General features: G+C 41.7%; 99 protein-coding genes and 2 pseudogenes (1 of these 101 running past the window's edge). 61 read left to right on the top strand and 40 right to left on the bottom strand.

The features are described from left to right. Together RM049_RS17360 and tatA are read left to right on the top strand one after the other, a co-directional pair. A protein-coding gene (locus RM049_RS17360; protein WP_322669799.1) for a serine/threonine-protein kinase crosses the window boundary here: on the top strand, nt 1-668 show its 3' end. 736 nt of this gene lie to the left of the window's left edge; only the last 668 of its 1404 coding nucleotides appear in the window; its start codon lies beyond the left edge, outside the window; it ends in the stop codon at nt 666-668. A gap of 81 nt (nt 669-749) precedes the next feature. Continuing rightward, nucleotides 750-923, top strand: a complete 174-nt coding sequence (gene tatA, locus RM049_RS17355; protein ID WP_322669863.1) for a twin-arginine translocase TatA/TatE family subunit — start codon at nt 750-752, stop codon at nt 921-923. A gap of 48 nt (nt 924-971) precedes the next feature. Here the strand turns inward: tatA and cphA are convergent, their stop codons facing one another. Both cphA and RM049_RS17345 read right to left on the bottom strand, forming a co-directional pair. Further along, on the bottom strand, nt 972-3677 hold the full coding sequence (gene cphA, locus RM049_RS17350) for a cyanophycin synthetase (protein ID WP_322669864.1): 2706 nt from the start codon (nt 3675-3677) through the stop codon (nt 972-974). Between the two features lie 178 nt (nt 3678-3855). Then, nucleotides 3856-4719 (bottom strand): cyanophycinase, encoded by an 864-nt coding sequence (locus RM049_RS17345; protein WP_322669800.1) that lies wholly within the window; start codon nt 4717-4719, stop codon nt 3856-3858. A gap of 630 nt (nt 4720-5349) precedes the next feature. On the opposite strand from RM049_RS17345, the gene trmD reads away from it, so the two are divergent. From trmD to argH, 6 genes are all read left to right on the top strand, one after another. Continuing rightward, on the top strand, nt 5350-6093 hold the full coding sequence (gene trmD, locus RM049_RS17340; protein ID WP_322705053.1) for a tRNA (guanosine(37)-N1)-methyltransferase TrmD: 744 nt from the start codon (nt 5350-5352) through the stop codon (nt 6091-6093). 38 nt (nt 6094-6131) lie between these two features. Next, nucleotides 6132-6617: a 2-C-methyl-D-erythritol 2,4-cyclodiphosphate synthase gene (gene ispF, locus RM049_RS17335; protein ID WP_322705052.1), complete on the top strand. Its 486-nt coding sequence runs from the start codon at nt 6132-6134 to the stop codon at nt 6615-6617. A gap of 62 nt (nt 6618-6679) precedes the next feature. Then, entirely contained in the window at nt 6680-8464 is a 1785-nt protein-coding gene (locus RM049_RS17330; RefSeq protein WP_322705051.1) for an ABC transporter substrate-binding protein, read from the top strand. A gap of 66 nt (nt 8465-8530) precedes the next feature. Beyond that, on the top strand, nt 8531-9319 hold the full coding sequence (gene larB / locus RM049_RS17325) for a nickel pincer cofactor biosynthesis protein LarB (protein WP_322686642.1): 789 nt from the start codon (nt 8531-8533) through the stop codon (nt 9317-9319). A gap of 106 nt (nt 9320-9425) precedes the next feature. After that, nucleotides 9426-9632 (top strand): hypothetical protein, encoded by a 207-nt coding sequence (locus RM049_RS17320; protein WP_094348493.1) that lies wholly within the window; start codon nt 9426-9428, stop codon nt 9630-9632. Between the two features lie 103 nt (nt 9633-9735). Beyond that, nucleotides 9736-11121: an argininosuccinate lyase gene (gene argH, locus RM049_RS17315; protein WP_322705050.1), complete on the top strand. Its 1386-nt coding sequence runs from the start codon at nt 9736-9738 to the stop codon at nt 11119-11121. A 169-nt stretch (nt 11122-11290) separates the two neighbouring features. Here argH and RM049_RS17310 read toward each other — a convergent pair whose 3' ends face one another. After that, on the bottom strand, nt 11291-11455 hold the full coding sequence (locus RM049_RS17310) for a hypothetical protein (protein ID WP_167407613.1): 165 nt from the start codon (nt 11453-11455) through the stop codon (nt 11291-11293). A 744-nt stretch (nt 11456-12199) separates the two neighbouring features. Between RM049_RS17310 and RM049_RS17305 the strand changes: the two genes are divergently transcribed. Together RM049_RS17305 and RM049_RS17300 are read left to right on the top strand one after the other, a co-directional pair. After that, on the top strand, nt 12200-12694 hold the full coding sequence (locus tag RM049_RS17305; protein WP_322669806.1) for an NUDIX hydrolase: 495 nt from the start codon (nt 12200-12202) through the stop codon (nt 12692-12694). A 210-nt stretch (nt 12695-12904) separates the two neighbouring features. Beyond that, the gene (locus RM049_RS17300) at nt 12905-13747 is read left to right on the top strand and encodes an alpha/beta hydrolase (RefSeq protein ID WP_322700907.1); all 843 of its coding nucleotides are present in this window, start codon (nt 12905-12907) and stop codon (nt 13745-13747) included. On the opposite strand, the gene RM049_RS17295 is transcribed toward RM049_RS17300, so the two are convergent. Genes RM049_RS17295 through RM049_RS17285 form a run of 3 tightly spaced genes read right to left on the bottom strand, consistent with a single transcriptional unit; the run spans nt 13739 to nt 15552 of the window. Further along, complete coding sequence (locus RM049_RS17295; protein WP_322705049.1) at nt 13739-14203, bottom strand: type II toxin-antitoxin system VapC family toxin; 465 nt, start codon at nt 14201-14203, stop codon at nt 13739-13741. The genes RM049_RS17300 and RM049_RS17295 overlap by 9 nt on opposite strands. An 8-nt stretch (nt 14204-14211) precedes the next feature. Beyond that, nucleotides 14212-14664 (bottom strand): hypothetical protein, encoded by a 453-nt coding sequence (locus RM049_RS17290; RefSeq protein ID WP_322700905.1) that lies wholly within the window; start codon nt 14662-14664, stop codon nt 14212-14214. Nucleotides 14665-14691: 27 nt separating this feature from the next. Then, nucleotides 14692-15552, bottom strand: coding sequence for a pantothenate kinase (locus RM049_RS17285; RefSeq protein WP_322705048.1), 861 nt, complete (start codon nt 15550-15552; stop codon nt 14692-14694). Between the two features lie 109 nt (nt 15553-15661). On the opposite strand from RM049_RS17285, the gene RM049_RS17280 reads away from it, so the two are divergent. After that, nucleotides 15662-17386: a diflavin flavoprotein gene (locus RM049_RS17280; protein WP_322705047.1), complete on the top strand. Its 1725-nt coding sequence runs from the start codon at nt 15662-15664 to the stop codon at nt 17384-17386. A gap of 98 nt (nt 17387-17484) precedes the next feature. Then, nucleotides 17485-19197 carry a diflavin flavoprotein gene (locus RM049_RS17275; RefSeq protein ID WP_322705055.1) on the top strand — a complete coding sequence of 571 codons (1713 nt, stop codon included), beginning with the start codon at nt 17485-17487 and terminating at the stop codon, nt 19195-19197. A gap of 329 nt (nt 19198-19526) precedes the next feature. On the opposite strand, the gene RM049_RS17270 is transcribed toward RM049_RS17275, so the two are convergent. From RM049_RS17270 to ribBA, 3 genes are all read right to left on the bottom strand, one after another. Next, nucleotides 19527-19649: a hypothetical protein gene (locus RM049_RS17270; protein WP_322682224.1), complete on the bottom strand. Its 123-nt coding sequence runs from the start codon at nt 19647-19649 to the stop codon at nt 19527-19529. 273 nt (nt 19650-19922) lie between these two features. Beyond that, nucleotides 19923-20147 carry a hypothetical protein gene (locus RM049_RS17265; RefSeq protein ID WP_322705046.1) on the bottom strand — a complete coding sequence of 75 codons (225 nt, stop codon included), beginning with the start codon at nt 20145-20147 and terminating at the stop codon, nt 19923-19925. A gap of 100 nt (nt 20148-20247) precedes the next feature. Then, nucleotides 20248-21921 (bottom strand): bifunctional 3,4-dihydroxy-2-butanone-4-phosphate synthase/GTP cyclohydrolase II, encoded by a 1674-nt coding sequence (gene ribBA, locus RM049_RS17260; RefSeq protein WP_322669815.1) that lies wholly within the window; start codon nt 21919-21921, stop codon nt 20248-20250. A gap of 316 nt (nt 21922-22237) precedes the next feature. Between ribBA and argC the strand changes: the two genes are divergently transcribed. Further along, nucleotides 22238-23296, top strand: coding sequence for an N-acetyl-gamma-glutamyl-phosphate reductase (gene argC, locus RM049_RS17255; protein ID WP_322700899.1), 1059 nt, complete (start codon nt 22238-22240; stop codon nt 23294-23296). A gap of 81 nt (nt 23297-23377) precedes the next feature. On the opposite strand, the gene eno is transcribed toward argC, so the two are convergent. Then, nucleotides 23378-24667, bottom strand: coding sequence for a phosphopyruvate hydratase (gene eno, locus RM049_RS17250; RefSeq protein ID WP_322705045.1), 1290 nt, complete (start codon nt 24665-24667; stop codon nt 23378-23380). 270 nt (nt 24668-24937) lie between these two features. Here eno and gloA point away from each other — a divergent pair, with 270 nt between their 5' ends. The 11 genes from gloA to RM049_RS17195 all read left to right on the top strand — a co-directional run bounded on the left by gloA (nt 24938) and on the right by RM049_RS17195 (nt 41640). Then, nucleotides 24938-25372 carry a lactoylglutathione lyase gene (gene gloA, locus RM049_RS17245; protein WP_322687748.1) on the top strand — a complete coding sequence of 145 codons (435 nt, stop codon included), beginning with the start codon at nt 24938-24940 and terminating at the stop codon, nt 25370-25372. A 601-nt stretch (nt 25373-25973) separates the two neighbouring features. Continuing rightward, entirely contained in the window at nt 25974-28616 is a 2643-nt protein-coding gene (gene clpB / locus RM049_RS17240; protein WP_322705044.1) for an ATP-dependent chaperone ClpB, read from the top strand. An 855-nt stretch (nt 28617-29471) separates the two neighbouring features. Continuing rightward, on the top strand, nt 29472-34493 hold the full coding sequence (gene hpsA / locus RM049_RS17235; protein ID WP_322705043.1) for a hormogonium polysaccharide biosynthesis protein HpsA: 5022 nt from the start codon (nt 29472-29474) through the stop codon (nt 34491-34493). A 26-nt stretch (nt 34494-34519) separates the two neighbouring features. Beyond that, the gene (gene hpsB, locus RM049_RS17230; protein WP_322705042.1) at nt 34520-35221 is read left to right on the top strand and encodes a hormogonium polysaccharide secretion pseudopilin HpsB; all 702 of its coding nucleotides are present in this window, start codon (nt 34520-34522) and stop codon (nt 35219-35221) included. 128 nt (nt 35222-35349) lie between these two features. Next, on the top strand, nt 35350-36348 hold the full coding sequence (gene hpsC / locus RM049_RS17225; protein ID WP_322705041.1) for a hormogonium polysaccharide secretion pseudopilin HpsC: 999 nt from the start codon (nt 35350-35352) through the stop codon (nt 36346-36348). A gap of 29 nt (nt 36349-36377) precedes the next feature. Then, the gene (locus RM049_RS17220) at nt 36378-37097 is read left to right on the top strand and encodes a type II secretion system protein (RefSeq protein ID WP_322669823.1); all 720 of its coding nucleotides are present in this window, start codon (nt 36378-36380) and stop codon (nt 37095-37097) included. Between the two features lie 189 nt (nt 37098-37286). After that, nucleotides 37287-38249 carry a hormogonium polysaccharide biosynthesis glycosyltransferase HpsE gene (gene hpsE, locus RM049_RS17215; RefSeq protein ID WP_322700892.1) on the top strand — a complete coding sequence of 321 codons (963 nt, stop codon included), beginning with the start codon at nt 37287-37289 and terminating at the stop codon, nt 38247-38249. A gap of 25 nt (nt 38250-38274) precedes the next feature. After that, the gene (hpsE, locus tag RM049_RS17210; protein ID WP_322669825.1) at nt 38275-39276 is read left to right on the top strand and encodes a hormogonium polysaccharide biosynthesis glycosyltransferase HpsE; all 1002 of its coding nucleotides are present in this window, start codon (nt 38275-38277) and stop codon (nt 39274-39276) included. Continuing rightward, a complete protein-coding gene (locus tag RM049_RS17205; protein WP_322669826.1) occupies nt 39252-40244 on the top strand; it encodes a glycosyltransferase in 993 nt (330 codons plus the stop codon). Before hpsE (RM049_RS17210) ends, RM049_RS17205 begins: the two co-directional genes overlap by 25 nt. A gap of 27 nt (nt 40245-40271) precedes the next feature. Then, on the top strand, nt 40272-40838 hold the full coding sequence (locus RM049_RS17200; protein ID WP_322669827.1) for a type II secretion system protein: 567 nt from the start codon (nt 40272-40274) through the stop codon (nt 40836-40838). A 148-nt stretch (nt 40839-40986) separates the two neighbouring features. Then, the gene (locus tag RM049_RS17195) at nt 40987-41640 is read left to right on the top strand and encodes a TIGR04282 family arsenosugar biosynthesis glycosyltransferase (protein ID WP_322705040.1); all 654 of its coding nucleotides are present in this window, start codon (nt 40987-40989) and stop codon (nt 41638-41640) included. A gap of 131 nt (nt 41641-41771) precedes the next feature. Here RM049_RS17195 and RM049_RS17190 read toward each other — a convergent pair whose 3' ends face one another. Continuing rightward, on the bottom strand, nt 41772-42428 hold the full coding sequence (locus tag RM049_RS17190) for an NAD(P)H-binding protein (RefSeq protein WP_322669829.1): 657 nt from the start codon (nt 42426-42428) through the stop codon (nt 41772-41774). A 178-nt stretch (nt 42429-42606) separates the two neighbouring features. Between RM049_RS17190 and RM049_RS17185 the strand changes: the two genes are divergently transcribed. Continuing rightward, complete coding sequence (locus RM049_RS17185; RefSeq protein WP_322705039.1) at nt 42607-43278, top strand: DUF1997 domain-containing protein; 672 nt, start codon at nt 42607-42609, stop codon at nt 43276-43278. Between the two features lie 64 nt (nt 43279-43342). On the opposite strand, the gene RM049_RS17180 is transcribed toward RM049_RS17185, so the two are convergent. Next, a complete protein-coding gene (locus tag RM049_RS17180; RefSeq protein WP_322705038.1) occupies nt 43343-43813 on the bottom strand; it encodes a DUF4079 domain-containing protein in 471 nt (156 codons plus the stop codon). Between the two features lie 197 nt (nt 43814-44010). Between RM049_RS17180 and RM049_RS17175 the strand changes: the two genes are divergently transcribed. Beyond that, nucleotides 44011-45294: an ankyrin repeat domain-containing protein gene (locus RM049_RS17175; RefSeq protein WP_322705037.1), complete on the top strand. Its 1284-nt coding sequence runs from the start codon at nt 44011-44013 to the stop codon at nt 45292-45294. 573 nt (nt 45295-45867) lie between these two features. Here RM049_RS17175 and RM049_RS17170 read toward each other — a convergent pair. The 6 genes from RM049_RS17170 to RM049_RS17145 all read right to left on the bottom strand — a co-directional run bounded on the left by RM049_RS17170 (nt 45868) and on the right by RM049_RS17145 (nt 54317). Then, entirely contained in the window at nt 45868-47259 is a 1392-nt protein-coding gene (locus tag RM049_RS17170) for a PP2C family protein-serine/threonine phosphatase (protein WP_322705036.1), read from the bottom strand. 1025 nt (nt 47260-48284) lie between these two features. Then, the gene (gene ftsY / locus RM049_RS17165) at nt 48285-49946 is read right to left on the bottom strand and encodes a signal recognition particle-docking protein FtsY (protein WP_322705035.1); all 1662 of its coding nucleotides are present in this window, start codon (nt 49944-49946) and stop codon (nt 48285-48287) included. A gap of 254 nt (nt 49947-50200) precedes the next feature. Continuing rightward, nucleotides 50201-50842, bottom strand: coding sequence for a transcription antitermination factor NusB (nusB, locus tag RM049_RS17160; RefSeq protein WP_292787087.1), 642 nt, complete (start codon nt 50840-50842; stop codon nt 50201-50203). 147 nt (nt 50843-50989) lie between these two features. Beyond that, nucleotides 50990-51730, bottom strand: a complete 741-nt coding sequence (locus RM049_RS17155; protein ID WP_322669835.1) for a DUF502 domain-containing protein — start codon at nt 51728-51730, stop codon at nt 50990-50992. A gap of 709 nt (nt 51731-52439) precedes the next feature. Continuing rightward, nucleotides 52440-53348, bottom strand: coding sequence for a glycosyltransferase family 2 protein (locus tag RM049_RS17150; protein WP_322682244.1), 909 nt, complete (start codon nt 53346-53348; stop codon nt 52440-52442). 126 nt (nt 53349-53474) lie between these two features. Beyond that, entirely contained in the window at nt 53475-54317 is an 843-nt protein-coding gene (locus RM049_RS17145; RefSeq protein ID WP_322705034.1) for an HpsJ family protein, read from the bottom strand. 1013 nt (nt 54318-55330) lie between these two features. Here RM049_RS17145 and RM049_RS17140 point away from each other — a divergent pair. Beyond that, the gene (locus tag RM049_RS17140; protein WP_322705033.1) at nt 55331-55978 is read left to right on the top strand and encodes a glycoside hydrolase family protein; all 648 of its coding nucleotides are present in this window, start codon (nt 55331-55333) and stop codon (nt 55976-55978) included. Nucleotides 55979-55995: 17 nt separating this feature from the next. Here the strand turns inward: RM049_RS17140 and menH are convergent, their stop codons facing one another. The 5 genes from menH to metG all read right to left on the bottom strand — a co-directional run bounded on the left by menH (nt 55996) and on the right by metG (nt 61278). After that, a complete protein-coding gene (menH, locus tag RM049_RS17135) occupies nt 55996-56814 on the bottom strand; it encodes a 2-succinyl-6-hydroxy-2,4-cyclohexadiene-1-carboxylate synthase (protein ID WP_322705032.1) in 819 nt (272 codons plus the stop codon). A gap of 356 nt (nt 56815-57170) precedes the next feature. Continuing rightward, complete coding sequence (locus RM049_RS17130; RefSeq protein WP_322705031.1) at nt 57171-57572, bottom strand: metal-sensitive transcriptional regulator; 402 nt, start codon at nt 57570-57572, stop codon at nt 57171-57173. Nucleotides 57573-57665: 93 nt separating this feature from the next. Next, nucleotides 57666-58832 carry an LPS export ABC transporter periplasmic protein LptC gene (lptC, locus tag RM049_RS17125; protein WP_322669841.1) on the bottom strand — a complete coding sequence of 389 codons (1167 nt, stop codon included), beginning with the start codon at nt 58830-58832 and terminating at the stop codon, nt 57666-57668. 44 nt (nt 58833-58876) lie between these two features. Further along, nucleotides 58877-59506 carry an NYN domain-containing protein gene (locus RM049_RS17120; RefSeq protein ID WP_069072029.1) on the bottom strand — a complete coding sequence of 210 codons (630 nt, stop codon included), beginning with the start codon at nt 59504-59506 and terminating at the stop codon, nt 58877-58879. A gap of 167 nt (nt 59507-59673) precedes the next feature. Then, entirely contained in the window at nt 59674-61278 is a 1605-nt protein-coding gene (gene metG / locus RM049_RS17115; protein WP_322669842.1) for a methionine--tRNA ligase, read from the bottom strand. Between the two features lie 379 nt (nt 61279-61657). Here metG and RM049_RS17110 point away from each other — a divergent pair, with 379 nt between their 5' ends. The 5 genes from RM049_RS17110 (at nt 61658) to RM049_RS17090 (ending at nt 65414) form a co-directional block, all read left to right on the top strand. Then, nucleotides 61658-62383, top strand: a complete 726-nt coding sequence (locus RM049_RS17110; RefSeq protein ID WP_322690272.1) for a 1-acyl-sn-glycerol-3-phosphate acyltransferase — start codon at nt 61658-61660, stop codon at nt 62381-62383. Between the two features lie 160 nt (nt 62384-62543). Further along, a complete protein-coding gene (locus RM049_RS17105; RefSeq protein ID WP_322705030.1) occupies nt 62544-63362 on the top strand; it encodes an alpha/beta hydrolase in 819 nt (272 codons plus the stop codon). A 152-nt stretch (nt 63363-63514) separates the two neighbouring features. Beyond that, nucleotides 63515-63751: a hypothetical protein gene (locus tag RM049_RS17100; protein WP_322669845.1), complete on the top strand. Its 237-nt coding sequence runs from the start codon at nt 63515-63517 to the stop codon at nt 63749-63751. Beyond that, a complete protein-coding gene (locus tag RM049_RS17095; RefSeq protein ID WP_322705029.1) occupies nt 63748-64095 on the top strand; it encodes a type II toxin-antitoxin system PemK/MazF family toxin in 348 nt (115 codons plus the stop codon). The genes RM049_RS17100 and RM049_RS17095 overlap by 4 nt, the downstream gene beginning before the upstream one ends. 152 nt (nt 64096-64247) lie before the next feature. Beyond that, nucleotides 64248-65414, top strand: coding sequence for an EcsC family protein (locus tag RM049_RS17090; protein ID WP_322669847.1), 1167 nt, complete (start codon nt 64248-64250; stop codon nt 65412-65414). Nucleotides 65415-65973: 559 nt separating this feature from the next. Here the strand turns inward: RM049_RS17090 and RM049_RS17085 are convergent. Further along, on the bottom strand, nt 65974-66123 hold the full coding sequence (locus RM049_RS17085; protein WP_322705028.1) for a hypothetical protein: 150 nt from the start codon (nt 66121-66123) through the stop codon (nt 65974-65976). A 1-nt stretch (nt 66124) separates the two neighbouring features. Between RM049_RS17085 and RM049_RS17080 the strand changes: the two genes are divergently transcribed. The 4 genes from RM049_RS17080 (at nt 66125) to fabD (ending at nt 71052) form a co-directional block, all read left to right on the top strand. Beyond that, entirely contained in the window at nt 66125-67606 is a 1482-nt protein-coding gene (locus tag RM049_RS17080) for a leucyl aminopeptidase (protein WP_322682256.1), read from the top strand. A gap of 319 nt (nt 67607-67925) precedes the next feature. Further along, the gene (gene plsX, locus RM049_RS17075) at nt 67926-68948 is read left to right on the top strand and encodes a phosphate acyltransferase PlsX (RefSeq protein WP_322673323.1); all 1023 of its coding nucleotides are present in this window, start codon (nt 67926-67928) and stop codon (nt 68946-68948) included. A gap of 141 nt (nt 68949-69089) precedes the next feature. Continuing rightward, on the top strand, nt 69090-70082 hold the full coding sequence (locus RM049_RS17070; RefSeq protein WP_322705027.1) for a beta-ketoacyl-ACP synthase 3: 993 nt from the start codon (nt 69090-69092) through the stop codon (nt 70080-70082). 88 nt (nt 70083-70170) lie between these two features. Further along, entirely contained in the window at nt 70171-71052 is an 882-nt protein-coding gene (gene fabD, locus RM049_RS17065; protein WP_322682258.1) for an ACP S-malonyltransferase, read from the top strand. A 5-nt stretch (nt 71053-71057) separates the two neighbouring features. On the opposite strand, the gene RM049_RS17060 is transcribed toward fabD, so the two are convergent. Next, a complete protein-coding gene (locus tag RM049_RS17060) occupies nt 71058-71333 on the bottom strand; it encodes a hypothetical protein (protein WP_322673326.1) in 276 nt (91 codons plus the stop codon). Between RM049_RS17060 and RM049_RS17055 the strand changes: the two genes are divergently transcribed. The 4 genes from RM049_RS17055 (at nt 71326) to RM049_RS17040 (ending at nt 76264) form a co-directional block, all read left to right on the top strand. Then, nucleotides 71326-71964 (top strand): lysophospholipid acyltransferase family protein, encoded by a 639-nt coding sequence (locus RM049_RS17055; protein ID WP_322705026.1) that lies wholly within the window; start codon nt 71326-71328, stop codon nt 71962-71964. The two genes, RM049_RS17060 and RM049_RS17055, sit on opposite strands and share 8 nt — an antisense overlap. A gap of 216 nt (nt 71965-72180) precedes the next feature. Further along, complete coding sequence (locus RM049_RS17050) at nt 72181-73218, top strand: AI-2E family transporter (RefSeq protein ID WP_322705025.1); 1038 nt, start codon at nt 72181-72183, stop codon at nt 73216-73218. Between the two features lie 84 nt (nt 73219-73302). Next, complete coding sequence (locus tag RM049_RS17045) at nt 73303-73599, top strand: DUF2288 domain-containing protein (RefSeq protein ID WP_322705024.1); 297 nt, start codon at nt 73303-73305, stop codon at nt 73597-73599. Nucleotides 73600-73795: 196 nt separating this feature from the next. After that, nucleotides 73796-76264 carry an endonuclease MutS2 gene (locus RM049_RS17040; protein WP_322705023.1) on the top strand — a complete coding sequence of 823 codons (2469 nt, stop codon included), beginning with the start codon at nt 73796-73798 and terminating at the stop codon, nt 76262-76264. A gap of 276 nt (nt 76265-76540) precedes the next feature. Here RM049_RS17040 and RM049_RS17035 read toward each other — a convergent pair whose 3' ends face one another. After that, nucleotides 76541-77359, bottom strand: coding sequence for a PEP-CTERM sorting domain-containing protein (locus RM049_RS17035; protein WP_322705022.1), 819 nt, complete (start codon nt 77357-77359; stop codon nt 76541-76543). 220 nt (nt 77360-77579) lie between these two features. Next, nucleotides 77580-78371 (bottom strand): molybdate ABC transporter substrate-binding protein, encoded by a 792-nt coding sequence (locus RM049_RS17030; RefSeq protein WP_322705021.1) that lies wholly within the window; start codon nt 78369-78371, stop codon nt 77580-77582. Nucleotides 78372-79110: 739 nt separating this feature from the next. Between RM049_RS17030 and RM049_RS17025 the strand changes: the two genes are divergently transcribed. The 3 genes and pseudogenes from RM049_RS17025 (at nt 79111) to RM049_RS17015 (ending at nt 82128) form a co-directional block, all read left to right on the top strand. Then, nucleotides 79111-79716 carry a DUF3038 domain-containing protein gene (locus RM049_RS17025; RefSeq protein WP_322660741.1) on the top strand — a complete coding sequence of 202 codons (606 nt, stop codon included), beginning with the start codon at nt 79111-79113 and terminating at the stop codon, nt 79714-79716. 249 nt (nt 79717-79965) lie between these two features. Beyond that, nucleotides 79966-81567 (top strand): DUF4335 domain-containing protein, encoded by a 1602-nt coding sequence (locus tag RM049_RS17020; RefSeq protein WP_322705020.1) that lies wholly within the window; start codon nt 79966-79968, stop codon nt 81565-81567. A gap of 315 nt (nt 81568-81882) precedes the next feature. Continuing rightward, nucleotides 81883-82128: pseudogene (locus RM049_RS17015) on the top strand (YiaA/YiaB family inner membrane protein). Nucleotides 82129-82247: 119 nt separating this feature from the next. On the opposite strand, the gene RM049_RS17010 reads toward RM049_RS17015, so the two are convergent. Genes RM049_RS17010 through RM049_RS17000 form a run of 3 tightly spaced genes read right to left on the bottom strand, consistent with a single transcriptional unit; the run spans nt 82248 to nt 83344 of the window. After that, nucleotides 82248-82709 carry a ferredoxin gene (locus RM049_RS17010; RefSeq protein WP_322705019.1) on the bottom strand — a complete coding sequence of 154 codons (462 nt, stop codon included), beginning with the start codon at nt 82707-82709 and terminating at the stop codon, nt 82248-82250. Further along, complete coding sequence (locus RM049_RS17005) at nt 82709-83095, bottom strand: DUF1257 domain-containing protein (protein WP_322660747.1); 387 nt, start codon at nt 83093-83095, stop codon at nt 82709-82711. The genes RM049_RS17010 and RM049_RS17005 overlap by 1 nt, the downstream gene beginning before the upstream one ends. A 39-nt stretch (nt 83096-83134) precedes the next feature. Beyond that, nucleotides 83135-83344: a DUF2997 domain-containing protein gene (locus tag RM049_RS17000; RefSeq protein ID WP_322673334.1), complete on the bottom strand. Its 210-nt coding sequence runs from the start codon at nt 83342-83344 to the stop codon at nt 83135-83137. 570 nt (nt 83345-83914) lie between these two features. On the opposite strand from RM049_RS17000, the gene RM049_RS16995 reads away from it, so the two are divergent. Together RM049_RS16995 and RM049_RS16990 are read left to right on the top strand one after the other, a co-directional pair. Next, entirely contained in the window at nt 83915-84460 is a 546-nt protein-coding gene (locus RM049_RS16995; RefSeq protein ID WP_322705018.1) for a protein-tyrosine phosphatase family protein, read from the top strand. A 43-nt stretch (nt 84461-84503) separates the two neighbouring features. Next, on the top strand, nt 84504-85193 hold the full coding sequence (locus RM049_RS16990) for an SAM-dependent methyltransferase (RefSeq protein ID WP_322705017.1): 690 nt from the start codon (nt 84504-84506) through the stop codon (nt 85191-85193). A 128-nt stretch (nt 85194-85321) separates the two neighbouring features. Here RM049_RS16990 and RM049_RS16985 read toward each other — a convergent pair whose 3' ends face one another. From RM049_RS16985 to RM049_RS39300, 4 genes are all read right to left on the bottom strand, one after another. Next, nucleotides 85322-85669 carry a type II toxin-antitoxin system RelE/ParE family toxin gene (locus RM049_RS16985; RefSeq protein WP_322705016.1) on the bottom strand — a complete coding sequence of 116 codons (348 nt, stop codon included), beginning with the start codon at nt 85667-85669 and terminating at the stop codon, nt 85322-85324. Beyond that, nucleotides 85666-85920, bottom strand: coding sequence for a hypothetical protein (locus RM049_RS16980; protein WP_322679269.1), 255 nt, complete (start codon nt 85918-85920; stop codon nt 85666-85668). The genes RM049_RS16985 and RM049_RS16980 overlap by 4 nt, the downstream gene beginning before the upstream one ends. Before the next feature lie 95 nt (nt 85921-86015). Next, entirely contained in the window at nt 86016-86213 is a 198-nt protein-coding gene (locus RM049_RS16975) for a DUF4926 domain-containing protein (protein ID WP_416212645.1), read from the bottom strand. Then, nucleotides 86171-86617, bottom strand: a complete 447-nt coding sequence (locus RM049_RS39300) for a viroplasmin family protein (RefSeq protein ID WP_416212644.1) — start codon at nt 86615-86617, stop codon at nt 86171-86173. The genes RM049_RS16975 and RM049_RS39300 overlap by 43 nt, the downstream gene beginning before the upstream one ends. Nucleotides 86618-86803: 186 nt before the next feature. Between RM049_RS39300 and RM049_RS16965 the strand changes: the two genes are divergently transcribed. The 6 genes from RM049_RS16965 to RM049_RS16940 all read left to right on the top strand — a co-directional run bounded on the left by RM049_RS16965 (nt 86804) and on the right by RM049_RS16940 (nt 91167). After that, complete coding sequence (locus RM049_RS16965; protein ID WP_322705015.1) at nt 86804-87049, top strand: UPF0175 family protein; 246 nt, start codon at nt 86804-86806, stop codon at nt 87047-87049. Continuing rightward, nucleotides 87046-87534 carry a DUF3368 domain-containing protein gene (locus RM049_RS16960; protein WP_322705014.1) on the top strand — a complete coding sequence of 163 codons (489 nt, stop codon included), beginning with the start codon at nt 87046-87048 and terminating at the stop codon, nt 87532-87534. The genes RM049_RS16965 and RM049_RS16960 overlap by 4 nt, the downstream gene beginning before the upstream one ends. A 243-nt stretch (nt 87535-87777) precedes the next feature. After that, the gene (locus RM049_RS16955) at nt 87778-88629 is read left to right on the top strand and encodes an ABC transporter ATP-binding protein (RefSeq protein WP_322705013.1); all 852 of its coding nucleotides are present in this window, start codon (nt 87778-87780) and stop codon (nt 88627-88629) included. Next, entirely contained in the window at nt 88586-89440 is an 855-nt protein-coding gene (locus RM049_RS16950) for an ABC transporter permease (protein ID WP_322705012.1), read from the top strand. The genes RM049_RS16955 and RM049_RS16950 overlap by 44 nt, the downstream gene beginning before the upstream one ends. 19 nt (nt 89441-89459) lie before the next feature. Next, complete coding sequence (locus RM049_RS16945; RefSeq protein WP_100902601.1) at nt 89460-89933, top strand: MarR family winged helix-turn-helix transcriptional regulator; 474 nt, start codon at nt 89460-89462, stop codon at nt 89931-89933. Then, the gene (locus RM049_RS16940; protein WP_322705011.1) at nt 89899-91167 is read left to right on the top strand and encodes an MFS transporter; all 1269 of its coding nucleotides are present in this window, start codon (nt 89899-89901) and stop codon (nt 91165-91167) included. Before RM049_RS16945 ends, RM049_RS16940 begins: the two co-directional genes overlap by 35 nt. 228 nt (nt 91168-91395) lie before the next feature. Here the strand turns inward: RM049_RS16940 and RM049_RS16935 are convergent, their stop codons facing one another. Then, nucleotides 91396-91860 (bottom strand): hypothetical protein, encoded by a 465-nt coding sequence (locus RM049_RS16935; RefSeq protein WP_322705010.1) that lies wholly within the window; start codon nt 91858-91860, stop codon nt 91396-91398. 693 nt (nt 91861-92553) lie between these two features. On the opposite strand from RM049_RS16935, the gene RM049_RS16930 reads away from it, so the two are divergent. Beyond that, nucleotides 92554-93228 carry a VOC family protein gene (locus RM049_RS16930; RefSeq protein ID WP_322705009.1) on the top strand — a complete coding sequence of 225 codons (675 nt, stop codon included), beginning with the start codon at nt 92554-92556 and terminating at the stop codon, nt 93226-93228. A gap of 87 nt (nt 93229-93315) precedes the next feature. On the opposite strand, the gene recN is transcribed toward RM049_RS16930, so the two are convergent. Beyond that, the gene (gene recN / locus RM049_RS16925) at nt 93316-95064 is read right to left on the bottom strand and encodes a DNA repair protein RecN (RefSeq protein ID WP_322705008.1); all 1749 of its coding nucleotides are present in this window, start codon (nt 95062-95064) and stop codon (nt 93316-93318) included. 347 nt (nt 95065-95411) lie between these two features. Here recN and RM049_RS16920 point away from each other — a divergent pair, with 347 nt between their 5' ends. Beyond that, entirely contained in the window at nt 95412-97403 is a 1992-nt protein-coding gene (locus tag RM049_RS16920; RefSeq protein WP_322705007.1) for an AarF/ABC1/UbiB kinase family protein, read from the top strand. A gap of 31 nt (nt 97404-97434) precedes the next feature. Here the strand turns inward: RM049_RS16920 and cysC are convergent, their stop codons facing one another. Then, entirely contained in the window at nt 97435-98007 is a 573-nt protein-coding gene (gene cysC / locus RM049_RS16915; RefSeq protein ID WP_322673408.1) for an adenylyl-sulfate kinase, read from the bottom strand. 736 nt (nt 98008-98743) lie between these two features. Here cysC and RM049_RS16910 point away from each other — a divergent pair. Beyond that, nucleotides 98744-98983, top strand: a complete 240-nt coding sequence (locus RM049_RS16910) for a DUF4915 domain-containing protein (protein WP_322673409.1) — start codon at nt 98744-98746, stop codon at nt 98981-98983. Between the two features lie 97 nt (nt 98984-99080). After that, the gene (locus RM049_RS16905; RefSeq protein ID WP_322705006.1) at nt 99081-103838 is read left to right on the top strand and encodes a beta strand repeat-containing protein; all 4758 of its coding nucleotides are present in this window, start codon (nt 99081-99083) and stop codon (nt 103836-103838) included. Between the two features lie 108 nt (nt 103839-103946). Here the strand turns inward: RM049_RS16905 and RM049_RS16900 are convergent, their stop codons facing one another. Both RM049_RS16900 and RM049_RS16895 read right to left on the bottom strand, forming a co-directional pair. Beyond that, nucleotides 103947-104381: a hypothetical protein gene (locus RM049_RS16900; RefSeq protein ID WP_322673352.1), complete on the bottom strand. Its 435-nt coding sequence runs from the start codon at nt 104379-104381 to the stop codon at nt 103947-103949. A gap of 159 nt (nt 104382-104540) precedes the next feature. Next, nucleotides 104541-107525: a valine--tRNA ligase gene (locus tag RM049_RS16895; protein ID WP_322705005.1), complete on the bottom strand. Its 2985-nt coding sequence runs from the start codon at nt 107523-107525 to the stop codon at nt 104541-104543. A gap of 193 nt (nt 107526-107718) precedes the next feature. Between RM049_RS16895 and RM049_RS16890 the strand changes: the two genes are divergently transcribed. The 4 genes and pseudogenes from RM049_RS16890 (at nt 107719) to RM049_RS16875 (ending at nt 111574) form a co-directional block, all read left to right on the top strand. Continuing rightward, nucleotides 107719-108030, top strand: a complete 312-nt coding sequence (locus RM049_RS16890) for a hypothetical protein (RefSeq protein WP_322705004.1) — start codon at nt 107719-107721, stop codon at nt 108028-108030. A gap of 7 nt (nt 108031-108037) precedes the next feature. After that, nucleotides 108038-109300 (top strand): glutathionylspermidine synthase family protein, encoded by a 1263-nt coding sequence (locus RM049_RS16885; protein ID WP_322705003.1) that lies wholly within the window; start codon nt 108038-108040, stop codon nt 109298-109300. 30 nt (nt 109301-109330) lie between these two features. Beyond that, nucleotides 109331-110603 (top strand): annotated as a pseudogene (locus tag RM049_RS16880) (MFS transporter). A gap of 14 nt (nt 110604-110617) precedes the next feature. Beyond that, on the top strand, nt 110618-111574 hold the full coding sequence (locus tag RM049_RS16875) for an N-acetylglucosamine kinase (RefSeq protein WP_322705002.1): 957 nt from the start codon (nt 110618-110620) through the stop codon (nt 111572-111574). 26 nt (nt 111575-111600) lie between these two features. Here RM049_RS16875 and RM049_RS16870 read toward each other — a convergent pair whose 3' ends face one another. Then, nucleotides 111601-112341, bottom strand: coding sequence for a dienelactone hydrolase family protein (locus RM049_RS16870; protein ID WP_322705001.1), 741 nt, complete (start codon nt 112339-112341; stop codon nt 111601-111603). Between the two features lie 525 nt (nt 112342-112866). On the opposite strand from RM049_RS16870, the gene RM049_RS16865 reads away from it, so the two are divergent. After that, nucleotides 112867-114012 (top strand): McrB family protein, encoded by a 1146-nt coding sequence (locus RM049_RS16865; protein ID WP_322705000.1) that lies wholly within the window; start codon nt 112867-112869, stop codon nt 114010-114012. Beyond that, nucleotides 114009-115226 (top strand): McrC family protein, encoded by a 1218-nt coding sequence (locus RM049_RS16860; protein ID WP_322704999.1) that lies wholly within the window; start codon nt 114009-114011, stop codon nt 115224-115226. Before RM049_RS16865 ends, RM049_RS16860 begins: the two co-directional genes overlap by 4 nt. Nucleotides 115227-115343 lie beyond the last annotated feature (117 nt).

Here is a 115343-nt window from a genome sequence, read left to right as displayed (position 1 = left end):
TGATTGAACCTAATTTAGAACGGCGTTTGAGTTCAGCTAACCAAGCACTCGCAGCTTTAGAGAAACCACTACCAACAAACTTGCCTACTTTAGTTGTTGGCAAACCAGATGGCAGTAAGATTCAACTAACCAAAAATTGGGATTTTCTAGAAATTATCGTTCCACCATCTGGTTTTGATCCATCAATAATATTTACAGGTTTATTTGCGATCGTCTGGAATTCATTTATTCTCTTTTGGACAATTGGTGCACTTTCAGCACCTTTTCCTGTCAACATCCCCTTTGCGTTGTTTTCACTTCCATTTTGGGGTGCTGGCTTGATGATGGTGTATAAATTTTTCTTTCATTTTTTTGGACGCATTTGCTTACGCCTGAATCCAGAACAAATTTCCCTAACTTGGGAATTGTTTGCTTGGAAATTTTATCGTCCCCGTGCATCGCCAAGACAAAGTATTAATAAATTAGTTTACATTCCCAAACATTTTACGAAAGATTCTGAAGGTACGAGAATTGCCGTTCCCGCACAATTGGATATTTGGGTAGGAGTAAAAAAATATCAACTTGGTGGTAGTGATGGTGCAATTAAATCGGAAGCGGAACTGGAATGGCTAGCTCAGGAATTAAGCGATTGGTTAGGTTTGCCAATTACCAATCCAATTAGAAGTTAGTTGCGTTGATCGGTGGCAAACTTATGGGATGTGAGCCATCAATGTCTATATTTAATTACAGATGCCTTAGAGGAAATTTATATGTTTGGACTGGGATGGCCAGAAATAGCTGTAATTAGCATAGTCGCTATTCTAATTTTCGGCCCAAAAAAAATTCCTGAACTGGGAACTGCACTGGGTAAAACCCTAAGAGGTTTTAAGGAGGAGATGAAAACTCCCAGCGAGGAAACCAATCAGGGAGAAGAAAAACAGTAATTAAAAGAGTCAGGAGGAGCCAGTATACTGCTTTCTCCTGATTCCTGGCTACAGTAAGGTATTCACCACAGAAGAAGGCGCGATCCCATTTTGGGAATCGATTATAGTTGTGCCGGAATTTGGTTGGTGTATCTCTTCCTTGGCTAAACCACGCAGCTTAATTAACTTAATGGCGCGAGTAACGCTTTCTGGCAAAATCACCACCAGGCTGTTATCAGGAGCCATATCTAAGCCTTTATTGATTGCTTGGGTTTCATCCAGAATTGATTCATAGCGGCTATCAGGCTTAACTTCTGTAATGCCTTGAATAATCAACTGGGCGGCTGAACCCCGTAAGCGTCCGCGTGTATCATCGTCTTCTTTGATGATGATGTAATCAAAAATTTGCGCTGCTAATTTACCCAAAGTAACAAAATCTTCGTCGCGGCGATCGCCAGGGCCCCCAATTACGCCAATCCGTTGTCCTGTAGTCCAGTTCCGCACAAAGGAACCTACAGCTTCGTAACTGGCTGCATTGTGAGCATAATCCACTAAAGCGTGGTAGTTGCCCAAATTAAATAGATTCATTCGTCCCGGTGTTTGACTAACTGAAGCTCGGAAGGTTTTCAAACCAGCACGAATCTGCTCAATTGTGACGTTTTGCACAAACGCTGCCAAACTTGCTGCTAAAGCGTTGGCAATCATAAACGGCGCACGTCCGCCCATTGTTAAAGGTATATTTTCTGCTCTTTCTATGCGATGTGTCCAGTCACCTTTAACAATTGACAAATAGCCATTCTCATATACTGCCGCAACTCCACCCTTTTGGATGTGCTTCCGCACTAATTCCGAATCGGGGTTCATAGTGAAGTAAGCAATATTAGCTTTAGTTTTTTCTGACATCGCAGCGACGCGGCGATCGTCGGCATTGAGTACCGCATAGCCATCAGGGAATACAGCTTCTGCCACTACACTTTTGAGGTTAGCTAACTGCTCAATGGTATCTATATCGCCTATTCCTAAGTGGTCGGCGGCTACATTCAATACTACTCCTACATTTGCGGCTTCAAAGCCCAATCCAGAGCGGAGAATGCCACCGCGAGCCGTTTCTAGTACTGCTACTTCTACCGTAGGATCTTGGAGGATGAGATAGGCACTTTGAGGGCCTGTATTATCGCCAGCTTCTACTAAGTAATCACCGATGTATGTTCCATCGGTAGTAGTATAACCTACTACTTTTCCCGTTTGTTTATAAATATGTGCTAGTAGTCGAGTCGTGGTGGTTTTGCCATTAGTACCCGTGATGCTGAGAATGGGAATTTGGCTAGATTGCTCGTTAGGAAACAGCATATCCATCACTGCACCAGCGACATTGCGGGGAATACCTACGCTTGGGGCAACGTGCATCCGAAAACCGGGAGCAGCGTTAACTTCGACAATCACGCCATCCACTTCCCGCAGAGGACGGCTAATATCTGTGGTGACGATATCGAGTCCGGCGATATCCAAACCGATAATCTTGACTACTCGTTGTGCTAACCACAGATTTTCTGGGTGAATTTCATCGGTGCGATCGACGGCACTACCACCTGTACTCAAGTTGGCTGTTGCCCTGAGATAACAAATAGTGCCCTTGGGTGGCACGCTATTTAGGGTGTAACCTTGCCTTTCTAGCAGCTGGTAGCTGGTGCGGTCTAGTTCAATCTTGGTCAGGACGTTATCATGTCCTTCACCGCGATTTGGATCGAGGTTTGTTTCTTCAATCAGTTCGGCAATGGTGGATCTGCCGTTGCCAATGACATGAGCTGGGACACGTTCGGCTACTGCTACTACTTTGCCATTTACCACCAGTACCCTGTGGTCGCGCCCAACGTAATATCTTTCGACAATAATTGACCGAGAAACCTGTCTAGCAGCTTCATAAGCAGCCTCAGCCTCTTCCCAACTTCTGATATCAATGGTGATCCCACGCCCGTGATTGCCATCTAAGGGCTTGATGACGATGGGATAGCCGCCAACGAATTCAATGGCTTGTTCCAAATCGTCTAAGAAGTTGATTACTGTACCTCTGGGTACTGGCGCACCAGCAGCAGCAAGGATACGTTTAGTGGCTTCTTTATCGCAAGCTAGTTCTACGCCCAGAATGCTGGTGTTGTCCGTCATTGTTGCCTGCATCCGCTTCTGGTTCACGCCATAGCCTAGCTGAATCAAAAAGCGGGCTTCCAGCGCCATCCAGGGAATACCTCTTTTTTCTGCTTCTTTGACGATCGCTTCCGTAGAAGGGCCTAAGGAAGCATCACGAGAAAAGTCTTTCAGGTCTTGGATATCTTGCTCTAGTTCTGCCTTGGGATAACGGCCTCGATCGACAATACTCTGGCATAGCCGTACTGCGGCTCGTCCAGCGTAGCGTCCCGCTTCCTCATTCAGGTACTCGATTACTACTTGGTAAATTCCGGGTGTGGCAGTTTCGCGGGTGCGACCAAAGCCGACATGCATCCCAGCTAATTCTTGGAGTTCTAAGGCTACGTGTTCTACTATGTGGCCGATCATAGTGCCTTCTTTGACTCGCATCAGAAAACCACCGCGACAGCCAGGCGAACAATAGTGACCCTCCAGACTTGGCAGCGCCTCAACTAATCCTTCATAAAAGCCAGGGATTTCATTCGAGGGCGTCTCGCCAAGGTTTTCTAAATCGAGGCGCATGACGATCAGTTTGTGGCGTCGAATGCTCCAATAGTTTGGGCCGCGTAATGTCTGGATCTTGAGAATTCTCATGGGAATAGGTAGATGGAGATTCGGAACCAAAATTCTAGTTTCTTACTGGAATTGACCGCTAAACTGTTCGTTAAAAACAGTTTTTTCTTTTTACATGGTATTCTTATCATTTTTCTTTCTACGGTAAGAAATAATAAATGTGCGGTCAACTCAGTGTAACCTCAGATACTCTATCCCGTCAGCTGGAGATTCGGTGTACAGCAGGCAATACAGTCCGCTGGTACAAGTGGAAGCGATCGCCTAAGCTGAGGATATGGAGACGTAAATTATGTACGGTTAAAGGTTCATTAGCACCGACATGGGGTTCGTTAGTATGGGTCAGTTCGGTGGGATCGACAATGGTGACACTGCCTTTACCCATAACTTGTAGCCAACCATCACGTTCAAACACAGCACAAGTATCTTCGTCAATGCCAATACCTAAGCGATCAGGATGAGCTGCGATCGCACTAATCAGTCGCCCCATCCGATTACGGTTGTGAAAGTGTTGGTCAACGATTACTTCAGGAATAAATCCCAAACCCGTTGCCATATCCACTAGGGAACGATTGGGCGTCTCTCCACTCCCGCCGCCAGCAATCATGTGATGCCCCATCACCGCCGCTCCTGCACTGGTGCCTGCTAACGTAAGTTGCCCCGCCCTCACCCGCTGACGAATAATTTCCATTGCTGGCGTATCTGCCAAGACGCCACAAAGACGCAGCTGGTCTCCTCCTGTCAAAAATACTCCACTACAGGCTTCTAAGGATGCTTTGATCTGAGAGGCTTCACACTGTTCTCGTTCGCGGATGTCTAAAATTTCTACCTTCTGGGCACCCATTTCTTCAAAAATGCGAATATACCGACCACCGATAATGGCAGGTTCGCGAGAGGCAGATGGAATAATTGTAATATAAGCCTTACTAGCACCGGCGCGTCCAAAAAAAGTTCGTAGGATTTCGCGCCCATGAACTTTATCTTCTGCACCTCCGATAACCAGAACGGCGGTTTTAGTTGCTTGGGGTGTCCTCATTTCTAGCGATTTAGCTTGTAATTGCGGCATTTTGGTTCTCCTGTCAACAACTTCAGGAGCCATCGCCTTGGTGAGGCAGCACGGTCTTGAGGGTTTCCCCCATGAGCGACTGCCGTGCATGGTTCCCCGGCTTGTGGCGAATGGCGTGTGAATTCAACAAGGTTCAGTTGCTGATAATTTTTGCGCTTTGCAACTTTTGAGAGGACACTTTTTGGAAGTTTGGAACTGGGGAAAGCCACTCTCCAAATTCTCGCTTCACGCTCGCATTGCCTCAGTCTAAACGTGTTTGTTCCCATTCCTCTCTGGCCAGCGCCTTGTTTTTCATCTGTCCACTTGCAGCAGGGCAAAATAGTCTTTGAGTAGCTAGATTCCCCCTTTAGAGTTGGGGAAAAGCAGTTAAGACTACGCTTTTTTCTGAGGCTGGCTCGATGCATCCTGGAAGTTGTTAACTTGATATGATTATTAATTTAAATGTACTTGTGACAACATTTAAACATAAATTAAGTAATTAGAAAAACTTTTGATCCCATCTAAAATCCAGGAGGTCTGGTAGTTTTAGATACTATTGATAAAGTTTAACTGGAGTTTAACCCGACCTTGGCTTGCTGGTGTTTGCTAGACATTCAAATTTAAGATTAGTGTCCTCGAATACGAATAACTGTGCGCTTTGATATAGTTACGCTTTTTCCTGACTGTTTTAACTCTGTTCTCAATTCTGGGCTGCTAGGTAAAGCCTTAGCCAAACAGATTGCCGAAGTGCATCTGATTAATCCACGGGACTTTACCACTGATAAACACCGAAAGGTAGACGATGAACCCTACGGCGGCGGCGTTGGGATGCTAATGAAGCCAGAACCTATTTTTACCGCTGTAGAGTCGCTGCCGATTCTACCCCGAAGAGAAGTAATTTTGATGAGTCCACAGGGTCAAACAATTAATCAAGCTCTTTTGAAAGAATTGGCGACAAATTATGACCAGTTAGTAGTTATTTGCGGGCATTACGAAGGAGTGGATGAGAGAGTGCTGCATTTGGTAACTCGTGAAGTATCTTTAGGCGATTTTATTCTGACCGGTGGAGAAATTCCAGCAATGGCCTTAATTAATGGTGTAGTGCGGCTAATACCAGGGACTGTGGCTAAAACGGAGTCCCTGACAGCAGAAAGTTTTGAGGAGGGGTTATTGGATTATCCCCAATATACTCGTCCGGCGAATTTTCGCGGTTTGAAAGTGCCTGATGTCTTGCTCAGTGGAAATCACGCCGCGATCGCTCGATGGCGTTACGAACAACAAATTCAAAGAACCCGCGATCGCCGCCCCGATCTCCTGGAGAAATTGATGCAGGGGGAGCAGGGGGAGCAGGGAAGCAGGAAAGCAGGGGAGTATGGAGAGAAGAATAATTTCTAACTCCTGACAAATGACAAACGACAAATGACAAACGACAAATGACTAAAATTCGTATTGGTAATGGCTACGATATTCACCAACTAGTGAGCGATCGCGCTTTGATTTTAGGTGGAATTCAAATTCCCCATGAACTGGGTTTATTAGGGCACAGTGACGCTGATGTGTTAACACACGCAATTATGGATGCCATGCTTGGGGCATTATCCTTGGGCGATATTGGTCATTATTTTCCACCTAGCGATCCCCAATGGGCGGGAGCAGATAGTTTAGTACTATTAACTCAAGTACATCAATTGATTCGCGCTCAAGGCTGGCAGATCGAAAATATTGACTCGGTAGTAGTAGCAGAACGTCCAAAATTAAAACCGCATATTCACAACATGCGCGACAAACTAGCGACAGTTTTAGAATTACAACCAAATCAAATTGGCATTAAAGCTACTACTAACGAAAAATTAGGCCCTGTTGGCCGTGAAGAAGGTATATGTGCTTATGCTGTCGTCTTGCTAGGTGCTTCAGAATAACTTTCTTTTAGTCTCTAATAAAGATATTCAATACTGATTAGAATGTAAATAGATTAGTAATTATGAACTTTTTTAGACAAATATTTTTGGCAATTAAACGCTTTTGGCTGCCAATAATTTTTACTTCAGCAATAGCATTTACAGTTACCGCCTGCAACCCAGCTAACTTTAAAAGTCCCGCGGCTCAAGTACCGCAATTAGTAAGTAGCATTCTCAGCGATCCTAAAACTTTTAACTACCCTCTGAGTCAAGAGTTTCCTAATGTTTTTCCTTTAATTTACGAGGGGTTAATTACCCAAAATCCAATCACTGCAAAAATTGAGCCAGCATTAGCTGAATCCTGGCAAATTTCTGATGATAAATTAAAGATTGTTTTTACCCTACGCGAAGGGTTGAAATGGTCTGATGGTCAGCCACTAACAGTAGATGATGTGGTGTTTACCTACAACGATATTTACCTTAACGAAGCAATTCCTACAGATGTGAGAGACGGTTTGAGAATTGGTGAGAGTCGGAAGCTACCCACTGTGCAAAAAGTGGATGAGCGCCGGGTTGAGTTTATCGTACCAGAACCCTTTAGACCGTTCTTACTAAATACAGGTTCGCCAATTTTGCCTGCCCACATATTGCAACAATCAGTAAAAACCAAAGACCAAAATGGGAGTCCGATTTTTCTGACAAAATGGGGTGTTGATACTCCTCCCGACCAAATTATTGTCAACGGCCCTTACAAAATAGAGCGCTACGACACAAGTCAGCGTGTGGTCTTCCGGCGCAATCCCTACTACTGGCGCAAGGACGCTCAAGGTAATTCCCAACCTTATATTGAACGGGTAATTTGGCAAATTGTGGAATCAACAGATACCTCCTTGCTGCAATTTCGTTCTGGCGGGTTAGATACTGTAGGAGTGTCACCAGATTACTTTTCTTTGCTAAAGGTGCAAGAAAAACAGAGTAATTTCACAATTTATAATGGGGGGCCAACATCCGCTACATCGTTTGTTTGGTTCAATCTCAACAAAGGTAAAAGGGACGGAAAACCACTGGTAGATCCAGTTAAATCTCGGTGGTTCAATAATGTGCAATTTCGGCAAGCTATAGCTTATGCAATTGACCGCCAAACGATGATTAATAATACTTTTCGCGGCTTGGGTGTAGCACAAAATTCACCGATTTCTGTGCAAAGCCCCTATTACCTTTCCCCTAAAGAGGGGTTAAAAGTTTACGATTACAATCAGCAAAAAGCGAAGGAATTACTGCTAAAAGCAGGATTTAAGTACAACAACAATCAGTTAGTAGATTCTCAGGGAAATCGCGTTCGTTTCTCTTTGCTTACTAATGCTGGAAATAAAATCCGTGAGGCAATGGGATCGCAGATTAAACAAGACTTGAGCAAAATCGGCATTCAAGTTGATTTCACGCCGTTGGCATGGAATACTTTTACTGATAAAACTTCTAACTCCTTGGATTGGGAAGCTTCTTTGATGGGTTTGACTGGCGGATTAGAACCGAATGACGGAGCTAATGTCTGGGCACCTGAAGGCGGATTGCACATGTTTAATCAGAAACCCCAAGCAGGACAAAAGCCGATTCAGGGTTGGGAGGTTGCTCCTTGGGAAGCGGAAATAGGGAATCTTTACATTCAAGCTGCACAGGAATTAGACGAAACTAAAGTTAAAGCGATTTATGCCGAAACACAGCGGATTACTCAGGAAAATTTACCTTTTATTTACTTGGTTAATCCTTATTCATTATCAGCGGTGCGTAATCGTTTTGAAGGCATTAAATTCTCTGCTCTTGGCGGCGCATTCTGGAATATTGAACAAATTAAAGTAACAGAAGATTAGGCATGGGGCATTGTTTATTCACAAAAAATAAATGACAAATGACAAATGACAAAGGAAAAATGACCCATGACTAATGAAAAAACTTTGCGATCGCTCTTAGAAGCGGTTGCTAATGGTAAAGTTACGCCAGATACGGCATTAGACTCACTCAAAGATTTAACTTATGAATCTGTAGGTGAATTTGCCAAAATTGACCATCATCGCCAGCTAAGAACTGGTTTTCCAGAGGTGATTTGGGGCCCTGGTAAGACTCCCGACCAAATTGCTCAAATTATCGAGGTGATGCGCCTCCGCAATCCGGTCGTGATGGCAACTCGTATCGAACCAGCAGTTTATACCGTACTGCAATCAAAAGTTAGCGGTTTGCGATATTACGAATCGGCACGAATTTGTGCGATCGCTCCCCCTACCATCGAACCACAATTTGCGGGTGAAATTGGCATTCTTTCTGCTGGTACTGCCGATTTAGCCGTTGCTGAAGAAGCGGCTGTCACTGCTGAACTTTCTGGTTTTCGGGTACAGCGTCTCTGGGATGTTGGTGTTGCTGGAATTCACCGTTTGCTGAGTAACCGCCACCTGATTGAATCAGCATCGGTGTTGATTGTCGTGGCGGGGATGGAAGGCGCTTTACCCAGCGTTGTCGCTGGTTTAGCGAGTTGTCCTGTGATTGCCGTACCCACCAGCATCGGTTATGGCGCAAGTTTTGGTGGTTTAGCACCTTTATTGACAATGCTTAACTCTTGTGCTGCGGGAGTAGGCGTAGTCAATATCGATAATGGTTTTGGTGCAGCAGTTTTGGCGGGGCAAATTTTGCGGACTGCCGAGAAATTGCGGTTGGCATCGGCTGCATCTTGAGTTAAGACATTGAAGTTATATCTAATATTTCAGTAAATATCAGTACTTAATGTAAAAAATGAACTGATACTGGAATTTTTCAGTCCTAACTTCTTAATTACCAAATATGAGCAATTACAGCGATTTGACATCTCAGTTACTTTGGCATTTGCCTGTAAATTTGACGGCACTAGCACAAACAATCACCGATCCAAACGTTATGGGTCAGATGCAAAAAGCTTGGAGCCACTTTATACAAACAGGTCAAGTGTGGGCATTGTTGATTGGTTTAGTCATTGGCTATATGATTCGGAATCTAACTAGCTACGGTTAAATTTAAAAGTTAGGAGTTGAAAGTGAGGAGTGAGAAGTTAGGAGTCAAAAACTCATAACTCCTCACTCTTAACTCTTAACTATCGCCCACCTTTTGATAATTTATGACCAAAAAAGAAACTTGGAGCCAGCGGTTTGAATCAGCGTTGCATCCAGCGATCGCTCGTTTTAATGCCAGTATAAGTTTTGATATTGAATTAATTGAATATGACCTCACTGGTTCTCAAGCTCATGCCAAAATGCTTGCTCACACGGGCATTATCTCCCCAGAAGAAGGAGAGCAACTGGTTGCCGGTTTAGAACAAATTCGCCAAGAGTACCGCCAGGGGAAATTTCAGCCTGGTGTCGATGCTGAAGATGTACATTTTGCAGTTGAACGCCGACTGACAGAAATTGTTGGTGATGTAGGTAAAAAGGTGCATACAGCGCGATCGCGTAATGACCAAGTTGGAACCGATACCAGACTCTATCTCCGCGACCAAATCCAACAAATCAAAAGCAAATTGCGAGAATTTCAAGTTGTTTTGCTGGATATAGCCGAAAAGCACGTTGAAACTTTGATTCCTGGCTATACCCACCTCCAACGCGCCCAACCCCTGAGTTTAGCTCACCACCTCTTGGCATACTTTCAAATGGCGCAACGCGACTGGGAACGCTTAGGAGACGTTTCTCGCCGCGTAAATATTTCACCTTTAGGATGCGGTGCTTTAGCGGGAACTACTTTCCCCATTGATCGCCACTACACAGCCAAACTATTGAATTTTGACGATATTTATGCTAATAGCCTCGATGGAGTGAGCGATCGCGATTTTGCGATCGAATTTTTGTGTGCTGCTAGCTTGATTATGGTTCACCTCAGCCGCCTTGCAGAAGAAGTCATTCTTTGGTCATCTGAAGAATTTCGCTTCGTCACCCTCAAAGATAGCTGTGCTACAGGTTCCAGTATCATGCCTCAAAAGAAAAACCCTGATGTTCCAGAATTGGTGCGGGGAAAAACAGGACGTGTATTCGGTCATCTCCAGGCGATGTTAGTCATCATGAAAGGGCTACCCCTGGCATATAACAAAGATTTACAAGAAGATAAAGAAGGTCTATTTGATAGCGTTAACACAGTCAAAGCTTCTCTAGAAGCGATGACGATTTTGCTCAGGGAAGGGTTAGAATTTCGTACTCAGCGGTTAGCATCAGCTGTAGCGGAGGATTTTTCTAATGCTACCGATGTAGCAGATTATTTGGCAGCACGGGGCGTTCCTTTTCGGGAAGCTTACAACCTTGTGGGTAAGGTAGTAAAAACTAGTATTGCCGCAGGTAAACTCCTAAAAGATTTAAAATTGGAAGAGTGGCAACAAATACATCCGGCATTTGCAGCAGATATTTATGAGGCGATATCCCCCCGTCAAGTTGTTGCTGCCCGCAACAGTTACGGAGGTACTGGCTTTGTTCAGGTAAACAAAGCACTCATAGCCGCCCGTGCTCAAATTGCTCAATAGAGGGATTGGGAAACTGGGGAGTAGGGACAAGGGGGACAAAAAAGATAAGGGAGACAAGGGGAATAACTAATGCCCAATGCCCCAATCCCCAAAAATAAATAAGGGCGTACAAATAAATGTGCGCCCTAAAAGGTAAATAACCCAAACAATAAGGATTTAGGCAGACAACTTATTCAGTGTCAGCTGCTGCTGCGCCTTCTTCTTCCTCACTCTTTGGTGGTCTTTGTTGGAACCTTCTCTGCATTCTTCCTGTCGTAGTCCGTTTACGAAACTTTCTGGCATACGCCTGGTTACGTAGCGCCTTTTCTTTTTTCGGGTTACGGCGCTTGGCCATGTTCACCTCTATTAATAAACAACAAAAAAGTAGCAACTAGGCATCACGTAGGCAATATTAGTTACCAATGTTATTGATATACTTTTAACCTAGTGCAGCAATAAATACGCTTTAAACAGTGTACTAGTCTATCGCATTATACCTAACTTTGTCAATAAAAATTCTGAATTATCTCCACTAGCAAGACGAAAAATATCTTTTATTAGATTCCAATGTGTCAAATAAATTGTAAAATAAATTGTAAAATAGCTCACTAGTTGTTGTTATAGAAACAAACCAATTTTATTAATGAATAATTCAGTAATTAGTCATCAAAACTTAGCAGGCATAGGTGAATTTAAGCATGAAGTCTAATATTTGATTGAGCGATATTTAAATTAAGAGGAGGTCTTAAACTCTAGTTAATTGCCTCTTATAAATTCAGATATTCAGAATTTTGGATTTTGACTTATTATTCATATTTTTTTATATTTACTGAAAAACTATAAGTGATAGCTAGTTTCAATACCACTAATGCTTGCCATAAACTAAAAATATACCTGATTCAATAAATAGTATGTATATATAAATACAGTGCTTCTATTGAAACTTGATGTTAGAATCGATAGTATTCTACGTAAATCGTAAGAATAAAATCTCAACCCACAAACATTTTTGTATAAAATAAAACTCAACCAAAATTTTATTAGTTGAGCTTATGTAAGTGGTAGGGAAATATAGAATACAACACATAAATTTTGAAGATTGAACGTTATTGCTTTTTTTCCGGCAGCTGTCGAGTCCACACGTAGCTTATGGCGTATTGGACAAACAGTATTGGGTATAATATTTCGTCATCCCATTACTGGCACTAGTATCATCCCAATTTTACCCGATGGTCGGATTGTACTGATCCGACGGCGCGACAATGGTCTTTGGTCATTGCCTGGAGGGATTGTAGATTGGGGAGAAGATATTCCCAATACAGTTCGCCGGGAATTGATGGAGGAAACCGGGTTAGAATTGGTGAAAATTAACCGTTTAGTAGGAGTTTACTCTGCACCAGACCGCGATCCCAGAATCCATTCAATTTGTATTGTGGTTGAAGCCGAGGTGCATGGGACAATGGAGATTCAAGACACCTTAGAAGTCATGGAAATCCAAGCTTTCTCTCCCAGTTTACTACCTTCAGGAAAGATGTCTCACGACCATACTCGGCAGTTGCAAGACTACTTGAATGGTTTGACAACATTGGCATAATAATATTTTGTCATTTGTCATTTGTCATTTGTCATTGGTTATTTCCACCAAGGTTATGATTTAAGGAATCCTCTCTCCTCTACGATAGGCTTCCCCAAGGAGACGCTAAACGAATTGCACCACACCTTTGTGTTTGTAATTTGACTAATGACTAATGACTAATGACTAATGACTATTTATTATGATGCTAAAAGTTAACTACTAAATAAAATGGATACACTATTGCGTAACTCCCGGAGAAAGCTCTCTCAAGGGCTATTATTCTGGCGTGAAGTCGGTGAAAAAACTCCTATAATTTTTTTACATGGTGCTTGGAATGAGAGCAGTCAATGGTTATCTGTGATGGAATCCCTTGCACAAGATTTTCATTGTTTTGCACCTGATTTGTTAGGGTTTGGTGAATCAGAAAATCCTAATATCTATCATTCGATAGATTTACAAGTTGAGTGTTTAGCTGAATTTTTGCAAGCTGTGAAGCTAGAAAAAGTATATTTAGTGGGGCATTCTCTTGGGGGTTGGATTGCTGCTAGCTATGCTTTAAAGTATCCAGAGAAAGTTGATGGTGTGGTACTGCTAGCACCAGAGGGCGTAGAGATAGCAGGACAAGAAGAGTATTGTCAGAAAATGCGGCGATTATTGAATTATCCACCACTAGTAGTTAAATTGTTGCGATCGCTCAGTCCTTTGACTAAAATCCTGGGTTGGCATGAAAAAATTGCCCAAGACTTGCAGTTGCGTCAATCGCTATTGCCGTATCCCATAGGTTGCCAGTTACTTTTCAAACGGCGACAAGTAGAAATTGAGGCGGAATTACTGCAAAAGCAGCTTTACATGATAGATGTCCCAGTTTTTATTTTACAAGGTGGCCAAGATACTCCAGATGCTTTAGCCAGAAGCCGTGTTTATGCTCAACTGATACCGAAAGTCGAGTTGAAAATGATTGCCCATGCCGGAAATGACTTGCCAGAATCTTGTGCTGAGGTTGTGGCGAGCGAAATTCGGGAGTTTATTCAAGGTATTTTAAAAAGTCATAATTTCAACGAATTAAACTAGCTCATTCAAGGTTTGTTGCCAATCCACTACACATATTCCTTCGCTCTCAAACCGTGATATGTGTTTCAAGTTTGTTGTCACAACTATGACCTGATTAAAACTCCTTAATTGAAGAATTGCTTGAGTAGCAAGAATTACATCACCATCCAAACTTTCATTGCTTGCTGTAGGCTTCCCCTGGTTTCGTACCCATGCCCATAATTCGGCTGCTTTTCGCATCGTTTCGGGAGTCAGTGGGATGAGACAATCTTGGCTAAGTTTGTTGAGGCGATCTATACTCTTTTGTTTTCCTTGTCTCAATAGTTCACGCCGAAGTTCATAATCAGCTATTTCTGGCACACGTATAACAGTTTCGGTTTTCTGTAAAGATTTCAACCACTGTTGGACTTTTTGGTTTACTTTTGGATGTGTTACTTGACTCAAAGGATGAGTGTCTAGCAATATGGCTCTACCCATCTAAGTTTTTATAGTGATAACTGATTTTGGTTCAAAGCTGTCTCAATCTGTGGGTATGTTTGCTCATCGTATCCAGATTCATCAGCCATCCATTCGTCAACCAGTTTTATTACCTTTTCTAAGGAATCATCCCCTTTTGCTTCCGATTTAGAAAATTGGACAACTTGATATTCATCTAAATTAATGTGTTCTAAGTTTCCTGAGATAATAGCGGATCTGATCTGACCTCTTATACTCGACCCCGGAATCATAGGGGGGAATACAGCTGCGATATCAATGTCTCTCGTTTCACTAGAAACAGACATTGCTCTTTGATAGCTTCCAACACTCAAAATATTGGACGGTGGAGAAGATTTTTCCTCAATCAACGCATCGATTATTGCCCTAAGTTTGAAAAGATCCACTAAAGAAAGGGCAGCAAGTTGTTGCATAATTACATAAAGCGATGATGCTTTGGGCATAACTTCACTATGGATAAACTTCTCTCTTCATTTTATTCCATCTGTTCTATCACCCATTACTATTTCGCGCATTCCCCAAAAAATCAAATTTGTTTCCACAATTAAAGTATCTGCAATTTCAGGATATAAAGCTTGCAAGTAGTTAATCAATAAAGTGCGATCGCCCCCTTTAATTGCAATCTTACCATTAGGAAATAATTGCAACCAGGCTTCAATAAAATCTTTGATTCCAGCTAATACTGTGTAAATTATCCCGCTTTGAATTGCTTCTTTAGTATTGAGAGCAAAACGTGCTGGTAGAGACGGAAAATTTTGCATTTCTACTAATGGTAATTGTCCTGTTTTTTGACCGAGAGTTGCAAATTGCAAGCCTAATCCCGGCAAAATTGCACCTCCAACTAGACACTCATTAGCATCCGCAGCCGTGAAAGTTAGCGCTGTTCCAGCATCAATTACCAACATCGGAAAACCCCAAGTTTTCGCTGCACCCCACAAAGCTAAAGCGCGGTCAATTCCTAGTGTGGTATACACGCCTTTTAGTGGTATTTGGTCTAAGGTAATAACGCGAACATTTGGGTAAGTTTGCCAAATAGCAGTTTGACTGGGAACTACTGAGGCAAGGACAAGAGGGCACGGGGGCAGAGAGACAAAAGCGCAAAGGGGTGGAGTATTTGTGAGAAAATTACTTTGTTGATGGCTTGGAGAAATTGCCAGCAATAAATCATCTAGGGTTTGAAATTCAGTTAGATGTTGTATGACAGACTCAGCAAGATAGTTGGTATCCCAAGCTGAGTAAAGTGTCTCGCCAATAAACAATGCCCAATGCAGCCGCGAATTACCAATTTCCAAGGCTAGCCAAATTTCCTCTCTGTGGCTCTGTGGTTTCACACTTTTAACTTTTTTAAGTCAACTATAGGTTTTTTAATAAAAATTAACATTAAAGCCGTGTAACAATAAAAGAAGAGGAAGAAATACTCATTGTGTCAAGGAGGGAGTTATGGTAGCACTCACAGAAAAAACTGAAAAACGGCTCACCATACAGACTGTAGAGATTGCTCAAGAGACAACGGCTATTCGCTCTTTGGATTGGGATCGCGATCGCTTCGATATTGAGTTTGGTCTGCAAAACGGCACCACTTATAACTCGTTTCTCATTCGCGGGGAGCAGACTGCCTTAGTTGACACCTCCCACGAAAAATTTCGCCAACTATACTTTGATACGCTCACCGGATTAATCAACCCAACAGAAATTGATTATTTAATTATCAGCCACACGGAGCCAGACCATAGCGGTTTAGTTAAAGATTTGCTGCTTATGGCTCCAGAAATAACCGTTGTCGGTTCTAAAGTGGCGATTCAGTTTCTGGAGAATTTGGTACATCAGCCATTTAAACGGCGGATTGTGAAAAATGGCGATCGCTTAGATTTGGGCAATGGGCATGAATTTGAATTCGTGATTGCTCCAAATTTACATTGGCCGGATACCATTTTCAGCTTTGACCACAAAACCAAAATTCTCTACACCTGCGACGCTTTTGGGTTGCACTATTGCTCAGATAGCACCTTTGATGAAAACCTGGCAGCGATCGAAGAAGACTTTCATTACTACTACGATTGCTTGATGGGGCCCAATGCCCGATCGGTTCTATCTGCGCTGAAGCGGATGGCGGAACTGAAAACGATCGACATGATTGCCACAGGGCACGGCCCATTATTATCTCACAATGTAGAAGAACTAGTTGGACGTTACCGCACTTGGAGCCAAAGCCAAACCAAGGCAGAAACAATAATTGGGATATTTTACGTTTCTGAATACGGATATAGCGATCGCCTAGCGCAAGCAATTGCCAACGGTATCGGTAAAACCGGTGTCGCAGTGGAAATTGTCGATTTGGGATCTGAAGTCGATTTACAAGAACTGCGGGAAGTAGTTAGCCGTTGTGCTGGACTAGTTGTTGGATTACCTCCGGCTTCTGGCGCTGCGAATATCCAAGCTGCACTCAGCACAGTTTTAGGATCGACCAAAGAAAAGCAAGCTATCGGCGTATTTGAAACCGGTGGTGGCGATGATGAGCCAATAGATCCTTTGGTGAGTAAATTCCGCAATTTAGGTTTGACAACAGTTTTTCCACCAATTCGGATTAAACAAACGCCTACGGAAAATACCTACAAGTTGTGTGAAGAAGCGGGTACAGACTTAGCTCAATGGGTAACACGCGATCGCAACATCAAAGCGATGAAATCCCTTGGTGCTGACTTAGATAAAGCACTAGGTAGAATCAGCGGTGGGTTATATATTATTACTGCTAAAAAAGGCGATGTATCCAGTGCGATGCTAGCCTCCTGGGTTGCTCAAGCTAGCTTCAAACCGTTGGGATTCTCGATTGCAGTCGCCAAAGATCGGGCAATTGAATCACTCATGCAAGTAGGCGATCGCTTTGTTCTCAACGTTTTAGAAGAAGGCAATTTCCAACCATTAATGAAACACTTTTTGAAACGGTTCGCCCCTGGCGCAGATCGTTTTCAAGGTGTGAGAACTCAGCCAGCCGAAAATGGTGCGCCCATCCTCAACGATGCCCTCGCCTACATGGAGTGTGAAGTCATCAGCAGAATGGATTGCGGCGACCATTGGGGAGTATACAGCACAGTCTACGCCGGAGCAGTTTCTAAACCAGAAAGTTTGACTGCTGTGCATCACCGTAAAGTCGGCAACCATTATTAACAAGGGGAGCAGGGGAGCAGAGGGGCAGGGAGAATAATTAATAAGCAATGCCCAATGCCCCATGCCCCATGCCCCATGCCCCATTCCCCAATAAAGCTATGTCAAAAAACAAACCCCGTGACGTTCAAGTTTTCCCGATTGCGACAGATACGAGAATACTGCGATCGCGCAGTTGGTCAAGGCTGAGATTTGAAATTGAATATGCTCTTGCTAAGGGTACAACTGCTAATTCTTATTTAATTGAAAGTGATAAAACCGCCATTATCGATCCTCCAGGGGAAACCTTTACGCAAATTTATTTAGAAGCTTTGCAACAACGTTTCCATCTTGAAGATTTAGATTATGTAATTTTGGGACACGTAAATCCTAACCGTGCTGCAACTTTAAAAGCTTTATTAAAAATTGCCCCGCAAATCACCTTTGTGTGTTCTAATCCAGGGGCGAGAAATTTACGTGCGGCGTTGGAAAATCAAGATTTGCAAATTCTTGTGATGCGGGGCGAGGAAACTCTAGATTTGGGTAATGGGCATAATTTAGAATTTATTCCCACTCCCAATCCCCGCTATGCCGATCAACTTTGCACCTACGATCCACAAACAGAAATTCTCTACACAGATAAGTTATTTGGGGCGCACGTTTGTGGAGATCAGGTATTTGATGAAGGCTGGGAAGTATATAACGAGGATCGGCGCTATTATTTTGATTGCCTGATGGCTCCCCACGCTCGTCAAGTTGAAACCGCGCTGGATAAACTGGTCGATTTTCCTGTGAGAATGTATGCCACTGGACACGGGCCTTTGGTGCGCTATGGCTTAATCGACCTAACCAAAGCTTATCGGGAATGGAGTCAACAGCAAACATCTGCTGACTTGACAGTAGCGTTAATTTATGCATCAGCTTATGGAAATACAGCCACATTAGCCCAAGCGATCGCTCGTGGGATCACAAAAGCTGGTGTTGCCGTAGAATCGATTAACTGCGAATTTACCGAACCAGAAGAAATCCGAGCGGCTGTCGAAAAAGCGGGTGGTTTCATCATCGGTTCTCCCACTCTCGGCGGTCATGCACCGACACCCGTGCAGACCGCATTAGGGATTGTGCTATCTACCGCTACTAACAATAAACTCGCTGGTGCTTTTGGTTCCTTTGGCTGGAGTGGGGAAGCGATTGATTTAATCGAGAGTAAATTAAAAGATGCTGGCTATCGGTTTGGTTTTGATACCATCCGCGTCAAATTCAAACCCGACGATGCCACCTTACAATTATGCGAAGAAGCTGGAACCGACTTTGCCCAAGCACTGAAGAAAGCGAGAAAAGTGCGATCGCCAAGTCAACCTGCAACAAATGTAGAACAAGCAGTTGGTCGGATTGTCGGTTCTCTTTGCGTTCTCACAGCCAAAGAAGGCGATCGCTCCAGTGCCATGTTAGCTTCTTGGGTATCTCAAGCCAGTTTTAGTCCACCTGGTTTAACCATCGCCGTTGCCAAAGATCGGGCAGTAGAAACACTGACGCATACAGGAAACAAATTTGTCCTCAATATCCTCAAGGAAGGGAATCACCTGGGATTGATGAAGCACTTCCTCAAACCTTTTGGGCCAGGACAAGACCGATTTGCTGATGTCGCCGCCGAAGAAGCTGAAAGCGGTTCTCCTATACTTACGGATGCTCTAGCATATCTCGAATGTTCCGTACAAAACCGGATGGAATCTGGCGACCACTGGCTGGTTTATGCGACTGTCGAGAGTGGCAAATTGTTAGATACTGATGGCGTTACTGCTGTGCATCATCGCAAGTCGGCAACTCATTATTAATTGGGCATGGGGCATGGGGCATGGGGCATGGGGCATTGGTTATTAATTCTTCTCCCTCACTCCCCACTCTTTCACTTCCTCACTCTCTAATCCCCACTCTTCTTTAAAGAACTCAACTCTGGCGTTTTTATCTCGACACTTCGAGTTCCGAACTCGGTGTTTCGTGTTCTGAGGCTCAAGTGTCGAGTTCCGAACTCGGTGTTTCGTGTTCTGAGGTAAACAGTAGAAGTTTGGAGAGCGATCGCTCCAACCAAAACTTCAGCCAACGTCAAAGCCAAAGGGTTTAGCTGCAAGTTTAATCGGTATTGCGAAGACTGACACCCTACCACCTACAGATGAAGAAGTAAAAGCCATGCTAGATGAGTAGTTGGTGCAAAAGTATCTGTAATGCCTGTAATGCGAGTTTTATAATTGAACTTCAGTTCCAAAGCTTCGCCTAATTCGCTACACATTTCTATTTTTTAGTTTTAACCGAGCAGTATTGCTTTCAGATTTGCTCATAAGCAGATAAAAAATCCTCTCTTGAAATACCCGCTTGAGTACAAATGGATCTCAACGTTGAACCTTTAATTTGAGAGTGGTTAGGCATAGTTAGTGGAGTTTTTGTTTCATCTTAGTTTTCTCGCTCCATAACAATATGCTCTCGCTCCTAATAACAGTGAATCCCAGAAATTCCAATGTCTTAATAACTTTAGCTTGAAGTACGTCTACTGGGAATTTAACCATTAAATAGGAACCTCAGCTTCCGCCACAAAAGCTTCTAGGACTGGTGATTCCTCTTCTAAAACCTCTTGACCAAATATCTCTATATGGCAGTGGATAGCAGATTTAACATCAGCTAGTGCTTCTTCATAGCTGTCACCTTCACTAACTACAACCCCCTTGATACCCAAAGGATATGCTACGTAACCGTCATTATGTTTTTCAACAATAATTTTGATTGCTCTCATTGTCTATATAAAAGAACGGCTGAAAAGTTTGGGGGCAATGTAGGACTTACACACATATAAATCCTCTAACTCCTTAAAAAGTTGGCTTTTAGGGTTGTGGCTATTTGCTAAAGCTGTAAATTTGTTGCGTCTCCAAGCGATCGCTAATCGATGAAGGCAGTGTACCATCCGCGAATGTCTGCCGATCTAGTTGGACTTGTAAATTACTCAAAGGATCGCAACCAGAAGAAATCAGAAATTCTAGTTTCTGGATGTAAGGCACTGTTGCTAGGTTATCCAGAATTTGGAAGATTGCCTGTATGTAAGGATGACCACTCTGCTGATACCAATCACAGCTAGCAACTTTTGCCTGATCGAAACCCAAGTGTACAGTTAAAGATGGCTCGTCAAATAAAGCGATCGCTAAGGGGCGCGCTTCTTCCTGCAACAATAGATCGTTACTTCTGGCTAAGTGTCGCAGTTTCTCTAAGCGTTCATAACGTTCGGTTACAGCTTCCGGGTCATCTTGCCAATGGATTGCTACTGTTACTAGATAAGTTTGTAACAGCATGTGACCCAGCTTTTTCGCCTTTGTCGCCAGATAATAGGAATTGTAGTCGTTTGCCTCAATTAACAATGGCACGCGATCGACTACTTCCAGCCCATAACCCTTGACACCTGCAATTTTGCGGGGATTATTGGTGATCAGACGAATCTTTTTGATGCCCAAATCCATGAGCATTTGTGCCCCCATACCGTAGTCTCGCAAGTCAGCAGGAAATCCCAAACGCTCATTTGCTTCTACTGTATCTAGTCCCATATCCTGCAACGAGTAGGCTTTGAGTTTGTTAATCAAGCCAATTCCCCGCCCTTCTTGACGCAGGTATACAACTACACCTTGACCAGCAGACTCAATCATTTTCAGTGCAGCTACAAGCTGCATCCGACAGTCGCAGCGTAAAGAACCCAAAGCGTCACCAGTTAAGCATTCTGAGTGCATCCGTACCATCACTGGCTCATCTTTGAAATTAGCTGGATCGCCCTTGACAATTGCAACGTGTTCTGTATTATCCAGAGTATGGCGATAGGCGTAAATTTCAAACTGACCGAATTGACTAGGCAGCTTGGTAATAACCTCACGATACACTAAGCGATCGTGCTGTAGGCGATAACTGATTAAATCCGCAATGCTAATAATTTTTAAATTGTGACGTTTAGCGTATTCAACTAACTGCTGCAACCGCGCCATTGAACCATCGGAGTTTTGAATTTCACAAATTACCCCCGCCGGGTATAGCCCTGCTAATCTCGCTAAGTCCACAGCCGCTTCCGTATGTCCTGCGCGTTTGAGTACGCCTCCAACCTTAGCTCGAATCGGAAAAATATGACCAGGACGACGCAAATCGGTAGGTTTTGTGGCTGGGTTGAGAGTAACCTGGATAGTTCGGGCGCGGTCTTCTGCTGAAATGCCTGTAGTGACACCTAATTCTGGCCCGGCATCAATACTGACAGTGAAAGCAGTTTGGTTAGTATCTGTAATGTTGCTTACCATCAAGGGTAAGTCTAGCTCGTCTAGGCGATCGCCTGTCATTGCCAAACAAATTAGTCCTCTTGCTTCCACCGCCATAAAATTAATCATGTCGGGTGTGGCAAATTGGGCAGCACAAATTAAGTCGCCTTCATTTTCTCTATTTTCATCATCTACCACTACAATGACGCGACCAGCTTTTAGGTCTGCTAAAGCGGCATCAATCGAATCAAATTTAAAAGCTTGGGTAGGATTAGGCTGTGACACAGAAGATTTCCAGCTATAAACGTAAATTTTTTTAACAATTTCTTCTTTTAGATTGTAGCTCCTTTATAAGGCAGAGAAGTAGACTAGCAATGATTTGATAACGGGGCAAAAATTTTTGCCATTAAATATGGGGATAAAGTGCAGCGATCGCAAAGGATGAAGGGGATGAGGAAGCATAATAATCATTTGTTTGCTCCCCCATCTTCTCAGAACAAAGTAGAGGGGTTTAAGACCTTTTGTGCGCTGCGCCTCTGGTCGCTGATATTGTTGATAGCTGAGAACGAATTAACCATTCATGGGATAAGGATTTCAGATCATGGGCAAATTTAGACGCGTACCCGTTGGGATTGTTGGCGCGTCGGGCTATGGTGGAGTGCAGTTAGTACGACTACTGATGGATCACCCAGAAGTTGAAATGGTTTATTTAGGAGGTGAGACTAGTATCGGGAAATCCTTTGGGGATCTTTACCCGCATCTGGCTCATGCAACTAACCTGCTAATAGAGGCGGTAGAACCAGAAATAATTGCTCACCGCTGTGAAGTAGTTTTCCTGTCTTTACCAAATGGTCTGGCTTGCCAAATCGCACCCAAACTTTTGGAAAAAGGATGTAAAGTACTAGATTTGAGTGCAGACTATCGGTTTAGTAATTTGACAACTTATACCAATTGGTATGGTACGGAGAGAAGCGATCGCACAATTGCAGCGACAGCAGTTTATGGATTACCAGAACTTTATCGCGATCGCATTGCCGAAGCTCAACTTATTGGCTGTCCCGGTTCCTATGCCACTGCTAGTCTTCTTGCACTTTCGCCACTTTTAAAGCAAGGCTTAATCAGACCGGAAACAGCTATTATCGATGCCAAGTCTGGCACATCTAGCAGCGGACGGCAGGCTCAAACCAACTTATTACTAGCTGAAGCCGACAACTCCATAACAGCTTTTAATGTTGGTCGTCACCGTCATACCCCAGAAATTGAGCAAATTTGCAGTGACTTAGCTGGTCACGAACTCATGATTCAATTTACACCGCACCTGATCCCAATGGTACGCGGTATTTTGGCAACGGTATATGCCACAATGAGCGATCCAGGTCTAGTGCGAGATGACTTAATCACAATTTTCTCAGCCTTCTACCGCAACTCTCCTTGGGTAAGAGTCTGCGGTAGCGGCGTTTACCCCCAAACCAAGTGGGCTAACGGCAGCAATCTTTGTTACATCGGTGTAGAAGTTGACCCACGCACGGGTCGCGTAATTGTCATGTCAGCAATTGACAATCTAATTAAAGGACAGGCGGGCCAAGCTATTCAGTGTCTAAACCTGATGATGGGTTGGGATGAAACCTTGGGGTTGCCCAAGTTGGGGTTTTATCCTTGATTGGGGATTGGGTACTGGGGATTGGGTATTGGGAAGAATTCTTGCCCCAGTCCCTAGTCCCCAGTCCCCAGTCCCTAGTCCCTACTTCGGCCCTAACCCCACAGCACCAGCATAAACGGCGCGATCGCCTAGTTCATCTTCAATTCGCAGCAAGCGATTATATTTTGCTACGCGTTCGCTGCGACACAAAGAACCTGTTTTGATTTGACCGGCACGGATTGCTACAGCTAAATCAGCGATCGTTGTGTCTTCTGTTTCACCAGAACGATGGCTAATTACTGAACGGATACTGTTGCGAGTTGCCAAATCAATCGTTTCCAAGGTTTCGGTGAGAGAACCAATTTGATTGAGTTTAATCAAAATGGCATTAGCGGCTTTTTCCTGGATGCCTCTTTGCAAGCGAGTAACGTTAGTTACAAATAAATCATCCCCTACCAACTGCACCCGCGAACCTAACTTCTGGGTTAGCAATTGCCAACTTTGCCAATCTTCTTCGTGTAAACCATCCTCAATTGACACAATTGGGTATTGGTCAACTAGTTGTCCTAAATAATCAATAAATTCAGCCGGGGCGTGAGGTTTACCATCGTAAACATACTGACCATTCTTGTAAAATTCGCTAGCCGCCACATCCAACGCCAAAGCGACTTGTTCCCCTGGTTTGTAACCAGCTTTCTGAATGGCAGCAACCAGTAATTCCAAAGCCACCTGATTAGATTCTAGGTTAGGGGCAAAGCCGCCTTCATCGCCGACACCAGTAAGCAAACCCTTCTCATCTAATACTTGACTGAGGGTAGCAAACACCTCTGCACCCCAGCGCAATGCTTCCCGGAAGGAAGTTGCGCCAATTGGGACAATCATAAACTCTTGAAAATCCACGTTATTTGAGGCGTGTGCGCCACCGTTAATCACGTTCATCAACGGCACTGGGAGCAAATTCGCTAAAGGGCCACCCAAATAGCGATATAGAGGAATTTCTAGAGACTCAGCACCAGCTTTAGCAGCTGCTAAGGAAACCCCCAAAATTGCATTAGCCCCCAAATTAGATTTGTTAGCAGAACCATCTATCGCAATCATTGTGCGGTCTAGCAGTTCTTGATTGAGGACATCCAAGCCTAACAATTTTGGCGCAAGTGCTTCCTTGACGTTTTGTACTGCCTTGAGTACGCCTTTGCCCCCGTAACGGCTTTTATCGCCATCACGCAGTTCGTGGGCTTCAAAAGTGCCAGTAGAGGCACCGCTGGGAACCTGCGCCAGTCCGACAACACCGTTTGCTAAATGCACTTCGGCTTCAATTGTTGGTCTACCGCGTGAATCAAGAATTTCACGGGCTGCGATCGCCTCAATGGCGGTATCTAGAAATTTACTCATCTGTACTTTATCCTTTATTCGAGTGTGTTACGCATCCAGTCCAGTTGCCTAACCCAATCGCTAGCATAGGTGGTTAAGAGACTTTCTCGGCTGAGATTAAAGAAGATTTCCATTATCAAGGATAGGGAGCAATGCCCAGAATGGGTAATTGTTTATTCTGTCCTCTCGGCTTTTAATTCTTTCTGTGACAGCATTTTTACCTTAAGACTTTGAGCTAGGTAAAATGTTTGCAGAGAATAACACTAAATCAATTACAGAGAAAAGGTCAATATGCGATTACTACACACAATGCTGCGGGTGGGCAACCTTGAAGAATCTTTAAAGTTCTACTGTGAAATTCTCAAAATGAAACTGCTGCGCCGAAAAGATTATCCAGGCGGAGAATTTACCCTGGCTTTTGTTGGCTATGGCGACGAAAGCGACAACTCGGTAATCGAACTAACCTACAACTGGGGTGTAGAAAAGTACGAATTAGGTAATGCTTACGGTCACATTGCCCTTGGCGTTGATGATATTTACGCTACGTGTGAAGAAATTCGCACTCAGGGCGGTAAAGTCGTGCGCGAACCAGGGGCAATGAAACATGGTTCGACGGTAATTGCTTTTGTGGAAGATCCTGATGGGTATAAAATTGAACTGATTCAACTGGGAACTCAAGGTTCGGCAGTCAAACAAGAATCACTTGAGCAACTTGTAAGTCAATAATTCGATCGGGGATTTCCAAAAAATTAATTATCCAGTAGAGTGGAATGTCATTTATCTAAGCTGGATTCAGATCCCCGACTTCTTTAAGGAGTCGGGAATCTGGGCAGCAATTTGTGCTTAAGAGCGATCGGAAAATCTACACAGATGTCTTAAAAAGTGGAGCTAGAAAAAGATTGATTCTTCTGGCACACTGTCATCTGGTGTCAGTAAACACAGAAGACGCGCTAGAGTTTTCCCTTTTTGGGCGGGTTAGGGGATCTCCTCTACGTAAATCCTATTAGTATTTCCCCAATACTGTCCTTGATGAGCAATATTAATAGCGAAGTCAAATAGCCAGTCGTAGACATCGCTCCAATAACACCATTGGGGAAAGTCTGCTCATAACAGTGTTTTCGTTTTAAATTAGGAAATAGGCAATGGATTAAACTATCATCAATTGCCAATCCAAAATTGCCACCGGAGATACACGCGGATATCCGCCCAGAATGTTTGGATAATTATCTGGGTATTAAGGAGTAGGGTTACAACCACTCTCAACTCCCTACTCCCTTTAATAATCCCCAATCCTTAAACTAAAAATTCAAATTCTAAAATTCTAAAGATGCAACCTACAGATCCAAATAAATTTACTGATAAAGCCTGGGAAGCAATTGTTAAATCTCAGGATATAGTCCGTGCTTATCAACAACAGCAACTAGATGTTGAACATTTAATTATTGCCCTGTTAGAAGAACCCACTAGTCTAGCAATACGTATCCTAGCTCGATCTGAGGTCGATCCAATCCGCTTGCAGCAGCAGCTAGAAGCTTTTACCCAACGCCAGCCCAAAGTTGGTAAAAGCGATCAGCTTTACCTTAGCCGCAATTTAGATATTTTACTAGACCGAGCCGAGGAAGCTAGAGCCAGGATGAAAGATTCCTACATTTCCGTGGAACACATACTTTTGGCCTTTGCTGAAGACGATCGCATTGGACGAAAGATGCTCAAAGGCTTTAATGCGGATGCACCTAAACTTGAAGCTACAATCAAAACTATTCGCGGTAGCCAAAAGGTAACAGATCAAACCCCAGAATCCCGCTATGAAGCCTTACAAAAATTTGGCAGAGATTTGACAGAACAGGCAAAAGCGGGAAAACTCGACCCAGTAATTGGGCGGGATGACGAAATTCGACGGGTAATTCAAGTATTGTCTCGTCGTAGCAAAAACAACCCTGTATTAATTGGTGAACCTGGGGTAGGTAAAACTGCGATCGCCGAAGCATTAGCACAACGGATGGTAAACGGTGATGTTCCTGAATCTCTGAAAAACCGCCAACTCATCTCTTTAGACATCGGTAGTTTAATTGCTGGGGCAAAATTGCGAGGAGAATTTGAAGAACGCCTGAAAGCTGTCCTCAAAGAAGTTACGGAATCTAACGGTCAAATTGTCTTGTTTATTGACGAACTACATACCGTAGTCGGTACAGGTTCTAGCCAACAAGGGGCAATGGATGCGGGAAATCTGCTCAAACCAATGCTGGCGCGGGGAGAACTGCGTTGTATTGGCGCAACTACCCTTGACGAATTCCGCAAACACATTGAGAAAGACGCTGCCCTAGAACGCCGCTTTCAGCAAGTATTTGTCGATCAGCCAAGTGTGGAAAATACTATTTCGATTCTGCGGGGGTTGAAAGAACGCTATGAAGTGCATCACAACGTCAAAATTTCTGATTCGGCTTTGGTAGCAGCAGCAACCTTGTCAGCACGTTATATTAGCGATCGCTTCTTACCAGATAAAGCTATTGATTTGGTGGATGAAGCAGCAGCACAGTTGAAAATGGAGATTACCTCCAAACCAGCCGAATTGGAAACCATCGATCGCCGCCTAATGCAATTAGAAATGGAAAAGCTATCATTAGCTGGCGAAGAAAAGGGTACTCTCCAAACAAAAGAACGTTTGCAGCGAATTGAGCAAGAAATCGCCAATTTGACGGAAAAACAGCAAACATTTAATGAGCAATGGCAAGGTGAAAAGCAGATATTGGAGGCGATAAGCGCCTTAAAGAAAGAAGAAGATGCGCTGCGAGTGCAAATTGAACAGGCGGAACGCGCCTACGATCTAAATAAAGCTGCTCAATTAAAGTATGGCAAATTGGAGGGAGTGCAGCACGAGCGTGAAGCTAAAGAAGCGAGCCTTTTAGAAATTCAAAACCAAGGTTCCACGTTGCTGCGAGAACAAGTCACCGAAGCCGACATTGCCGAAATCGTCGCCAAGTGGACAGGAATCCCCGTCAATCGCTTGTTGGAATCGGAACGACAAAAATTACTGCAATTAGAAAGTCATTTGCATCAACGAGTCATTGGGCAAGAAGAGGCTGTAGAAGCAGTAGCAGCCGCAATTCGCCGCGCCCGTGCGGGGATGAAAGATCCCTCTCGTCCCATTGGTTCATTTTTGTTCATGGGCCCCACAGGTGTGGGTAAAACCGAACTCGCCCGTGCTTTAGCTCAGTTTCTCTTTGATTCTGATGATGCATTGGTGCGCTTGGATATGTCTGAGTATATGGAAAAACACTCAGTTTCTCGCTTAGTGGGTGCGCCTCCAGGATACATAGGATATGAAGAAGGCGGTCAACTTTCCGAGGCGATTCGCCGCCGTCCTTATTCAGTGGTGCTGTTGGATGAAGTAGAAAAGGCGCACCCCGATGTGTTCAACATTTTATTGCAGGTGTTGGATGATGGGAGAGTTACTGACTCTCAAGGAAGGACGGTAGATTTTCGTAACACCGTCATTGTGATGACCAGTAACATTGGTAGCGAACATATTTTGGATATATCTGGTGATGATTCCAAGTATGAAACAATGCAAAAGCGGGTAATGGATGCTTTGCGATCGCATTTCCGCCCAGAATTTCTTAACCGCCTTGATGATATTATTCTCTTCCATGCCCTCAGTCGCACGGAAATGCGGCATATCATCCGCATTCAACTCAAACGGGTAGAAAATCTCCTGCGCGAGCAAAAAATCTTCTTTGAGATATCCCAATCAGCCTGCGATCACCTTGTCGAATCAGGCTATGACCCAGTTTACGGTGCCCGCCCACTCAAACGGGCAATTCAGCGAGAAGTAGAAAACCCCCTTGCCACCAAGTTATTGGAAAATACTTTTATCTCTGGAGACACGATTATCATCGACAAAAATGAAAATGGTCTGTCTTTTAGCAAAAAAGTGCTAGTGAAGGTGTCAGTACCACAAATTGCGACATAGCACCTAGCGTCTCCCCTTCACTCAACGGGACGTAGCCAAAGGGCTGTAGGGAGAAGACCAAACTGGCTTGGATAAACGGCGTTGCAGAGAAAGCGGGATGATTTTGGTAGTTTTGTGGGATGGGCCGAAAAGCCCGTCCCTTGTGTTTCAGGGCGCTCGTGTCGCCCACCCTACAAGAATCATCCCTTGATTCAGCAACGCCGGATACACAAACAAAATCTAAGAATAATTGAGGGTTTGAAACCCACGGATGTGAGTAAACCTCGTATAGTTGCGGTTTCTAACCATCCTTTTAACATTAATGTAACTGCGTGTTGCATCTATGATGCCTAGTAGCTTCTGCCACAGGGTACTAATTTTGCGTACCTTGTGGCAGAAGCTTGCTTGTCTTTAAAGGTGGTAGTGGGATTTACGCCAAGGTGTACTAATGAGTAATTAGTAATTAATCAAAGCAATGTGAACAACAAGATTCCCGACTTTTCAATTAAAGAAGTCGGGAATCTAAGCCGCACATCCGATCATTTTGCCCCTAATTGATATCTTTCCTTTAACAGATGGGTATTATAAGCCTACTCTGCTGACAACATCTTCATAAATTTGTCTTCAAATAAAACACATTTACGCAAATCTACTGTGAACTAATGCTCTTATTATTGATCGGACTTGAACTAAATAATTCTGAAAAAATCAGTGTTTACCGGATCAAATGAACAATTCATAAATGATATAACTTTAATAAATTATCTTTTTTATAGCTACTTTAGTTTGGAAGTTAGTAAAGCTAAATGTAGTCATTAGATAAATATCGTCTCACCTCATGCCTGTAAAAATACTTGATAGGCATGATTAAAAAGTTTGAAAAAATATAAAGTTCGCTATAATCCACTCGATCGGGAAGCAGATATGTCTAGAAAACGTCAGCTATTCAAGGTAATTCAAAAAACCTTCAGACAAATTAGTAAGCAGCTTTTATTTGCAATTAATAAGCAAATTATTTGGCTTTTGCGAACTCTCTCTGGTACTCAAAGAAGACGCGGTTCGGTGAATTCTGGCTTTGTCTTGCCAACAGTGGCGATGGTAGTTTTGGTAGTCGTACTGTTAACAACTGCAATTTTATTTCGGTCTTTTGAGCGATCTAAAAACGCTAGTAATGTCCGTGTTAATGAGGCTGTGCTTAACGCTGCCACCCCAGCGATTGATCGTGCTAGAGCTAAATTAGATGCATTAATAGAAGACCCAACACTACCACGAGGAACTCCTTCTGATAGCGCCTTATATGATGCTATTAAAAAAGATAAATATAGACTTGGTGATGAGACTCGTCTGAAGCTAGCTTTTGACCTTGATGGTGATGCCACTATTGAGACTAGTAGCAATATAGAGAGCGATGAAACATTAAAAACAGCTTGGAAATATGCCGTTGACACAGACAATAACGGCAAAAAAGATACTTTTACTCTTTATGGAATCTTCTTTCGCTCACCCAGTAGAGACTCTACTACAGGGCAGTTTAATCGCGAAAGAAAACCCCTAGATGCTAGAACTCCACCAATGGATAATGATGCATCAAACCAGCAGTGTAATGCATCTGGTTTTTCTAGCTTAGTAGGTAATTCCAGTTGGTATAAGTTAAATAGTGGCAATCTGGGTAAAAGCTTCTTTGTCTATAGCGTTAACCTGCCGATTACTCAACAAGTGTATGATAGTCTGCCAACAACTACTACACCTAGTATTAATCAAAATAATTCTGAGCCATACAAAGGTAACAAAAGTGTTGTAGCACTAGAGTTTCAGCAAGATCGCAGTCGCATTCCATTAGCAAATAACGCTGTTTTCTTTGACAATGATCTAGAAGTCATAGTTGGTAGTACAGAGTTACTTTTAAATGGAAGAGTTCATACCAATGGCAACTTGCTAGTAGGGGTTATTGACAGTGACGGTAATATAACTTTCCGCCAAGTTAGCAGCAAAACATCCTGTTTTTATAATCAAGAAAACGGGCAAGTTAGCGTTGGGGGAAACGTCGGAAATGGTAGTCTTGCTCAAACTAGTAATCAGAATGTAACTGTTGACCTATACAAAGGTTTTGGGAAGAGTATCAGCACTGCTGCTATTAACAGCGCCAATAAATCTACAGACGCTACTGGTGGTAGTAGTATTGGATTCAACGATGCGGCATACAATCAACGTATTGCTGCAATGAAGACTACTGCGATCGCTTTATGCACAGATTGCAATAGCGCAACTAACGGTACCACTCTTAAAGCAGCTGTTGAATTAAGTGGTTATCCGACAGATGTGCAAACCAACGTCGATGTCAAAGTACTAGATACTGACGATGCTACGACAGCCAAAAATATTCTCTACGACGAAATACAAATTTATTTGCAAAATCGTACTCGTCGAGTACCCTTTGCAGAAGTACCAGATGCAACAGGAGCATACGCAACAACTGGATACACTGCCATTACTGCCACTTTAGAACCTCAGGCAAGTTGGCGGGAACCACTAACATCTAGTAATGAGTTCACTGGTGTAGCAACATCATCTCCCTCTATAAATACATCTAAGCTAGAAGCCACACAACCAAATTTACAAAAGAAAGAAGGTGTTCAAACCGCATTAGGCGATCGCGTTTTTGTCGGCAATAACCTCCCTGCTCTGTGGCTAAAAAACGGAAAATATGTTGGTTCAGAGGCTCAACAGCCAATTTTGAACAGTTCTGGCACTGCGATTAACTGGACTAGATATGGTTCCGAACCACCAGCAAGATGGCGTAACACTCAAATACAGGCAGTTGCTGATTTAGGTCTATCTGACCGTAATGGCTTTTGGGAAGAAAATGCGGCAGCAAATCCCATAAATGATTTAGACAGCGTGGGTGGTGTGCGGATTGTTACTGGTGCAGGTATTTATGTAGATGGTTCTGGCAGTATTCCGAACCTAGTAACTGGCCCATTTTACCCAAGAGGTTCCAGCACACTTGGTTCATTTTTACCAGCTCCTTTTGCGAGTGATATTACAGTTGTCTGGCCTGACACAATGCCGATGTCAACACCTGGAAATGTTCGCAAAGGCGATCTCCAAATGCGAGCCACCGCTGTTTATCACTACAAAGTAGACTACGGCACTGACCAAGAACCGATCGCTTGTGTAAGTAGCTACTACGATCCCTCAACCGAAGAGACAAAAAATAATAGACCAGATACAACACCTACACTACCTTTGAGTGGTACTAACGGTCGGTCAAACAATGGCGTTGTTTACAATTACCCGACAAATGGAAGAAGCACATTTTTTACGATTAACAAAACTCGTCTACAACTACAAGCCAACTTGAAATTCCCCAACGGGCGTTGGGTTAATAAACCTTTACAAGATGCTCTAGCAAAAATTGGAACTGATACTACAGTACCTAGTACTGGTTTGCAGCTAGCTGATTATTCAGCAATTGATACAGCGCTTTGTGCTATTTCAATTTTGGCTAATCCAAGTGGTTTTGTTACTACTCCTAGTAACCAACCTAAACACGGTGCAATCAAGGAAGCAACTTTCCTTGATGCTAGAGAAGTTAAGCAGATAAGTACATCAGGCTCACCAACCACATACAACTTAGACTTAGAACAGCGTCAACCTTTAGAAATTCGGGTTACAGACATTGATTTAAGTTCCACTACGAGTGGTATAGCCACCACTGCAATCACAGCTAACGAGTATCTATTGCCTTACAGTGGCATTATTTACGCTAGTAGGGATGATGCCTTGCGCGATGCAAGTCAGCCATACGTGGAAACTGATGTCAGCAGTGTATCTAACTCAGAGTTACTCAGCCCAACTGATTTTCGGTTAGACTCAACTCGTCGCCCAAATGGCATTCGTCTGATTAATGGGGGAACTTTAGCAAGAACTAGTGCTAATACTTACATTGCTAAAGAAAAAGGTTTGATTTTAGTAACAAATTTGCCCGCATATATTAAGGGCAACTTCAATCTGCACAGTACAAGTACAAGCACTACAGAAATTGAGGAATTTTCAGAAACAGAATCAGCAGGTACCAACTTTTATGATCGCAGTACTCCCAATACTGACTTTGCCTGTCGTGCAGGAAGAACTGGCTGCCCTACTTCTGGGGGCGACCTTTGGAGACCAGCAACGATTATTGCCGATTCAATGACCTTGCTTTCTGGCAGTTTCGTAGATGGTGTACGGAGATACGCTGACTACGATTTGAACAATAACACTGGCATTGCTATAGAAGATGGCTTAAGTCCTTATCCCACACCTTCATCCACTTTCTTAGCCACTTTAGATGAGAGAAGATTAAAACGTCTAAAAAATGGTTTTTGGGAAAATGCCTATTCTACCAGTTCTTTTTGGACAACTGACGGTAATCCCAGACTAGACACTACCGTTACTCCTAACATTTCTCTAGGCTCCTACTTAGTAAATGGAGTGACTCCAGTTCAGCGCAGGGTTACTGGTCAACCCTTGTATGTTATGGAAATGTGCCGTAAATTACTAGTTTCAGAGTGTACGGCTAATGATTGGGTTGTTGGGTTTAATGTTAATGGAGATTTAAAGGCTAATGGAGAACCTGACTTAGAAGATACAGTTTCCTTTGATGTTAATGGAGACGGATTAGTAAACAGCCTTGATAAAGAGAAAGATATCAAGACGTATCAGTTAGGTCAAGCTATAATTGCTGCTGGTGGTACTGCTTCAAGTGGTACTGTATCTACTCCAAGCAATTGGAGTACTTCATTTGGAACTGGTAGCAAGACGATCAGAGACCGACTTGGGTCTGGGGATACAAATCTATTGTCCCTGCAAAATCTTTTAACTACAGATCGCCTTTATCCCCGTCGAGTTGCATTTGCCCGTGATAACAGCAACAATCTGGTTACAAGCAGTCCTGGTCTGTACAAACCTATGGGTGTAGGTTGCCCCTTAGATACTACTGGTACTGCTTATAGCAATAATGGATGTACTTATGGCACTAATTACGGCTTAATAGACACCAACATCCGCGGTCTCTGGTTTAGAACCACAAGTACCCCAACGACCCCAGGAGACAGAGACCAAGCATCATACGCAAGTGATAAACCACTATTCTATTTCCCCCCCATTGATGGGTCTGACGCTGATACTGACCCTGATTTAGATGGTCAACCGCTCTTAGTACCAGTATTAGAAATTCATGATGCAAGAAAGAATCCCCCTAACTTGAGAATAGATGCGCTCGATGTGGGTACAAACGATGACTCTAAGTCTAATTGGCTACAACAGGCAACTGACACTATATTTAACGCCACCTTTGTAGTAGGAAATAGTCCTAGTAGAACAGATGAAATCTCATCAGGTTTGCAAAACTTTGTGCGGTTTTTGGAAAACTGGGATACCAAAAAAGCCAAAATTAGCGGTAGCTTTATTCAATTAAAACGGAGTAGCTTCTCCACTGCGCCAATTGCACCCATTTTCACAAACAGACAATCCAGTGCTACTGCTTCTAAAGACTATAATCTCAGCATTTTTGACTACTCATTAGACACTTACCCAACTCGAAACGCTAGTGGTCTGTTACCTTTCTATGCAGCACCAAATAGAAAGTGGGGGTTTGATGTTGGTCTGTTGTCAGAGCAACCAGACTTGTTTGCCCAAAGGTTTACAGCGCCTCCAACAGGTCGCCCGAATGAGTTCTTTAGAGAAGTTGGTCGAGATGATACCTGGGTGAAAACATTGCTCTGTGCCGGAGAAGCTAGCAACCAGACAGGTATCCCGACAACAGGAGTGACAGTAACTTATGCAAAAGCAGTTCCTGATGAATATCGCCCAAGCGGCTGCCCATCTGCATCAGATATACCATCTGACTCGTTGTAAATCCTGTAAATATTAGGTAAATTGTCATGTTGATAGGGAAAAAAGGTAACAAACAAAGATTACAGGCTACTGAAGTAGGTAATACATCTGTATCCTACCTACGATATAACGAAGGGGGTTTCACGATTATTGAATCTTTGGTAGCGATACTTGTAGTTAGCATTTTGCTAGTTGCGATCGCACCTGTTCTTTCCCTGTCAGTAGCAACCCGTATACAATCCAGACGGATAGAATTAGCCACACAAGCTGCTAAATCATACATTGATGCGGTGAAGACAAAGAAAATTGACGCCCCCACCTCAACGGGAACTGATACCCTAACTGCATACGCCGCTCCCACAGCGACGGGAACTCTAACTTGCACAACAGCAAATTCTTACTGCACAGCCCCAACTGGTACATCCTTGTACTGCGTTGATTTTGATAATAGTGGTGGCTGCGAAAACACCAGTGTTACAGACATGGTTGTACAGGGTTTTCGGTACAACTCAGCTAGTAGTAGTGCTACTAGTGGATATGCTTTAGGAGTGCGGGTTTACAGAGCTGATGCTTTCAGAGAAACCACTACTCTACTCAAGAACACTTCCACAACTAAGACAACACAAGCTACTTTTACCGGAGGCGTTGGTCAGCGCAAAGCACCTGTAGTAGAAATGACAACAGATATCAACGACACTGTGCCTAAATACAGCGACCTTTGCGCCCGCTACACGGGTGGTTGCAATTGAATTTTAATTAGACTTCTTGCAAAACTTGCAATCTTAGCATCTTTCTCATACGCCTCTGCGTGAGGCAAATAAATATCTATGCAAGAAGTCTATTCTTAAATATTTCTCAATAAAAGGGAAACCGTAGTATGGTAAATTCATTGAAATTTATCCTGAGTACTCAATTAAAACGCTCTGGAATAAATAAGACAATTAGCGGCTTTACCCTGATTGAGCTGCTAGTAGCTATGATAATGGCAGTATTAATCATAACGCCTTTAATGGCCTTTATGATTAATATTCTAGATAGCGATCGCAAAGAACAAGCCAAGGCAAATTCCGAGCAAGAAATCCAAGCAGCACTAGATTATATTGCTCGTGACTTAGAGCAAGCCGTTTACATCTATGATGCCGATGGTGTTACCAGAAACACAAATACTACTACTATTAGTAGTTCAGGCATTGCAGACCAAATACCACCAGCTAAATCCGCTTCTAGCTGTAGCCCTACTAGCGGCAGCAATCCGAGTGTTTGCACACCAATACTTGTTTTTTGGAAACGTGAGCTTAAACCTAATAGTGTCGGAATTACTGCCAGCACTCAGACTAGTACCACACAAACAGATGATGGTTTTGCTTATTCATTGGTAGCATACTACTTAATCACAAATCCAAATAAGAGCAACGATACTTGGTCTCAAGAAGCACGGATTGGCAGGTTTGAACTTCAAGGCCCAGTTAATGCAGCTTATGCTAATGCAACAGGAAGTGCAAGTGATACTGGATTTAATCCACCACCACTAAATAAAAGCGGTGCTACACTCAAAGACAAAATGAATCAATGGCAAACTGCATTAGGTGCATTAGCTAATTACTCTACTAGTAATCAAGTCGTAACTTTAGTTGATTATATTAGTACCACTGCACCTAGCAGCACACCTTGCACTAGTCCAAATCTCGTAGGCAGCCAAACAAGTGGATTTTTTGCTTGTGTCGATGCCAACGAAGTACTAGCACAGGTGTACATTAGAGGCAATGCACTTGCTCGTCTGCAAAATAATAACTTAGCTTACACTGCTAATACAAAAACTTATTTTCCAAGTTCGAGCATTCGAGTACAAGGCCACGGATTTTTATTTACTAAATAACCTCTAGCTAATAACATCAAAGGTATTGTATGCACAGTGCAGCTTTATTGAGGTTAAACAAAATTCTTAAGCGATTTGTAGTGGAAACACCAAAACCGCAATGTTCAGCGAACAGACTCCGCTACACATCAGCATACTTCCAAAAGGATGCTGGTTTTAGCATGATAGAACTAATAGTAGTAATGCTCTTAGTAGGAATTTTAGCAGCGATCGCAGCTCCTGGTTGGGTTGCTTTCGTAAATCGGCAACGGATAAATAAAGTTAACGACGCCGTTTTCGCGGCATTACAAGAAGCACAACGCGAAGCTAAAATCAAAAAACTTAGCTACAGTGTCAGTTTTCAGAGAAATAGCACAACCCAAAATGTAGAGGTTGCTATTTATCGTAGCGATGCTGCAATCGGCACATGGACATGGAAACCTTTAGCGGTCGATGTGGGAGCCAATTCCGATAAATTTTTGCTGGGCGGAAATCTTAGTGGAGAAAACATTGCTAATACTACTACTAATTCTCCTGTATCCTATCCTTTAAGTACATCAGCAAAAATTACCTTTGACTATATGGGAGTTCTAACTCTGCCAAATAACTTTGGAACAGTGGCAGCAGGTACAGAGCCACCTGGGTTAAAAATAGTGGTAGCTGTACCAAGCTCTGCAAATCCTACATTGGCTAGTAGCGTAAAACGATGTGTCATTGTAAAAACTCTCTTAGGCTCAATGCTGACAGCAAAAGATGATAAATGCAGTTAAGTAATTTAAATACCAATATTTGTTTAAAAATACGTAATATTGCTGAACATAAAACTGCACGTTGATAGCAAAATTGAAACATCATATGCAGTTTTAATATTTGATAGATTCATTTAAAAGCCATTGATAAATTAGCCATTGCCTGAACATAATAAAAAGCGTCATCATTAAAATATACTTTTCCGAATAATGACTGAGAACCTTGACTTTACTGTAGCTATCCCAACTTATAACGGTGAAAGTCGTTTGCCTGAACTACTAGAACGACTACAAAACCAAATTCACACCGAAAATTTATCTTGGGAAATTATAGTTGTAGACAATAACAGCACTGATAATACAGCTAAAGTTGTTCAAACCTATCAAAAAGATTGGCGATGTCCTTACCCTTTAAAGTATTGCTTTGAAGCAAAACAAGGCGCAGCTTATGCCCGAAAAAAAGCAGTTTTAGAAGCTAAAGGTAAATTCATAGGTTTTCTAGATGATGACAACTACCCAGTATCAAATTGGGTGTCAGCAGCTTATGCTTTTGGTGAAAAATATCCGAAAGCGGGAGCTTATGGCAGCCAAATTCATCCTGACTGGGAAGTAGAACCACCAGAAAACTTTCAGCGAATTGCTCCATTCTTGGCAATTACAGAGCGAGGTAATTTACCACTATTATATGAAGCAGCTAAAAAATTGCTACCACCATCTGCCGGACTTGTTGTCCGTAAACAAGTCTGGTTAGAAATTGTACCAGATAAGCCTATTTTAACTGGGAGAGTTAAAGGCAGTATGCTTACCAGTGAAGACTTAGAAATGTTGTCTTATATCCAAAAAGCAGGATGGGAAATTTGGTATAACCCAGAAATGGAAATTTCTCACAGAATACCAAAATTTCGTTTGCAAAAAGATTATTTAATTCCATTTTTTAGAGGTATTGGACTTAGCCGTTATGTAACTAGAATGATTAATGTCAAACAGATATATAGACCATTTGCTTTTTTAGCTTATCTGATAAATGACCTGCGTAAAATTATTTTACATTTACTTAAATATAGAACTATGTTGAAAACTGATTTAGTAGCTGCTTGCGAAATGCAACTATTTTTAAGCAGTTTTATTAGTCCTTTTTATCTTTGTAAAAATGGCTATTTAACTAAAAAATAGAATTAAAAATTAATCTTGTATTTATATGGATATTGAAAAATTAGATTTTACGGTAGCTATTCCTACATACAATGGTGCAAAACGTTTACCTAAAGTTTTAGACTTGTTACTCAATCAAACAGGTATAGAAAGCCTAAATTGGGAAGTTATTATTATTGACAATAATAGTAAAGATGAGACAAATCAAGTAGTCGATTATTACCAAAACAAATTTAATCAAAACTTTAAATTGAGGTATTTTCAAGAAAAACAACAGGGAATAGCATTTGCAAGAATGCGTTCTATTAATGAAGCTAGAGGTGAGTTTATTGCATTCATAGATGATGATAATCTCCCAGCATCAGATTGGGTTTTTCAGTCTTATATTTTTGGCAAAGAGCATCCTCATGCTGGTGCCTGGAGTGGTCAAATCCACGGTGATTTTGAAGTAAATCCTCCAAAAGATTTTCCAAGAATTCAAGCCTTTCTAGCTATCAGGGAACACGGACTACAACCTTATTTATTTGATGCAGAGAATTTAAGACTTCCTCCAGGTGCTGCTTTGGTTGTTCGTAAGCAAGCTTGGTATAAAAGTGTTCCTGAAGAATTGGTTTTTAAGGGCAGACTGAATAAATTGATGGTTGGCGGGGATGATACAGAAGCTCTCTTATATTTACACAAAGCAGGTTGGGAAATATGGTATAATCCCGCGATGCATATCAATCATCAAATTCCACATTGGAGATTAGAAAAAGATTATTTACTAGTGCTAGCGCGTGGTTGTGGTCTGTGTATTTTCCAGCTACGTTTGATCAATGCTAAAACCTGGCAAAAACCAATAGTTTTAGTTAAAACTATCTTAGGAAATCTACACCGAGTATTACAGCATATTATTAAGTATAGAGGTCAATTAAAAACTAATTTAATTGCAATTTTTGAAATTAATTTTTACTTTGCTAGTATGATCAGTCCTTTTTATTCTCTAAAATGGAAATTAGACAGAATTTTAGGAAATACAACAAAATGGTTAAATCAACTTTGGATGTAACAATTATTTCTGTAATTATACCAGCTTACAATAGTGAAAAAACCATTAAAGAAACAATTCAATCTGTTTTAAATCAAACTTTTACTAATTTTGAATTAATTATCATAAATGATGGTTCGCAAGACTCAACTTTAGATATTATTACACAAATTAAAGACCCTAGAATAAAAGTATTTTCTTATCCCAACGCTGGCGGAAACGTTAGTCGTAACCGAGGGCTAAACCGTGCAGTTGGAGAATTTGTTAGTTTCTTAGATGCAGATGATCTTTGGACACCTGATAAACTTAAATCTCAATTAAAGGCTCTGCAAGAAAATTTGACTGCAAAAGTTGCTTACAGTTGGACTGATTATATCGATGAAAAGAGTGAAATAGTACTCTCTGGTACACACGTTACAGCCAATGGAGACGTTTATGAAAAGTTATTAGTGACAAATTTTTTGGAGAATGGCTCCAATCCTTTGATTCGTAGAGAAGCTTTAATCGAATTAGGTGGATTTGATGAATCTCTATGTGCTGCTCAAGATTGGGATATGTGGTTGCGATTAGCCTGTAAATTTGATTTTATATGTGTACCATCTGCACAAACCCTATACCGTATAATTGCTAATTCAGTTTCTTCCAATCTTGTCAGGCAAGAAAAAGCTTGCTTGCAGGTGCTTGAGAAAGCATATAAAAAAAGGTCTTTAGGACTTAAAAATATTTGGAATCTAAGTCTGGCAAATTTATATAAGTACCTAACATGCAAAGCCCTACAAAAGCCGTTTAATCGACAAAAAGGTTTAACTGCTGCCAAATTTTTATGGAATTATGTTCTGAATGACTCTTCAAGGTTTCAGCATATAACTTTCACTTTAAAACTATTACTAAAAATTTTCATAATCCTTTTAATGCCTAGGTTGCTCAACAGTATTACTAACCAGCGCGAAGTAAGAAGCCAAAAATCTGAAACATTGTTCAACACTTAGGTAGCTGAAAAACGACCAAAAGAAAAAATGGATAGCCTGGTGCATCTACCATCTTTAGCTTATGCAAAAAAACTCTTTAAAAATAAGCACTCTAACAGTGGTTTTACCTTACCAGAGATGTTAATTGTTGTTGTATTAATAGGTATATTGACTACACTGGGAATAGCTAATTGGCTAGCTTTTATGGATACTCGCCGCCTCAACACTGCTCAAAACGAGGTTTACTACGCTATGCGTCAAGCCCAAAGGCAAGCCACCAAGGAAAAATTGACTTGGCAAGCGAGCTTTCGTGAACAAAACAATATCGTTCAATGGGCAGTTCATCCTGCTACAGTAAATCCATCTAACGCTAACTGGAATAACTTAGATGCTAATATACGCCTTGATTCTGAGACAAACTTCCAACCGTCACTAAGTAGTATACAAAAAGTTCCATTTGACTACAAAGGTAATGCTAAAGATTTAGGAAGGATTACGTTATCGAGTAAATCTGGTGGTAAAGCTAAACGTTGTGTTATTGTTTCAACGCTTTTAGGGACAATGCGAACGGCAAAAGAACATACTAGAGCCGATAACGGCAATTATTGCTATTAAATCTCGTCGATTTTGAAACCTGGAGCAGTGCGGGCATCTTGCCCAATAATACCAGCAGGTAGCAACATGCTCCCACTACTTTTAAAACTATGGTTCTCAATATAGATGTGGTTTAAGATATTTTTTATTCAATTAAACAAGGTATTTTGTGCTGAACTTACCAGCAAGCCCAAAACAGCACCTGATTATTTTCACCCGCTATCCAGAACCAGGTAGGACAAAAACCCGATTGATACCTGCTTTGGGAAATGTTGGTGCTGCCAATCTTCAACGGAAAATGACTGAGCATACAATATTTCAGGTTCAAGAATTGCAAAAGGCCATTGACATATTTGTAGAAGTGCGGTTTGCAGGCGGCGATTTGCAACTGATGCAAGATTGGCTGGGGTTGGATTTGATTTACCAGTCTCAAGGAGAAGGGGATCTAGGTTTGCGGATGGCGCGATCGCTTTGTGATGCTTTTCAATCTGGTGCAGAAAAAGTAATTATCATTGGTACAGATTGTCCTGGAGTGAATGCCCAGATTTTAGCAACAGCCTTTGAGAAGTTGAACGCCTTTGACCTCGTACTTGGGCCTGCGATCGATGGTGGATATTACTTAATTGGTTTGCGCCAACCCATCCCGGAGCTATTCGTTAACATCGAGTGGGGAACTGCTCAAGTATTCCAGAAAACCGTGGATATTGCCCAGAAACTTAATTTATCATACGCGGACTTGTTGCCCTTAGCTGATGTTGACCGACCGGAGGATCTGCTAATTTGGGAACAAGCCCTTGCAGGGGAGATGGAGCGATCGCTTTAAGGAGCATAATCAAGGGGCGAATTGAAAAAGTGCGTAGGCAGAGCCATAAAAATCACTTTTCCCTAAAGATGTGAGCCGATGATCTTGGGGATGAGAATTAAGAGACAGAAGTAATAAAATCCTGTGAAATATCAGCACTGCTGAAATAGCTCCTTAAAGCTTTTTGAGGCTGCTTCAGGTTTGGCAACAATTTCGACAATTTTATTGCGTGCATCTGCTTCAAACAGCGCTTCAACAGCAACTTGTGCAACTTTCTGCCTGGGGATACTACCATCAAACAGCGTATCTGCACTCTGCATCACGATGCGGTCGGAGTTATCTTCATTCTTCAACCCACCAGGTCGGACAATCGTATAAGTAAGACCACTTTTTTGAATATACTCTTCAGCTTGTTTTTTCCACAACAAAATTAGCCAAAACAAGTTCAGCGGATGGAAAAGCCGAGAAGTACACAAAGAAGAAACTAAGATAAAATGCTCAATTCCCTTTGCTTTAGCAGCATCTACTAAATTTTTAGTCCCTTCAAAATCCACTTTATAGGGGCCAGTGGGGTCAAAGCTAGGTTTTGCCCCAGTCGCAACCAATAGAACTGTGCTATCTCCCAAGGCAGCACTTAAACTTTCTGGTTGTAACACATCGCCTAACACTAATTCGGTTTCAGGAGACAGAATACCCCTAGCTTTCTCTATATCCCGCACCAAGGCTCGGACGGGAATATTCCGCGCGATTAATTCTTGCACAATCCGGCGACCTGTTTCACCTGTTGCCCCTGCTACAAATGCTTTCATGATAAATGCTATCCTGGGAAACTATTGTGTGCTTGTTCAGTTCTTTATTTTAGTAATTCTATGGAGTTACTCGCAGATTCATGAGGTTTCGGTCAAAATAGGATCTGAATGCGAAATGACCCAGGTGTGTGGGGAATCATTAATATAGACTAACGCCAAAATATACAGTAATGCATTTATGCTTTCAAGAAAAGGCGAATATAAATCCTGGGAAATAACAGAAGCAGTTTTACCTGTAGCGTCCAGCCAAGAAGCCGAGGACACATTAACAGAACCAAATGTAGCGACGCTGACAAAATTTTACGGTCGTTATCAAGATTGTATGGAAATGGCTGCCCCAGTAGAGAAGGTTGCTGAGTATCTCAATTCTCACGCCTCATGGTTTGCGCGCTGCGCTGAACCCATGAAGGTGCAATCACTTGGGGAAAATGGCTATGCTTTAACAATTGGTCGTTTTGGTTCTTTCGGTTATGAAGTAGAACCGAAAATAGGTTTGGAATTGTTGCCCCCAGAGGAGGGTATTTACCGCATCCGTACAATCCCCATTCCTGACTACCAACCGCCTGGTTATGACGTAGATTATCGGGCATCTCTAGAGTTAAAAGAAACCGATGTTTCCACTAGCATTGATAAGGTTACAAGAGTTGAATGGGAATTGGATTTGATAGTTTATCTTCACTTTCCCCGATTTATTCAGCGATTACCCAAGTCTATAGTTCAATCTACAGGCGATCGCTTGCTTAATCAAATTGTCCGCCAAGTCTCCCGCCGCTTAACTCGCAAAGTTCAGGAAGATTTTCATAAATCTTTAGAAATACCATTTCCTGGGAATTCCAAACAAAAGCGCTGAGTCAACAATCCTTTGTCATTTCTCATCTACTAATGACAAATGACAAAGGACAAATGACAAAGGACTATGCTTTAGTGAGAATTCTTTGGACAATTTGCACCCCAGTAACAGCCTGCCAAGCAAAAAGTCCCAAAAGAGTGAAATTTATTAAAATGTGAGTTGCACGCGCCCAATTTGCCCCTTTCTGCATATAAGGGGACAAAGCAGCAGAAAATGCAATTAGACTTGTCATACCAAGTCCTGCCAGCAGGTGAGGCCCGACAAACAACTTACCATTATTGATGTAAGTGACAGCCATCCCTCCGATCGCACCTGCTACCATCAAAGCTAGGAGTATAGAACCGATTTGGTAGTGTCTGACGTTATATTTACCTTTAATCAGTTCTTTCTTTTCTTCCCCTTGAGCATTTCTGGTACGCTGTAATTGCAGTCCCAAATAGGCAGCATAAATTGAAAGTACTAATAGCGCCCACATGAGCACCGGATGGAAGAAGTTCAGCCAATATTTCACCGACGTAGAAAGTTCTATACTCATCGTGTTCTCGCCTAATTATTAAATCTTCATAAAAATTAGCATAACTCTATTTTATGTGCTTAAAGTTGCACAAATTAAAAGAGACTCCCTCCATCTTCCCCAACTATTTTCCTTCAGCCTCTTGCCAAAGTGAATAAACAATCTCAGACTAAATTTTGAGGGTAGACGAACAAAACCCCTTGTGTGGGATCTCATCCATGACTGAAAACAACGATACTTTGCTGCTCAAAGCTGCTAAAAGTGGTGATATTAAGGGGCTGTGTGCGCTACTGGCTGCTGGTACAAGGGTGGACGCGTGCGATCGCCAAGGTACCACGGCGTTAATGTTTGCTGCCAATTTAGGCTACACCGAAATTGTGCGATCGCTGCTCGATGCTGGGGCAAATATCAACTTGCCCAGAAAACTCTATGGTTTAACGGCTTTGATGTTGGCGGCTAGTGCCAAACAGCTTGACATTTTGCAACTTTTACTATCTAAAGGTGCAGATGTCAATGCCACTAATGAAGATGGCAGTACAGCATTAATGGCAGCAGTCCTCAAAGGTTATATCGATGTAGTGCAAGTTTTATTGGCTGCTGGTGCCGAAGTTAATATTGTTGATAAAGATAATGATACGGCGTTGAAACTTGCCGTTAAGCAGGGAAAAATAGAAGTCTTACAAGCAATTCTCCAAACTGGTATCGATGTAAATATCCCAGATGAGGAGGGTGAAACACTTTTAATGCTAGCGGCAGACTTAGGACATCTAAAGATTGTGGAAGCACTGCTAGCAGCAGGGGCTGATGTGAATGTGAAAAACGCTGATGGTGGAACAGCCCTATCGGCAGCAGCAGCGGCTGGACACAGTGCGATCGCAGCAGCTTTACTAGATGGAGGTGCCCAGATTAATCTTCAAGATCGAGATGGTGAAACTGCCTTACACCTTGCCGTTGTGGAAGGCTACATTGATGTGGTGCAAATATTACTTGACAGGGGTGCAGATGTCCAAATTAGGAACTACTTGGGCGATACACCACTGCTTGTAGCAGCATTGCAGGGACATAGTCAAATAGTCGAGGCACTGCTACGTTTTGGCGGAGATATAAATGGGAAAAATCTTGGTGAAGTACCTTTGACGTTGGCTGCATCACAAGGACACACCCAAACGGTGCAAGTGTTGCTAGACTATGGAGTTGATGTCAACATTCCAGGGGATGATGGCAAAACTGCTTTAATCAAGGCAACCGAACGCCAACACAAAGAGATCGTACATTTGCTGCTAACAAAGGGGGCAGATGTGAATTTTCAAGACTCAGCGAGGGCCACATCATTGATGTGGGCTGCTTCAGGAGGTTATGGCGAAATTGTGCAGTTATTACTCCAAGCTGGGGCAGATGTGAATTTGAAAAACCGTGGCGGTTATACTGCTTTGATGATTGCAGAATTTAATGGTTATAAAAATGTGGTGCGGAGTCTGCAAAAAGCTGGGGCGCAAGAATAGCAATCTAAATTCTTCATCGAAAATATTTTCTAGAAATATCTTGACAAATTATTAAATGAAGCTTAATCGCTGAAATACCAAGGAAGTTTAAAAAACCAAATTTAGGACGAAGAAACAAAGAAAGCAAAACTCCGTCGTAGCTGTTGTGAACTTGCTACGGCGGAGAAAGAAAAATTAAAACGCCAAAAGGGAGCAGACCAAATGCTTGCGTCACAAGGATAGAAAGAAAGCAAAAATGAAGAAGTAAATTTACCTTTTACTTTTTACCTTGTACATTTTACCTTTTACCTGCTCTCCCCCTTGGCGTTTCCTACTGTGCTAGATGTGCAAAATATATAGTTTTTAATTGAACAGAAAAGTATTCTAACGATCATTTTTTATGTATTATCCTAAAGGCTAAATACAAACAAGTTCACAAAAAAGGTTGATGTGCAACCATTTGGGCGATCGCCACGAAAATTCAAAGAAAAATAAATAAAAAATTAAATTTAGTGTAATCACTGTGGTGAATCCTCTGTCACCATAAACTCAAGCATTGACTAATGGACTCGATCGAGTATAAATAGCCAATGATTATAAGATTTGCAGAACAACTAGTGTCATATCATCAGTGTTTTGTTTATCAGCACCGATGAATTGCTGAACTTGGTCAAATAGGTAATCTACAATCTCCTCTGGCCCATTGCAGTATTTACAAGCAGTATTGAAGCTAGTAACAAAATTGTCTTCATCGAAGCGATCGCCACCAGCAGCAGCGGCATCAGTTAAGCCATCTGTATAGTAAATAATTGTATCTCCAGGCTCTAGCTGTGCCTGGGCATCTTCATATTGGCTGTTAGCATCCAAACCGATTAACATTCCCAAAGTATCTAAACGGGTGACAGTTTTTGTAGCTGCGTGCCACCATAAAGGAGGATTGTGTGCCGCATTGCTATAAGACAGAATTCGGCTGTAGGGGTTATATTCTGAGTAAAATAGTGTTACAAAGCGGTGGGAATTTTCCAAATCCGCATACATAACTCTATTTAAGTTTTGTAGAATTCCGGCTGGGGAATTACCATGTAACACTTCTCCCCGTAGCATTCCCCGCATCATCGTCATAATCAGCCCAGCAGGGACACCTTTGCCCATGACATCTCCAATAACTAAACCCCAGCGGCTAGTTTCGCTGCCACCTTTGATCTTGGGCTGAATCTTATTATGATTGGTAGCAATAAAGTCGTAGTAGTCTCCGCCGACGCGATTGGCAGGTTTACAGCGTGCCGCTAAAACTGCACCTGGAATTGTAGGGCATTGACGTGGTAGAAGTCGCCGTTGAATTTCTGCGCCAATTTCTAATTCTTGGTCTAAGCGTTCTTTTTTTCTTAGTTCTACAGCTAGTTCATCGTTTTCGATCGCTACTGCTGTTTGGTCTGCCACTAACCTAACTAACTTTTGCCTGGTTTCTGTCCAACTATATTCTGGATCGCGGCTCAAGACATAGAGCCATCCCCGTTCTGTATGCTTTACCAGAATCGCCGTACCAAAGATTTGCACATCTGGCCCCAAATAGCGATGCATCTGGTCATCTAAAATCCCCGTGGCATTCGCTAGAGGGGCAGCATTGGGTAAAAGCGTGATTTGACTACTGGCTATTTCTAGCGCTTTGCGGATATTTTTGCGCTGGCCACTATCTTGCCAATGTAACTGTTCTAACCTGACTTGACCATTAGGTTTGTAGAGAAACAGGGCGCTACCGTCTGCATCTGTCACTCTTGTTGCCATCAGCGGAATCAGTTCCAAAAACTGATTCAAATTATTGAAACTTCTCAGGGCAAATCCTAAAGAACTTAGCAAATCTTGAATTTTGTTCTGTTCCCGGTGCAACCTTGCCACGAGTTCTTTGAGTGCCACGACTGGTGTGACATCCGTCGCGGCACTACTACTATTATCAGTGGGTTGAGAGGGCAGTTGAGACACAGGCACGGGTATTATTGCACTTTATATTGGCAGATTTTAGATGATTTATAAATCTTTTGGCTTTGGCATTGCTAAACCATATTTAGACAAGACTTGCCATTTTAGCAAGAGTATAAAGACGTAACAGGCAAATTTTATAAGTATTTTATTTGCTTATTGTATTTTTGATGGAATATTAGTTATTTCAAATCATGTATTTTTAGTCCAAATTTTACCCGTAAAAATTACTAGTTTCGCTGATATATCAGAAAATTTTTCATTTTTCCATAACTTAATTACCAAAGCATATCTCTAAAGTCATAAAAATACTTTATTCAAAGAATAATTTCTAACGCTCTCAGAGGGACTTTTTGGGCAGAAGCAACTAGAAGACTAGAAGTCTTTTGAGTAAAAACCTCTATAAGCGCTCAAATCGAGCTTGATTTGCTCAAAAACAGAACTACACTCGTTCCCAAACCTGAGTATATGTTAATAAGTTTTCAAATACTTAATTTGTACACCATAAATGCTCGGATAATCGCCAAGATTGAGCTTTTCCATTTTTAATTTCTCGTTTTGTAAATTTTGAGTTGCTGAATACGCAAAATTTAAATCCATCAAAACTGGATAAAAGTGAAGTAACTCTATCTTCTTAGTCAAAGGTAACAGAGTTAAACCATTAGCCTGTAATTTATTCTAGGGGTGAGTCATTTGGTAAGTGTAAGATATGAATAGAAGAGATGACACTAAAAATAGAAGAAATATCTTCTAAGAACTTTAAGTCAAAAGTCAGAAAGAGTCTTTTCATTTAACCATCAGAATTCCAACCTCTCGATAGACGTTGCACGAGTAAGTCGCCATAGCCAACACCAGTCATCCCTAAATTTATCAGTTTTAAGACTTACGCAAAAATAGCTAAAAAGCTTAATTTATCGAACCTCCTTCTCTGTCAGAGGCTGACGCCAACGCGCAGTGTCTCCCAGAGAAGAATAATACAATATTGCGTAAGTCCTAAGTTTGGTAAGAAAAATTTTTAACTCGAAATTTTTCAATTAACCACTCAAAAGAGCTTCGACAAACTCATAGCTCGAAAAGGGGCGTAGGTCTTCAATTCCTTCGCCAGCACCAATAAAGCGAATGGGTAAACCTAGCTGCTGTACAACGGCAAGGGCAACGCCGCCTTTAGCAGTGCCATCTAGCTTGGTTAAGACAACACCACTGAGTTGGGCAGCTTGGGAAAAAACTTCAGCTTGCCGTAGTCCATTTTGACCTAAAGTTGCATCTAGAACCAAAAGAGATTCTACTTTGGCATCTGGGGCTTTTTTGTCGATAATTCGCCGGATTTTACCGAGTTCGTCCATTAAATTTTTCTTGTTTTGCAGTCGCCCAGCTGTATCTACCAGAAGTAATTCGGTTTGACGCGCTTGGGCAGCTGCGATCGCATCAAATACAACTGCTGCCGGATCTGTATTTTTTCCCGGATTGGCAATTACATCCACGCCACTTCTACTACCCCAAACCTTTACTTGTTCCACGGCGGCGGCACGGAAGGTGTCTGCTGCGCCAATCAAGCATTTATAGCCAGATTTTTGTCCCAAGTGGGCAATTTTGCCGATGGTAGTGGTTTTACCGGCACCATTTACCCCAGTGATTAACCAAATATTCAAGGTTTCTTTTTCTGGCGTAAAGGTAGTTTTGTGGGATGTTTTGCTCGGTGCATCCAGCATATCCCGGAGGATTTTTTTCAGGAAAGCGATCGCTTCTTCAGGTGCAGTAACTTCTTCTCGCAGTTTTGTCTGTAAAGCATTGATAATAAAGTCTGTCGCCTCTACACCCACATCAGCTTGCAAAAGCAATGCCTCAATTTCCGTCACAGCAGCTTGGTTTAGCGGCCCTTGACCAACGATCGCCTTCAGTTGATTGAGAATACTACGGCGAGTTTTGTCTAACCCTTGCCGGAGCTTTTTCAGCCAGGTAATTTCTTCAATAGAAACGTCTTCTGCACTCCTACCTTGAGCTGCTAGAACTTTCGCTGACCAGACAAACCCATCATCAAATAGCAGTCCGGGACTTTCCTGTCCTGTTTCTGAGGTTGTAGCTACTGGCTGTACTACCTCCGGTTCTGGAACTTCAATGGCGGTGGCTATTAGTTGTTCTAGCTTGGCTTGCCGTTCTGCCGCCGCCCGTTCTAAAAAGGATAAGTTAGCTGGTGCTGTTGGCTGTGTTGCTTCTGGCGTAGCTAGTGGTTCGCTAGGTGTTGGTTCAACTTCGCTTGCCGTGAGTTCTGTGGTGGAAACATCAGGCTGTTCAGCAATTGCTGCCACTGAAGAATCTTCTGTAATTTCTTCCTCACTAGCAGCTTGGATAACTTCTGGCTGTGCTGTTTCTACGGTTGTATTAGTAGCTTCTGGTTCGGTTATTTCCGCAGTTGCCGTTTCTGCGGTTTCAGGTTCTATTGATGGTGCTAAGGTATCTGCTGGATCGGGTAGGGTTTCTACTACCTCGACTTGCTGTTTTTGCTGAATATTTTTGTAGGCAGCTTTCGCAAATGCCAATAAATCTGCCGTTGTGTCTGGTGTAGTTTCAGCAGTTGGTGTGGAGGTTTCGGCTGGCTTTGGTTGGGGTTCTTTTGCAGGAGGAGTTTCTTCCTGTTTCTGATCGGAGGGAGTGTTAGAGGAATCGTTATGTTGACGACGGAACCAATTAAAAACCATTGCAGCAGTATTAGTTATATGAGTTATAAGTTATAAATTATGAGTTTAATTTAACTTTGTACTTTTTCTTGGGGTGAAAACTTCCGGGTTATCCTCACCTTTCAACGCCAGTTTAAAGAAAATCGTTACAACAAGAGGTTTCCTCTGTTTGCGCAGCATCTCCCTTTGGAAGAGGTTCCGCTTGGAAGAAGCCGCAGAAGGGGCTACAGACTTTTTCCCACGGCAGTAAAGAAATTATGAATTCCGCGGCAGTACTACGCAGTTTTTTTCTGCTCGGTGACTCGGCGTAAAACACCATTAATAAACCGATGACCATCGTCTCCACTGTAGCGTTTGGCTAGCTCCACAGCTTCGTTGATGGCGATACTGTCTGGAACTCCCAAGAACTTCATTTCTGCCACGGCAATTTGCAAAATATCGCGGTCAATTTGGGCGAGACGAGTTACTTGCCAATCTACTAAGGCCGCAGAAATGAGTTCATCTATAATGTGTCGATTTTCGTTGACGGTGATTACAAGCTCTTTAGCGTAATTCCGAACTCCCTTGTCTTGATTAGCTAATTGAATCAATACTGGGAAATCGACTGCTGTACCCAACTGATTGATTGCTGTCTGGGTGCAGGCGATCGCTTCTTGAAGCATTGTTCTGGCAGTATTGAGGTCGGAGGCCCGAGTTTGGCTGCTTAAGAGGCGATCGTTACTGCGTTGCAGTTCACCTGCGGCATTATCGAGGGTATCTTGTACTTCTGAGGTCAGAGTACGTACTGCTCCTAGCACCAACTTGGATACTAGTTGATCGTCTTCTAATTTATCTAATTTCTTTGGGTTGACTGGCAATTGGCTAAGGCTTAAAAGCGCCAATTCACGAGCAATTTGCTGGGGTTTACGAGGTTGCATAAAACTGAGGGGTGATTGTGCAAGAACTGAATTAACTAGGCAAAACAAACTTATAATTATATCAATTTTGGCACACTCAAACAACAACATTACGCATTTGCTTGTGACTATGCCAGATTGATTTTAAGTTTCTTCAACGGGAATAACCTACTGCTTGATTTCGTCGTGTTTCACTTCCAGTGTGGATTCTTGAGGGAAAACAAAAGGCGTATTAGGGGCGACAATGCCACCAGAAACAACTATTTTAAAGGCGTCTTCAATCGACATTGAGAGGTTCACCACCTCGTCTTCAGGAACAACTGCGTACCATCCGGTAGTCGGATTTGGGGTGGTGGGGATAAAAACACTTAGCATTGGGCGAGATATCTGGGCTTGGATATCACTGCTGATTACACCAGTCACAAAAGCGATCGCCCAAATTCCTCGGCGGGGATACTCTACCAAAATTACTCGGCGAAACTTGCCATTAGAATCTTTTAGTATTGTTTCTAAAAGCTGTTTGAGAGTTTTGTATACCTGTCCTGCTAAAGGAATTGCCTGTAATAATCGCTCACCAAAATCTAACAACCAGCGCCCAGCTATATTCCGAGCCATCAATCCCATCAACAATATACTTAGTAGGGGTACAGCCAATCCTACTAATAAATTAAGTATATTTACTAAAACTGGGTTTAACCCATCAAAGGGATTCAATTGTTTAGGAATTTGGGTGAGGAAGTTGATTACCCAAGTCGCAATGGTAATTGTCAGCCAGATAGTGGTTGCTAGGGGAATTACTACCAATAAACCAGCAATCAGGTCGTTTTTTAAGTCCTGTTTTAGGCGATCGATTACCAAGCCCCGATTCTCCTGTTTTAAGCTAGAGGAACTTTTGTTATTCGTATCCATACCAGCAGATTCGTCAAATTCCGAAGGCTTTAACTTTGGCAGTTTTTGCCGCAAGCAACTGTCTAAAACGCTAGCAAGTTGCTTGCTGTCGCAAAAACACGTACCTGCTGCTGGAAATTAGCTATTTTCCTATAAGCATACACATAGACATTCACCAATCCGATCGCAACTGTTTATTCTTAGAGGATATTACTTTTCTTTATAAGACTTGTAAATGATTGTTGCAAGTTCTTAGATATTATTAATGTACCGCGCTTAATCAAAAGCTGCTGATGATTGTGCAAGTACTACTGGATAAAATAATTTATTAGTTTATCTGTTCAGTCACTCACTTTTGAACAGGAGCGGCTTTTATGATAATGTTCTATTAAAAATATTAATTTGTTAAGGATTTCTAAGAAATAAATTATCCATCTTGTGGGGTAAGTATTCTGCTTGCCCTGAATACAGATGAGGACACCCATCCCACTAGAAAATTTGGGATGTTTTTTATTTGGAAGTCCCTTTTATCTCAATACGGTTCAGTTAAGGGTAAAACTCTGGTTCCAAAGTCCAACTGAACTGTATTGCCTTTTATCTAGTCTTGATTCATAAAAAACAAGATCCCTGACAACTTTTACGAAGTCAAGGATCTGTGTAGCACATCTGTGCACCATATGATTTTGCGATCGCTGATTTTACTGGAAATCAAAAGGATTTTCAGCCCTGTTCACGCCGCATCAACCTGTGTAGTTTCAGAATCCGCACACTGCACCTGTTGTGTACTCTCTTTTACCAAAATCGCTGTTGTATCTAAATTAGGTTTTGGTAGATATTTCATTTCCCAGACTTTGAGCAAAATCAGGTATTCATAGAATGCCTGCAATGTACACCAAGCGACTCCGGCGCGTCCATCTAAGCATCCGCCTAAGATAAAATACATATATACAAACCGGAGCAACGGCCTAGCAGGCAAACGCAAAGACAAATCTTTCAGGGCACGCCGTCTTTCGACTTCCGATTTACCAAAGAATAAATCTTGCCAGTTAACTTTACCCTGTTCTAGCTGATACAATGTTTCTTGAGCTTCATCCGTAGAATAACGGTTGTGCTTGTCAATCCAGCGGCTCAAACCTTTGCTACAAGTGTAGTGTGGGTATGTTTCTTTTAAAAAGCTAGTTGCACCCTCACAAACTTCTCGCTCAGTATGACCGTAGTCTGTAAACCACACTTTACCGTGGCGGAAGAGTCGCATTTGGTAACGCGGATACTGTGTGCTGTAGCGAATCCAACGATTCATGAACATGACGCGTTCAGCCACATAGTAACCGATGTAGTCTGGATTATGACTTGCCTTTTCACATTCTGCAAACAATTCTGGTGTCATGCGCTCGTCAGCTTCGAGAATGTAAACCCATTGATGCTTCGGGGGGATAGACTCTAACATCCAGGTACGTTGGCGTCCGTGGCTTTCAAAAGCGTGTTGGACAACGCGGATGGGATAGCGACTGGCGATTTCCACAGTGCGATCGCTACTGCATGAATCCACAACAATGATGTCATCTGATAACATCGCCGATTCGATACAAGCAGCAATATCTAGTTCTTCGTTATATGTCAGTATGTAAATTGAGAACATTACTCAAGTTTTATAGCGATTTTACTCAGCGATCGTTGTCTTTTTATTGTTATTAGCTATTAGGCGCATGGCAGTATCAGCCGTCAATAATTTTTGGATACTCCCTACTGCCATGCCAATAGTGGATTAACGTGCGGCAGTTCTAGGTTTACCACCTTGTACAGCACCCCTACCTCTTAAGCTTGTCCAGCCGATGATAATGTAACCAATGGACAATAGCAAACTGCTAATACCAATCCTCAGTCCAGATTTCCAAGCAGTATCTTTAGCTTGTTGCAGTGCTTCGTCTCGGCGCTGGCGAACTTGGCTTAGTTGTTGAGTTTGCAGCGTTTGAACATCTGTTTGTTGTTCGATAGCTTTGTCAAGTACTTGGGGATTTGTTTTAGCCTTCTTGAGTAACTCTTTGATATTTGCGGGAATTTGAGGGCTTTCAATTGCTTGCTTATATTTTTGGTCATCTTTAAGGATTTCACTAAACTGAGCTTTGGTTTGGTTTCGCAGCTGATCTAGTTGCGCTTTTCCTTGGTCAGTATTCAGTTGTGCTTGCAATTGCGATAAGCGAGTGTTCAGTTGAGTTTCTGCCTGATCTGCTTCCTGGGTGATTCGGTTGAGTGTTTGAGTCTTGGCTTGATTGACGTTATTTAAGTGCAGGGGAAAAATCAGCAAGAACATCAACCCTAAAATACTGGAGATAATCGCGGCGGGAAATCTTAAGTCGATACCCTGGGGGCGATCGCTTGCTGCATCAGCATTCTCAATCCAATAGGCAGCAAACAGAAGCCCCAAACCTACCAAAGGAACAATTCCTCGATCGACAAGCGCTGTTCCCAAATTGATTTGCCATACCCGATCGGTGGGTTGAAAGGGTAACAACAGAATCAAAAAGTCAACGAAAAAGGACAAAATGCAGATTATTCCAACTACCTTAAGTGTGAGAGCAGTACTCACGGAAGTAAAACGGTTAACCATAGTTTTTCAAACTGGTGGTGAATATGAGTGATTTTCATATTTCAAGCTACTTGAATATTGTGCCCATGACTATGACTATTGTGTAAAAACACAAAGCAGATTCAATATTGATAAAGGCTAATCTGCCTCTTGGTTTTCAACTAGCCCACAGTAACATTTGTTATCTCCAGTGTCTTCAGGAAATTCTTGGTATCTTAAAATACAAAAATGATGTGGGGCTACAGGAACAGACTCATACCAATTCAAAATTAAGAGCTGATTCGTAAAGAAAATTTTAAGGGTACTCAACTCATTACTAGGTCTGAATTTCAGCGAATAAATCTGGATTGATTTAAATTATTGAAACCCTTATTAGACAAGTACTTTACTTGATTTCACAAATTAGCTCTAAGAAAGCCAGACAGAACAAAGGTATGTCCCTATGTATCTGTCGCATTCTTTTTAAAATTAGTATCATTAAATACTCAATCTCACCGATCGCAGTTCTCAATCGGTCGTAATACAGACTTTTTATTGGGGATCGCAGTTGGGCATTGGTGTCAAATTAAATCAAAACCTTCGCAATGAGATTGTATCGACCTATCGCCCGATTTGAGCAAAGAAGCAATTATTACTGAGAGCAGATGCTACTATAATCAATTGACTTTATACTTATTCGAGATTTTTGCGAGTTTCTCGCTTGTTATACTTACAGTAGTTTTCTTTTAGATGAAGTACAAAGCTACGGATTTTAAGGCAGGAGGTAGAAACTCTTTATATTTGATGCGTCAGTCCGGCATTTTGTACCTCAGTTACTTACAAACTCCTGTATTTATACTCTTTTTTGCTAATTTCTCAAAAAATGAGCAAATCGGAAATAATAACTAACAATCAGGTGTGAACTTTACTCGAATCAGTTCGTCGGTGATTTTTGTTAGCAAAAAGAGTGAATTTGAAGGAGTCAGACTCTGAAAGGCTTTGAATTCAAAGGTGTTGAAAAACTTATTGGCCCAATAGCCGCGCTTCTCGGCTTTGTGTATTTGTTGCAATGGTATATTGGAGACTTGCGATCGCCTCCCGATCCCATCTTTGAAAATAAACAGCCGCCTTTGGTGATGAAAGAGGGCGACCCTTATATCCGCGCTTTAATGCGAACCATCTCGGCAAGTGAGGCTAGTGGAAACCGTCCCTATTCGCTGTTGTATGGGGGACAGCAAGTCAACGACCTTAGCCGACATCCTGAGATATGCGTCACAATTGTCACAGGCCCCAATACAGGTAATTGTTCTACGGCTGCTGGCAGATATCAAATGATCAACATTACTTGGTATCGTTTAGCTCCTCTTTATCACCCAAAGCCGATGCGAATGATGTTTTGGACTACTTATAGTTTTGAAGCAGAATATCAAGATGTAGTAGTTTACCGTTGGTTAAATGATTCTAAAGTTTGGGGAACTAATATTTCGCAACTGTTGCGTCAGGGAAAATTAAATGATGTTTTGCGGCGACTCTCTCCCACTTGGACAAGTCTGGGATATGGTATAGAAACTAATTCTGTTAGTAGCTCTTTGCCTAAGGTTTATCAGAAAATGTTGCAAGAGGAAGTAACCGCAGCTAAACAACCAATAGCCCCGAATTTGTCACCATCCCCAACTCCTTCTAGCAAGGCAGTAAAGAAGTAGTGAAGTTATCCTAATTTTTAACTTGCTGCGGACACAAAAGTTTTGATATTTTCCACAAATGCCAAGGTATTTTCAAAGTGGATATTGTGTCCAGCATTACTAATTATTTTTATCTGAGCAAACTCACATATTTTAACCATTTCTGTATTAATAGATATAAATTTTTGATCGTATTCACCCACTAGTAAAAGCATGGGAATTGTACTGCATTGTAGTTTTTCCCATAAAGAAGGCTGACATCCAGTACCCATAAAGCGCAATGATTTATCTAATTCCTGCGGGTTGTTCTGCAAGCGACTTTCTATCATGCGATCGTATTCTGGATGATTTTTTATATCGCCAAAAATCGGCTGATTGTACCAATTTGATAGAAAAGCAATAAAATCAGTTTTTTCAAAGGTTCTTGTTAATTTTCTACCTATTTGTGTATCAAGTTTAATCCGTTCTAATCGTTCTGTTGCTGTTGATAAACCTGGGGAAGCTGACTCTAGCACAACTTTATAAAAACGTTCTGGAAAATTCAAGGCTAGGTATAAAGCCAATCTTCCACCCATTGAATAACCAACTAAAAAGCATTTGGCAATTTCTAACTCATCCAGTAAGTTGATTAAAGCATGAGCAGTGTTTGCCATTGTATAGTATTCGTCCCCACCCAAAACTTGAGTTTTTCCATGTCCGGAGAGATCAATTGTTAAATAGGAAAATTCGTTAAATAGTAATTTTATAGCTTCATCAAATTCATTAATATTACCCATGAAGCCATGCAAAAAAAGAATTAGTGGTTTATCTAGAGTGCTAGTTAAAGAATAATTAAGCTGATAGTTTTTTACGCTCATAGTTTAGCTAAAAACTTCGTAATCCTACAGCATATAGCGGTTATCAGTTGAGTGGAATACAGACCTAACCCCCAGTTCTTTCCTTATAAGGGAAGGGGAGTAAGATTCAAAGCCTCTCTCCTTTTAGGAGAGAAGAATGGAAGTGAAGTCAAACTGTATTTTCCATTCGATAACCGCTATATTATCTTATGGAAAAAGTTTTTACCTCGTTCACTTTTTTTTCTAGGAGTAAACGAGGCAAGTCTATAAAAATAGGTTATCTACAAGTTCTCAATATGATGTTGCCAGGGTGAATGTCACGATGCACTATATTAATTATTAATTTGGCGAACGCATTTAGATTATTTTTCTCATTCTTAAGGTAAAAATCGATCTAAAGCAGCTTTTAACTGTTTAATTTCAACGTCAATATTACCCTCTTGTGCGGCTCTAGCAATACACTCAGTTAAATGTTCATCCAAAACAATTCGCGCTACCTTATCTAATGCGCCCCGCACTGCGGCAATTTGCAGTAGAACATCAGGACAAGGGCTATTTTGCTCGACCATTGCCTTAATACCACGAACATGTCCTTCTATACGCGATAATCGATTGACAATTCGCCGTAAAGACTCTTCGCTATGGATGTGGGGATGAGCCAACTCTCCAGTCCCATGAGTAGCATCTGTATGCTCGTGGTCTGTATCGTGATAGTGGGGATGTTCTGCTTGCTGGGGTGTTGGCAAGGATTTTTTACCTAATCGATTTGATCCATTCATGGGCTATCAAAAGGCTTGTATTACTAAGATCCTAGTCTAGTACTCGACCAACCCAAAACTTACGAGTGAAAGCAGATCCTATTCACCCTAACTTTACTGCTGACGATTGGCTCTTTCTTGGGGAATAATCTCCGTTACTACCCTACCGCTAGAACTGCCACCTTTGACAACAATATTTTCTGTTTGCAGATTACCAACTGCTGTTTCACCCACAAAATTTAATGGTGGGTCAATTTGTCGGTAAACAACATTTCCCTGAGCTTCAACTAACTTATTATCTAAATACCAAGTTAATGTATTGGATCTTAGAGACTGGCGACGCTGACCAACGGCGTTGACGTTACCTTTTAAGTAAACGGTTTTTTGCGGTATTTTCATTTCACCTTGATTGGCTGTCACTGTGACATTTTCAGCACGCTGGAACATTCGCGTAGGTGAGTTTGTAGTTACAGTTTCTGCGTTCATGTTCCAGGTCATAGAGTTACTAGCTATTTGCATTGGTGGGTCTAGTAAGTCTAGTTGAGCATTCTTTTGGATAGTGGCAATTTTTGTTTTTAAGTTGACTTCGGCAGAATTACCCTTACCGCGATCGCTAATTTTATTATCTTTGTAGCGGTCAATTTCTAGAGGGCGATCGCCAATCAGTTTTTCTTCTTTAATATTCCAGATTAAATGTTCAGTTCTCACTTGCATCTGGGGATCGATAGAATTTGCTACTACTCCTCCAGAAAATTCCATCCGTTGTTCGCGGGTTTTAACTCGCACTTCCTGCGCTACTGCTTGTAGTTTTTTATGGCTGCCGTTAATCTTGTTACGAACAATCAACAAATCTTCTTTGGGACGCCATTCTAATTCATTACCTTGCAACACAATCCCATTACTAGGATCTGTGGCAAATATTTTACCTTTTAGAAACAACTGCTTCCCATCTTGTTCAATGTCTGCTACATCTGCCTTAATTTGGTAAACAATTTTGCCATCTTGATATAGTTCACCATAAGGACTTTCAGCCTGACCAATTTGTTTTTCTTTGGTGTATTTTGCGGTTTTAGCCCTGACTTTCCAAATTGGTCTTCCCACTTCATCTGCTTGTTCTAGGGTGACATCAAAGAAAGTCAAATTGCTATCTTTGTTAGATGAATCAGCAGTATTTTGTTGGGAAGCTGGAGGTGATTTACCCCCACAGGCGACTAAAGCAAATACCAATAAAAAGGTCAAAGGTAAAACAAGAAAGGAGGGAGTGGAGGAGAAATCTTGCATTTTTCTCTTTCCCCATCTCCCTCTTTTATGAAATTGATACGCCATTATTCTTGGATTTCTAGGTGTCCATCACTACTTCTGGGGTCTTCCAAAAAACCGATCCCAGATAAAGGCCGGTATGGATAGCTTTGGCGAGGAGTTTTTTGAATATCTTCTTTGATTGCTTCTAAATCAATGTAGCGATCGCTCACATTAATTAAGCTGTCACTGGTCATGGAACGCAAGCTCACAACTTCTACCCGCACACCACGATAGCTGACTGAATTAACCGCATAAGCTAAATCTCCATCACCGCTAACTAAAACTGCGGTATCATAAGAATCTACAAGTGCCATCATGTCTACTGCTATTTCTACATCCAGGTTAGCTTTTTTAGAGCCATCTGGTAGCTGGACTAAATCCTTAGCAATGACTCGATAGCCATTGCGACGCATCCACAGCAGAAACCCCTGTTGCTTCTCGTTTGTCCGATCTACACCAGTGTAGAAAAATGAACGCAATAATCTAGAACCTCCTGTTAATCGACATAATAGCTTCGTGTAATCGATTTCAATCCCTAGTTGCAATGCCGCGTAAAATAAATTTGAGCCATCAATAAATATGGCGACCCTACCCCGATTTTCCAAAACTTGTTCTGGCGTAAATATTGAATCGTTTTCCAAATTATTCAACATTGTTGTGATACCTCAATTTTTATCCCTGTTATTTTTGATACAAATTACCAACTTTTAGATGCTAGTCACAGCGGCTTATGATAATGTTCCGCAGCTAATTTAAATTGAGCCACGATAAATTTTGTGAGAAAATAAAAAAATTGAACAAAATCAGAGTTTGATAAGGACTAATCGTTTTTCGGGGATTCTATTCGCTGAAAAACAGGTTGGTGTTTACCCAACTGTTGTTTGCTCGATAGTAGTCCCCATGTAGCATGGGTGGCAAAAGGAGCATTAACTGAACTTTGTATTTGATCGTTAAAGTTTATTCCAAAGCCCAGTTGCTGATAAATATCGCTACTGATGTTCGGAATAATTGGGGATAGCAGATAAGCTGCCAGTCTAACCGATTCTAGAACTGCGTAGAGAACCTTTTCGACCGATTCCTGCTGTCCCTGTTTATATAATGACCAAGGAGCCTGTTCATCAATAAACTTATTACTGGCTTGCGCCAGTGAAAGTATGACCACGCAGGCTTGACTGAAAGCTAGCTCTTGGTATGCTTGTTTTACCTGTTCCCCTAGACGTAAACCAATGGCTTTCAAAGGATTTTCGTCAGGAATCCCTTCATTGCCGATTGATGGGACATTATTCTCAGCACAGTACTTTTTCACCATGCTCATGGTGCGATTGAGCAAATTACCTAAATCATTTGCCAAATCTGCATTCAGAACATTAATGAACCTAACTTCATTAAAATCTCCATCTTTGCCAAATTCGATTTCCTTAAGGAAGTAATAACGAACGGCATCACTACCATAGCTCTTAACTAATGCCACAGGATCAAGGGTATTACCCAGACTTTTGCCCATCTTGAGACCATCTTTGGTCAAAAAGCCATGTCCAAAGACTCTCTCTGGCAAGGGTAAGCCAGCCGATAACAGCATTGCTGGCCAGTAAACTGCATGAAAGCGCAGAATATCTTTACCAATTAGATGCAAGTTGATTGGCCACCATGTTTCTAAAGCATTTGCTAAAGTCGGTTCTGTATCTGGTTCTAGCAATGCTGTGACATAACCTAGCAGCGCATCAAACCAGACATAGAGAGTGTGCTTGGGATCGACTGGTACGGGAAAACCCCAATCTAAATTCACTCGTGAAATGGAAAAGTCTTGCAGTCCTTGATTGACAAAGCTGAGGACTTCGTTGCGCCGACTTTCTGGTTGAATAAAATCCGGTTTAGATTGATAAAATTCTGTCAGCTTAGTTTGATATTTTGATAAGCGGAAAAAATAGTTTTGTTCGTCTCGCCACTCCACTTCTTTGTTAGTATGAATTGGGCAACGGTGTCCTTCTAGCAGATCCCGTTCTTCTTTGAATTCTTCGCAGGATACGCAGTACCAGCCTTGTTGTTGTCCCTGGTAAATGTCACCAGATTCCCAGACTCGCTCAAAGAATTCTTTAACGATCGCTTGATGATGAGGCGCAGTAGTCCGACTAAAGCGATCGTATTGAATATCTAATAATTGCCATAAACTCACGAAACTAGGGACAATTTCATCACAAAATTCTTGTGGCGCTTTCCCTAAACTTTCTGCCGATCGCTGAATTTTTTGCCCATGTTCATCTGTACCTGTAATTAGTAATACTTGATGTCCCAGTAATCTCTGAAATCGCGCCACTACATCGGCTGCGATCGTCGTGTAAGCACTGCCTATATGAGGGACATCGTTTACATAATATAGGGGTGTGGTCAGCGCAAATGTAAATTCTTTTTTTTTCACTAGATTCATACAAAATAAAAATTAACTTATTAAAACGTTTTACATCTTACCTTTTGTCGGCAAAACCAGGTAATTATACAATATTATTACCATTTTTTCCAATAACATCTTCATACTAGCAAGTTTATCAAGTCCAGAATCGTTTTTTAATACGCATCAATTAAACTCATTTTTACCTAAAAAATGGAAACTAACTAATCATAATTTTTTTGAATAGTTTATATTAGATATTCTTGTGTTCAAGAATACATAATTGAGAATGCAGAAAATCTAATTACTCTTGTAGATTAGATATTTCTATCTTAAGACGGTCATGGCGATAGTAAAGAAATGTAAAAATAAAATTAAGACAAATTGCCATGTTTACTGGAAGATATATTGATTAGGTATGAGTGGAAATAGCCCCCTAGAGATTTCTCGCGCTTTGGTGGCGGCATTCTCAACGCAAATGTTCCGCTATTACGAAGACCGCATTCCCCAGGATGCGAGCGTCTTGGTAGTCAGCAATCACCGCAGCTTTATGGATGCACTGATTTTAATGGCAGCGTTATCGAGTCCGATTCGCTTTGCTTGCCATCACTACATGGGACAAGTTCCAGTCATGCGGGAGATTGTCACCGGTCAATTGGGGTGTTTTCCCTTGGAAGAAACTCAAAACCGCCAGCAAAGCTTTTTTTCGCAGTCACAATTGCTATTACAGTCCAAGCAGATGGTGGGAGTATTTCCAGAAGGGACTGCACCAATGGTGAAATTTACTCAGCCCAACCACGTGGGTGAGTTTCAGCGCGGATTTGCCCATTTGGCATTACGAGCGAATGTGCAAGATTTAGCTATTTTGCCGATCGCGATCGCTTCCTTAGAAGAAGTAAACACTAATGGCTTCCCATTAAGACTTTTAAGTGTATTCGACCCTTCAGAACCTTTATTTAAGCAAAGTGGTTGGCATCCCTTGGTAATTTATCGTCGAGTTGCGGTGTTAATCGGTCGTCCTTATTGGATTACGCCCCAACATCATAAAAAATATCATGGCAAACACGCCAGAACTGTTGTGGCTGAACTGACAGAACACTGTCACGGCGAAATTAGCAATTTACTGCGTCAAGGTTGCTATTAGAGCCATTCAATTTTGGATTTTGGATTGTTTTTATGACTTTCAATGTCTTGCTCTAAAAGGACGTTTGTTTTAGGTAAGAAGCACCGAACTTTATTTGAAAGCAACGATCGACAGTCCAAAAGTTTTATACCATTGACCAATGACTAATGACTAATGACCAATGACTATCACAGAAGTTGAGCTAAATCCTTGTTTTCTAACTCCTAAACGAGTACAGCCAGAGTATCCACTTTTGGTATATTTGCCAGGAATGGATGGAACTGGTCAACTATTGCGATCGCAAACTGCTGGATTAGAAGCTGGCTTTGATGTCCGTTGTTTGGCGCTCCCCCGCAAAGACCTTAACACCTGGGATGTCCTAACTAAGAGTGTATTGGACTTGATCGATGCCGAATTAGAAAAAAGCTCTCAAAGATCAGTTTACCTGTGCGGTGAGTCCTTTGGTGGTTGCTTGGCAATGAAAGTGGCAATCCAAGCACCCCATTTATTTAGGCGAATTATCCTAATTAACCCAGCTTCGTCCTTTCAGCTTCGCCCTTGGTTAAGTTGGGCATCCCAATTAACTTACCTAGTGCCATCAGGATTGTATGATGTCGGTGCATTAGGCTTGTTGCCATTTTTAGCATCTTTGTCACGCATTTCTCGGAGCGATCGCCACGATCTGCTAAAAACGATGCGTTCTGTCCCGTCAGAAACCGTTCTTTGGCGGTTGTCTTTACTGCGAGACTTTCATGTTGATGAGGAAAAGTTAAGGCGTCTAACTCAACCAGTTTTGTTGATTGCTGGTGCTAGCGATCGCCTTTTGCCTTCTGTAAGCGAAGTCAACCGGATAGGGAACATCTTACCAAATAAAAAGATTGTAGTCTTGCCCCATTGTGGACACGCTTGCTTGCTAGAGCAAGATACTAATCTCTATGAAATTCTTCAGGATAACGACTTTTTAGAAAGTAAAGCTGATACAGGTAGAGTTAATAAGTAAAAAGTGTGCTACACATAAATTCAGAGAGTTCACAACCTCGATTTTGCTTTCTTTGATAAGAAGGAAAAGTAAAGTACATTTAATATCTCGTCACCTTCAAATAAGATTTGCATCCTTAAAAAGCTTAAACACATATTTTTGGAGACTCTTAAATGATTGCTCTCAAAGAGTTCCTCAGCCAGGAATTAGACAAATTGAATGAAGAACAACTCAAACAAGTTAGTGATTTTATTGCCTTCCTCAAATTTCGCAGCAGAAATATTAGCTGGCAAATAGATAAAAATCAAATGGCCGCTCTTTACAGTGAATTTGCCCAGGAAGATCGTCAACTAGCGGAGGCAGGATTAGATGAATATGCAGAACTACTTACACAAGAAGATTTAAAATGAGGGTTCAACGAGGTGAAGTATGGCTAGCCAATTTAGATCCTACTAAGGGTTCTGAACAAGGAGGCACAAAACCAGTTATTCTTTTTCAAGATAATATTGTCGCCGAATTTTCCACCACCATCATCACCATTCCTCTAACAACAAATTTGCGTCGTGCATCTTTGCCAACCTGTTTATTAATTCAAAGTGGTGAAGGTGGATTAGAACGGGATTCAGTTGCTCTTTGCCACCAATTGCGGGTAATTGATAAAACAAGATTGCAAATAAAACTGGGCATTCTGACTCCAGAAATACTCACTATTTTAGAAGCCAAAGTGTTGTTGACATTAGGTTATCAGTGGTAAAATCAGAACCTCTGTCATCCATCTTATGTCTATAGTTAAAGCTCAGAATAATTTCTATTTACTCTGACGAATTGTACTTATCGAAAGATGTCAAAGCTCCTCAAACTTCGCTACAACCAAAAAAGAGAGGCTTTACAAGATGGTGTCAAACTATGGCAGACAAACTCCAAGAAATAGAGGTGAATAAATTAGTTAATTCATCCAGAGAAACTTCAGAAGTAAAAATCCAGACTCAATCATCAGTAGAAAATGAACCGTCTATAGTAGAGTCTTTGATTAAAACTGTTGCTGAGACTGGCCAAGCAGTTTTAGACACAGCAATCGAGGTAGGAGAAGCGACAGCAAAAGAAACACACAAGTTTATTGAGCAAACAACTCAAACCAGCGGTCAGGTTGTAAATCGTCTCAGCGAAAATTGGCTGATTAGAAAACTATCTGGAGTCTTAAATCTCAATTGGCTAATTAACGATAGTAACCTTGTTAATTTAGAACAAGCAGAAGCGGCGGTAAACAAGCTTAAAAAACAGTATCCAAATGAATCACCCAGCCAGCTTGCTCACCGAATCATGGTGGAAAAATCAACTAAAGCAGCCACAGTTGGACTAACCACTAGTATTTTGCCAGGAATAGCAGTGGCATTGTTGGCAATTGATTTAACAGCCACAACAAAATTGCAGTCAGAAATGCTTTATCAAATTGCATCTGTCTACGGGCTAGATTTAAAAGATCCTGCTCGGAAAGGTGAAATTTTAGCAATTTTTGGGTTGGCTTTGGGTGGAGGGCGTTTGTTGAAAGCTGCGGGATTAGGCTTGCTGCGAAATGTGCCCTTGGCGGGTGCAGTTATTGCAGCTAGTTCCAATGCAACGATGATCTATTCATTGGGCTATGCTGCTTGTCGATTTTACGAAACCAAGCTGGATGAATCAACTTCCTTAGCATCACCACAGACATTAGCAACATTAAAAGCCGAAAGTGAAAAGTATCTAGAAAGTGCGATCGCTCAAGAAGCAGTCATGGATCAAATCTTAGTTCACATGATCCTTGCTAGTCATCCAGACAAGACTTTAGAAGAAATTTTGCCAGAATTACAAGCTGTAAAACTCAGTCCTACCTCGTTGGATGCGATTGCTCAAAATATCAAATCACCTAAATCTTTAGATATACTGCTCAATCAGCTAAATCGTGATTTTGCCATACCCTTGCTGGCTCAGTGTAAAAAAATTGCCCAGCTTGATAATAAAACTACACCACACGAACAAGAAATAATCGCAGCGATCGCCCGTAAATTTAATATTGATACAAATAAAATCGAGGGATAGGGCATGGGGCATGGGACAAGAAGCAGGACGTAAAAGAATCTGACTTTTCACGGCATCTGGAAAACCTCTCTCTAAATCTCTCTCCTAAAAGGAGAGAGACTTTGAATTTTCCCCCTTCCCGCCACGGGTTGGGGGTTAGGTTTTTGGTGGACTTTTCCATATAACGCGAAAAGTCAGGTAAAAGAATGGAGATTATAGCTTCATTAACGAGTATCAAAGACTCGTTAACGGAGTTCTGAGGTGGATTCACGAGGATCAAAGACTCGTTAACGGAGTTCCGAGGTGGATTAATGAGGATCAAAGACTCGTTAACGGAGTTCCGAGGTGGATTCACGAGTATCAAAGACTCGTTAACGGAGTTCCGAGGTGGATTAATGAGGAGCAAAGACTCGTTAACGGAGTTCTGAGGTGGATTCACGAGGATCAAAGACTCATTAACGGAGTTCTGAGGTGGATTAATGAGGAGCAAAGACTCATTAACGGAGTTCCGAGGTGGATTAATGAGGATCAAAGACTCGTTAACGAGTGCTATTTATACTAATTCGTTAACTTATACTTACTAACCCTTGATGCCCCATGCCCCATGCCCCATGCCCAATGCCCAATACCCAATACCCAATACCCAATGCCCAATACCCACTCCCCTCACCATGAAACCAGAATTTTGAGCAATACTGGTACAAGAAGGAATATTTACAGAAAATCCCAAAATGACAATTCAACCTAGTGATAAGCCTTTACTAGAGTGGGCGGGCGATAGTTTGGCAATTGGATTATTTGAAGATGCAGTAGAGTTAACCGGAGAACTAGCTACTTTAGATCAAAAGTTTTCTGGAGTCTTAAAAGAACTGATTACTGAAGAAGAATTTAAAGGTAAAGCCAACAGTACTATTTTCACCCGTGTAAATGCTGATAGCCCAGTGCGGAAATTGATTTTAGTGGGTTTAGGCAAACCAGAAGCGTTAAAACTAGATACTCTGCGCCGTGCTGCTGCTGCTGTAGCCAGGGTAGGAAAAAAGCAAAAAAGCAAAATTTTGGGTTTTAGTTTTCCATTGTGGAACAACGATCCAGCCGCAAGTGCCCAAGCGATCGCAGAAGGTGTGGAATTAGCACTTTACCAAGATATTCGCTTTAAATCTGAACCAGAAGAGAAAGGTTCACAAATAGAAAGTATAGATTTACTGGGTTTCGGCGGACAAGAAGCCGCCATAACCCGCGCCAATCAAATTGTTTCTGGGGTAAATTTGGCACGGCAATTAGTGGCAGCACCAGCCAACGCGGTAACACCAATTACTTTAGCGGAAACTGCTCAAGCGATCGCCAAAGAATACGGTTTACAACTAGAAATTCTAGAACGAGAAGACTGTGAAAAGTTAGGTATGGGCGCATTTTTAGGAGTAGCCCAAGCTTCCGATTTGCCACCGAAATTCATTCACCTAACTTACAAGCCAGAAGGTACACCCAAAAAGAAATTAGCAATTATTGGTAAAGGTGTAACCTTCGATTCCGGCGGACTCAACATTAAAGGTGCTGGTAGCGGCATCGAAACCATGAAAATGGATATGGGGGGTGCAGCTGCTACCTTCGGCGCAGCAAAAGCAATTGCTCAAATTAAGCCGGATTCGGAAGTTCACTTCATCTCCGCAGTGACCGAAAACATGATTAGCGGTCATGCCATGCACCCTGGAGACATTCTCACAGCATCAAACGGCAAAACAATTGAAGTGAACAACACCGATGCAGAAGGACGTTTGACCTTAGCAGATGCCTTGGTGTATGCCGAAAAATTGGGATTAGATGCGATCGTTGATTTAGCCACCCTGACTGGTGCCAACGTCATTGCCTTGGGTGACGATATTGCTGGTTTGTACACTCCCGATGATGGTGTTGCTTCCCAGATCGAAAAAGCTGCCCAAACTTCAGGAGAAAAGATTTGGCGGATGCCAATGGAAGAAAAATATTTTGAAGGGTTAAAGTCAGGTATTGCGGACATGAAAAATACAGGGCCGCGTCCAGGTGGTGCAATCACCGCAGCCCTTTTCCTCAAGCAATTTGTCAAACAAACCCCTTGGGCGCACATAGATATTGCAGGCCCAGTGTGGACAGATAAAGAAAATGGCTACAACAGCGCAGGGGCAACTGGCTACGGCGTTCGGACGCTAGTTGATTGGGTATTAGGGATTGGTGAGTAGGGACTGGGGAGTAGGGACTGGGGACTGGGGACTGGGGACTGGGGACTGGGGACTGGGGAGCAGGGGAGATGAGGGAGATGAGGGGACAAGGGGATAAACAAAACTCCTAACTCCTAACTCCTAACTCTTAACTCATTACTCATTACTCAGCACTCCTAACGCCCAATCCCCAATGCCCAATCCCCAAATTCGTGCTATCTTGAGCTTGCCAGGAAAAATTGTTGCAATAGTAACAGAATTAATTTGGCGGTCAGAAAATTAAGCTTTTTCGGGCATTGCCATCTGGTAAAATTTGTAAGGTTTCTAGAAGCTGTGAGCAATGGGATCGACTCGCGTACGGATCGCAATTGACGCAATGGGAGGGGATCATGCACCTGGTGAAATCGTTGCTGGCGCATTGCGAGCAAGAGAAGAATTGGGTGTAGATATATTTTTAGTTGGCGATCCCCAACAAATAGAAGCTGCCTTGCCATCAAAAACAAGTTTAGGGCAGGTAGAGATCGTGAATGCTGAAGAAGCGATCGCTATGGATGAGGAGCCTTTAAATGCAGTTAGACGCAAACGCAAGGCTTCTATCAATGTGGCGATGGATTTAGTCAAGCAACAAAAGGCAGATGCCGTATTTTCGGCTGGTCACTCTGGGGCCGCTATGGCATCAGCTTTGCTGCGCTTAGGACGATTGCCAGGAATCGATCGCCCAGCGATCGGGACAGTTTTTCCGACAATTATTGCTGGTAAGCCAGTGCTGGTACTTGATGTTGGCGCAAATGTAGATTGCCGCCCCAAGTTTTTAGAGCAGTTTGGTGTTATGGGATCGGCTTACAGTAAGTATGTCTTGGGTACAGATGAACCGAAAGTAGGTTTGCTGAATATCGGTGAAGAAGACTCTAAGGGCAATGATGCAGCCGTCCGCGCCCACCAACTGCTACGCGAAAATTCCCAAATTAATTTTATTGGCAATGCTGAAGGGCGTGATGTACTTTCCGGTCACTTTGATGTGATTGTCTGCGATGGCTTTGTAGGCAATGTACTGTTAAAATTTGCCGAAGCCGTCGGAGAAGTGATTCTGCAAATTCTGCGGGAAGAATTACCCCAAGGATTGCACGGTCAAATCGGTTCCGCACTCTTAAAACCCAACTTGAAGCGGATTAAGCAGCGAATGGATCACGCAGAACATGGTGGTGCTTTACTACTAGGCGTGGCAGGAGTCTGTTTTATCGGTCACGGTAGCTCTCAAGCACCTTCAATTTTTAATGCAATTCGCATGGCAAAAGAAGCTGTTGACAATCAGGTGATACAACGAATTCAGTCCCAATATATCCTAGAGCGCGAGAGCGGTTAGTCATTGGTCATTAGTCATTGGTCATTGGTCATTGGTCATTGGTCATTTGTAAAGGACAACTGGCAAATGACAAAGGACAAATGACAAAGGACAACTGACAAAAGACAAAAGACAAAAAGCTGATAGCTTGGGAGATTAGGAGTGCAAAACTTAGGCGTAGCAATTACTGGAAGCGGCTCGGCAGTACCAGCGACTTCCCTACACAACCAGACATTGAGTGAACTAGTTGAAACATCAGATGAGTGGATCGCTACAAGAACGGGAATTCGTCAACGTCGATTAGCTCTGCCATCTGAGTCCTTGAGTGTACTCGCTACTGCCGCCAGCAGCCAAGCGATCGCCGCTTCAGGAATTAAACCAGAAGACCTAGACCTGATTCTGCTAGCGACTTCCACCCCTGATGATTTGTTTGGTAGTGCTTGTCAAGTACAGGCGCAATTGGGAGCTACTAACGCAGTCGCCTTTGACTTGACCGCTGCCTGTTCTGGCTTTGTGTTTGGTTTGGTTACAGCAGCCCAATACATTAGAACTGGTGTCTATAAAAATGTATTGTTAATAGGGGCAGATATCCTCTCTCGTTGGGTAGATTGGGAAGATCGCCGGACTTGTGTATTGTTTGGTGACGGTGCTGGGGCAGTGGTGTTACAAGCTGCCAAAAGCGATCGCTTATTAGGATTTGCACTTAAAAGTGATGGTACTCAAAACCATTACCTCAACCTTGCTTATGCAGGTACTTCCCAAGAACTGCTGACTGATGTAAATATCACCAAAGGCACTTACCAACCGATTACGATGAACGGCAAAGAAGTCTACCGCTTTGCTGTTCAAAAAGTGCCAGAAATAATTGATAAAGCTTTGTTTCAAGCCAATCTTAGCGTTGACCAGATAGATTGGCTGATATTGCATCAAGCCAATCAGCGAATTATCGATGCTGTTGCCCAACGCCTGAATATCCCAGAACATAAAGTTATTAGTAATCTCGCCCAGTATGGCAATACCTCAGCTGCTTCCATCCCCTTAGCTTTAGATGAAGCAGTACGACAAGGTAAAATTCAAACCAATGACATCGTTGCGACATCCGGCTTTGGTGCCGGTCTTACCTGGGGCGCGGCAATCTTTCAATGGGGAAGATAAATATTTTGTCATTAGTCATTAGTCATTTGTCCTTTGTGAATGACAAATGACCAATGACAAATGACCAATGACCACTGACTATTGACAAATGACAAAAACTGCATGGGTGTTTCCCGGACAAGGTTCCCAAACGCTGGGAATGGGAATGGATTTACTAGATATACCGTCCGCTAAAGACAAGCTTGCCAAAGCTGAGGATATTTTGGGCTGGTCTGTAACTGAAATTTGTCAAACTCAAGAAGAGAAGTTATCACAGACGCTGTATACTCAGCCAAGTCTTTATGTGGTCGAAAGCATTCTTGCTGACCTGCTTCGAGAGCGAGGACACCAGCCAGATTTAGTTGCTGGCCACAGTTTGGGAGAATATACTGCTCTTTATATAGCAGGTGTCTTTGAATGGTCGGCTGGTTTATATCTGGTGAAACGTCGTGCAGAACTCATGGATAGTTCCATTGATGGGATGATGGCAGCTTTGATGAACTTTGACCGCGAACAGTTAGAAAAAGTTATTTCCCAAACGCCTGATGTGGTGATAGCAAATGATAACAGTTCGGCTCAAGTGGTAATTTCAGGCACGACTGAGGCTGTACAAGCGCTGATGACTCAAGTTAAAGCAAAGCGTGCGGTTCCCCTAAAAGTTTCTGGAGCATTTCATTCACATTTAATAGCACCAGCAGCTGCGGAATTTCAAGACATTTTAGAATCTGTGGAATTTCAACCCGCGATTGTGCCAGTGCTCTCTAATGTCGAGCCAACTGCATCTATTGATGCCGAGATTTTAAAACAACGCCTGAACAAACAAATGACTGGTTCTGTAAGATGGCGAGAAATTTGTCTGCAATTACCAGCCAACGGTATCGAGCGAGTAATGGAAATTGGCCCTGGTAAAGTATTAACTGGCTTGATTAAACGTAATACCCCTGATTTGATTTTACAAAACATCCAAAGTGCTACTGATTTACCTGTTTAATTTTTTTAGCTGGATCTCTTACCCACATCTTTAGTTGTCAAAAAAAGGTTAAATAACCTAGTTAAATTTGTGTCTGCAACTCCAAGACCATTCTCTGCGATCGCAATCTTGATTTGGTTTTCAGATACCAAGCAAGTATGAATCCAAATTGTGTTGGGATGTGAAGCAATTTCTGTAGGCGTGCGTTGCTGATTTGCATCTTTAACTTTTTTGCGTTTGATCTGGGTGTTGCGATCGCGTATGCTAAATTCAGTTTGATTTGCATTATCTTCTGTGGACAAAAACCGCGAACCGTTGATCAGTCTGGCACTTTACCACGCCTTTAAATGGTCAGTCGTCAGCCCCATGCTTCACGCTTATTTTCAAGGCCATATTTATGGTGCGGAAAATGTCCCCAAATCAGGGCCTCTATTAGTAGCAAGTAATCACGCTAGTTATTTCGATCCGCCGATTGTCTCTAATTGTGTACGTCGTCCGGTAGCGTACATGGCGAAAGAAGAGTTATTTAATATCCCCGTTTTGGCGCAAGCGATTAAATTGTATGGTGCTTACCCAGTGAGTCGGGGAAATGCCGATCGCAATGCCATCCGTTCCGCCCTAGAATATCTCAATAAAGGTTGGGCTGTCGGTGTTTTCTTGCAAGGTACTCGTACTCCAGATGGTCGCATTACAGACCCCAAAAGAGGCGCACTGCTGCTAGCGGCGAAAGCAAAAGCCCCAATATTACCAGTAAGTGTCTGGGGTACTGAGAAGATTTTACAAAAAGGCTCGTCCCTACCTCACGCAGTTCCCATCACCGTCAGAATTGGTAACTTGATTGATGCTCCCAGTTCCAGTAATAAAGAGGAATTGGAAGCGTTGACACAAAAGTGTGCCACAGTAATTAACGAAATGCATGATTTAGGACGATGAATCTAGAGATACTACAGATATATGCTTTAGGGAGGTAGCGATCGCTATTAGATTACTCTAATCTTAAACTCTATTCCTCTAGCAATAAACTAAAGGACTGCCAACAAATAACTCTCAATCTTACAGGGTGGCTCACTCGATCGCGCTAAACAACTAGCGTTTTTATGGTTTAATTACCACAAATTACGAATTACGAATTACGAATTATGAATTATTATGAGCGGCTTTGAAGCCAAGAGTTTTTGGGAGCGATTAAATAATCTAGCATTAGTTCGATTTTTGCTTTTGGTTGCTTCTGGCTGGGCAATTGTACAACTTTTAGCTTATTTTGAATCGGTCATTGTTATTTTTACATTTGCAGCAATTTTAGCTTTTTTGCTCAGTTATCCTGTACAAGGGCTGCGGCGTTTTTTGCCCCACAGTATAGCTGTTGGTGTAGTTTTCTTGCTCAGTATTGTGATTATAGGCGGTCTGATAATTACTGTAAGCTTAACGGTTTTATCTCAAGGACAACAATTAATTGATAGTATCACTGCATTTTTAAATTCTTTAGTCCCTTTATTAGAGGGAATAGAAGGTTTGTTACGAAACCGTAATTTACAAATAGATTTAAGTTTTATTCAAGAACAATTGCGGAATCAGGCTGTATCAAGTCTTGTTAATAGTTTAGCTATTTTACAAGGATTCATGACGAACTTTGTCACTTTTATCTTGATTGCAGTTGTGGCTTTTTTCATGCTATTAGATGGAGACAAATTATGGAACTTTATTTTGAAAATAGTTCCAAAACAGCGTCGTAATAGATTTACCAATATAATTAGAAAGTCTTTTCTGGGATTTTTTAGAGGTCAGTTACTATTAAGCGCATTTTTAACAATTTCAACATTTCTAGTATTTTTACTATTAAAAGTACCTTTTGCTTTGATATTGTCAATAATAGTCGGAATTGTTGATATTATTCCTGGTATAGGAGCAACATTAGGAGTAAGCACAGTTACTCTATTCGTGTTGTCTCAAGGTGTTTGGTTAGCAGTCAAAGTATTAATAGCTTGTATTGTCCTCCAGCAGATACAAGACAACTTGATTGCGCCCAGAATTATGCAAGGCGCGCTGAATCTTAATCCTGTAGTAGTGTTTTTTGCTTTACTAGTAGGGGCTAGAGTAGCAGGATTATTAGGTGTTTTTATATCTATTCCTATAGCTGGAGTAATTGTGTCTTTATTTGAAATAGATGAAATGAAATCTGAAGTTTAGTTAGGAGTTAGGAGTTAGGAGTTAAGAGTTAAGAAGTAGTAATTAATGTAAAATAGTTTGTTAGCCAAGACAAATTGAGAAATAATGTCGGATTTAAGAGCGGAATTAACAGAAATTATGGATGAGGCAGAGTGGGAGTGGCTCATTCCTCATGTACAACGAGATGCAGTAATTTTGGTAGCGCTTGAGCTAGACTTGGTGGATGTTGGAGTAGCGATCGCCAGTGATAACATTCCATCAGTGGAACAGTGGATTGATAAACAATTAATTACCAAACCCACAACAGTACAAGTGGGAGAATGGAATGGCGATCGCAGTAAGCGATTTAATACTCTTATCGTTCAACCTTATGTTCTAGTTCAAGAAATAGTTGCTGCCTAATTCGTTTCTCTGTTGTTTTCGATGGCAGTTGGTGTTGGGGTATTTTCTCAGAAAAGATAGTCTAATGTGTCAGTTATTACTTGGCTATAGTGACGGACTATCTGGCTGATTGAATTAAAGCAAAATTTTCTCCTTTAAGATTTATCCATCTAGGAGCTAGAATTGTTACCATAATTTCAGATTAGATGTTGAAACCTTGATCCAATCTGAAACCTTAGAATTATTAGAATGGCATCGCCTGTGCCAGCACCTTGCCACCTTTGCCGCAACTAAGCTGGGGGCGACAGCTGCACGTCATCTGAAAATACCTGATTCTCAGACCCAAAGCGAACTGTTGTTAGAGCAAACCAAAGAAATCTACCAACTGGAAAGTCGCCTAACCACGGGACTGTCATTTGAAGGAATTCAAGATATTGGCGATTCCTTAGAACGAGCAGAACGCAGTGGAGTTTTGGCTGGAGAAGAACTGTTAGCGATCGCTACCACCCTCGCTGGTGCCAGAAATTTGCGCCGTGTCATCGACAATCAAGAAGATTTGCCGATATTGACTGATTTGGTTGCCGATTTGCGGACTTATCCCGAACTAGAACAGGAAATTCATCGCTGTATTGATGAACGGGCCCAGGTAACTGACCGCGCGAGTCAAAAACTGGGAGAAATTCGCACAGACTTGCGGCGAGTACGCAGCCAAATTACTCAAAAGCTGCAAAATATCTTACAGGCAAAATCTGGTGCAGTTCAAGAACAGCTGATTACGCAACGGAGCGATCGCTTTGTTATCCCCGTAAAAGCACCCCAAAAAGATGCCATTCCCGGTATAGTCCACGATACCTCTACCAGTGGTGCCACTCTGTATGTGGAACCGAATTCAGTAGTACCTCTAGGCAACCAACTGCGGCAAATTATCAGAAGAGAGCAAGCCGAAGAAGAAACGATTCGCCGCATTTTGACGGAACAAGTAGCCGCAGTCAAACCAGATTTAGAGAGGTTGTTAGCGATCGCTACCACTTTGGATCTGGCAACCGCTAGATCGCGATATAGTTTCTGGCTAGGAGCAAACCCCCCGCGATTTATCCAGCGGGAAGAGAGAGAAATGATTACCTTGCGGAACTTGCGACATCCTCTGTTAGTGTGGCAGCAACAGCACGAACAAGGGCAACCAGTAGTTCCTGTAGATTTGTTGATCAGTCCACAAATTCGGGTAGTGACAATTACGGGGCCTAATACTGGCGGTAAAACTGTAACCTTAAAAACCTTGGGGTTAGCAGCATTAATGGCCAAAGTGGGTTTATTTGTCCCCGCCCGCGAACCAGTAGAAATACCTTGGTTTGATAAAGTGCTGGCAGATATTGGCGATGAACAATCCTTACAGCAAAGTTTATCTACATTTTCTGGACACATCCGCCGGATTAGTCGGATTTTGGAAGCATTGGGAAATGGCGAAGTAGAAGGAGATGAGAGAGATTCCAATGCCCCATGCCCTATGACGGCAGTTGCTCCACTTGGGGAGACCCCAAGACCGCACTGCCTCCCCAATTCCTTAGTTTTACTTGATGAAGTCGGCGCAGGAACCGATCCAGTGGAAGGTAGTGCTTTAGCGATCGCCTTGTTGCAATATCTTGCCAACCATGCCCAGTTAACGATCGCCACTACTCACTTTGGCGAACTAAAAGCCCTGAAATACGAAGACGATCGGTTTGAAAATGCCTCTGTAGAATTTGACGAAAGTACTCTGTCACCTACTTATCGTCTGCTGTGGGGCATCCCCGGACGTTCTAACGCCCTGACAATTGCCCTGCGCTTGGGATTAAAACCAGAAGTGGTACAACAGGCGAAAACCCAAGTTGGAGAAGCCACAGATGAAGTTAACCAGGTAATTGCTGGGTTAGAAGCGCAACGCCGCCGCCAGGAAACCAAAGCTGCGGAAGCCCAAAGTTTGTTACAGCAAGCGGAACGTTTATATAAAGAAGTATCTGCAAAAGCTGCAAGTTTGGAGGAAAGGGAAAGCAGTTTGCGGGCTTCCCAGGAAATAGCAGTCCAACAAGCGATCGCTCAAGCAAAAGGTGAAATTGCCCAAGTAATCCGCCGTTTGCAGAAAGGTACGCCCACAGCCCAAGAAGCCCAACAAGCAACCAATGCTTTGAATCAAATAGGCCAACAATATCAGCCAGTAACGCCAGCAAAACCAAAAATCGGATTTATGCCCAAAGTAGGCGATCGCATCCGCGTTCCCAAATTGGGACAGATAGCAGAAGTGATCGCTGCTCCTGATGAAGATGGCGAGTTAAGCGTTCGCTTTGGGCTAATGAAGATGAACGTGAAGTTGCAAGATGTTGAATCTCTAGATGGTCAAAAACCCGAACCAGTTGTTAAAGCCAAACCAGCCCTAGCAGCAGTAACCCCCCCACCGCCAGCTGTCCCAGAAATTCGGACTTCCAAAAATACCATCGATTTGCGTGGAAAACGAGTAGCTGATGCCGAATACATTTTAGATAAAGCTATTTCGGAAGCTACAGGCCCACTCTGGATTATTCACGGGTACGGCACTGGGAAACTGCGACAAGGAGTTCACGCATTTTTGCAACAGCATCCCAGAGTGAACAACTACGAACCAGCAGAACAAGCAGATGGCGGCAGTGGTGTTACTGTTGCTTATATCAAATAAAGTTCACTTGCAAATGGTAATCCTTACAATATTTACAGAAAACACCAATTAACATTTACTGTTTGCAAGTCTCTTTATTAAAAATTTGTTACGACTAGCTACTTCTTGTGTATTTCCCATTTTTACTCTTACTTGTAAAATTGGACATTACTAGATAGATGACACTTTTGCCAGTAATATGCCAAATATTGAATCCGATTCTGTAACTGCTACGACTTTACCAAAACCACTGATTTATGATTTCATCATCAAAATAAAGGATGAAAATATTGAAATCTATAGCAATTCTTGGCGGTTTCTACGTAATTTCCATACCATAAGACAAGATGAATTAACTAGCAATAAACCTGAAATTGATGGTTCTGGAACTTTGGTAATTACTAACGAGAGGTTATCAGCATAGCCATCATTCACTCGCCCACGGACATAATTCATATCCAGAGCAACATTAATTTGTCTTGCACCAACGGGAACAAAACCCTTTGTAGACTGGAATAATAAACCTGTAGTGTTATTTCTTTTGTCTGGAGTGGGCGAAGTAATGAATGCTGTATTTAAAGATTGACCATTTTGATTTAGAAAATTAATATTCAATTTCACATTATCTAAATCAGTGTCGTAGCCACCTAACCAGGCGCTCAAATCGTATTCTCCTTGACCAGCATCAATTATAGAGGCAAGGTTAGGTATATCAATTACTTGAGAAGCACTTGATGAGCCTCTATTAGCACCACCAAAAAATAGATTTTTTCCACGTAAACTTGGTCCTGCACTATTAACATCAGGAAGTCCACTAACAGCAACTATATTACCCAAAGGGTTAGTAAATTCAAAACCTGTTGCTCCATATTTCAGCACACTAAAACTATTAGTTGGAATCCAACCAGGGATAACGGGGATATCAGTTCCAACAGCATTACCAATGGGATCTCCTTGCCCTTGTTCTGCATCCCCATTAACAATAATATTTTGACCGAGGGTCGCTGCATGGATAGGGTTAGTAAGCAGAATACTCGATGAAATTCCTGCTATTAGAGTTATACTTGCCTTTGCTATTTTTTGAGAGAAAAAAAGAAATGTATTGAGCTTATTCATATTTTACTTCGTTAGTAAATGTACTATCAGATTGATTTATAACAAGACAAATTTAGTAATTTATCTACCTATATTAGTCTAATTTTATTAATTGCTTTTTGACCAATACTTGTTTTTTATTGAGGATAAAAGCTACACCTATCGCTAGCAAAATTCCATCCGCACCTTGATGTTCGGGAACAGAAGCAGAGGGAGCGCTAAATCCATACTTTGCTAAAATTTATTGCCCTTCTTGTAACAAAATATATTTAGCTAATTTTTCACCATCAGGATCGGCATCTTTCAGTGTAGTTAGTCCATAATTAGCTTTCGTTGCCAAATAGTCGGGTAACTCTACTATTTGCAGATTGTCACCACCTTTTGTTGCTTGGGCAGTCTTGCCACTAGTGTAATAAGCTAAAAAGATATTTGCCTGCTTTGTTTCTTCTAAAAAGTAGACTAAATTATTTTTGCCATTAGGAACTATAGGAGCATTAGGATTACCACCTACTAATTGCAAGGCTTTATCCTTCAGAATTTGAGAATTACCAGGTTTAATCCGATTAGCCTTATCAAATATCTCCCATGCATAGTCACCAGATGGATCTGCTACAGGCGTCGAAGTTCCTAACTTGATTTCAGGTTTTAATAAAAAGTTCAATAAATTATCTGATGTGATACCAAGTCCCGATCTGACAACAGCAATCATGCGGTTGCTGGTGAAATTTACTACAGGTTCACTTAAACCTTCTTCAAACAATTTTTGAGGGTTATTAATATCTGCACTGGCAAAAACATCTGCGGATTTTCCAGTTTTGGATAATTCTTGTTCTATAAGTTCTCGTGTTAACCCAGACGGGCCAAATCGCGTTTCGACTGGAATCCCATATTTTTCGTTAAAAGATTCAGCTACTTCTGTGAGACTATCGCGCAAACTTCCAGCACCGTACAGCTTAACTGCAAATGCCTGAGTTGGCAGAGTCACACCGACAGCACAAGCTATCAGTGAAAAGGCAAAAAAATGCTTTTTCATAGTTGTTATATTATTGGGTTGCTATTTCTACTGAGTGAATTATCTGTAACCCATACTGAAGCATGGGTTTTGGTAAATATCTAAACTATTACCTCTGCCCATCAACTTTATAAATGAGTTCTGATATGTGCGTGGTTTGTGGTTAGAGTTATAGTACCAACTTAGTTGGAATAAATCGCCAACATCTTCAAATGCTGACTTTATCAAATTTTTAAGTTTGTCATCGGTTTTATTTATGGAGGCGTCAATCGTCCTGATGTTGCCCAGCCTATACTGAAATAACAGGCTGCACACAAATAAAACTCAGTTAGGGTAATGTCCAGCAGCAAAAAGTGCCTTTAGCAAATAGGAAAAAGATTTGTATAGTAATTATGTATATATTAAGACCAAGTAATAAATATCAAGAAATTTCAAAATTTAAAAATGCAAACAAATTAGGAGGTATTCTACATAATTACTTAGCGATCGCTAGCGGTTAACATTCAAAACAATAATTTATTTATACTCTGATACGGAGCTAACAGCGAAAGTCGGGTAAACCTTAATTAGAATTGATAATTTTTTACTTTGTCGAAAATAAATTTTCATCTAGAGTAAGACAAAGATACCTACTGTTTACCACATATAAAAGCTAGCTGAAGCCTCCGGCTCATAGCTATTTATGGGAAACCAAGCTTGATTCTTAAGAGTCTGGTTTCAAAATGGGTAACAGCAACATCCCCTATCAGCTCGATCACCTATGCTAAAAGTTATGCACTCGGCCGCCAACTCAGCCACTCCAAATTCCCAGTGGGAGGATTTAATCAAGCTTCCAGCGCCAAATACAGTTCAATGGGACAATATAAAAACCCAATTAGACTTGGTGCTGTTAGCGCTAGAAACCTTAACTGGGATTGGTTCAGAGGCAATGCTTTCGGCGGCAACCGATCTGAATTTAGAGTCAAGAGTGCCAGACCGCGTAGCTTTATGGCGATTGCGCCAATCAAATCCTCTACGCAAAGGTCAAGGAGGGCGAAAAAAGCTAGATGTCGAAGAAGCGCGATCGCTTGTTTTGATCGTCTGCTACCTAGCCAAACAGCACCAGGAATTGATTCGCCGTGCTGTCGGTCTGTTAGAACAAATGGCAGAAAATAACCGGGAACCTCACCAGGCTGCTTTACTTGGAGACTATATTGATGCTTTTTGCAACACCTACCAAGAGCGGATGGAAGAGGACGAGCAAATCTCAACGGATTTACTAACTAACCTGGCCTTAAAACTGCTTGTAGATTTACTTTTTTACAGCGCTCCTGGTGGGCATCGCCGTCTCTGGCTAGCACTTATAGACCGTTCAACAAAATTTTAAATTTTAGATTTGAAATTCCTCAACCAAAATTCGTTTTCAAAAGTTTGCTAGGTAAGGATTCCTTTTTGATGGTCATTAGTTCTTGAGCGATGCACTATCAACAATGCTTCCTCCTTGCACGCCAGTTTGCATAACAGAAGGAACCTGACAAATTTCTGAGTGGAAGAATCCACTGTTCCAACTTTTCTTTGCAAGCAACTGGCTCAATTTTTGCAAAATCCCAATATAGTCTTCTTCGTAGTTCCTGTCATGCCTCTATCAAATTCAGTTATTCGTTGCTACACACCACCGACTTGCACGCTAGAAGTATTCGCGCAAAGCTCACCTCTGTCTCGTTGGATGGGGAAAACTGTCCTCAAACATCTGAGTTTTGAGCTACGTTTTGACGATCCCCGACTCCCAGAAGAACAAAGAGTTCCAATTCGGGGCGATCGCGAGCAACTCGAAGCTTTATGTGATGCTGTCACCAACTATGTACAGCAATTTCTCCAACAGTCTCCAGAAAGCTTTTGGGTGAGTTTCCCCAGTACCCAGGAGTCAAGCACAGCACTGGATGAGCCAGAATTAAAGTCTTCAACAAAAACATTAAATGCCTTTAGTACCCAACTTCCTGGGGCAAATATCCACTTAGAACCAAGCAGCTATTTAACTCACAACTTATTTCTCGGTTCTCTCACCAACCACTCATCCGGCCCCGTAATTCAACTCAGTTTGCTGCAACTATTCGATTTGGCAAGTGCTTTAGATGAATACTCAACTGATGTCATGGCACTTCCAACTCTCAACAGCACAGGTTCGACTCTGAGGTTTCCTGCTTGGGCGCCTGTTGCCGCAGTATTAGTATTAGGTGTAGGTTTTTTACCAGTTACTTGGCAATATGCTAACAATATTAGAGAAAAGCAACAGCAGACAGCCAAAACATCAAATTCAGAAGCAGTAAAGACTGCTCTAGAACCTTCATCTTCACTAAACTTTCCCACCCCTGAACCTGGGCTAACCCCTCCATCAAATAATTTGCTAGGTTCTACCCCTCCACTTTCCACATCCACTTTACCTCAAGCACCTCTAACAGCCCCTAGTTCTAGTAGTTTCTCTCCACCGCCACCAAATACGTTGACAATACCTCAAGGGACGACTGCAACCCTTCCTAGTAATCGAGCGAGCGCACCATCCAAGAAAATCCCAGGTCAGGAAATTGCCATATTACCAAATCTTGGACAGAATCCAACCGGATCAAGTCCCCAAGCCGGTGCTATCCCTCAACTGCGGAATTTGCCACCCAGACTGTCTTCTAATGCCAATAGCTTACCAACTAATATCTCACCAGTCCTCCCTCCATCTCTTGACACCATACCCAATAAGAATCGTGTCAATACCCCAGCCCAACCCTCTCCACTAACTTCACAACAGCTAGACGAAACAATTAGTTCTTTACAGCAATCTTCTGCTGGAGAGAAACCTACTTCACAACTTCCTTCCTCTAGAACTGCTGCTAATAATCCATTTATCGATCAATTAGGGGACGCAGGTAAAAACCCCACATCTAGAGAAGTAGCTACTGGCACATTATTTGACACACCGCAAGTAGCAGAAGCTAGACAATACCTAACAAAGCGTTGGCAACCACCTACTGGACTGGGACAAACATTAGAGTACAGTTTGATAGTTGGTGTTGACGGCACAATTGAACGAATTTTCCCCCTTAATAAGGCAGCAAGAGAATTCGTTGATAATGCTGGGATGCCAGAAGTTGGCAAACCTTTTGTTTCCGCTAATAAAAATGGACAGAATGTCAGAATTCGAGTTGTTCTCAGTCCTGATGGCAAGGTACAGACTTTTCCCGATGAATAACTAAACTCATCCTTTTAATGCCACTTGTAAAACTGGTACAAATTTTGTGCCAGTTTTTATTGACTACATTGCTCTTAAGCTCACTTGTTGAAATCCAGTTACGAAACTGGTCTTACTATTAATTACCAGTAAACCTACCAATAAATATAATTCTTGTTAACTTCAATTTTCCAAAACTAAACTATAGATACAAGTTTGGAAACCCAGATTAAATATTACGCTTCTTAATTACAAATTAATAATTGGTATTAATAACTCATATCAAAGGTAGAAAATATGCAAACAATTGGTATCCAAAAAGATAGTGCAGCTTAGATTATTTAAACTGGGGTAGCTTTTGTGATTTCTATTTCTATAATCTAACTTCGATATTGTAAACTTACCTGTAAATGCTTGGGTGAAAGGCTTTATGGATATGAGTATGCTTTCTCTGTTGACTCAACTTTTACTTTTGCAAAAACTACTAGAGACTTGCACGAAACTAGAAGATTAAGCGCTAGGTTAGACGAGGCAAAAGTAGAAAAATTACTTTCACAACACAATCCTCTAAATTTTAAATGAAGAGAATTAGCTCTTACAGGGAATTCAAAATTATCCTGACATCAGAAATTAACTACATAAGGAAAAACAAAAGGACTGGAATATCCAGTCCTTTATTATATTAATTTAACGTTTTTATCTTAATAACGGGATTTTTTGGTTTTTGACTTTTGCTTTTTACGCCGACGTTGGCTAGCAGCAACTGCCTCTTCTACAGGATAACCTATTAAAGGAATTACCTGATATTTGCGCTCGTCTTCTAATTTTTTCAGTTCAGTGTAATCAACCCAGTGAATGCAATCAACCGGACAAGTGTCAATTGCTTCTTGGATAATTTCCTCAGCGTCCCCATCTTGCCGAACCACGCGCGATCGCCCGTAATCTGGTTCAATATAAAAGGTGTTACGCGCAACATGAGCGCAATGCTTGCAACCAATACAGGTGATTTCGTCAACATAAACACCATTTTGGCGTAGCACACCACCCAATTCCGGTTCTAAACCAGAACGTTCTGGGGCATCCCGTAAAAAACCCCCTAATTCTGGTTCCAAACCGGAACGGTTATCTTCTTGTTCTTCCAGTGACGGCAGAAAATCAGCCATTACGCACTCCAGCGCTGTACTACCAGGCGAATTGAACCATCTTCATTTTTTTGTTGTTCAGAAACTTGAAAACCAACACGAGCAGTTTCTTTCAGAACTGTTTGATAAGCATAGCGCTGTGTTACTTGGCGCAAAAATCCATCTACAGACAAATCTTGTTGCCAATATTGCAAGTCAGCCACCAATTCATATTCCTTGCCATTCCATCTAAAGCCGATGTCATAGCCATTTTCCTGCTCAATACTAACTTCTGCAGGATGGGTTTGACCGCGATAGCCACGGACTTCGCGCGGGCCGGGTTTCCAGTCTACGCCCAATTCAGTCAAAGCATCTTTCAAAGAATCAAGGTTACGGATTTGAGTCTTAATTTGGCTAAAGTGTGACATGGTGGTTGTGAATTAATAACACTAAACTACTGTGAAAACTTACCAATCGCTGTAAGTGGTGTGTGTATTCGCCACATTAGGTTGCTGCACCTTGGCGGCGAAATATTCTGAGGTTGGCTCATGATTAAGTACTTGCCCCAGCTGCGCCTCTATTGCTGCTGTAACTTCAGCGCAAGAATTACCCACAATGCCAGTGACTTTCTCTTGTACCCGACCGTCTGGATAAATTATGAATTCTAATGTCTCCATTCTTTTGGCCAACCAGGATAAGTACGCTTAAATTCTACTGCCTTAGCAGAAGGCTACAAATATAGCCATAGGAACATTTTTACTAGATATAAACTTGCCATTTGTTAACTAATGTTCCATTTTTCAACATATATATCTCAGAATCTTTACAAAACTTATTAATATTATAAGCACACGCATCAGTATTTAGTTAGTTTCTCTTAACCTCATTGATTAGTCAAGGTAACTACTGGAGTTAGCGAAGTAAGCTGCAAAAGTCCTAAGAATAAGCATTAGAGGTAGTATAGGCAGCAAGACAATTCACAAAAATATAAAATTTATTGAAAAACTTTATTCTTAGCATTCGTTCTACCTTATTATTCTCCAGGTAGATTAGATGCAGTGCAGTATAACTCTAAAGTAATATAGTGTGTATACGTAGGTATTGTATTAGGCTTTTAGGTATAGTTACTTTAGTTGGCATTGGCTGTAGAAAGATTTTTAAACGGCGTTCGCTGAAAGCGTTGGCGCAGCCATCGCTATTTTCTGCCATTGGTAAGATTTATCAACCTCGATTCTAGACAGTTAAATATGTACAAATTTGCCCCAGCTTGGGAGAAGGAGCAAATAGTCTTTGGTGCTGCGCGACCTGGATACACTGACAAGAATGTTCAGGATTGGATAGAGTTCATGAAGCGCCAAAATATCAAGCGTGTTTGCTGTCTTCTTGATGAACAACAGCTAGGTTCTTACTCTAATCTTCTAAACATATACAAACAGGAATTTGGGAATCAGCTAATTTGTTGGGCACCAATTGCAGATTTCCATTTATCTGATTTAGAAACCCTCACACAGAAAATACTTCCTTTCTTAATAGAAGCTGAGAAACAAAATGAGAAAGTTGTTGTACACTGTTCCGGTGGAATTGGACGTACTGGACATGTATTAGCGGCATGGCTAGTTAGTGTCCGAGGATTATCAAATCAAGCTGCAATAAATGCTGTCAAAAAAACAGGTAGAAATCCTTATGAAGCTGCGATCGCTGCTGTATTTATAGGTAGAAATCCTTTAACAGTTATAAAAGAACTTAACGCGCTTCTGAATGATTGCCGTCTCTCAGTGAATAAAACATTTTGATGCTATCATCCTGTTTAATCAGTCTATTGACAAGGTAAATTCTATGGCAATGGTTCTAGATAAAGTAGTTCCTTTTGGCAGGTCAATGGATGAATATATAAAAATATTCAATTTAACAAATGCAGATTTAAATAAAAGAATCATTGGGATTGGGGATGGGCCAGCAAGCTTCAATGCAGAAATGACACGTCAGGGTAAAAGTGTAGTCTCTGTTGATCCACTATACCAATTTTCTGGTGATGAAATATTGCAAAGATTTAATGAAGTAGTAGATAACATCATTAATCAAGTCAAGGCTACAACGAATGATTGGGTATGGAGCTATCATAAATCTCCAGATGATTTGCGACACAATCGAGTGAAAGTTATTCAAGAATTTCTGTCTGATTATGAAAATGGCAAAAAGAGCAACAGATACAAAGTCGGTGAATTGCCAAAATTGGCATTTAATAATCAAGAATTTGATTTAGCGCTTTGTTCACATTTCTTGTTTTTATATTCAGACCATCTCGATTACAATTTTCATTTAGATTCTATAGGTGAGATGCTGCGTATTGCTAAAAAAGTCCGAATATTTCCTTTGATAACTTTAATGTGGAAACATTCACAACATTTAGATAAAATAGTTAAATATTACACTTCAAAAGGTTACAAAATAGATATTGAAAAGGTTGAATACGAATTACAGCCTGGTGGAAATAAAATGTTGAAGATAACCAGAGATGTTATATAAGTCCTAGTTATAAAAAATTGGTATTTTTAAATAATTTTTAATGCGATCGCTCTCAAAATTACCAGATGCGAGCGCTTTGCTGGTATATGTTTAATATGCTTCAGCTAGCCCTATGCGGTTGCTAGTTCTTAGGTCGTCTGAGAGTCATCCGGTGCTTCACCAAGGGTCTGCTGTGCAACGTGACGGATATGAAGAACACGCACTATCGATATTTCTTGTCTTGCCAAAATCGTGAAAATTATTCGGTATGAATTGCGTCCTCGACCGTAAAGTATCTGGCGAATTTCTTGGCTAAAATAATCATTTTCTCTAGCTAGAGAACATCGGCTTGGCATTTGCGATAAAGACTCAATGACTTGTACTAATCCTGCATACCACTGACTTGCCCTTTCAGGAGAAGTAACTTGAGATAACTGCAAAAATGCGCTGTCTGCTTCTGCTTCAGCTACACTAGAGATTTCAATGCGGTATTTCATGAATCGGCTGGCAGATTATACTTGCGACGTTGCTCGTCAGCAAAATCATCAAACGAACGGAATCTACCCGCTTCAAAGTCTTCTAATCCTTGCTGAATACCCTTAATAGCTGCTTCTGAGTCTTGCACCTCCCACTCTAGGACAGCCTCTAGCAATTGGGCTGCAACAAAACTAACGTCTTGTCCCTGCTGTGTAGCTTTCTCGCGGAGTCGTGCTTCTAATTCTGGGCTAAGGGAAACAACGATCGCCATAATCGGATATTTTGTGGAAGGTTTATAGATATGATCTTATTTCAGAATATCTGATAAAGCTGCGTAGGCGTAGGCATAGTTCTGGGCACAACCACTTAAGCTGTCACCATTGGCCTTACTGAATCAGGGGATGCTGGCTCAAAATGTAACACCATAATTTGCTCTGGGCGTAAACCGACAGATTCATAAGTGCGGCCAGAGCGATCGCTAAATTCCACTTCAAAAGCAGCACCACCAGCTAATAATTCTACTACTGTGCAAACTTGACCACGGTACAGATTGTATTCAGGTATGCAAGAGCATGAACAATAGCCAAAAACTCTCCAATATTATTTGTTCCGTTTGGCATTGGACTTTTATGGAAAATAACTTTACGTGTTGCTGTATCAATACCTCTGTATTCAACATATCCAGGATTACCTAAACATGAAGCGTCAACACAAACGCTATCCATTATTAATTCTTGTGCAGGAATAATTTTTGTTTTTGTTTCCTGCCGGGTTACTTTTTTATGCTCAGTTGTCACAATAAAATTCTGCTCTGCAACCTCCAATGCTGCTTCTGCTTCTTCTCTAGTCTTAAAGGATTTGTACAACGCACCACTAAAACCTGTGATATGTTTATCACATTCCTCCCAGCTTGTGAATATACCTGTCTTTCGACCTTTAAAAACGGCGTAGTATTTGTTGGATGCCATAATGACTCCTTCCGAGTAGGACGATGTTATACTTCCCCTGAATACCTTTGAATTAGGATAAGTAAATTCAATTAATTAAAATTCATTTTTGCAGATTTAGCCAGCTATCCATGTGGGAGTGCTGGATTTTGTCCCTTGGCGATACCCAACCTTCTTAAAATAGTAGTGATAGAAAGGATTGTAATTATGAGCATCGTCATTCCTAATGAAATATTAACCGCAACTCGGATGACTGAAGGCGAAATGAAGCAGGAAATTGCAGTCATGCTCTTTCAAAAAGAAAAGTTAACTCTAGCTCAAGCCAGTCGGTTTGCAGGTATGAATCGTATAGCATTTCAGCATCTACTCGCAAGTCGTCAAATTTCAGTGCATTATGGGGTCGAGGATTTTGACCAAGATATAGAAAACTTGCGGGCGATGGGTAGACTGTGATCGTTGTCAGTGATACTTCACCCATTAATAACCTCGCCGCCATTAACCATCTTCATTTACTACAACAGCTTTACGGAACAGTTCTAATTCCTGAAGCTGTTTACCGAGAACTGACTGATCCCAACTTTCCAGTTGCAGGTGCAACTGAAGCCCAAACTTTTATCTGGATTCAAACTCGTCCAGTTCAAGATCGAACATTGGTTGAAGCACTCAGCAATGAATTAGATATTGGTGAAGCTGAAGCGATCGCTCTAGCGCTGGAAATGAAAGCAAATCAAGTTTTGATTGATGAACGTCGTGGTCGCATGATTGCAGCTAGGCTAAATCTTGGTTACACAGGGATTTTAGGGATTTTGGTTGAAGCTAAAAGTCAAAGACTGATTTCTGCTGTAAAACCTTTGTTAGATGCTCTGATTAACCAAGCAGGATTCTGGGTGGCAGAACCTTTATATAAGAGGGTTTTGCAGCTTGTTGATGAAAATTAAATGCGGCATAGACTTTCTAACTGAGCAGTAGGCATTCTGAAAATTTTTACCTATTAACCATCTCTAGCAAGTGTTTGCGGTTAATTTGCCAGTAATACTTCGCCCATCAAGAACCTCGCCGCCACTCTACTGAGTTTCCTTTTACTCTGATTCAAATTTATGCCAAGAAGTCTATTGACTTCTGGTAAATCTATTGAGAAGCTAATAGTTAGATTTACTAATTAATTGAAGTGCATCAAACTTGTGACAATACTGACGACAAAAATAAATCGATCGCAACCTGCTAGCGAACCAAAACCGTTGATTTTGGAAACTCAGGGACTCACACGCCATTTTGGGAAGTTCACGGCAGTTAATAACCTGAGCATATCTGTGGAACAAGGCGAAGTATTTGGACTGCTTGGCCCCAATGGCGCAGGGAAAAGTACAGTTCTTAAGATGTTGACAACCTTACTGCCTATCAGTGCAGGGAAAGCAACCTTAGCTGGCTATGACGTGACTCGTCAATCTAATCCTGTGAGGCGGGCTATCGGCTATGTACCCCAGGCGCTGTCTGCTGATGGTAGTCTCACGGGTTACGAAAATCTCTTAATCTTCGCCAAGCTGTATGGAATACCTGCCAAAGGACGCGATCGCCGCATCTATGAAATTCTAGAGTACATGGGTTTGCAAGATGCGGCGAAACGCTTGGTACGAAACTACTCTGGTGGGATGATCCGCAAGCTGGAAATCGGCATATCAGTTCTACATCAACCCCAAATTCTGTTTCTTGATGAGCCGACTGTCGGACTAGATCCCATCGCTCGAACTCAAGTATGGCAGCTTGTACTACAACTGTGTGCTGATTACGGCACAACTATATTTTTAACAACCCACTTTTTAGAAGAAGCAGATAGCTTATGTAACCGAGTGGCGATTATACAGCAAGGTGAAGTCGTTACCACAGGTTCACCAAGGGACTTAAAAGCTTCTTTAAATAACCCAAATGCAACTTTGGATGATGTCTTTATTCACTATACAGGCGACCAGTTAACATCAGGAGTCAACTACCGTGACACAGCAAGAACCAGACGTACTGCTCAACGGTTGGGTTAAAGCACCACCCACTGTCCGAGGAAATTCGATCTCTGCGATAAAAGAGCTAGTTACAAAAACCCTGGCGATCGCAGAATTGGAAATCCGTAAACTCCGCCACGATCCCACTGATTTAGTCGTTCGGGCTGTGCAACCAGCTTTATGGCTGCTAATCTTTGGGCAAGTTTTCGCCCGGACTCGCGCGATTCCAACAGGCAACTTACCCTATTTAGACTTCATTTCTGCTGGCATATTGGCTCAGAGTATTTTGTTTGTGGCAATTTTCAGTGGTGGGATGACGTTAATTTGGGAGCGAGATTTAGGGATTGTACATAAATTTTTAGCTAGTCCTACACCCCGTGTAGCGATGGTGTTGGGCAAAGGTTTAGCATGTGGGGTAAGGTGCTTATCTCAGGTAATATTTATTTACGGATTGTCATTTTTATTAGGTGTCAAACTAAATCTTCATCCCCTAGCTATTCTCCAAGTACTGCTGCTAGTCATAATGGGGGCGGGAACATTTTGTATTTTTTCATTAATTATTGGCTGTTTGGTGAAAAGCCGAGAAAGGATGACGGGTATTGGACAATTGTTAACCATGCCGTTATTTTTTGCGAGCAATGCCATCTATCCGATCTCGTTGATGCCCAGTTGGTTAAAGTTCATTTCCCATTTAAATCCGTTGACTTATCTGGTTGACGGGTTACGCAGCACTATGCTGTTGAATGGCACTAGCATCTATAGCTTTGGTCTGGATTGTACAATTCTCTTATTAACATTAATAATTTTGGCCATCCTTGGTGGAAAACTTTATCCACGGGTGGCTATGTAACTAGGAGAACAACAAGCCCATGACCTTGGATAAACCTAATCAAGGTGCAACTTCCGAAGAATGTGCCGCTAGAGTAATGGAAACAGTTCCATTAGTGATGCGGTTTATCCGAGCGGATATGCGTGCCCATAGTGCCGCTTTTTTATCTATACCTCAGTTGCGATCGCTAGCATTTATCAACCGGAATCCTGGTGCTTCATTATCTGACTTAGCAGAGCATTTAGGTGTCACCTCTGCCACGGCATCAGCAACTATAGAACGTTTGGTACAACGCGACTTCGTGAAACGGATTGCTCATCCTCAAGAGCGGCGGCGGGTGCTGCTCAATTTAACTGAAGATGGAAAACACCATCTCAAGCAATCCCAAGATCAAACTCGCGCTCATATTAGCGATCTGCTCAAAGGTCTTTCAGAAGACCAAATTTCCAACATTGAAGAAGGCTTAACTCTACTAAAAAATGTCTTCGAGAAAACAGAACTCAAAGCCCCATAACTTTGAGGTTGCACAACACGATCCCTTTGCAGCCTTTAAGTTTCGAGACTATCGGCTATTTACCATTGGACGGCTAGTGCTGTTCGTGGGGTCGCAAATGCAAACTGTAGCGATTGGCTGGGAACTCTATGAGCGCACGAACTCGGCGATCGCTTTAGGTGGTGTAGGACTGGCGCAAGTCCTACCGATGATTATTCTCACCTTAATTGCCGGAGATGTTGCCGATCGCCGCGATCGCAAAGTGACCATGTTACTCTCGGTAATGTTGCTAGCCCTCTGCTCCCTAGCTTTAGGGGTACTTTCCTATACTCAGGGTGCAATTTTTCTAATTTACGCCTGCTTAGTATTAACAGGTGTCGCTAGAGCATTCCTCAAACCTGCCAGTGATGCTCTGATGTGGCAATTAATACCTGTCAGCGCCTTTACAAATGCAGCTACTTGGAATAGTAGTAGCTTTCAATTGGCTGCTGTTATTGGCCCAGCCTTTGGGGGATTCGGGATTGCGCTACTAGGAAGTGCTACAGGAGTGTATGTGTTAGCAGCGATCGCCGCGTTGCTGTGTTTTATTTTAACGCTGGCGATCAAAGAGCAAAAAAGTATTCGCTCAACTGAGCCAATTTCACTCAAAGCACTTGCAGCCGGTGCTAAATTTGTTTGGCAAAATCAATTGATTTTAGCAGCGATTACATTAGATATGTTTGCTGTATTGTTGGGTGGTGCGATCGCGCTCCTCCCGATCTTTGCCAAAGATATTTTACACGTAGGGCCAGTGGAATTGGGATATCTACAAGCAGCTCACTCCATCGGTGCTTTGACTATGGCTATCACCCTGGCATATTTACCACCGTTACGCAAAGCTGGCCCAGCCTTATTATGGTCAGTGGTTGGCTTTGGGGTTGTAACAATTATCTTTGGACTTTCTCGTTCCTTTTGGCTGTCTATGTTGATGCTGATCCTTGGTGGCGCACTAGATAGTATTAGCGTTGTGATTCGTCATACATTAGTTCAAATCAGAACACCAGATCATTTGCGTGGTCGAGTTGCTGCTATTAATAGCGTGTTTATTAGTGCCTCGAATGAATTAGGCGGCTTTGAGTCCGGTTTGACTGCTGCTTTATTTGGCCCGGTGATTTCCGTTGTGGGTGGTGGAATTGGCACAATTTTAGTAGTGATTGCTACAGCTATGATTTGGCCAGGAATTCGTAAGTTAGGAGCTTTGCAAGAGTATAAATAAATTTAAAATGGCAGTATTAGATGATGGAGTTATATCCACTACTAAGTCTTCCATAGATAATAAAAATCCCATCCTATGTAAAAGCTACAAAATTATAATTGTTATCTTTTGCTAGGATGGGATTTTTGTTTAGTGAAAGTTGCACATCACATAATTAAAAGATAGATAAACCCAGACTTTTGGAATTATGTATAACTTGAATTTGCCCTTCAAGTTATACAATTGCCACTAAGCAGTTGGGCCACCACCACCAAAACTTGGTACACTGCCTCCAGTTGGAATACCATACTTAGAAGGGTCGAAGCTATCAGCCGTTGGAATACCATACTTAGAAGGGTCGAAGCTATCAGTCGTTGGGATGCCAGCGCTACCTAAACTAAAACTGCCTTCTTTTGGAATACCATACTTAGCAGGATCAAAGCTGTTAGCCGTTGGGATGTCATACTTAGCAGGATTGAAACTGCCTTCTTTGGGAATTCTATACTTATCAAAATCGAAGCTTTCAGCCGTTGGGATGCCATACTTAGCAGGATCGAAACTGCCTTCTTTGGGAATTCCATACTTATCAAAATCGAAGCTGTCAGCCGTTGGGATGCCAAAAGCGCCTCCAGATGCGAAAGGATCGCTGGGGTTGCTAGCCTGACCACCACTATTAACGGGATTACCAAAAACAGAATTTGAATCAGATGCCATTAGAGTTAATTCTCCTATTAGGACATAAATTTGGCTTCATTAATAAATATCACAAAGCACAATTAAGCTTCATCTGTAGCTTTTTTATTGTTTTTTAATTTCTAATCTTGAGCTTTTCGGACTAAATTACAGAGTTTTTTTAGGAAATTTACTAACTCCAAAAAACACTTGTAATTAATGCTATTTACCTAAAAAATATATAAAAACTCACCGTTCTATGCAATGAAAAATATTTAGATGCTTATGTCAAATTTTTAGATACTTTTTCTATTTAAATTTGCAGGGTAAACTCATTTAAATTTGTATAGATCGGACTTGACAAATGGGCTTCATGAGTAGAAAGACTATAATGCTGTATTTGAAAATTTCAAATAACAGATTGCTCGTATACTTGAAAAATTATCTAGAGTGGGAGGGCAACAAAGCTGTTCCTGGCTTGCTAGGTGCAGCGTCTCGCTCAGAAGAATACAAAGAGACAAGCTACTACGTAGCTTTCATCGGGAATAAAAGGAAGAGATAAGTTAAGAATTATTCGGCGCCAGTTTAGAGACAGTTAGTATTATTAGTTACTATAATTGCCTTGCGGGTGTCTGAGATTAGCTCAAAGTATTTGACTATAATAGTAGATATAAACCTTGTTTCTAAGCCTCAAATTTGAATAAATGCTATAGATTGTTTTTATAGGTGAGCATTATGAACAACAACCTTCCATTAAATCCTAGAAAAGGTTTTAACTTAGCCAAAACTTCAATGAATAAGGAGTCGCCTTTTGTAGAAAATGATGGATTGCTATTGTATAAAGATGGGTGCAAGACTCCAGAATTTCTCAACTCATCATTTTGCATACATCTTTTTGGTGAACGAGTTATCGTAGATCACTATGTACTGTTGTTTCCTGATTCAGAAGCTCTTACAAACTATGCTAAAGCTCTGATTAACTATGATGCCAAAATTACTGAAGGGCCAGGAAAATGGCCTGATGATTTTTGTCCTGAGCAAAACCTATTGCCTGAAGATGCTAGTATGTACTTTCTCTCAGCCTTAATGCCGTCAGGCATGATTTTGGTACTGCTTGCGCCTAACGCACCAGATGAACAGATTGCTAGCTTATTCCAACGGCAAGGTTTTAATACTGTCCATCACGTTGCGATTCTTGTTGATGATATCTATACAGCAGCAGAAGTATGGCAGAAGAAAGGTTTTATTCCTCTGTCTCTAACTCCTCAAGAAGATGATTCCTTGTGTCAATGGTTTTTCCGCAATTGGGCAGGGCAAATTATAGAGTTAATCTGTCGGCGATGTATGGGCAAAGAGACTTTTTCCTGTGAGAATATTGCTGGTTTACGGCTTTCAGAATTGGCAGCCTAAATTTATAATTAGTAATTCGTAATGGGCTTCTCTACGAGACGCTATCGCGAACGCCCCGCTACGATAACGTAATTCGTAATTATTTGGTCAAGTATGCTTCGCGTGACGGTGGTTAGCAGCTTGTAATAATAGAGATTCTGCAAAAGCGATCGCATCAGTTGCAGATTTACCACCAGCCAACTGCGCTAATTCTTCTCGACGGGTGTTTAAATTATCCAAGGTAGTAACTCTAACAACGGTACGCTGTTCGGCATTATCATTGTTAGCTTTTTTACCTTTACCTTGATTGATAGTTTGCTTATCTACCCGAAAATGCCGATCGGCCATTGCCGCAACTAAAGGTTGATGGGTAACACATAACACCTGGTTGCGTTGACTTAGCTGGTATAATTTTTCCGCGATCGCTTGGGCTACCCTTCCCGAAACCCCGACATCAATTTCATCAAATACCATTGTCCCAACTACGTCAACCTGAGAAAAACAAGCTTTCAGCGCCAGTAAAAAACGGCTCATTTCACCACCAGAGGCAACTTCTGTTAAAGGTTGCAGTGGTTCACCGGGGTTGGAACTAAACATAAAGGTAATTTTATCTGCTCCCATCGCAGTTGGGAAAGCTGGTAATATTTCAACCAGAAATTTCACCTTTTCCATCGCTAGGGGCTTGAGTTCAGCGATCAAACGTGATTCTAAATTAGCCGCCGCCTTACTCCGCAATTGAGTTAACTGATTACTTGCTTGGGTAAGTTTATCAAAACAGGCCTTTTCTTGCTGTTCCAGACTTTCGATAGATTGTTCGCTGTCGTTAAGTTGGGCTAATTCTGCTTGGATACGTTGGTAGTAAGCGATCGCTTCTTGTAGTGTCGGCCCATACTTACGACAAATTTGCTTTAACTCCTGAATCCGTTCTTCCACCTCTTCCAATCGCTGCGGATCGGCTTCTAAACCATCTCCATAAGCATTAATTTGCCTTCCCACTTCCATTACCGCAGCTTGCGCGTCCCGTACCAACTCCAATAGGGGTTGTAGTTGGTTATCGTATTCCACCATGTCATTTAATGTCGCCTCACTGTCTCCCAATAAATCACCTGCGGCGGGAGTTTCATGATCGTTTTGATACAAAGCCTGATAAACCTTGTAACTCATTTGTTGCAAATCGACGACATGATTCAGGCGTTCCCGTTCTTGTCCCAACTGTTCCAATTCATTAGGTTCGCCCAGATTTGCTGCTCCCAATTCCTGCACTTGATAAGTAAGCAAGTCGAGTTGTTGCAATCGTTCCCGTTCCGATGTCCGGCGTTTTTCTAGTGCTAAATGCGCCTGTTGGTAAGCACTGAAGCTTGCGGCGACTTTATGACGTTGCTGCATTAGAGAGTCGCCGCCATACAAATCTAACCAGTCGCGGACTTGGGCAGATTGTCCCACTTGTACAGTTTGACCTTGGGCGGTGATTTCCACTAAGCGATCGCGCATTCCTGCCATGATCTGCCGATTTACCAACACACCATTCACCCGCGATCGACTGCGGACATTACTCGTAGTGGCTGTGATTTCTCGGCTAATGACTACAGAATTTTCATCAAGCAAATCTATTTCTTGTTCGGTCAACCAAGCGGCTAGGGGAGCGTTTGAGGTGAAAGTAGCTTCTACCATCGCCCGACTTGTCCCCGTGCGAATGACTCTACTAGAGACTTTACCGCCCAAAGCAGCATCAATGGCATCTAAAATAATCGATTTTCCAGCGCCGGTTTCACCTGTTAACACATTTAGTCCCGCGCCAAATTCTAATTCCAATTGGTCAATTAGGGCAAAGTTTTCAATTCGCAGGCAAAGCAACATCAAGCCAAATTCTCCATGAGGGCAGATGCCGGATAATTCTAATTTACAGGATAATAAGTCTCATCTTTGAGCAACTAGCAATACCTAATACTATTGAACTAGTATGCCCGTTTAAGTGTAGCAGACTAGTGGGGAGTGGGGAGCAGGGAAAGAAGCAAGGGAGCAGGCTTGCCGTGAGCGTAGTCGAACGAAAGCAGGGAGCAAGGGAGAATTTTCCCCTTTGCCCCCCGCACCCTGCCCCTCTGCCTCTTTCAATGCCCAATACCCAATGCCCCATTCCCAATTTCCAATTTCTAAACATATTGTTACAATACTTAATGTGATCGTTCTGACTGGTGGCCTTCTTCATGATTGTTAAGACACTTCCCCCTAGTTCCCGACCGATTCAGGAGGACAGTCGCAACGGCACAAATCGCCGAGGCGACGAATTAAATGTTATTGATGTAGTGCCAGAAGATGGTACATCAACGTTAGTTGTACGCTCACCAAGACTCTTAGCAGCCCAAAAGGTGAGAACAGCAGCCCAACCTGAGACGCTTTACGATCCCGTGGGCATAGCGGCGCATTATCAAAATAGAAAAGTGCAAGTTTTACGGCGGATTTTTGCCGTGTTGGGGCCAACTCTATCCTTTGTGTTTGGATTGTGGTCGGATAGTAAACGGGGAATTGTCGTCAAAAATGACCGCCGCCGAGCCACTCAGCTACGAGTATTGCTGACCCAATTAGGGCCTGCTTACATCAAAATTGGACAAGCTTTATCTACCAGACCGGATCTAGTTCCTCCCGTATACCTAGAAGAATTAACTAAATTACAAGACCAATTACCGCCTTTTCCCAACGAAATTGCTTACCAGTTTATTCAAGAAGAATTAGGCGCACCTCCAGAAGAGGTTTACGCCGAACTCTCGGCGCAGCCAATTGCTGCGGCTTCATTGGGGCAAGTGTATAAAGGTAAGCTAAAAACTGGTGAAGAAGTCGCTGTTAAAGTTCAACGCCCCGACTTAAGAGAGGGAATCACCATTGACTTGTATATTTTGCGTAACCTCGCCGCTTGGGTGCAGAAAAAAGTCAAACGGGTAAGAAGTGACTTAGTTGGGATTCTTGATGAACTAGGCGATCGCATTTTTGAAGAGATGGATTACATCCATGAAGGTGAAAATGCCGAGCGATTTTTCGAGTTATATGGTCATATAAAAGACGTATACGTACCGAAAATTTACTGGGAATACACCAATCGTCGCGTCCTGACGATGGAGTGGATTAACGGCACTAAATTAACCCAGACAGAAGAAATTAGTGCCCAAGGGATAGATGCTCGTTATCTCATTGAAGTGGGTGTGCAGTGTTCCCTGCGCCAGCTGCTAGAACATGGATTTTTCCATGCAGATCCCCACCCTGGTAATTTGTTAGCGACAACCGATGGCAAATTAGCTTATCTCGACTTTGGGATGATGAGCGAGATTAAGCCACCACAGCGTTATGGTTTGATCGAAGCGATCGTCCACGTTGTCAACCGCGACTTTGAAGGATTAGCAAAAGACTACGTGAAGTTAGATTTCTTATCACCAGAAACCGATTTAACACCAATTATCCCAGCTTTTGCCAGAGTTTTTGCTGATGCCCAAGGAGCCAGTGTTGCCGAACTCAACATTAAAAGCATCACCGATGAACTATCAGCCTTGATGTATGAGTATCCTTTCCGCGTACCGCCCTACTACGCCTTAATTATTCGCTCCCTGGTGACGCTTGAAGGTATTGCAATATATATAGATCCAAACTTTAAAGTTCTCAGCGAAGCTTATCCCTACGTTTCTAAACGTCTGTTAACAGATCCAGCACCGCAATTAAGAGCATCATTGCAAGATTTGCTATTTAAAGATGGCAGATTTCGCTGGAATCGTTTAGAAAACTTGTTAAAAAATGCGCGTAATAGTCAAGACTACGACTTTAATTTAGTGCTAAATCAGGGGATAGAATTTCTATCATCTGAACGGGGTGCTTTCATTCGTGACAAGCTAGTAGATGAATCTGTTAACGGACTCGATGCTTTCGGTAAAAACGTTTTGCATAACTTTACCTCCCTGTTGCGCGAACGAGTAGGATTAACAGCAGTTAACGAAACTCCAGCAGCGACAGTTGAGCAACAACAAACCTTAGAGCATATCAAACGTATATTAGGTATTCTCCGAGAAACAAGAGGTTTTGACCCAGTGCAACTTACATCCCAAATTGCTCAGTTATTGGTAAATTCAGATGTACAACGTTTAGGTCAACAAATTGCCAACCGCTTCACGCAGAAAGCTGTGGCCAGGTTAATTCGGCAATTATTAGCATCTTAATAAAAGTTATGAGTTAAAAACTTTATTTAACTCATAAATCATTCATTCTAGCAACTATATAACCCAACTCTTCTAGCTTTTCTAATACCTTAGTTGCACTTTGAGCAACGCTTTCCTGGTTAGTTTTACATTCGACTTCAGGGCAGAGTGGTATTTCATAAGGATCGTCAATACCAGTAAAGTGCTTAATTTCTCCAGCTCTTGCTTTTTTATATAACCCTTTTACGTCTCGCTGTTCACAAACTGCCAATGATGCGTTGACGTAAACTTCAATGAGAAATGGAGCCATTTGGCGCACTTCTTCCCGAATTGCGCGATACGGTGAAATTGCCGAAACCAATACAATGACATTATTTCTGGCAAGAAGTTGAGCTACAAAGCCAATGCGCCGAATATTCTCTTTTCGATCCTCTTTACTGAAACCCAATCCTTTGCATAGGTTTTGACGTACCGCATCACCGTCCAGAACTTCAACTCTGTATCCCTGTATCCGCAGTTCTTTCTCTACGAATTGACAGATAGTAGTTTTACCTGCACCACTCAAACCAGTGAACCATACTGTCACACCACACTCTTGTTGTCTCATCCTACTTTCGTCGTAAATTTTAAATGGCACACTAAAAAAGCTTTTTTAGGTAATTGTGAGTCAAATAGTAATTTTATTTTTATAATCCTTTTTTAGCAGGAATTTCAGCAATTGCAAGGCACCCTATGTCAACCTTGCTACTTTTACCTCTACTGATTTCGAGTGAAAAATCCCATAGTTATACGTATTTAGGCTAAATATTTAATACGAAGGATGGTGATGTATACGACAAGCTACATCTACGCATTTTCTCTACCCTAACAACGCAATTTGCCGTTAGAGTAACAAAACTTGCCGATCGAGTTTTTAAATTATTGAAGTTTTAACTAATTTTTACATTCAGTATATATACAGTTTATTTTTAAATAAAAAAGTCTTTATTATAACAGTAGATTACCAAACAATATTTACTGCTAGGACATTATAAAAAACTAAGTTCAAAATATCTGCAAAGTCAGATCCAGTGCAGCTTTATGGCAGCGTGACATATTTTCTGGGGTCGATTCCTTTAAGTACTGTTTTTGGTACAAGCTTGTTTATTGACAATGATGGCACGCTTAGTGGTTTGTGTCATCAATTCTGAGAGTTTCGTAGTGAACGATTTCTCAGTCAATTTCAAGGGTTTTAGCCCTGACTACAAACTTTCACAACTCATAAACACTAATGACATCAATCACTAGTACACTTTGGCATAAATTTGTTCACCTTTAATCAGTTCCTCTGAGCAACTTGTCTGCTTAATTGAGGTGATCGGATTCGGGAACGGCATATTTTCGGAGGATTGCCCATAACCCAACGATTTGAGCAGTTGCTCTGTGGTGTGGCAGTCGTGGATTTACGAAATGGGCAACAGGTGGGAATGCTGAAGTTCACCGCAGGCTGTCAAGAACTTTATGATGTACAGTTTCTTGCTGGTGTACAGCGTCCGATGGTTTTGAATCAGGAACGAAAAGAAATCCGCCAAGCATTTACTGCACCAGAGTTGAATTATTGACTGCGACCGAGTGCAGTGATTCCTAATGACTAAGAAATCTGTTTAATCAGACCGTAATTGTTGAAATCAAAATTTTAGTTTTTTTAGAGGTTTTTTCATGACTGAATTCCTAGTTAATACCACCACCATTGGCAATCAATCTAACTCCACTGTAGCGATAGATGCAGCTGGGAACTTTGTCATTTCCTGGACTAGTTTTGATGAGAACGGGTCTAGTAATGGGATATATGCCCAACGCTACAAAAGTGATGGCGAACCTGATGGTAACGAATTTCAGGTCAATACCACCACCACCACCGCTCAATCTAACTCCGCAGTAGCGATAGATGCAGCTGGAAACTTTATTATTTCTTGGACTAGTTATGATGAGTTCGGGTCTAGCAATGGCATATATGCCCAACGCTACAAAAGTGATGGCGAACCTGATGGTAACGAATTTCAGGTCAATACCGATATCAACAGTTTGCTATTGAACCCCACAGTAGCGATGAATGCAGGGGGGGACTTTGTCGTTTCCTGGACTAGCTTTGATCTGGACGGGTCTGGTTTTGAGATATATGCCCGACTCTACGACAGCTATGGGGCGGCTCAAGGGGACCAATTTAAGGTTAATAAATACACTACCGAAGCTCAATATTACCCCACAGTAGCAATCAATGCAGGGGGGGACTTTATCATTTCCTGGGTTAGCAATGGTCAAGACTTGTCTGGCAATGGGATATATGGCCGACGCTACGACAGTAATGGGAATGCTAAAGACATCTCAGAATTTAAGGTCAATACTAGAACCATCGACAGTCAAGTTAACCCCACAGTAGCGGTGGATGAAAATGGAAACTTTGTTATTTCTTGGCAAAGCAATAATCAGGATAGTTCTGGATTTGGGATATATGCCCAACGCTACAGCAGTGATGGGAAGACTCAAGGGAACGAATTTCGGGTCAATAGTGAAACCACTAGCGACCAAGTTAACCCCAGAATAGCGATGGATGCAGATGGGGACTTTATCATTTCCTGGCAAAGCGATAATCAGGATAAGTCTGGATTTGGGATATATGCTCAACGCTACAATCGGTATGGGGTGCCTCAAGGGGGCGAATTTCAGGTCAATACTTACACCCCCAACGACCAAAGTACTCCTACAGTAGCGATGAATGGAAAGGGGGACTTTGTGATTTCCTGGACTAGCTATGGTCAAGACGAGGCAATAGCCCAGGGTGACGAAATAGATAATCAGGGGGGAATATATGCCCAACTATACAAAAGTGGCATTCCTCCGATAATCACCTCTACTTCTGTCTCTCCCTTGGCATACACTGAGAATGCCACTACAGCCATCGACTCAGCCATCACTGTCAGCGATGAGGATTCCCTCAACCTGGCTACTGCTACCGTCAGTATTACCAGTGGTTTCATCTCTAGTCAAGATACCCTCGCCTTCACCAACCAAAATGGGATTACGGGCAGCTACAACAATAGCACAGGGGTTTTAACTTTAACTGGCAGTTCTAGTGTTGTTAATTATCAAACTGCACTGCGTTCGGTTACTTACACCAATACCAGTGATAACCCCAGTCTCACGTCTCGTACCATCAGCTTTATAGTTAATGACGAGAATGTTAGTAGTAAAACTCTAACACGTGACATTAATATTACGGCGGTGAATGATGCGCCCGTTGCTACTGCCACCACCTCTCCTCTGCTGTACACCGAAAACGCCATTACAGCCATTGACTCAGGCATCATCGTTAGCGATGTAGACTCCCCTAACCTAGTTAGTGCCATTGTCAGGATTAGCGGTGGCTTTGTTTCTGCCGAAGACATACTCGCCTTCACTGAGCAAAATGGCATTACAGGCAGCTACAACAGCAGCACAGGTGTCTTAACTTTAACTGGCAGTTCTAGTGTTGCTAATTATCAAACTGCACTGCGTTCCATTACTTATACCAACAGTACTAATAATCCCAGTCTCACACCTCGTACTATCAGCTTTACGGTCAATGATGGGATTGATAATAGTATAGCTATTACCCGCACTATTAATTTTACGGCAGTGAATGATGCGCCCATTGCCACTGCCACTAACTCTGCCCTGGCATATACAGAGAACGCCACTACAGCCATCGACTCAGCCATCATCGTCAGTGATGTAGACTCCCCCAACCTGATTAGTGCCACTATCAGCATTACCAGTGGTTTTGTCTCTGCTCAAGATACCCTCACCTTTATCAATCAAAATGAGATTACAGGCAGCTATAACAGCAGCACAGGTGTCTTAACTTTAACTGGCAGTTCTAGTGTTGCTAATTATCAAACTGCACTACGTTCCATTACTTATACCAACAGCAGTGATAATCCCAGTCTCACACCTCGTACTGTCAGCTTTATAGTTAATGATGGGACTGTTAGTAGTACCGTCATTACCCGCAATATTAATATTACGGCGGTGAATGATGCTCCTGTCGCTGTTAACGACAGCATCACCACAAACAAAAACACACCTATTATCATTAACGCTACGACTCTGTTGAGCAATGATATAGATGCGGACAATGACGTATTGAGCATTACTAGCTTTACCCAACCTAGCCAAGGAAGCTTAGTTAAAAATCCTGATAGTACTTACACTTATACCCCTGTCCCAGACTATTATGGCTCCGACAGCTTCACTTATACCATAAGTGATGGCCAGGGTGGCAGCAGTACTGCCACTGTAAACTTGACCATTAATCAATTCAATCTGATTAATGGTACTTCAGGTGCAGACAGCCTGAATGGTACGGCGATCATGGATATCATCTCAGGATTGCTGGGCAATGACACGCTCAACGGACTAGGTGATAACGACACGCTTGATGGCGGCGATGGAAATGATTTCTTAGATGGTGGTACAGGTAACGATAGTCTCATTGGTGGTAAAGGCAATGACACTTATATTGTGGACACCATTGGCGACACTATTATTGAATCTACTAGTGCAGGCACAGATTTAGTCAAGTCTTCGGTGAGTTGGGTGTTGGGAAATAATCTGGAAAACTTGACTCTGATTGGAACCGACGCAATCAATGGTACTGGTAACAGCCTTAATAATATTCTGACCGGAAATACTAGTGCTAACATCTTGAGCGGAGAAGTTGGCAATGACACCTTATTGGGTGATGCAGGCAATGACACATTATTGGGCGGTGTAGGCAACGACATCTTGGATGGAGGTACAGGAGCTGATAGTCTTAATGGTGGAGTTGGCAATGACACTTATATCGTAGACAGCCTCGGTGATACGATTACTGAAAGCTTAAATGCAGGTACAGATTTAGTTAAGTCTTCCGTGAGTTTTGTGTTAGCAGATAACGTGGAGAACTTGACCCTGACTGGAACCGGAGCAATCGATGGTACTGGTAATAGCCTTAATAATATTCTGATTGGAAATACTGGTGCTAATAAGTTGAGCGGAGGAGATGGTAACGATAGTCTCTTTGGTAGCTCAGGCAATGACACATTATTGGGCGGTGCAGGTAATGATACCTTGGATGGAGGTTTAGGAACTGACAGTTTTGATGGTGGAGCCGGCAATGACATTTATACTGTAGATAACCTGAACGATTCTATTACTGAAGGCTTAAATGCAGGCACAGATTTAGTTAAGTCTTCCGTGAGTTTTGTGTTAGCAGATAACGTGGAAAACTTGACCCTGACTGGAACCGGAGCAATCGATGGTACTGGTAACAGCCTTAATAACATCCTGATTGGAAATACTGGTGCTAATAAGTTGAGCGGAGGAGATGGTAACGATAGCCTCTTTGGTAGTTCAGGTAATGACAGTTTGTTAGGCGGTGCAGGCGATGATACTTTGGATGGAGGTACAGGGATTGATACTCTCAATGGTGGAGCCGGTAATGATATCTACACAGTAGACAATGTTAGCGATATTATTACCGAAGGCTTAAATTCAGGCACAGATTTAGTCAAGTCTGCTGTGAATTGGGTATTAGGAGAGAACTTTGAGAACTTGACCCTGACTGGAAGCGCGACAATTGGTACTGGTAACAGCCTTGATAACATCCTGGTCGGAAATGCTGCTGCGAACACCTTGACCGGAGGAGATGGTAACGATAACCTTTTTGGTAGCTCAGGCAATGACACCTTGTTGGGTGGTACAAGCGATGACACCTTGGATGGAGGTACAGGAATTGATAGTCTCAATGGTGGAGTCGGCAATGACACTTATATCGTAGACAATGTTAGCGATATTATTGTTGAAGGCTTAAATGCAGGCACAGATTTAGTTAACTCTTCGGTAAATTGGGTCTTGGGAGATAACCTAGAGAATTTGACCCTGATTGGAACTGGGGCAATCACTGCTACTGGTAACGGCCTTAATAACATCCTGATTGGAAATACTGGGGCTAATACGTTATCAGGAGGAGATGGTAATGATAACCTCTTTGGTGGTTCAGGTAATGACAGCTTATTAGGCGATGTAGGAAACGATAGCCTCTTTGGTGGAATTGGTAAAGATACGCTGACTGGTGGAGGTGGACAAGATAGCTTATATCTGACTGATACCCGCACTGGAGGCTATGATACTATTGCTGATTTTACTGTTGGAGATGATACTATCTTCATTTCTAAGGCGGAATTCGGGCTGACCCAATCTCAGAATACGGCACTTGATTCGGGCTTGTTCCGACTTGGTACGATCGCTACAGCTGCAAGCGATCGCTTCATCTACAATCAAAGTACGGGCAACCTATTCTTTGATAAAGATGGATTGGGTGGTACAGTACAAGTTCAAATAGCCCAGTTATCGAATAAAGCACTGCTTAGTAATACAAATATTACTGTGATTGTCTAACGAAAGCTAAGACAATTAACCTAGTATCAACCGACGTAGGGACGCGAAATTTCGCGTCCCTATATTTTGGCGGTACTGTGGCTTTATAGCCAATACAATTGCAAACTTTTAACTTTCTTCTTGGGAATAACCGTTTTTCTCGCGTTTGAGGCTTTCTTCTAAGGCTTGAATTTGTTCGCGACGAGCTTCCAATTCTAAGGAACGCCGCGCTAAGTCTTGGTTTTGCAATGTCAGGGATTGTCGCCAATGTTCTGCTCGTTCGGCTTCGTGCTGTAAAAATTCTGGGGTAATGCCGATGGTGAGGTAGCTTTGTACTAGATGGAGTACCCAGTTGGTAGCGTCTTCTATTCTTTCAATGTCACCTGTAGGAGAAAGTTCTACTAAAACAAGCAAGTTTTCACTCATAACTTTTCCCTTCCCTAGCAGAATGAAAGCCTCTTCTGGAATTATCGCCCACAAGTTATCAGCTTCTTGACGCGCCAACAAGCGTAACTGGTGCTGGTCTAAAAAATCGTTTTTACGCACCTGGGCTAGATATAGCATGAGAGTCGCTTTGCTCCAATTCAAAATTAAAAATTAAAAAATTTTAATAAAATAATAAGTCCTAGAATTGAGATTTGGATCTTGTTAATTGGTAACGGGTAATTGGGAATTAATAATCCGATTACCCATTACAGTTATCCTAAGCCACGCAGGCGATCGCTACGACAACCCCTTCAGACGCTCGCGCAAAATTTCAGCTTGCTTCTGTGCTTCTGCTAAGGCATCCCGCGCCCCTTGTACCACATCAGCCCTAGCTCTATCTACGAAACTAGGATTGTTTAATCTGGTACTCAGGGATTCAACTTCAGCTTCAGCTTTACTCAAGCTTTTCTCTAGTTTGGCACGTACAGCTTCAATATCTACCACACCGCTTAGAGGAATTAGCACCTGTATTGTACCAATTACACCTGCGATCGCATTTTCTGGTTCTTGTGATTGTTCTAATTCTTTCTGCGGAAAAAACTGTCTCCATAACTTTTGTCTAGCTTGAGCAGTGAGTAAATTTTGGCTAACAAACCACGCTGTGTAACCAAAACCAATTAGTTCAAAGAAAGTTCCGATGATGGGAATGTCATCAATGGCATTTCCCGCAGCTAAAGCCACTCTACCAAAGACAATGGCCACGATAATTAAGCCAATTGTCTTCAAACCTCTTTGAGGTTTTTTCGTAGCAACAGTTTGGTTTTCTTGCTTGTCGGTAATAGTTAAAGTCTCAACCTTCGCCAAATCTTTAATATAAGACTGTCCAGCAGTGAGAACTTTCCGCTCCTTCTCGCTTTCAGTTTGCAAATTCGCTGTCACTTTTACCCCTGGCTTAATATCCGCCTCAGCTCGCAAATTCCGAATTGTGCGGATAGTAGCAATCAGCAATTCAAACTGTTCTTCTAGTGCTAAATCAATTAAATTTGCATCTACCTGGGGATAGATTTGTAATGGTAAAGTTTGCGGTGAATCTGCTGATTGTTGGGTGAGAGTCTGCCAAATTTCTTCGGTAATATGAGGCATGAAGGGATGAAGCAGTTTCATAATCCCTTCTAGTATGTAGCCGAGGGTTTGCTGTGCTACCCGCCGCGATACTGGATCGGCATCTGCTTGCAATCTAGATTTCACTAGTTCAATATATTGATCGCAGAAATCACCCCAGATGAATTCGTAGAGTCCTTTTGCTGCTTCCCCTAAACCGTAATTATCGATGTAATTGGTGGTTTGTTTGATAACTTGATGATACCGCGAGATGATCCAGCGATCGCTCAATTCGGTAGCAACTGGATTCTCCAATTGTTGCGGTGTCTGTCCATCCAAATTCATCATCACAAAGCGGGCAGCATTCCACAACTTATTTGCAAAGTTGCGGGATGCCTCTACAGATGCTGATTCATCCTTTTTGCGATCGTATTCTAAGCGGATATCTTGACCAGCGCCAGCTACTTCTCTAATTAAGGTATACCGCAGGGCATCAGTACCATATTTGTCAATTAATAACAATGGGTCAATACCATTACCTTTGGTCTTAGACATCTTCTGACCTTTTTCATCCAGCACCAAGCCGTGGATATAAACTGTTTGGAAAGGCATTTGCTGCGTAAAATGCCCAGCCATCATGGTCATTCTGGCTACCCAGAAAAAGATGATATCAAAGCCTGTTACCAAAGTAGTAGTCGGGTAGTAAGTTGCTAAATCTTGAGTTTGTTCCGGCCAGCCCAAAGTCGAAAACGGCCAAAGTCCAGAAGAAAACCAAGTATCCAGCACATCTGGATCTTGTTCTAGCTTGACATTTTCGCCAAATTGTAATTTTGCTTTCTCCCAAGCTTCAGTTTCCGATTTCGCTACCACAAACGGCGTATTATCGGTAATTTGTCCATCCGTTTCACTGATAGCGTACCAAGCCGGAATTTGGTGTCCCCACCATAATTGGCGAGAGATACACCAATCAGTCAGTTTTACTAGCCAATCACGATAGACCTTTGTCCAGCGTTGGGGGACAAACTCTGGAGAAGTTTGCTGGTCGAGGAATTCGAGAGTGTTGTCAGCTAGGGGGCGAATTTTGACGAACCACTGAGTTGAGAGGAGAGGTTCAATAGGTACTTTACCGCGATCGCTGTAGGGAACGGTATGCTTATAATCTTCTATCTTCACCAAAAAGCCATCTGCTTCTAGGCGAGAAACCACATTTTTTCTAGCAACAAAGCGGTCTTGTCCTTGAAACTCCTCAGCATTAGCGTTGAGAGTGCCGTCTTTGTTCATAATGTTGATGAACGGCAGATTGTGACGCTTACCCATGTCAAAATCGTTCGGGTCATGGGCGGGAGTTATTTTCACGCAGCCTGTGCCGAAAGTGGGATCAACATATTCATCGCCAATGATCGGAATTTCTCGTTGTAGAATTGGCAGAGTTAGAGTTTTACCAATGAGATGTTTGTAGCGATCGTCATTGGGATTAACTGCTACAGCCGTATCACCCAGCATCGTTTCTGGTCGAGTTGTCGCCACCTCTACAAAACCGGAACCATCAGTGAGGGGATAGCGGAAGTGCCATAGGTTTCCATTCACCTCTTGATTTTCCACTTCCACGTCAGACACCGCCGACTGAGAAGCGGGACACCAGTTAACTAAATATTCACCACGATAAATTAAGCCTTCCTCGTAAAGACGAGTAAATGCCTCCACAACAGCCTTAGATAAACCCTCATCCAGGGTAAACCTTTCCCGTGACCAGTCCACCGAGACACCCAAGCGCCGTAGCTGATTCAGAATCGTTCCCTCAGACTCCGCCTTCCATTGCCAAGCGCGTTCTAGAAACTTCTCGCGCCCCAATTCGTAGCGAGTCTTACCCTCTTTTTTGAGTTGCTTTTCCAGCATACTATGCACAGCGATGCTGGCGTGGTCAGTTCCGGGTAGCCATAGGGTATTGCGCCCCTGCATCCGGTGGTAACGCACGAGAGTATCAATCAACGCACTTTCAAAAGCGTGACCCATGTGCAAACTGCCAGTGACATTCGGCGGTGGAATGACGATGCAGTAGGGTTCGCCACCTTTGTTGGGGTCAGCTTTGTAAACTTGGTTGTCTTCCCAGAATTTTTGCCACTTGGCTTCGGTAGAAAAGGGGTCGTAGAGACTGGGGAGATTGGGAATAGTTGCGGTCATGCTGGGCAAACTAACTATGGAAGGACTCTAATAAATTTTGCCACAGGGTTGGAGAGGGTTTGTTTAGCAATTCTCTAAATCGTGGATATACCCTTAAAAAATCTATCTGGAAATGCGAAATCTATTTTTGACCCTTGTAGTTATCTTGCATAAATTCCGTAGCTGACATCTGTATATTCATCCAGAAAGACTCATGAAATTGAAACCAGGTTTATTTCAACTCATAGTGTTAGTTATGACTGTATCGCTACTTGCTTCTTGTGCGACAACCCCAGAAGCAAGACAGTCAGATTGTATTTCCACAACGTCGGCGAACCCTAAACAACAACCCAATAACTGTTCACCCTCATCTAATGGTAGCGGCAGATCAAGTGGTTACTCTGGTGGGAGTAGCATTACAAGACCCGGTTTTGGTGATTCATCGGAAGCCGGGACTTCCAATGGTTCTTCCAAAGGTCGTAGTGGTTTTGGTAGTTTCGGTCGCGGTGGTCATGCGGGTGGATAAGAGAGTTATGAATATTTTCAACAGTCCTCAACGAAAGCGTCTATTTCAGTCGATGAAAATGGGTTGGTATAACTTTGCTCCTATTGAAGAAGGAACAGGTATACCTCTGACTGACCAAGAAACACCTTACGCTCTTTATTATTGCCATAAAGTTTTACCGCAGACGATACAAGAAATCCAGCAAGCATCGGAATTAGTCGGTAGTGTTTTAACCCAAGCGTGGGAAATTATCCGCACTCTTGATGAGGATACACTACTTTACTATGGATTTCCAGAAGCTACTATCAAGTTAGTTAAATATGACTTCCTCGCACCATTTTGTATGCGTCTTGACTGGTGCTGGAATCAAGAAAAGGGGATAAAAAAGGTAGTAGAAACTAATCCCCAAACTCCTAGTTTTTGGTTTGAGTGTACGGACGGCAATAATAAAGTCGCCAGACACTTTGGATTGCAAGAACCAGATTTAGATGCTCAAAAAATATTAAAAATAACACTTAATCAGCATGTAAATAGAGCCGCATTAAATTTGGGTAAACCAGTTAGAGACTGTCGCGTAGCATTTACAGCTTTGAATAATGCCGAAGATTTAGGTACTATGCGATGGCTAAGAAATTACTTGGAGTCCAAAAGTACCATTTTACCCTTAGAATATCTTGGCATCAAAGATGGTGAGTATCTATTTGACCAGAGAACAAAAAAACCAATAGATATACTCTTTATGTGGTATCCAGTGGAATGGCTAATCCATGATACTGATGAAAAAGGTGAAAGATTATGGCCGGCTCTAGAGCAATTAATTTTTGAGAATAAAATTGTGATTGTGAACTTTGGTTCTGCCTTTGCACTGCAACCAAAAAGTATATTTGCTCTAATTACAGATTTGGGATATGACTTTTTTTCTGGGAAAGATGCTGGAACAGTCTGGGAATATTTTCCTAAAACATCACTGAGTGCAACAGCAATAGGTAATTCATACTTTGCCAAACCTATTTTAGGAAGAGAAGGTGAAGGAGGATTTGCAGTTAATTCAGGAAACATCTCTGTGCGTAGTAGTAATAATGACCCTTGGTATACACAACAAAATTATGTCTATCAAGAGTTATTAGAATTTCCTAAATTAGAAATTGATGGCAAGTCAATGACTCAAGTTTGGGGAGCTTGGCTATATAACAATGGTAATGACAAATTTATATCTGGAGGTGTAGGAATCCGACTTTCTGAAGGGGAAATTACAGATAACTTATCCTATTGGTGTCCTATTGGATGCTAATTTTAATAACACAGATAATTAGAGGCAAACATGAAACCTCAAACCACCACCCCTTCGCCCTGGACATACATACCCACCCTCTACTTTGCCTCTGGCATACCTTACATCATCATCAATACAGTTTCCGTAATCTTTTATAAAAAGCTTGGAATAGATAATACTCAAATTACCTTTTGGACAAGTTTTCTCTATCTACCTTGGGTCCTTAAAATGTTTTGGGGCCCAATTGTTGATATTTATTCTACCAAACGTCAATGGATACTTTATACCCAATTTGCGATGTTCGCTTGTTTGGGTTTGATAGCCTTCTCCTTGCAACTGCCAAATTTCTTTTTTATCTCACTTGCGACATTAACAATAGGAGCATTTATTTCTGCGACTTATGACATTGCCACAGATGGCTTCTATCTCCTGGCTTTATCTCCAGAACAACAAGCCTTATTTGTTGGTATTCGCTCACTATTTTATAGAATGGCTGTCATTTTTGGCTCTGGAATATTAGTAGTCTTAGCAGGTCAGCTTGAAGTGTCTCTGAATAATATTCCTTTAAGCTGGACTATAACTATTGGTTTCTCAGCTTTAATTTTAGCAATCCTGTTTATTTTCCATCGCCTAATTTTACCCTTACCTGAATCAGATAACCAACGACTAATACAAGCTAGGGAAAATATACCTTTTTGGTCAATTATTAGCTCATATTTTGCTCAAGATAAAATTATAAATATTTTAGCATTTATATTGCTTTACAGACTTGGTGAAGCAATGCTTGTGAAGATAGCCTCTTTATTTTTATTGGACAAACCAGAAGTAGGCGGTTTAGGGCTATCAACATCAGATGTCGGGTTAGTCTACGGTACATTTGGGGTAATCTCCCTAATCTGTGGAGGAATTTTAGGAGGCTTGCTAATTTCTAGATATGGATTAAAAAAATGTTTATTTCCTATGGCTTTAGCATTGAATTTACCTGATGTATTTTATGTGTATATGAGCTTATACTAAGCCTTCACTAACATTAGTGTATCCCTTGGTTTCCTTGGAGCAATTTGGCTATGGTTTTGGATTTACAGCTTTTAGTGTTTATTTAATGTATATTTGCCAAGGTGAATATAAAACTTCTCATTTTGCCATATCTACTGGCATTATGGCTTTAGGAATGATGTTACCAGGCCTAGTTAGTGGTTATTTACAGAAAGAACTTGGTTATCCACTATTTTTTGTCTTGATCTGTTTTCTCACAATTCCTGGGATGATTGCTCTATTTTTTATTCCTTTAAAAGAAGAACCGAAGCGTCAAAATAATTAACATTGTTATAGTTCATGAGTTATGTTTTAGGAATAGATGGCGGCGGTAGCAAGACTGTTTGTGTCTTAATGGATGATTTGCATCTAGTGCTAGGTCGTGCTGAAGCAGGCCCATCTAATTATCAGAGTATAGGTATCGAAGCCACTCTACAATCTATTCAATCTGCAATTAAAAATGCAGTTGAGGCAGCAATAATTACAAATACTCTAAAGATTGACGCGATATGTTTGGGTCTAGCAGGTGTAGGTCGTGCAACAGATATCGAAGTAGTGAAAGGTTTAGTTAAAGAGTTACAGAATAATAAATTGCTTATTAATTGGGCATTACAGCCAGCCAATATTGTAATTTGTAACGATGCTTTGATTGCTTTAGTTGGTGGAATTGGTAAGCCTGTAGGAATTGTGGTTGCAGCAGGTACTGGTTCGATAGTTTTCGGACGAAATCATGAAGGACATACTAAGCGAGTCGGCGGCTGGGGGTATATTTTAGGAGATGAAGGTAGCGCTTATAAAATTGCGATCGCAGGCATGAACGCAGCATTAAAATCTTATGATGGACGAGAGATTCCAACGAGTTTGATAGTGGATTTAAAACAGCATCTTGATTTGGAAAGTATAGAAGATTTAATAGAAGTAGTATATCGGCAAAAATGGGGAGTTAAACAGATAGCAGCTTTAGCACCAGTTGTAGATTTTGCAGCAGCGTCAGGCGATATAGTAGCGAATATGATAATTGATGATGCTGTAAAAGAGTTAGTAAAAGCTACATCTACAGTAATTGATGCGATTTTTACTACTGACTCAGTTTTAGAAGTAGTCACAACGGGAAGTGTATGGCGCGGTAGATGCAAGATCCATGAAAGATTTGCAGCGTCTCTTGTTAAAAAATTTCCTAATGTGAACGTGATTTTTCCGAGGTATGAACCTGCTTATGGTGCTGGGTTATTAGCGTTGCAGACAACTCAAAATTGACGCAAATAAATCAATAATATAAGTTTTCACTCTGCGAATATGCGTCCCAAAAAAGCTATTATTTCAGACCAAGCTGCGGTGGTAGCACTAGAATCATAACGATATCCGTCGTCGCGCATGAATGTATGTTCTGCGTCATACAAGAAAACTTGGTGAGGGATGTTAGCATTTTCAATTGCTTTGATTATGGTTTGGCGATCGCTCTCTGGTATATGAGGGTCAAGTGTACCAAACACCATTAGCATCTCGCCTTTGATTTCACTTACCCTTTGGATTGTATCAGCTACCTCTTTACCCAGTTTGCCACTGAGAATCCCAGTAGGGTAACAGCAGACACAAGCCCGAATTTCGCTTTGAAATGCTGCACGGAAAGCTAAATGTCCACCTATACAAAAGCCGAGAGTGCCTATTTTATTTGAAGAAACCACAGTCTCTGTTTTCAGAAATTCAATCACAGTAAGGCAATCGGCATCATAATCAGCTACCGAGGTTCGACGCGCATCGTCATTACCCCGCATCCGTCCTAGATCGTCTGGCTCAATTACTAAACCAACTGGCTCAATTCGGTGAAAAATTTCTGGCGCTGCTACTACATAGCCGTATCCTGCTAAGTAGTTAGCTAGACGAGTCATTGGATCGCCTAACTGATAAATATCACTGTAGAAGACAATACCAGGGTATTTTCCTCCTGCTTTGGGAGCCGCAACATAAACACGCATTAAGCTGCCATTTACTCTTAATTCAACATTGCGCTTAGTGATTTGCACTTTTTTATCTCCGTGTTACGCTTGCTATCATTAGCTTCTACACTATAGCGCCGCAGCATCCGGTTACTTTCAACCCACAATTTGGCGTTCTTTTACCAGTGAAAGTTTGTTGCGATCGCCTTAATACACCCGTTACCTTGGCAACGGTAGGCTATCCCTTTTTTGTTCAAGCGGGAAAACCCAATCGCTGAAAGCCTTTTGCAGCTTTACTTTTCACATTGTGCCTAGAAATTCTAATTTATATTAGAAAATAAAGCCTCAAACCTTTGTTAAATCAAAGTTCCAGAGCCTGGCTTCGATTATTGTTTTCCGAGAGTGAGAGAAGAGGAATAGCTGCTTTATTAGCAGTTATAAATTTGGTAGCACATCAGGTTATGAAGTAGCAAATAATGCAATTGACGATGCTGTGCAAGAGTTAGTAAAAGCTACATCTACTCAGTTCAAATTAAGTACTTGATAACTCTGTAAGCAAGATATATATCATAGAGTATACTAAGTATTAATTTAAATTAGTATTGATTGTAAATGGAATATCAACATATTCTTGCAGGATCAGAAGTTAAACACGGGCGTTTAAGTATCATAAGGAAAAAGCTTGATCCTGTAGCACTTGCATGGTTTCAAAGCCATTCTAATAAAACAGTTGCCCTTTACCACTCAGATGGTTCACTCATTAGGCGACAAGTTGTTATTGGTACTACTAACTGGAACTCTTGGCGTTTTAACTGTGGTATTAGTATAGTCCAGAAACTGCAAGCTGGAGATAAAATTATAATTAAAGAGCGCTCTGATGGAAACCTTGAAATAGTTATTGAACAGATATCTGTTGAACAAGAGCTATTGCCTTATGAGCAAATCATTTTGGCTGAGTGCGCTAAAGAAATGTGCTTAGACAAATTAGTAATAAAAAGCTGGATATATGCGATTAATCGTAAAAGACAAGCAATTTTATATGGTTCATCTGGGACAGGAAAAACATACATTGCTGAAAAACTTGCAAAATACTTAGTTGGCATTGGTGATGGTTTTTCAGAATTAGTACAATTTCATCCAGCATACTCTTATGAAGACTTCATTCAAGGTATCCGTCCCCAAAGCCAAGAAGGAAAAATAACATATCCACTGGTTCCAGGAAGATTTTTAGAATTTTGTAAAAAAGCTGAGTCTCATCAAGGAACTTGTGTTTTTATAATTGATGAAATAAACCGTGCAAATCTGGCACAAGTTTTTGGCGAATTAATGTATCTGCTAGAGTACCGAGATCGAGAAATGTCCCTAGCTGCTGGTAACACTTTTCGTATACCAGAAAATGTGCGTATTATTGGCACAATGAATACAGCAGATAGGTCTATTTCTCAAATAGATTATGCACTACGTCGCCGCTTTGTTTTTATTAAACTTATTCCAAACTATGAAGTGCTACGACAGCGTTATCACCTAAAAAAAGATTTTATAGATAAATTAATTAATATTTTAGAGCAATTAAATCAGGTGATCGCAGATGAAAATCACAAAATTGGTATTTCATTTTTCTTAACAGATAACCTAGATATTTTTATATTAAAAGATATATGGCGTATGGAAATTGAGCCATATTTAGAAGAGTACTTTTTTAATCAACTAGAAAAAGTAAAGGAGTTTCGCTGGGATAAAATCGAGGGTCAGCTATGAATACAACCCCAGCACAACCAATAATTATTGAACTTACAGAATACGAAAATAAATCATTTCAGCATGATCAAATATCCGATTCAGACGGGTTTGAGTTATATGATAAATATAAAATACAAGTAGATATAGAATTTCCTAACTATAAAACGAAAGAACATTGGAAACTCAAAGCTAAAGGATGGGTAGGTTACATTCCTGTCACTCCTGAATTGCATCTAAAAATAAATCCGAAAATGCCGATCCAAAACCTCTTCGGAATGCTGGAATATGCCTACAATTTAAAAGGTTTTCGCTTTCTCGAAGGGCTGATGGATTGTGAATCTCTAGAGGAATTTTATAATAATCTGGCTCATATCTTAGCCGATAAAGTTTTAGAGCGGTGTCGCAAAGGATTATATCGTACTTACTTGCCTACAACACAGCAGCTTTCTTATGTGCGGGGAAGGCTAGATATGCAACAGATAATTCAAAAGCCGTGGAATGTTAAACTTAAATGCGATTACGAAGAACATACGGCTGATGTTAAAGAAAATCAAATCCTGGCATGGACACTTTATATCATTGGTCGTAGCAGTTTATGTTCAGAAAGAGTATCACCAACAATACGAAAAGCTTATCACGCTCTACAAGGATTAGTAACGCTGCAACCTTGTAGCGCAGAAGATTGTATCGCTAGACAGTATAATCGCCTCAATCTCGACTATGAACTGTTACATAATTTATGTCGATTCTTTTTAGAAAATAGTAGTCCCAGTCATGAAAGGGGAAATTACAAAACCCTACCCTTTCTCGTCGATATGGCACATTTATATGAACTTTTTGTTGCAGAATGGTTTAAAAAAAACACACCGCAAGGCTATTTTTTAAAACAGCAACATCCAATAGAAATTAGTCAAAATCGGCACTTCAATATAGATATATTACTGTGTGATGCTGCTACTGGCAAAACAATAGCGGTTTTGGATACAAAGTATAAAGCCCCTGAACAGGCAGAATATACAGATATTCATCAAATGATCAGCTACGCCAACACAACAAAATGCAAGGAAGCCTTTTTAATATACCCCAAGCACTTGACACAACCACTAGATATTAAAAGCGATCAAATCCGAGTCCGTAGCCTCACCTTTTCCCTAGATGATAATCTCGATCGCGCAGGTCAAACCTTCTTAAAAAACCTTTTTCTCTTAATCTTTCAGAACTCACACCAATAATTGCTCGCATTTCTTGTAATAATTCATACCCTCGCGCTTGTATGCGGGCAATGCTTTCTAACAACCTGACTTTTCCCGTTAAGTCTCGAAAAGCTTGCTGGAAAAGGATTTAAGAAA

Origin of the sequence: Nostoc sp. DedQUE04 (assembly GCF_034530995.1) — a bacterium.
Lineage (GTDB): Bacteria > Cyanobacteriota > Cyanobacteriia > Cyanobacteriales > Nostocaceae > Nostoc.
Note: the sequence above shows the minus strand (reverse complement) of the source record. Positions and strands in the feature narration are given on the sequence as shown.

Coding starts and splice junctions, on each gene's coding strand:
- tatA (WP_322669863.1), top strand. CDS start 750: ATGTTTGGACTGGGATGGCCAGAAATAGCTGTAATTAGCATAGTCGCT.
- cphA (WP_322669864.1), bottom strand. CDS start 3,677: ATGAGAATTCTCAAGATCCAGACATTACGCGGCCCAAACTATTGGAGC.
- RM049_RS17345 (WP_322669800.1), bottom strand. CDS start 4,719: ATGCCGCAATTACAAGCTAAATCGCTAGAAATGAGGACACCCCAAGCA.
- ispF (WP_322705052.1), top strand. CDS start 6,132: ATGACTAAAATTCGTATTGGTAATGGCTACGATATTCACCAACTAGTG.
- RM049_RS17330 (WP_322705051.1), top strand. CDS start 6,680: ATGAACTTTTTTAGACAAATATTTTTGGCAATTAAACGCTTTTGGCTG.
- larB (WP_322686642.1), top strand. CDS start 8,531: ATGACTAATGAAAAAACTTTGCGATCGCTCTTAGAAGCGGTTGCTAAT.
- RM049_RS17320 (WP_094348493.1), top strand. CDS start 9,426: ATGAGCAATTACAGCGATTTGACATCTCAGTTACTTTGGCATTTGCCT.
- argH (WP_322705050.1), top strand. CDS start 9,736: ATGACCAAAAAAGAAACTTGGAGCCAGCGGTTTGAATCAGCGTTGCAT.
- RM049_RS17310 (WP_167407613.1), bottom strand. CDS start 11,455: ATGGCCAAGCGCCGTAACCCGAAAAAAGAAAAGGCGCTACGTAACCAG.
- RM049_RS17300 (WP_322700907.1), top strand. CDS start 12,905: ATGGATACACTATTGCGTAACTCCCGGAGAAAGCTCTCTCAAGGGCTA.
- RM049_RS17295 (WP_322705049.1), bottom strand. CDS start 14,203: ATGGGTAGAGCCATATTGCTAGACACTCATCCTTTGAGTCAAGTAACA.
- RM049_RS17290 (WP_322700905.1), bottom strand. CDS start 14,664: ATGCCCAAAGCATCATCGCTTTATGTAATTATGCAACAACTTGCTGCC.
- RM049_RS17280 (WP_322705047.1), top strand. CDS start 15,662: ATGGTAGCACTCACAGAAAAAACTGAAAAACGGCTCACCATACAGACT.
- RM049_RS17275 (WP_322705055.1), top strand. CDS start 17,485: ATGTCAAAAAACAAACCCCGTGACGTTCAAGTTTTCCCGATTGCGACA.
- RM049_RS17270 (WP_322682224.1), bottom strand. CDS start 19,649: ATGTGTAGCGAATTAGGCGAAGCTTTGGAACTGAAGTTCAATTATAAA.
- RM049_RS17265 (WP_322705046.1), bottom strand. CDS start 20,147: ATGAGAGCAATCAAAATTATTGTTGAAAAACATAATGACGGTTACGTA.
- argC (WP_322700899.1), top strand. CDS start 22,238: ATGGGCAAATTTAGACGCGTACCCGTTGGGATTGTTGGCGCGTCGGGC.
- eno (WP_322705045.1), bottom strand. CDS start 24,667: ATGAGTAAATTTCTAGATACCGCCATTGAGGCGATCGCAGCCCGTGAA.
- gloA (WP_322687748.1), top strand. CDS start 24,938: ATGCGATTACTACACACAATGCTGCGGGTGGGCAACCTTGAAGAATCT.
- clpB (WP_322705044.1), top strand. CDS start 25,974: ATGCAACCTACAGATCCAAATAAATTTACTGATAAAGCCTGGGAAGCA.
- hpsB (WP_322705042.1), top strand. CDS start 34,520: ATGTTGATAGGGAAAAAAGGTAACAAACAAAGATTACAGGCTACTGAA.
- hpsC (WP_322705041.1), top strand. CDS start 35,350: ATGGTAAATTCATTGAAATTTATCCTGAGTACTCAATTAAAACGCTCT.
- RM049_RS17220 (WP_322669823.1), top strand. CDS start 36,378: ATGCACAGTGCAGCTTTATTGAGGTTAAACAAAATTCTTAAGCGATTT.
- hpsE (WP_322700892.1), top strand. CDS start 37,287: ATGACTGAGAACCTTGACTTTACTGTAGCTATCCCAACTTATAACGGT.
- hpsE (WP_322669825.1), top strand. CDS start 38,275: ATGGATATTGAAAAATTAGATTTTACGGTAGCTATTCCTACATACAAT.
- RM049_RS17205 (WP_322669826.1), top strand. CDS start 39,252: ATGGTTAAATCAACTTTGGATGTAACAATTATTTCTGTAATTATACCA.
- RM049_RS17200 (WP_322669827.1), top strand. CDS start 40,272: ATGGATAGCCTGGTGCATCTACCATCTTTAGCTTATGCAAAAAAACTC.
- RM049_RS17190 (WP_322669829.1), bottom strand. CDS start 42,428: ATGAAAGCATTTGTAGCAGGGGCAACAGGTGAAACAGGTCGCCGGATT.
- RM049_RS17185 (WP_322705039.1), top strand. CDS start 42,607: ATGCTTTCAAGAAAAGGCGAATATAAATCCTGGGAAATAACAGAAGCA.
- RM049_RS17180 (WP_322705038.1), bottom strand. CDS start 43,813: ATGAGTATAGAACTTTCTACGTCGGTGAAATATTGGCTGAACTTCTTC.
- RM049_RS17175 (WP_322705037.1), top strand. CDS start 44,011: ATGACTGAAAACAACGATACTTTGCTGCTCAAAGCTGCTAAAAGTGGT.
- ftsY (WP_322705035.1), bottom strand. CDS start 49,946: ATGGTTTTTAATTGGTTCCGTCGTCAACATAACGATTCCTCTAACACT.
- nusB (WP_292787087.1), bottom strand. CDS start 50,842: ATGCAACCTCGTAAACCCCAGCAAATTGCTCGTGAATTGGCGCTTTTA.
- RM049_RS17155 (WP_322669835.1), bottom strand. CDS start 51,730: ATGGATACGAATAACAAAAGTTCCTCTAGCTTAAAACAGGAGAATCGG.
- RM049_RS17150 (WP_322682244.1), bottom strand. CDS start 53,348: ATGTTCTCAATTTACATACTGACATATAACGAAGAACTAGATATTGCT.
- RM049_RS17145 (WP_322705034.1), bottom strand. CDS start 54,317: ATGGTTAACCGTTTTACTTCCGTGAGTACTGCTCTCACACTTAAGGTA.
- menH (WP_322705032.1), bottom strand. CDS start 56,814: ATGAGCGTAAAAAACTATCAGCTTAATTATTCTTTAACTAGCACTCTA.
- RM049_RS17130 (WP_322705031.1), bottom strand. CDS start 57,572: ATGAATGGATCAAATCGATTAGGTAAAAAATCCTTGCCAACACCCCAG.
- lptC (WP_322669841.1), bottom strand. CDS start 58,832: ATGCAAGATTTCTCCTCCACTCCCTCCTTTCTTGTTTTACCTTTGACC.
- RM049_RS17120 (WP_069072029.1), bottom strand. CDS start 59,506: ATGTTGAATAATTTGGAAAACGATTCAATATTTACGCCAGAACAAGTT.
- metG (WP_322669842.1), bottom strand. CDS start 61,278: ATGAATCTAGTGAAAAAAAAAGAATTTACATTTGCGCTGACCACACCC.
- RM049_RS17110 (WP_322690272.1), top strand. CDS start 61,658: ATGAGTGGAAATAGCCCCCTAGAGATTTCTCGCGCTTTGGTGGCGGCA.
- RM049_RS17105 (WP_322705030.1), top strand. CDS start 62,544: ATGACTATCACAGAAGTTGAGCTAAATCCTTGTTTTCTAACTCCTAAA.
- RM049_RS17100 (WP_322669845.1), top strand. CDS start 63,515: ATGATTGCTCTCAAAGAGTTCCTCAGCCAGGAATTAGACAAATTGAAT.
- RM049_RS17095 (WP_322705029.1), top strand. CDS start 63,748: ATGAGGGTTCAACGAGGTGAAGTATGGCTAGCCAATTTAGATCCTACT.
- RM049_RS17090 (WP_322669847.1), top strand. CDS start 64,248: ATGGCAGACAAACTCCAAGAAATAGAGGTGAATAAATTAGTTAATTCA.
- RM049_RS17080 (WP_322682256.1), top strand. CDS start 66,125: ATGACAATTCAACCTAGTGATAAGCCTTTACTAGAGTGGGCGGGCGAT.
- plsX (WP_322673323.1), top strand. CDS start 67,926: ATGGGATCGACTCGCGTACGGATCGCAATTGACGCAATGGGAGGGGAT.
- fabD (WP_322682258.1), top strand. CDS start 70,171: ATGACAAAAACTGCATGGGTGTTTCCCGGACAAGGTTCCCAAACGCTG.
- RM049_RS17050 (WP_322705025.1), top strand. CDS start 72,181: ATGAGCGGCTTTGAAGCCAAGAGTTTTTGGGAGCGATTAAATAATCTA.
- RM049_RS17045 (WP_322705024.1), top strand. CDS start 73,303: ATGTCGGATTTAAGAGCGGAATTAACAGAAATTATGGATGAGGCAGAG.
- RM049_RS17035 (WP_322705022.1), bottom strand. CDS start 77,359: ATGAATAAGCTCAATACATTTCTTTTTTTCTCTCAAAAAATAGCAAAG.
- RM049_RS17030 (WP_322705021.1), bottom strand. CDS start 78,371: ATGAAAAAGCATTTTTTTGCCTTTTCACTGATAGCTTGTGCTGTCGGT.
- RM049_RS17025 (WP_322660741.1), top strand. CDS start 79,111: ATGCTAAAAGTTATGCACTCGGCCGCCAACTCAGCCACTCCAAATTCC.
- RM049_RS17020 (WP_322705020.1), top strand. CDS start 79,966: ATGCCTCTATCAAATTCAGTTATTCGTTGCTACACACCACCGACTTGC.
- RM049_RS17010 (WP_322705019.1), bottom strand. CDS start 82,709: ATGGCTGATTTTCTGCCGTCACTGGAAGAACAAGAAGATAACCGTTCC.
- RM049_RS17005 (WP_322660747.1), bottom strand. CDS start 83,095: ATGTCACACTTTAGCCAAATTAAGACTCAAATCCGTAACCTTGATTCT.
- RM049_RS17000 (WP_322673334.1), bottom strand. CDS start 83,344: ATGGAGACATTAGAATTCATAATTTATCCAGACGGTCGGGTACAAGAG.
- RM049_RS16995 (WP_322705018.1), top strand. CDS start 83,915: ATGTACAAATTTGCCCCAGCTTGGGAGAAGGAGCAAATAGTCTTTGGT.
- RM049_RS16990 (WP_322705017.1), top strand. CDS start 84,504: ATGGCAATGGTTCTAGATAAAGTAGTTCCTTTTGGCAGGTCAATGGAT.
- RM049_RS16985 (WP_322705016.1), bottom strand. CDS start 85,669: ATGAAATACCGCATTGAAATCTCTAGTGTAGCTGAAGCAGAAGCAGAC.
- RM049_RS16980 (WP_322679269.1), bottom strand. CDS start 85,920: ATGGCGATCGTTGTTTCCCTTAGCCCAGAATTAGAAGCACGACTCCGC.
- RM049_RS39300 (WP_416212644.1), bottom strand. CDS start 86,617: ATGGCATCCAACAAATACTACGCCGTTTTTAAAGGTCGAAAGACAGGT.
- RM049_RS16965 (WP_322705015.1), top strand. CDS start 86,804: ATGAGCATCGTCATTCCTAATGAAATATTAACCGCAACTCGGATGACT.
- RM049_RS16945 (WP_100902601.1), top strand. CDS start 89,460: ATGACCTTGGATAAACCTAATCAAGGTGCAACTTCCGAAGAATGTGCC.
- RM049_RS16940 (WP_322705011.1), top strand. CDS start 89,899: ATGTCTTCGAGAAAACAGAACTCAAAGCCCCATAACTTTGAGGTTGCA.
- RM049_RS16935 (WP_322705010.1), bottom strand. CDS start 91,860: ATGGCATCTGATTCAAATTCTGTTTTTGGTAATCCCGTTAATAGTGGT.
- RM049_RS16930 (WP_322705009.1), top strand. CDS start 92,554: ATGAACAACAACCTTCCATTAAATCCTAGAAAAGGTTTTAACTTAGCC.
- recN (WP_322705008.1), bottom strand. CDS start 95,064: ATGTTGCTTTGCCTGCGAATTGAAAACTTTGCCCTAATTGACCAATTG.
- RM049_RS16920 (WP_322705007.1), top strand. CDS start 95,412: ATGATTGTTAAGACACTTCCCCCTAGTTCCCGACCGATTCAGGAGGAC.
- RM049_RS16905 (WP_322705006.1), top strand. CDS start 99,081: ATGACTGAATTCCTAGTTAATACCACCACCATTGGCAATCAATCTAAC.
- RM049_RS16900 (WP_322673352.1), bottom strand. CDS start 104,381: ATGCTATATCTAGCCCAGGTGCGTAAAAACGATTTTTTAGACCAGCAC.
- RM049_RS16895 (WP_322705005.1), bottom strand. CDS start 107,525: ATGACCGCAACTATTCCCAATCTCCCCAGTCTCTACGACCCCTTTTCT.
- RM049_RS16890 (WP_322705004.1), top strand. CDS start 107,719: ATGAAATTGAAACCAGGTTTATTTCAACTCATAGTGTTAGTTATGACT.
- RM049_RS16885 (WP_322705003.1), top strand. CDS start 108,038: ATGAATATTTTCAACAGTCCTCAACGAAAGCGTCTATTTCAGTCGATG.
- RM049_RS16875 (WP_322705002.1), top strand. CDS start 110,618: ATGAGTTATGTTTTAGGAATAGATGGCGGCGGTAGCAAGACTGTTTGT.
- RM049_RS16865 (WP_322705000.1), top strand. CDS start 112,867: ATGGAATATCAACATATTCTTGCAGGATCAGAAGTTAAACACGGGCGT.
- RM049_RS16860 (WP_322704999.1), top strand. CDS start 114,009: ATGAATACAACCCCAGCACAACCAATAATTATTGAACTTACAGAATAC.